We start from the raw sequence: 115,343 nt of genomic DNA, 5'->3' as shown, positions 1-115,343 counted from the left end.
AGAGCCATTTTCGTCTTGCAAAAGCACATTCGCTTCTTCAACTGCCAAAAGATCGTTTTTCGTCAGATAGTAAAAATAAGCACCGTTTTGTTTAACTCTAGCAACTCTCGTATCGTTCTTACGAATAAAATCACCCAATAAAGCAGATACCGTTGCGTGAGGTGTTTGTCCTTCAAACGCATATAACTTATTGTCTAAAATGTATTTTGTGATTTCTTGATAAGAAACAGGCTTACTGAAATTTTCAAGTGCTTTTAATATGCTATCTTTAATGGTCATCCAATGTTCCTCTCAATTAACGCTAGATTGCATCTTAGGCATCGCAAATTTTTGTGTGATCAGCTCGCCTTCGTCGTTAAAATAGAGGTAATAAAGCCAATCTTTTTTCACGCTCAGTCCCGCTAAATAGCGTAACGCCAGATTCGCCTGCAACGAAGCGATGTGCATCACGATAGGTGCGGCAATGCCTGCGGGCGTTTTAGTGCTGATGACAAAGGCTTTAAAACTACTCTGCTCGAAAAAACAGACCTGCCCGTTAAAGGCTTCTACCGAACCGTAAAGCCACGGCGTGTTCACGCTTTTGGCGTAAGCGTCGATGGCGGCGCGTGAGGGCAAATTGTCGGTAGCATCGATGATGAGATCAACCGTAATATTCTTACATGTAAAGTCTTCCAAGCGGCCGATATGCGCCGTAACTTTCACAAAAGGACAACGCTCTTCGATGCTTTTTTTCACTACGTCGGCTTTAAATTTCCCCTCATCGCCCAGTTTAAAAGCGATTTGCCGATGGATATTATGCACGCTGACCTCATCAAAATCGACCAAATGGATTTCGCCTATCCCCGAACTTCCCAGTGCATACGCTAAAGAGCTCCCCAAACCGCCGCATCCGATGATGACGATTTTTTTACGTTGAAGTTTCTCTTGCGTCGCTTCGCCCCAAAGCTGAATCTGTCGGTGAAAATAGTGCGTCATACGTTTTCTCGCTTACTCACCTGTTTTTTCCAACCCCAGAGCTTTCGCGCTTCGGCTAAGACGTCTTTATCGATGGTCGCGACGATCATCTCTTCTTTGTCCCCGAGGCTCACTTCGACTTCGCCGTAAGGAGAGATCAAAGCACTTTGACCGTAAAACTGCCACGTCTCTTCTTCTTTGTAACTGCCGACGCGATTGGCGCGCAAAATATAAACATTGTTTAGCATCGCACGCATTTTTAAAAGCTCTTCCCAACGTTTTGCCGAATCAAACGTCGAAGAAGTAGCACTCAAGACCACATCGACGTTTTTACGCATGACTTCTTGCCATACCAGATCAAAGTGAAGCTCATACCCGCTGACGATCCCAAAGCGCAAACCGCCGTGCAAAAAGAGCGGCAACGTGTATTTGGCGATCGCGTTGGCAAAAAACTTCTCTTCGTTCCAATGCTTATAGTTAATCAAAAATTGCTGATCGAAAAAATGCACCGATTTGGGCGAAAAATGCGCGTTGCTCTTGTAACAAAAATCCCCTTTGACGTTGACGATCGGCGCGATGACGTGAAGGTTATACTCGGCGCAAAGCTTTTTGAGCGTTTCGATTTTGTGGTTGGATTGCTCTTTGATCATCGAGATCGGCATCGTCTCCAACTCTTTAAAAAAGCTATTAAGCGCATATTCGCTCAGCAAGACGACTTCTACCTCTTTTTGTTGGCAAATGCGAAAATAGTAATCCAATTTCGCTTCGCTCATCGGAAGCGTACTTAACTGTAAAGCGGCTATTTTCATGCCTTTTCTTCCTTCTCTTGCAATTTGGCATACGTCAATTTGGCTTCTTCAATCATCGCGCTCGCCTCTTTCAGAACCAAAATGCCCTCTTGATACCGCTTCATCCCCTCTTCCAAGGAGAGTTCGGGGTTGGAGAGTTGCTCCAAAATCACTTTGGCGCGTTCTAACTTTACTTCAAAACTCTCGTTTTTTGTTTCCATGTTTAGACCTTTGCTTCTAAGGCTTTTCGAATATAAAAATCAAACGTATCGTATTCGACTAAAAAGGCATCGTGCCCGTAACGACTGTCGATACAATAATAATCCACCCGTTCGCTTCGTCCCATATTGTCCATCGTCGCTTTGATGAACTCCATCTCTTCGGGCATAAACAAAAAATCGCCTTTAAACGAAATCAACGTCAGTTTGGCTTTGATGTGTTTGAGCGAATCTTCCAGCGAATCGTAATTACGCGTTGCATCAAAAATATTCATCGCTTTGATAATGTACAAATAGCTTAAAGGATCGAAACGTTTGGCGAAGCTATAGCCGTTGTATTCCATATAGCGTTCAACTTGAAAACGCCCGAAAAGCTCGTACAAACCGTCCGTCTCGACATAATTACGACCGAATTTTTTGTTCATCGAATAGGGACTTAAAAAACTGATGTGCCCCGCCATACGCCCGATGGCAAAACTCTGCAAGCCCTCTTCCGTAAAATCGTCCTTATCGTAGTTACCGCCTTTAAAGCGTTCGTCCTTGACGATGCCTTCCATTGCGATTTTGTTCCACGCAATTGCCCAAGGACCCGTTGCATACGTCGTCGCAAGCAAAATCACCCGTTTCGCGAAATGCGGATACTCGATCGACATGCAAAGCCCTTGCATTCCGCCGAGCGACCCGCCGATAATCGCATACGCCTCTTGAATGCCTAAACGTGCGAAGAGATTCATTTGCGCTCTGACCATATCGCTAATCGTTAATACCGGAAATTTAAGACGTAAAGGCTCTTGATTTTTTCCCTGAGGACTCATAGGACCGCTCGAACCGAAACAACTGCCCAAAATATTGACGCAAATAACGTAATATCGGGTCGTATCGATGATTTTTCGATCGCCGATCATCGGATCCCACCATCCGGCTTTGGTCTCATTTTCATAACGACCTGCGGCATGGTGACTTCCGGTAAGCGCGTGAAAAACGACGATGACGTTACTTTTATCGTCGTTCATCTCTCCGTACGTTTCGTAGGCAAGTTGATACGACTCTAAAATACGACCGCTTTCTAGGTAAAGCGGCTCGTCGAAACGTTCGATAGAGGTTTGTATTTTCACCGTAATCCTTACATGTAAGCGCGTTACTAAAAACGCGCGTTTAATTCACACGGTAATTGGGTGCTTCGTGCGTAATGATAACGTCGTGTACGTGACTCTCTTTAAGCCCCGCACTCGTAATCTCCACGAATTCCGCTTTTTCTTGATAATCGACGATATTGCGAGCACCGACATAGCCCATAGAGGAGCGAAGTCCGCCGACGAGCTGAAAAATAACGTCGCGAATCGATCCCGCATGCGGTACGCGCCCCTCAATGCCTTCAGGTACGAGTTTATCCGCCGCCGTTCCTTCTTGGAAATAACGATCGCTGCTGCCTTTGGTCATCGCACCGATGCTTCCCATACCGCGATAGGTTTTGTATTGACGTCCTTGATACGTAATAAGTTCGCCCGGGCTTTCATCCGTTCCGGCCAATAAACTTCCGACCATCACGCTTTGAGCACCTGCGGCTAAGGCTTTGGCAAAATCGCCCGAATATTTAATGCCGCCGTCGGCAATCACCGGAACACCGTGTTTTTTACCCACCGCCGAGCACTCTTCGATAGCTGAAATTTGCGGTACGCCCACACCCGAGACGATACGCGTGGTACAAATACTTCCAGGTCCGATACCCACTTTAATGCCGTCAACGCCGGCTTCGACTAAAGCTTCCGCCGCTTCGGACGTTGCGATATTTCCGGCGATAATATCGACGTCTAACGTTTTTTTAATCAACTTCACCGTATCGATAATACCTTTAGAGTGTCCGTGCGCCGAATCGAGAACCAAGACGTCCGCACCCGCGGCAACGAGTGCCGTCGCACGATCCAATTGTCCTACGCCGATCGCCGCGCCGACACGAAGCCTGCCAAACGCGTCTTTGTTAGCGTTAGGATACTCTTGACGTTTTTTCAAGTCTTTGATCGTAATAAGACCGGCGAGTTTATTATGCTCGTCGACAACGGGAAGTTTTTCGACTTTATTCGTTCTAAAAATCGCTTCGGCGTCGTCCAAAGTCGTGCCTTTTTTGACGGTAATCAAAGGCATTTTCGTCATTAACTGTTCAACTTTTTTACTAAAATCGTTTTCGAAGCGAAGATCGCGGTTGGTCAAAATACCGATCAAGGTATTGGTGTCATCCACGACGGGAACGCCTGAAATTCGGTATTCAGACATAATTCCCAAAGCTTCTTTTAACGTCGCGCTGGCTTTAATGGAAACCGGATCGATGATAATGCCGCTTTCGCTTTTTTTAACGCGTCTGATCTCGCGTACTTGCGATTCGACGTCCATATTTTTATGCACGATGCCTAAGCCTCCGAGCCGTGCCATCATAATCGCCGCACGGTGTTCGGTCACCGTATCCATCGCCGCGGAAATTAACGGAATGTTCAACGTGATATTCTTCGTTAATTTTGTTTTAATATCCACTTCTTTGGGTAAAATTTCCGAATATTTCGGTACCAATAAAACATCTTCAAACGTCAACGCTCTTTTTCGAATTTTCATGTGTGCTTCTCCTATAACCCTAATGCTCGCTCTAAGCTCAGCGCACCGTCGAGTAACGCTTGCTCACCGTAGGCTTGTCCTATCAATTGTCCGCCGATGGGTAGCCCTTCTTGATTTTTACCCAAAGGAACCGAAATACCGGGTAATCCGGCAAGATTCAGTGAAATCGTATAAATATCGCTTAAGTACATTTCCAAAGGATCCGCTTTAGAGCCGAACTCAAACGCCGCGGTAGGCGTCACCGGCATAAAAATCAGATCCGCTTCTTGAAAAATCGCTTCGTATTGCGCTTTGATAAAGTGACGTGCACGTTGCGCTTTAATATAATACGCGTCGTAGTAACCGCTACTCAAGACAAACGTTCCGAGTAAAATTCTTCGTTTGACCTCTTCGCCGAAACCCAAACTTCGGCTTTGAATGAACATCTCTTTTAACGAATCGCTGTTGTGTCGATTGCCGTAACGTACACCGTCATAACGGCTTAAGTTCGCGCTCGCTTCCGCGGTTGCAATCACGTAATAGGTTGCGATGTCGTATTTGGAGTTGATAAAATTGCGATACACGATCGTATGTCCGGCACTTTGCAGTGCTTTAATCCCCTCTAACATCTTCTCGCGTACTTCGGAACTTGCTTCATTGAGGTAATTTTCGATGACGGCAATCGTCATTTTACGATCGGGATTGAGTTTATCGGCAACGCTCTCATGCGCCATAGCGGCACTCGTAGAATCTTTAGGTTCGTGTCCCGCGATAATATCGTACAAAATTGCGGCGTCTTCGACGTTTTGCGTAATCGGTCCGATTTGATCTAAAGAGCTCGAATAGGCGCCCAAACCGTAACGGCTCACTTTTCCGTAAGTGGGTTTGAGTCCGACGCAACCGCAAAAAGCCGCGGGCTGACGGATACTTCCGCCCGTATCGCTACCAAGAGCCGCAATAGCAATGCCCGCCGCAACGGCCGCCGCGCTTCCGCCGCTACTGCCGCCCGGAACGCACATGGGATTATGCGGATTCAAGGTTTTGCCGTAAAAAGACGATTCGGTGGAGCTTCCCATCGCAAATTCGTCCATATTCGTGCGTCCGAAAGGAGCAAGTCCGCGGCGTAACATGTTATCGACGACGGTTGCGTTGTAAGGAGCGACGTAGCCTTGCAAAATGTTCGAACCGCTGGTGACTTCCCAGCCTTTGACTTGAATATTGTCTTTCAACGCGATAGGAATTCCCTCGCCGTACTCGCCGATCGGTTGATTTGTGAGTTGTTCAACGTATGCACCCAGCTCTTTTTTGGCTGCAATCTCTTTTTTTAAGTCGTCTCGAATCTCTTTCAAAGCTTCGGCAGGAAGGGTTAATGCTTCTTTTAGCGTAATCAATGATGTTCCTTTAACTGTTTCGTTCGTCGATTGACGAGGTAAACGCACACGCCGATGACGATAAAAATAGCGCCGACGGTTTCGAAAATAAAGCTAAGCTGTACGGGAGCGCTCAAATCAACCATTGAGAGCCTCGGCGCATCGGTGGCATAGCTCTTCTTCGCTTTTTGATCGGTATTTCCAACAACGCGGGCATTTGCATTTAGGAGCTTTTAAAATTTTAAAACGATCTTTTTCGACTTCAAAAACGCCGATTTCGCCGCTTTCTTCATGCTCGATCACGCGGCTGACCGTAAACCAATCTTCCGCATCGACCTTATCGAGTGCGATGATTTTCGCGGACGCCGTTTGTATGACCAATTCCAACGTCGATTTGATCACTTTTTCTTTCTTCAAACTATCGACGATTTCAAAAAATTTCTCTCGTGCTTCGATCATGTAAGCTTCGTCAAACGAAGAGGTATGCTCCGGTAGCGGTTGATAGACCAGATCAAAAACACCGGTACCGCCTTGTTTCACGATGTTCGGTGCATGCTCCATCATTTCGTCGATCGTATACGTAAGCGTCGGCGCAAATAACGCCATCATGCGCTCGGTAATCAGTGCCATAGCGCTTTGTGCGGAGAGGCGGATCGTGTCGTTTTTGGCGTTACAATAGAGTCTGTCTTTAGAAATATCGAGGTAAATACCGCTGAGTTCCACCGCAATAAAATGGTTCAAAAGCGCAAAGCCTTTGGAAAATTCATACTCCCTAAAATAGCCTTCCGCCTCATCGAAAACGGCTTTGGCATGGGATAGTATCCAACGATCCAACGCCCCCATCTGCTCGTAGGGCAAAAGCGTTTCCAAATCGTTGATATTGGCAAGTAAAAAACGAAACGTATTACGGATTTTTCGATACTGTTCGCTGACTTGTTTTAAGATATTATCGCTAATTTTCAAATCGGTCGTGTATTCGCTTGTTCCGACCCACAAACGTAAAATCTCGACGCCGTGGCTTTTGGCGACATCGATCGGAGAGACGACGTTACCTTTGGACTTGCTCATCTTCTCGCCTTTTTCGTCCATGGTAAAGCCGTGCGTTAAAATTTTACCGTACGGAGCGATGCCGTTATTGGCGGTACTGACTAAAAGCGAGCTTTGGAACCAACCGCGGTGTTGGTCGCTTCCTTCCAAATACATCGACGCCGGATAATCGCCCGCATCGTACTCTTCGGACTGTAAAACGGCTTTCCACGTACTGCCGCTGTCAAACCAAACATCCAAAATATCCATGACTTTTTCAAGGTTTTCCGCTTTATAGCCGCTATTTTCGACTAAAAGGTCTGCAATCTCCAAATCCCACCACGCATCGGCACCTTTTTCTTCAAAAATAGCGGCAATGTGCTCGACGACTTTGGCATCAAAAATCGGCTTACCCGTAGTTTTATCCCTAAAAAACGCAATAGGAACACCCCAATCACGCTGACGAGAAATACACCAATCGGGTCTATTTTCGATCATCGAACCCAAACGGTTGATACCTGATTTGGGGTAAAAACGAACCTTTTGAAGCTCATCCATCGCCATTTTACGAAGGCTCTCACGTCCGCCGACCGCTTCGTCCATTGCAACAAACCACTGTTTAGTCGCACGGTAGATGATCGGCTGATGCGTACGCCAGCAAAACGGATAAGAGTGGGTAAACTTGGAACATTTGAGCAAATGTTTGCCTAAAAGCTCTAAAATACGCTCATTGCATTTAAAAATATGCTCGCCGACGAAACTCTGCGCATCGGGCAATAAGCCTAATCGAACTACCGTCTCGTCGTAACAGCCGCGTTCGTCTACCGGCATAATAACCTCTAGGGCGTATTTCAGTCCGACTTTATAGTCATCGTCGCCGTGCCCCGGAGCGGTATGAACACAGCCGCTACCGCCGTCCATCGTGACATGTTCGCCTAAAACGATTCGAGAAGGGCGTCCGTTAAGCGGATTGATCGCCAAGGTGTTTTCCAAAAGTGAAGCTCGAAACGTTTGAACGATTTTTCCGCTCAAAACGCCTTGTTCCAAAAGCTTGACATGTAAGGCTTCGGCAACGATATAGCCGTCGCTCGTCACGACGTAATTTTCTTCAGGATTCAACGCAATACCGACGTTGGCGGGCAAGGTCCACGGCGTCGTCGTCCAAATAATGACCGAGACGTCGCCGCTCACGTTCAATGCGGCTTTCGCCTCGTCGCTAAGCCCAAACGCTACGAAAATGGAGTAATCCTCTTTATCTTCGTATTCGACTTCGGCTTCGGCTAACGCACTGCGCGCCGCCCACGACCAGTAAACGGGTTTGCTGCGTTCTACGAGTAATCCTTGATGCGCAACGCCGCACAAAGCACGGTAAATATCCGCTTCAAATTTAAATTTCATCGTCATATACGGGTTATCCCAATCGCCGATAACACCCAAGGATTTAAATTCGTCACGTTGAATATCGATAAATTTGCGTGCGTGTTCGCGGCACAATTCCCTGATTTCACTTTTAGCAAGCGTATCTTTTTTCTCTTTACCGAGATTTTTTTCGACTTGCTGCTCTATCGGCAAACCGTGACAATCCCAGCCCGGAACGTAACGAACTTTCTCACCGAAAAAATAGTGCGTCTTAACAATAACGTCTTTGAGAATTTTATTGAGTGCATGTCCGATATGAATATGCCCGTTCGCATACGGAGGTCCGTCGTGCAAAATAAACGTCTTGGAACTGTTTTCGCGATTCTTGATCATGCGTGCGTAAGCGCTTTCCTCTTTTGAAAACCACTTAGCGTAACGAGCGGGTTCGTTTTGGGGTAGATTGCCTCTCATCGGGAACGCCGTTTGAGGAAGAAGCAAGGTCTCTTTATAGTCCATTTAGTCTCTCTCCTTGGAAGCTAAGACTCTTACATGTAAGCATCTTAAAATGAGGCAAGTTTACCTAAAAACGATTTAAGAAGCACTTACGCATCGCAAGATGCTATAATACAAACTAAAAAAGGTTGTGCATGAAAAGCTCTTTGATCGTCGTAGGAAAAGCCTTGCGATACAATCTGCCGTTTTTAAATTATATCCATTCCACGATCACGAAACATTTGAATCTTCCCGATCAAACCGTCTATATCGATAAAAATGACAAAGACCTCTTTTTTGTGTTAGAAGAATCGATTTCGCATGCCGACGAAATCGTTATCGTCACCTCCAACGACAGTTTTAATCTGGTCAACAAAGTTATCGCGACGCTCGGTGAAGAGACGTTGGAACTCAAAGGCGGTATGTTGATCCCCTCTAAAGCCGTTCGTTATGAAACCGACAGCTACCTTTTAGCGCGCGAGGGCAAATATATCAACGTCATAAAAACGACGGAAAATAAAAAACTTCCGCCTATTTTTATCGATAACACCAACGAATCGTCCCTTTTTTCCATCATCAATATCGATGAAGATTCCTTGAAAATTCTCGTCGAACCCTTAGCGCAAAATTACGAAATCCGCATCACGCCGACGACGATCATCGACGGATGGATAAGCGTCGAAGCCGTTTCAAACAAATACGGCAATTTAGAGAGTTTTTTCAAAGCCGTTAAATCGCTCTTACCTCAAAAAGTCATTCAGCATCCCGATGTTATCGAGCATATTTGTACCTGTTTAGAAACGCACGGTAAGACCTTAAGCGTTGCGGAAAGTTGCACCGGAGGATTGATCGCTTCGATGTTAACCGAACATTCGGGAGTCTCCGCCGTTTTTAAAGGCGGCATCGTTTCCTACGCCAATGAAATCAAAGCATCATGGCTCGGCGTCAATGAAGAGACCCTCGAACGTCACGGTGCGGTGAGCGAATTGTGCGTTAGGGAGATGTTGGAAGGCGTTTTAAACGCCAGCTTGGCCGACTATGCGATTGCCACAAGCGGTATCGCGGGACCGACCGGCGGAAGCATCGAAAAACCCGTCGGGACGGTTTTTGTGGGTGCCCGCGATAAAGAAGGAAACGTCCTGATCGAAAGGCTCCTTTTAGAAGGCGATCGACACTATATCCAACGTCAAAGCGCGTATCACGCCTTTAAACTTCTTTTGCATGTCGGAGAAACACTTTTTTTAAAATAGTGCAAATTTCTCTTGACAAATGAAATTTTTTTCTCTATAATTTCAGCCTCATTACGAGAAGAACGGTGAATGACTCGTTAGCTCAGCCGGTAGAGCATCTCCCTTTTAAGGAGGTGGTCGATGGTTCGAATCCATCACGGGTCACCATTGTCCTAAGCAAAATCACATGTGCGACCCCATCGTCTAGTGGTTAGGACACCGCCCTCTCAAGGCGGGAACGGGGGTTCAAGTCCCCCTGGGGTCGCCATATTCTTTCCTATATTAAATTCTTTTCCCTCGTTGATTGATTCCCTCATTTTCATAAATATCGATTTCTTGCTTGTATTCGGGATTGGCTTTTTTGAGCTCTTCATCCATAAAAGCGATCAACTTCGCGTCCGCATTACGATGACTCGCAACCAACAATACGAAATTGAGATACACTTTGGCAATTTTTGGAGCCATCCCTTTTTGTTTTTCGGGAAACGGGCAGGCTTTGGCAACTTGTAAAATAGCATTGGTCAGATCGTTACGCGTCGAATTGCGTTTAGCCGCAATTTCCACCATCGCTTCGATAGCGATTTTACGAGCTTTTTCTTGTTCGACTTGGCTCGGAGCCACTTCGATCACAACGGTTTTTTGAAGATTCGCGACAACAATAAATAAAGAGATAATGACAATTGCGATAACCGCAACAATGGCAAGAATCAGATAATTCTCTTGCATGCCTATAGCCTTCCTGATTTTTGGGGCTATTATAGCACAACTTGAAAAAGGCCATAGGCCTCTTTCAAGCGGAAGGTTTTGTATCTTGACGTAAGGTTCGTTTGGGATATGCGAGTGCAATCGTCAATGCAACGATCGCGACAGTATAGTAAACAAAGCTCGGTACGGGTATCGGATCGCCTGCCGCATACGAGTGCATACCGGAGAGATAAAAGTTAACTCCGAAATAGGTCATAATAATCGAAGCAAACGAAACGGTAGACGCTACGGCAAATGCAAACGGCGTATTGAGCTTCGGTACGAAGCGAAAATGCACGACGGCCGCGTATACTAAGATGGATACCAAAGCCCACGTCTCTTTTGGATCCCAACCCCAGTACCTCCCCCACGACTCGTTTGCCCATACGCCTCCCAAAAAGTTACCGACCGTTAAAAGGCTGAGCCCTAAAATCATCGCCATTTCATTGATGCGCGTCGCTTCGATAATATTGCGATCCAACTCTTGATTTCGGTTATGTTTGGCTTGACTACTGCTACGTAAGATAAATAAAACGAGCGTAAAAAAGCCCAAAAGCGCGCACAAACCGAAAAAGCCGTAACTTGCCGTAATAACGGAGACATGGATATTGAGCCAATACGATTTTAAAACCGGAACCAGATTGGTAATTTGCGGATCCATCCAACTTAAATGTGCGACAAAAAGCGTAATACCGGCTAAGATCGACGTCAACGATAAAGAAACAACCGACTGGCGTGCAAAGAAAATACCCGCTAACGCAATAGCCCATGCGATATAGATCATGGATTCGTATCCGTCACTCCACGGTGCATGCTGTGCGATGTACCAGCGAAGACCGAGTCCGGCACTGTGAACTAAAAAGCCGATAACCGTCAGCGTTAACACTGCTTGGGCTATCCATTGGATAGAGAGTTTTGGTTTAACCATTTTGGCGAAAATAAAGCATAAGAGTATCAACCCGCTTAAGAGATAAAGCGGCGTCAAACGATCGAAAATTTTTGCATGGTTAAAAAAGATTTCCGCTTTAATGCGGCTTGATGCGGGAATAATGTCGGCTCCGTATTGTTCTTGGTAAGACTGAAGTTTATCCAGTGCCTTGTCGGCATTGTCCCAGTTGCTTTTTTCCAAGCCTTCTCCGATCGCCTCAAAATAACCGCCTAACAATGCGCGCACTTCATCGCCTTCTTGTTTTGAAAAATTCATTACGGCTTCTTGGGGTGCAAACCATCGCTTCGAGAGGTCGTTTTGTTTCGGGATCATTTTAAAAATTTCTCCGGTATAGACCATATAACAGATATTAACGCGTTCGTCTACTTTTAAGACGTCTTTATCAAACTGATTGCGTAATGCAGGTTTTTTTCGGTTGGCTTCTTCGGAAAACTTGGCCAGTTTAAAGCCGTGATCGCCCTCTTTTTCAAAAAAGTCGTTAAACGACGCGTATTTTTGATTTTCGGGAATTCCGATCATTTTTTTGAGTTCGGGATGAAATACTTTGATAATCGGAAGCGACTGCCACTCCGCAGGGGAACTCATCATGCTCAAAACGACTTGATTGGCATTCATACCTTGATACGTCGAACTACCGTATACTTTGTTAAGCACTTCGAAAGCAACGGTATCGATCGGCTTGATACGCCCGTCCACGCTTTGCACCAACACTTTACCGAAACGGTCGGCATGTTTGGCGTCGTATTGTTTCAAAAAGCTTAAATACTCTTCCGTGGTATACGCATGTAAAGGCTGCATCCATGTTAACAATATCGCACTTACGAGTACGAGCACCGATTTCATCTTAACCGTGTCGCGCTGAATCATAAACGCTAATTTGCGAAAACGGCTTTGGGGATTGAGCAGGTTTAAAAAGAGTCCTAAACTTAACAAAAAGTATCCTAAATAAGTCGGAATTTTTCCCGGATCGTTATTGACCGATAAAATCGTACCCTTTTCGTCTTTATCGTACGATGATTGGAAGAAACGGAATCCTCGGTAATCCAAGACATGATTCATATAGATACGAAACGGCAAACGTACGTTTTGCTCTTTATCGACGACTTCGACTTCGCTGGCATACGACATCGGCGACATGGAACCGGGGTATCGATCTAATTGAAATTCGTTCAACTGAATGGAAAAAGGCAACGTAAACGTCTTCGAACCCCATTCAAACACAAACGGAACGCCTGCGATCGTTATCTTCGTCGGCTCGCCTTTAGCGCCTTTGCCTTGTCCGAACATCGCCACGTCGTGTCGTTCGCCTTTAAATTCGACCGTTACGACCAACGCGGACTCGACGCCTGCTTGAATCATCGGATTTTTATCTTCAACGACTTTTTCTTTTCCTTTTAAGCCGATATAACGCGGTGCAAAATTCATATTACCGACGGTATAAAGTTGTCCCGTCGTAAACGCTTCCTTGCGGTTTGCCTCAAACGTTCCGCGCGTATTTTCCGCCATCTTAAACCACGATACGTTTTCGTCTGAGAGCATGTAAAAGCTTTCGTTTTCCCTGAAAAAGCGTACCGTCGGTTTACTCGGTTTATCAAGCTTAGCATTGAAACTAAAAATATAATCGGGGGTTTCGTAAAATTCGCCTTCTTTAAGAGAAATACTTAAACTCTCCCCATAAGCACTGAGTATCATGGAAATCATCGCAACGCCGTTAGGATCGTCAACAACTTTTTTAGTCGCCCGCGGAAAATACTCTTTAAAACTTACATGTGCTTTTTCGCCGCCGATGTCCAAGCCAAAATTAAAATGATTCCCGCCCATTTGGGAAAGCAACAGAGGATGCGCATAACTATAGCTTTTCCCCTCTTTGAGTGCGGAAGCTTGTACAAACGCTTCCGAAGAGAGTACGCGGTTTTCTTCCATGCCGTTTCGAATGTGCAAAGAGCCTTCAAAACCGAAATAACGCGTCATCCCCGAACCGATAAGAATAAAAAGAAAGCTAAGATGAAACATCAAAGAAGGAAGTTTATCGCGCGTGTAGATTTTATAATGAACCATATTGTAAAGGAGTACGATACCAAGAGCTATTTGCAGAAGTTCAAACCACCATGACGTATAAATCAGCGCCCAACTCGTTTCGGCACCGAAATCATTTTCCACAAAAGTCGCCACGGCACTAAAAAAGCCAAAAAGCAAGAGCAAAACAATCGCAACTTTCATCGATAAAAGTTGCTTCAATACACCGTTCATTCCCAATTTCCTTCGTAACTAAATAGGGGTATGTTACCTTTTTAGAGTAAATAATTTATAAATCATTAAAGAAGCGGTAGCCTCATCGTTTCAGAGGCTACATGTAAGCAGGTTTTATCTTATCCGCCGAGGTATTTTTTGCGGATCGTGTCGTCTCCGATCATCTCGGAAGCTTTACCGTTCATCACGATTTTGCCGTTTTCTAAAACGTAGGCTTTATCGGAAATTTTCAATGCGGCAAAAGCGTTTTGTTCTACGAGGAGGATTGTAATGCCCTCGTCTCTCAGTCGAAGTATCGTCTCAAAAACCTCTCCGACGATTTTAGGTGCAAGACCGAGGCTCGGTTCATCCAACATCAAGAGTTTCGGTTCGCCCATCAAGGCTCGCGAAATCGCCAACATTTGTTGCTCACCCCCGCTCATCGTTCCCGCGAGTTGATAGCGTTTGTCTTTGATCCGAGGGAAAAGCCCGTACATCGCATCGCGCAGATGTTCGTAATTTTCGTCGTTATTAAACGCACCCATACGTAAATTTTCTTCAACCGTCAGGTTGATAAAGATTTTACGACCTTCCGGAACCAACGAAAGTCCGTGTTGAACGAGTGTATGCGTTTTATGGTGTTTGGTATCGAAACCTAAAAAATTAATATCTCCCGTTTTTTTGACGCTGTTGAGCAGTGCTTTCAGGGTCGAACTTTTACCCGCACCGTTGCTACCGATCAACGAGACGATTTCCCCCTCTTTCACGTCAAAATCAATCCCTTTGACCGCTTCGATCAGTCCGTAATAGACATGTAGGTTTTTAACGTTAATCATGATGAAAATCTCCTAAATACGCCGAAATCACTTCAGAATCTTGAATCGCGTCGCTGGGCTTTCCTTCGAAAATGGTTTTACCGTAATCAAGCACCAACACTTTGTCGCACAATTGATTGACGAATTTCATATCGTGTTCGATCAAAAGTACCGTTAAGTCGAAATCTTCACGCGCTTTTTTGATGATGTTTCCCAACTCTTCCGTCTCGGAAGGATTCATACCCGCTGCGGGTTCGTCGAGTAATAACAATTCCGGATTGGTCGCCAATGCACGTGCAATCTCAACTTTACGTTGCTGGCCGTAACTCAAATCGACCGCTTTGGCATGGGCAAACGCACTCATTCCAAAATAATCCAAAATCTCGAATGCGCGTTTTTTGATGCGTTTTTCTTCGCCGATAAAACGCGGAAAACGCGAAATAGCTTCAAAGAAACTGTAGCGTGCTTGGAAATCAAATCCGATCAAAACGTTATCCAAAACGCTCATGCTCGAAAAAAGACGAATGTTTTGAAACGTTCGGGCGATACCGCGGCGAACGATTAAATGCGGTTTCAATCCGTGAATCATCTCGTTTCGGAAAATGACTTCTCCTGAACTTGGTTCGTAATTTCCCGTGATGATGTTAAACATCGTCGTTTTACCCGCGCCGTTAGGCCCGATCAGTCCGAAAATCTCTTTTCGATCGACGCTAAAACTCGTCTCTTTAATCGCCGTTACGCCGCCGAAATTTTTAGTGACGTTATTGACATGTAAGATCATTTCGCACCCCTTTTACGGCCTTTGAAAAGATCTTTGAGCTCTTTCTTACCCATAATGCCTTCTCGGGCAAAGAGCATAATAAAAATTAAAATTAACGAAAAGACGACCATACGCAATCCGGGCATTGCCGGCGTCGTATAACCGAAAAATTTCATCGGTTCGTCCAAAAAGCGCATCCATTCGCTTCCGCCCATCACTAAAATCGTTCCGACAATCGCACCCGTCGTACTGCCGAGTCCTCCGAGCACGATAATAATCAACAATTGAAACGTAAAGAAAAAGTCAAAAAGATCAGGTGAAATGCTTGTCAGCAATGCCGCCAAAAGCCCGCCGCCGACGCCTTCGAAAAAGGCACTCGTGCAAAAGGCAAACGTTTTTGCTTTAAAAGTATTGACACCCATCGCAATCGCCGCATCTTCATCGTCGCGTACCGCTTTCATAGCACGTCCGAATTTAGAATTGACGATGTTCAAAACCGTTATAACCGCGATAATCGCAATACCGCCCGTCCAATACAAATTGGAAAATTCGGGAATATCGTTTAACCCCAAAGAGCCGTTGGTTACTTCGGGATAATTGATCGCAAATATTTTGATGATAAATCCAAAACCAAGCGTTACGATCGCCAAATAGTCTCCTCTAACCCTAAAAACAGGAAAAGAGAGTACCAACGCCAAACATGTCGCAAAAAATCCCGACAACACTAACGCAACCACGAAATTGGCATGCAAGCTTAACACGAAAGGATACGGATCGACGATCGCGTATTGGTACTGTTTGGCTTCGGGAGAAACCAATAAAAGCGCGGTGACGTAAGCACCGATAGCGACAAAACCGTTCGGCTCGAGCGAAAACTGCCCCGTGACGCCGTTAATCAGATTGTAACTGACCGCCAAAATCGTAAAAATAGCAATATTGTTTAAAATACGAATCGTATATTCGTCAAAAAAGCTATTGGCGATACCGATAAATCCGATAACGCCGAACACGAATGCAAGGTTAATCCATTGATCTTTTTTTACCGTCATCTTAAAACCTACTCTTTTCAAAATCAATTCCTAAAATACCGGTCGGTTTGAACAATAAAATTAAGATGAGAAAGATAAACGCAAATGCGTCTTTGTATCCGCCCAGCTCCGGTAAAAAAGCAATTACAACCACTTCGGTAAATCCGATAATCAACCCTCCTAAAACGGCACCGCCGACGCTTCCGATGCCACCGACAACCGCTGCCGCAAACGCTTTAAGCCCGACTAAAACACCCATCATCGGATCGACGGAAGGATAATTCACGACCCAAAAGATACCGCCGACCGCCGCGAGTGCCGAGCCCATCCCAAAAACAATGGTAATGATACGATTGGCGTCAATCCCCATAAGATTGACCGTATCGACGTCGAACGCAAGGGCGCGAATCGCCATGCCGTACTTGGTTTTAAACAAAACCCACAAGATAATCGCTAATAACATAACCGTCAAAATCGGTACGATCAAGGCCGATACGGGAATCGTAAGTCCGCCGAATTCTAAAATATCTTCCAAAACGCTCGGAACGGGGAAAGCTCTCGGTACGCCGCCGAAAAAAACGTTAAATGCGTTTTCTAAAAAAAAGCTGACGCCGATCGCCGTAATCAACAAAGAAATTTTGGGGGCGCTTCGAAGCGGTCGATAGGCGATTCTATCGCTTGCCATACCTAAGAGTGCTGAACCGACGATCGCCAATAAAACGGCGGCAAGGAACGGGAGTTCCAAAACGGCTACACCGAAAAATCCTAAAAATCCGCCGACCATCATAATATCGCCGTGCGCGAAATTGATCAAGCGAAGTACGCCGTACACCATCGTATACCCGATCGCGATCAGCGCATACATACTACCAAGGCTAAAGCCGTTGATCATCTGTTGCATAAACATTGTAAAATCCAAATAGATGCTCCTAAAAAATTTTAAAAAACTTACCACACTCTGACATGTATGGCAACTTGTCTAAAATTCTCTCCCCGAAATGAGGAGAGAAAAACGTCGTTCTTTTAAGGATTGACGGTTGCTTTGTAAACGGCTTTTGCGTTTTGAACGACTTTGATAACCGCTGAACGCGTAGAGTTACCGAGTTCGTCCATAGAGATCACGCCCGAAACGCCCTCAAAACCTTTGGTTTTTTTGATTTCGTTATTGACGCAAATATTGTCTTCGGGATTAGCACAACGGTTCATTGCGTCTACCATTAAGTTGTAGGCATCTGCACCAAGGGCTACAAACGAGTTGACTTCTTGTTTACCGGTTTTGGCAGCATACGCTTTGATGAATTCTTTTGAACGTTCTGTCGGAGGAGCACCGTAATCAAAGAAATCCGTAAACATGTAGCCTTCAACCGCATCGCCGCCTAAGTCGATAAAGGTTTGATTGGCAACGCCGTCTCCCGAGAACATCGGTTTATTAAGCCCGATTTGTTTTGCTTGACGTGCAATCATAGAAACTTCGGGGTGATACATCGGCAAGAACATAAAATCAGGATTTGCCGCTTTGATTTGAGAAACGACGGCTTTAAAGTCTTTATCGCCGGAACTCACTTTGATCTCTTTAACGATTTTACCGCCGGCGGCGCTAAATGCGTCTTTAAACGCTTTGGCAAGGCCCAAAGAGTACACTTGCGCTTGATCGACTACGACGACCGCCGTTTTAAGTTTCAAGTCTTTTGCCGCATAGTTGGCAACAACTGCACCTTGGAACGAATCGGTAAAACAAACGCGGTTAGCAAATTTTTTACCTTCGGTCAACTTGTCGTTCGTTGCAACGGGAGCAATGACGGGAATCTCTTTTTTATCGGCAATAGCCATGACTTGCGCGGTATTCGTGCTCGTCAATTCGCCGATGATACCGACGACTTTATCGGAACTAATCAAACGCGTCGTTGCGTTGGCAGACTCGACTTTATCGCCTTTCGTGTCGATCAATACCAATTTAACGGTATCTCCGTTTTTAAGTTTCGGCTGTAACGAATGTGCAAATTCGATACCCTCGTTGCACGTTTGTCCGTATGCGGCAAGCGGGCCGCTCATCGACATAACGACACCGACGTTAATCTCTTTCGCAAAAGAAGAGCTTGCTAAAAGAAGAGCGGAAGCGGCTAGAACAGATAGTTTTCTCATGTATACTCCTTGTAGTAGTAATCAAACAATATTACAGAAAAGTTACTTAAGCAAGAATCTAAAAGAAGTGAAGTTGTGTATAAAAAATAGACAGTTAAGAAAAGGAGAAAAAAATCAACTCCGCCTCATAACGAGGCGAAGTTATCAAGGCATGATTAGAATTTGTAACCCGCTTTAAACCATAATGCGTTAGCATCACTAGCGTCTTTACTTCCATCTTCATAAATAATAGAGGTTGTAAAGCCTTTAAGGGCACCTTCGAAAGTATAATCACCTTCAAAAGCTAGATAACCGTTCTCTTCTTTTGGATCTGTAATAGTTTTACTAATCTCGGTATGTGTATAGTTAACGCCAAGATTTGCGTTTTTAAGTACAGCATACGTAACACCGATTTTATACGCTTCAGTATCATTTTCATAGCTTGTAGACATAATTGGAGACATTGTATACGCAAGATCTGCACCGTTACCAAGACCTGAAACAACACCTAAACCATTTTGCTCATCTGAAACTTTTGTATATGCTACATATGCACCAAATGCATCATATCCTACACTAGCTTTCACACCCCAAAGGTTATTATCATCGGCATGGACACTGCTATCAAGATTATTGTAATAATATTGAGCGGATAGTCCATATGTAAATTTACCTGCAGCTCCAGCATAAGCAGCTTCAGCATAGGCAACTTGGATGATATCAACTACATTTGCATAAGCTGCCGTTAATGTTAAACCTGTAATTGATTTATTGATTGCGGCTAATGTATAAGCACCATCATCAACCGTTACGCCATAGGCAATGTTTGAACCTACGCCGAAGTTTTTCTTAAATCTACCGATATCGCCTACTTTTCCGTTAATATCATCTGTTCTATCTTGGTATCTTTGAACATAACCCGCGATCAACGTCGTATTTGGAAGATCCGTATTAATTAACGCAGCACCTTCGAAAGAGTCTTTAACCACACGTGAACCGCTTGATGCAACAAGCGGAGTATCTAAGAACATACGACCGACCATTGCCGTTGTTTTACCGACGCTGTATGCTAAATATGCTTCAGAAATTTGAGCACCTGAACCATACATATCTCTAGCATAAGCTGCTTTATCATCGCTACTAGCAAAAGGTGAAGCACTACCTTGTGCCGTTAAACCTAAACTTAAACCGTAGAATGAAGCTGTTTTATAACCTAAAAGAACACCGGTTGTTAAGATATCATAATCGTTTGTTCCATTATCTTTTGTAAAATAGTAAGCTTTTAACTCACCGTTTACAGAACCTTGTTTAAATGCGTCAGCCAATGTATCTGCCGCGAAAGAGCTGGATGCAAGACCAGCAACTACCATAGCCGCCAAGCTAAGTTTAGCTAATTTCATATTTTCTCCTTGAAAATTTAGATTACTAAATGATTACAAAGCGAAGTATACAAAAAAAAAATAGAAAGTCAACTAAAAAAAGTGATGAAAAAGTAAGCTTTTTAAGAAAAATGCAGATTTAAGAAGAGAAACAGCGGTAAAAATACCGCTGTTCGACGATTAGGCAACGTATAAATTAGAATTTATAGTTTGCTTTGAACCAGAAATCGTGTCCGTCAACATCTTTTGACCAGTCTTGGTAAGAAACGTCTGTTGAAAAACCTTTAAGTGCGCCTGAAAATGCATATTGCATATAAACATCGGTATAACCTCTGTCTTTAAGATTTGCTGCAGCTGAATCAACTTTAACGCCCGTATATCTAGCACCTGCTAACAAGCCGATAGCTTTGAAGTTGTAGTTTGCGTCAACAGAGTATGCTTTTGAGTCTCTATCATATGTCCCCGTTTTGCTTGAGTATGCTTTTGCAAACGCCGTTTGTGCGCCGCCGCCGAAACCGGCACCGCCGTCAAAACCACCGATAGCTGCGTCATCGGTAACTTTCGTATAAGCTACGTATGTTTTCAAATCGCCGTAACCGAAGTCAACTTTTGCACCGTACATTGTACCGTCTTCATCAGTTTTAAGAAGAGTAAGATTATCTGGGCTTCTTAACTCATAGTTTGCTGCCAAACCGTAAGAGATTTCGCCTGCTTTACCGGCATATGCCGCTTCTAAGTAGTAGAAATCTGCATAATTATCAAGACCTGCCCATTGTGCCGTTAAGGTTGTACCGGGAATTGATTTATTGATAGCAAGTAATGTGTACGCATACGCATCAACGAGAGACTCGAGGCTTGTAAAGCCAGCAACATCACCGTCGTTAGAAGTTGCTACACCCTGTGCACCTGTTAGAGAAGAGCTTGTTCTTCCTTGGTATTTTGTTACAACACCCGCTGCCAAGGTTGTTTGAGGAAGATCGGTATTAAGTAATACGGCACCTTCAAACGCTTGTTTGATCATACGTGAACCTGAACCGTTAACCAATGGCGTAGAGATAAATTGGCGACCGACTTTTGCCGTCGTGTTGCCGATAGAGTATTGGATATACGCTTCAGAAAGAACGGCACCTGAACCGTATTCGTCTGTGTTAAAATCTGCTTTAGCATCGCTGTCGGCAAACGGCGCATAGTTAGATTGAACCGTTGCACCCAATTTAAAGCCGTAGAAAGAGTCCGTTACGTAACCAAGGATCACGCCTACGTTAAAGATGTCAGCGTTAATGTCTTTGCCACCTTTATTAGCTGCTGTTTTATCAGGATCGGCTGTTGCTGAACCTTCTCTGTCAAAATACCATGCTCTTAATTCGCCTGATACTTTACCGTTTTTAAATGCGTCAGCCAATGTGTCTGCCGCAAAAGAGCTGGATGCAAGACCAGCAACTACCATAGCCGCCAAGCTAAGTTTAGCTAATTTCATATTTTCTCCTTTGAATTTTTTGAAGGCGAGATAAGTCTATCACAAAAACGAGAAAATTACAATAAATTAGGGGGAAAATGTCACGCAAAGTCCGATTTTCGGCTCACGCGATCAAAAGAATCCGAAGAAAGAGGTGTTTAGGCTCTAAAAGAGCGTCGGGAAGGCATTGTAGCATTCCCGAGCAGTCTTACATGTAAAGATTTTACATTCCGTACATTAGTTGCGGTAACCACAACGAAATTGCGGGAATATAGGTAATAAGAAGTAATCCGACGAACAAGACGCCGACCCACGGAAGCGAGGCGACGACAACCTCTTTGAGACTCAGTCCCGTCATACCCGCGGCGACAAAAAGGTTGAGACCCACGGGCGGGGTTATCATACCGATTTCCATATTGACGACTAAGACGACACCGAAATGAATCGGATCGATGCCGAGTGCCACAATGAGCGGTAAAAGCAAAGGAACGGTAATCATAACGATGGAACTCGGCTCCATAAACTGCCCCATCAAGAGTAACAAAACGTTGACGATAACCAAGAACATAATCGGTCCGACGTTCGCATCCATAATCAGCTTCGTGATTTGTTGCGGAATCGTCTCGTCGGTTAGAAAGTGCGCAAAAATCATCGCGTTTGCAATAACGAAAAATATCATCGAACTTGTCAACGCCGACTCTAAGACGATCTTATAGACGTCCTTCATTTTAAGGTCTTTGTAGACAAAAACAGAGACGATGAAGGCGTAAACGGCACTTGCCGCACCCGCTTCGGTCGGCGTAAACAAACCGCCGTAAATACCGCCGATAACGATCACGATGAGCATCAACGCCCAAAACGCCTCTTTAAATTTGACCAGTCGTTCTTTAAAGCTTGCCGGCGTGCCTTTTTTAAAGCCTAAACGCACCGCGCCGACATAGGTCAAGCTCATCAACATAAAGCCGATCAAAAGTCCCGGAACGACGCCCGCCATAAAAAGCTTTCCGATCGAAAGATCCGCCGTAACGCCGTATACGATAAATACGATGGACGGAGGAATCAAAATGCCCAAGCTACCCGAAGTTGCGATCGTTCCGATGGCGTAGCCTTTGGGATAGCCCGCTTCTTGAATTGCTCCAAACATGACCGAACCGATAGCCGCAACGGTTGCCGGAGAGCTTCCGCTAACCGCCGCAAAAATCATCGCCGCAAAAATCGCCGAGATCGGAAGACCTCCGGGCAAATGCCCGACGATAGACTTCGCAAACTCGATGATACGATGTGCCGCGCCGCCTTTGGAGAGAAACGATCCCGCTAAAATAAACATCGGAATCGCCATCAGCGAATATTTATTGAGCCCGTCGAAGACGTGCGACGTGATGCCCATCAAATCCATATCGGTAAAAAAGTACGCCGTTATCAAGGTACTCGATCCTAAGGCTACCGAAACGGGAACGCCCAAAAACATTAAAAGGAAGAGTAAACCGAAAAGACTAAGCATCAACATGTGAGTTTACTCCTCTCATTTCCAAAGAATCGTGAAGCGTTTCAAGTTCGCTGTTGACGATGACTTTATCGGCATCGGTCGCGGCGACTTCAAACACTTTTTCTCCGGCACGAAACGCCGCGCCGATAAAGGCAAACGGTAAAACCAAATGCGGTATCCACATCGGTACGCGCAAATCGATGCTCATTTCACCGAAATCAATCAGCATCAGCACCAATTCATACCCTAAGTACGCCATCAACGCGAGATACAAACAACTAAACAGGTGCGCCGCCATCAAGATGATTTTTGCCAACATCACGGGCAGTTTTTCCAAAAGCATCGTGACGGAGATATGCACCCCTTTTTTAAAACCGTATGCCGCCCCGAAGAGTGCCGACCACATAAAAAGATAGTTGGTCAGCTCTCCCGCCCACGTAATGCTCATATCGAAAAAATAACGTAGCACGACGTTGGCGAAGGCAAGAAGAACACCGAGCGATATGCCGAACACGGCGATATTTTTATTAATCGCCATGACGCCGAGGTCTAAAATCGTAAAATACTTTTTCATTGCCTTGCTTTCTATTTAGCGGCTTGCGCTTTTTTGATCAACTCTTCGCCGATTACACCGTAAAATTTAGGATAAATCGCTTCCATCGCTTTTTGCCATGCCGCTTTTTGCTCCGCGTTTAACGTATGAATTTTGAGATTGCCGGACGTTTTAGCATACTCTTTGAGTTTTGCCAAGATCGCCTCATCGTCTTCGGACGCAAGTTTGCGCTCATATTCCGTTGCCTCTTTCATTGCTTGAAGCACCATCGGTTTAAGATCGTTCGGGAATTTTTTCCAGAAACTCTCGCTCATAATGACCAAATACCCTAAATAACCGTGATCTGAGAGGGTTAAATCGCTTTGAACTTCGTTGAATTTTTTAGTATAAAAATTGGAAAGCGGATTTTCCGCACCGTCGACGACGCCTTGTTGCAATGCGGAATAGACTTCCGAAAACGGTAATACTTGCGGATTGGCATTGACTGCTTTAAACTGTGCTTCGAGTACATGTGAACTCATAATACGAAATTTGAGTCCGGAAGCGTCTTCGGGTTTCAAAAGCGGCTTATTGGCGGAAAGGTGTTTAAATCCGGCATCCCAATAATCCAGTGCGACAAAGCCTTTTGCCGTCACTTTGTCTTTCAAGATTTTGCCCACTTCACCGTCGAGAACTTTGTAAAGATGGTCTTTGTCTCTAAACAAAAACGGTAAGTCGAAAAGCTGCATCTCCGGAACGATACTCGTAAATTTTGAAAAGCTCGGCATCGCAATGTGTGCGTTTCCTAGCTTCAACGCTTTCATCTCTTCGCCGTCTCCGTAAAGTTGTGAGTTAGGGAAAACGACGACTTCAACTTTACCGCCTGTCAATTCGCCGACGCGTTTTGCAAAGAAGTCGGCACCCATACCTTTGGGTGTATTCGGGCTTACGACGTGCGTGAGCTTAATCGTATACTCTGCGGCAATCGCAGATGAAACTAAGAGCGTAGCGGCCGCTACCACTTTGAGTAATTTTGTCATGTCAACTCCTTTATCGATGTATTTCTGTGTCGATTATAGGTGAAAGTTATGTCAAAATTATGTAATAAAAGCGTTAGGATTCGTTCGAAGTCGGATTTTAGGCGTAAAAGTTTCTTTTAGTAACTTTTGCGCCATGTAAAGGCTTTTTATGGTTTTACTAAGTTACAATTTGTAACCTATACCTTGAATATTTTTTAAAGTTCCCTCAGGAAGTTTCTTTCTTAAGTTTTTAATCATCAAACGAAGCGCGTTCAAGCTCATATACTCGTTTTCCCACAAATAGGTCTCAATCTCTTCGTACGTGATGATGGAATCTTTTTCCAATAAAAGTTCGATGAGCTTGGCTTCTTTTTTCGTTAACTCATACGCTTCCGTGCCGTCCGTGATACTCTTTTGCGAAGCGTCGTAATACCAACCCGAGGCGATTTCTTGCAGATGGCTTTTTTCTTTAGACTGTAAAAATTTTTCCAATGCGTCAAACAATTTCGGCTCGGTAATGGGTTTGACGATGTAGCGTAGTAAAGAGAGTTCGATAGCTTCTAACATGTAATCGACTTCGGTATACGCCGTGATAATAATCACATGGGCTTTTTCGTCGTGCTCGCGAATCTTCTTCACCAAGTCGATGCCGCCGAGATGGGGCATTTTAATATCGGTAATCACCAAATCGGGTGCATATTTCACGAAAAGCGCATACGCCTCTTCGCCGTCGCTTGCCAAATAGACTTCTTGAAAAAGCAAGCATAAAAGCTCGTAAACGTTTTTGCGCACGCCCACATCGTCTTCGGCATACAAAACGCGGTAATTTGAAAGCTTTTTCATCATTTTTTCATCCATAACCGAACCTTTACGTTTCTTAAAAGAAGAGATACGCTACTCTCTTTCTAAAATTTCTTACTTTTATATTATAGCAGTTGCAACGGGAGTTTTTTGTGAAAATTATTAAAGAGAGCAATATCTCGAAAATCATTACGTTAAGTACCGTTTTTATCATTACCTCTTTAATGCTTTTTAACGGTTATTTTTTTATTACCAAGCAATACGAACTGCTAGACGCCCAAATCGAAGATACGCGAAAAACGTTTGAGACGAATAAACGCGCTTTACTTCAGCACGAAGTCGATTCGATTATCAGCTTTATCGAATTTAAACTGCATCGCGCCGCTTCCGATACGCCAAACGACCTTGCCGCGCTCAAGCAGGAGGCTTTTGAGTGGATTCGGCATATTCGCTACGGCGGACAAGAACATAATTATATTTTCGTTTACGAGATCAACCATATCGGCGGCGGCGATCGCTTTGCCAAAATGTTAATTAACCCCAACCGTCCCGACTTGGAAGGCGAGTATATCTCCGATGCGTACACCGACGAAAACGGCAAGGCATTTCGCAAAATCTTTTTGCACGACATCTTGGATCACGGTTATTCGTTTGTAGAATACCTCTACAAAAAGCCCGGAACAAAGCTCGCTCGCCCCAAGGTTTCGTACTTTAAATTGTACCAACCGTGGAATATTATCATCGCCGCGGGTGTTTATCTAGACGACATCGACCAAGAGATCGAAGCGGCAAAAACACAATTTCAAGAAAAAGTGAAGATGGAAGCAACCTCCGCGATCATTATCTTTTTGCTCTTCGCCCTCGTCGCCAATGCGTTTGCGCTGATGCTCGGAAAACGCATCGAGCGTTTTTTAAAAAGCTACCACGCGCAAGTGCAACAAAAAGCCCAAGAACTCGAAACGCTCAACCATACGCTCGAAAGCCGCGTGCAAGAAGAGATTCAAAAAAACAGGGAGCAAGAACAACTTCTCATCCAAAAATCCAAATTTATCGCTTTAGGAGAGATGATCAGCAATATCGCGCATCAGTGGCGACAACCGCTCTCCCAACTCTCCGCGCTTTTAATGACCCTCAAACTCAAATACAATCGGGATATGCTCGATAAAAGCTCGATGGAGATTAAATGCGTCGAAGCGGAAAACATCGTCGAGTACATGTCGCATACGATTGACGATTTTCGTAATTTTTTTATGCCCAATAAGGACAAAAAACGTTTTTCGATTCAAAATTCCGTCGACGAGGTGTTGCGCATCATTCAAGAGGCGATTATTCATCACAACATCGTCGTGGACGTACGCATCGAATCCGATGAAAGTATCGTCGGCTACAAAAGCGAATACGAACAAGTCGTTTTAAACCTTCTCTCCAACGCCAAAGACGCCATTCTCGCATCGGGAAGAGCCGAGGGGTATATTCGCATTACGTTGGAAAGCGACGAAAAAAGCATTTACCTAAGGGTAGAAGATAACGGCGGAGGCATTAAAATAGAGCCGATCGAGCGCATTTTCGAGCCTTACGTCAGTACGAAAGAGCAAAACGAAGGAACGGGCATCGGGCTTTACATGTCAAAGTTGATTATCGAAAAAAGTATGCGCGGAAAGCTGAGTGCTCGGAACGAAAAAGAAGGGGCTATTTTTACGATTGAGATAGAAAGAGAGTTCAAAGAGGCGCTTGGCGGAACACCTCTTTGAGAAGATACTTTCGGAAGAAAATATGAAATTCGCTACTGAAAGTATAGAAATTCAAAGTAAACGATCGGTTAACAATAGTAAACCTTTTGATACTAAAAACGAATCGTCTCTTCTTGCGGAACGCTAATGACCTGATGTGCTTTATTGCGTACGCCCGGTTCGTCCGGTTCAGACGTCTTAGCGTTCGTATTTTTCTTTCTGCCGGCACTTGTTATCGGCTTTGACGCAGGAGCCGTTTGCGAAATCTTACCGTTTTTAAAATAACCGGCTTTGATGACGAAAAGCTCTTCCAAACGCATCCCGTTAAACGACGCATAGACCAAATCGCCTTCGTTGGCAAGGACCGTTTTATGGTTAAAGTTCACGTACGGCAATTTACCGTTGGTCGTTTCAATGCCGTCGATTTCGTAGTTCCATAAAAGCGTGTTAGGATCATACGTCAAATGCAATACAACGCCTTTAATATAGTTTTTGCCGACCAAACGCGAAAGTTTAGGATTGGTATCTTGCGCCGATTGTGCGGAGACGTTTTGCGTATTGGCTTGCGGTTTTTGCGGTTGTTGGTTAAATGCACATCCTTGTATCCAAAAGACGAAAAATGCTACGCAAAGATACGAAATAATTCTTTTCAAAATAGTTTCCTTCAATACTTTTTGCGAATTATAGCAAAATATGCTAAACTTACGCTCCTACTATCTATGGGGCTGACATGGCTTCGACAGGAGTAGTTTTAGTTTATGGCTGCATGTCGCGAGTGAGGGTCTTGCGTTAGACAACCCTCAAACAATAACTGCTAACAACAGTAACTATCGTCCTGCTTACGCTCTAGCTGCGTAAGTTTAATAAATAACGGACTGCTCTCCCCTTCGATGCTATCTTAGGAGGTCTCGGAGAGTATCATAGCTTTGATAGCTATACTACATGAACGCCTTTACATGTAGCGAAGTTAAAGGCTCGTTTTGCGTAGTTTTCTGATTGTTGTACGAAGCAAAATTAAACACTATCAACAATATCTAAGCATGTAGACGTCATAGGCGGCTATTTTTGGACTGGGGTTCAATCCCCCACAGCTCCACCATAATTTGTAGGTGTTTTCAGTATAATACCCCATCCTCTTCGCAAAGGAGTTTTGATGGTATGGTATCTTTGGGCGATCTTAGGCGTTTTTGCTATCGTTTTCGAGATCGCGAGTCCCTCGTTTTTTGCTCTTTTTATCGGTCTTGGGTTTTTCGGTTCTTCTTTCTTGGCGTATTTCACGGAAAACTCTCTTATTCTTCAAATCCTCGTAGCCCTTTTAGGTATGTTCGTCGGCGCGGTCGTTTTTAAACGTCAAAGAGTCGCCAATGCACCCGCTTCAAAAATCGGACAATCCGACGAATTTATCGGCACGAAAGGTAAAGTCCTCAACGAAATCCTGCCCGATGCGCAAGGGCGCGTAAAGTTGCAAGCTCCCGTTTTGGGTAGCAGCGAATGGAACGCGCAAAGTGCAACCGACGCAACGATCGCGATCGGCACAAATATTGAAATCGTCTCTATCCACGGTCATTTTTTAATCGTCAAACCTATTTCAAACTAAAGGAGTTTGCGTGCATACCTCTATCGACCTTAGCCTTTCGTTTTTTATTATTTTGCTCTTAGCGGGCGGTTACCTTCTCTACCAAATGGTGCGCATCGTACCGCAAGGCGAAGAGTGGGTCGTCGAGCGACTCGGGAAGTTTCACTCCATCTTAAAACCGGGACTCAATTTTCTCATTCCCGTACTCGATCAAGTTCAAGTGAAACTCAACACCAAAGAGTTGATTCAACAAATGAAAGCCCAAGAAGTCATCACAAAAGACAATGCCGTCGTGATTATCAGTGCAGTGGTCTTTTATAAAATCAGCGATCCGGCAAAAGCGGTTTATTCGATCGACGATTTTGAGCTTGCCGTCGCCAATATGGCGGCAACGACGCTTCGCTCCGTCATCGGTAATATGGAACTCGACGCTTCGCTTTCAGGCCGAGAAGCCATCAAAGCCTCCGTTTCGGAAAAGATCAGCGACCATTTGGAACAATGGGGATTATCGTTGACCGCGGTCGAAGTCCAAGATATTCGCCCAAGCGACAGTTTACAAGAAGCGATGGAAAAACAAGCCGCCGCCGAACGTGAGAAAAAAGCACTCATTATGAAAGCCGAAGGCGAGAAACAAGCTGCCATCGCAAAAGCAGAGGGTTTTAAACAGTCTATGATTTTAGAAGCAGAAGGAAAACTCGAAGCTGCTCGTAGAGAAGCTGAAGCCAAAGTCGCACTTGCAAATGGCGACCAAGCGGCTATGGAAGCGATAGCATCACAAATTAAAAACGGCGATGCGCCGAGTTACCTTTTAGCGCAACGCTACATCGACAGCGTTCAAGCGTTGGCAAACTCCGCCAACAGTAAAGTCGTCTTTGTTCCATCCGATCTCAAACACTCGTTAGAAGGCGTCGCAGGCAATCTTAGCACACTTTTTTCCGCGGTCAAATAAGTGCAATTTCACGCCAAAAAGAGACTTTAAACGGTCTTTTTGGCGTGCTACCTCGATGCCAAAGTTTTTGCCAAAGCCCGTTGAATTCGCTCGTACTGCTTATCCATCGGATGACCTTTCGCCTCAAATGCCGTTAAAACCTCTTGGTTTTCGGCATATTTTTTTTCCCAAATATCGATATCTTTTTGTTTATTGGCGATTCTTAGTTCAATCTCGTCAATGGCTTTTTGGCACTTCGTCCTCTCGCTTAGCAACTTGTCTTCTTTCTTAAATAAGCGCGTAATCAAGACTTTTCGAGGAAAAACTTTCTCTTCGCCGTCTTCGTTAAAACGTACCTCTTCGTCTTCGGACTCTTGGACTTTTCGCAATGTTTTATGAATTCCGTTTATCACGGCTTCCGTATGAGACCATTGCTCGTTAATCTTGGCCTTTTGCAAGGCATACTCTTGTTGGTCTAGTTTAAAGCCTTCTAATTTCGTTTTGATGCTAATGAGCGCATTTCTTTTATCGTAAACGGCTTGTTTGGCTTTTTTGTGCTGAAGCAAGGTCGAGCGAATCGTCGTAATATTCCACGCATGATTGCTTTCATCCAAAATCGGATTGGCCTTGTAGCGATTGCCGCGCGCGTCGATACTCTCGTTAACGCTAAAAAAGCTTAAAAATTCGATGGCCTTGCGATCGGCGTTGGAAAAGTGAAATAAAATATCCGATGCGATGAAAAGCATCAAACGATCGAACACTTCACGCAACAGATACAAGCTCAAGCCGCGCACGACTTTAGGATCGCTGATGTCCGTGTACGCCAAAACGATAATATCCATCAGGTTGATAAACGACGTGATAAACAGTTTTTTAAATTTGATCGGCGTGATTTTGCGAAAATTTAAAACCTCTTCAACCAGATAGGGCAAAAGCTCTAACGTTTTTTCGACATGTAACTCGTTGGGAAAAAATTTTTGCTTATAGGCTTCCAGTCCGGCAGGATCGAGTCCGCATGCGCGTCTTTCGGCACCTTCGCCCAAAGCTTCGACGGCAAAAAAGCGTTTGGCGTAAACGATGCCGTCGGTACACAAAATCAAGTCTTGCGTGCTAAAACCGAGCTTTTCGATCAGCTTTTCCCGCAAAACGTCTTTGTAGGAGAGAAAATGTTTGGGCAACTTGCAATTACGCAAGGACGCGACGATTTCACCGAAAACGTTCTCTTCGAAATAATATAAACTAGAATGCACTTTGTAAGGTTCGGGATCAAACGTCTTTAAAAATTCGGCTAATCGCACTTCTACATCGCTAAATCTAAGGCTACCGTCATTGGGGTTCTCGAGAAAATTATTCATTTTATCCGTCAATAAAAAAGGTTCGTTGTGCCTATTTTACCAAAATATTCTACGATCGCACTTAGGGCTGACGATAAAAAGTTACCAAATGTTTTCAAAGCCCGCTTTTGCGCTTCACTCTTTTATTATGTTACAATGCCCAATTCTCCAAAGGACATCCTCATTCATGAATCCCCTCTCTAAAAATGCACCCTTAAGCACTTCCATCGCAAAAATGCAGACGATTTTAGACGATCTGGGGTGTGCCGTTACGTTTGCGACCGAAAAACATCCGCTCAGCCATTGTTACTCGATCAATCTCGCCTCGACCGAAGCACCCGAACATATCTACTCCAACGGCAAAGGCTCGCTCTCGCTCTCATCCAAAGCAAGCGCACTGGGCGAGTACATCGAACGGCTTCAGACCAACAATTGTTTTATCGATTTTTACCTTCCCGATCGCGACTATTTTCCCGATCAAAAACTCTTTGATTTCACGGAAGAGTACCTAAACCCCTCTTTACATGTCATTTACAATCCTTCCGATGAACTGAGCCACGAAGACTTTGTGGATTTTAACAGCGACTACGAGGATAAAATCGTAGCGCTTCCGTTTCAAAGCTTTTTCGGCGGCGAGCAAGCGTATATTCCTCTCAATATCCTCAGCAATCTTTACGTCAGCAACGGACTTGCCAGCGGTAATACGCCCGATGAAGCAAAAGTGCAAGCACTCAGCGAGATTTTTGAACGTCATGCCAAAATGGAAATCATCAAAAATGCGTATGCGCTTCCCACGTACCCCGAAGAGATTATTGCCTCGTTTCCAAAACTTCATGCGGACGTACTTGAACTTAGAAAAGAAGGGTTTATCATCGAAATTTTAGACGCCTCCTTGGGCGGAAAGTTTCCCGTCACCGCCATTTCTCTTATTAACCCGCGTAACGGCACGCTGTTTGTCTCATTCGGGGCTCATCCGATTTTAGAGGTTTCTTTGGAGCGCACCATGAGCGAGCTGATGCAAGGAAGAGGACTTGAAAACCTTGACGCGTTTGAGACACCCACGTTTGATATGAGCATCGTTGGCGATAGCTTCAACCTAGAAGCACACTTTATCGACTCCAACGGCAAAATAGGCTTTGGTTTTTTAAGTGCCTCTAAAAGTTTTGAGTATGCGCCATGGACGTACCAAGGTGAAGGAAGCGCCGAAGAATACGCCTTTTTATGCGACATCGTCAAGGCGATGGGCAAAGAGATTTACCTACGTGAATATACCTATTTAAATTTTTATTCGTGTCAGATGATCGTACCTAGCGTCTCCGAGGTTTACCCCATCGATGACATGGTCTACCAAAACCGAAACAGCGGTAAATTCATACGCCATAGCGTACTCAACTTCAAAGAAGAAGACCATAAAACTTTGCTTAATCTCATCGAACCGTTGGAAGACTCGCTCAATATGGAAAAATACATCGGCGTGATTTTCGAACAAAACTTTCAAATGCATGAACTTAAAGCACAAGTGCATTTGCTCTTGAAAAATTACGAAGAGGCGCAGATGTTGCTCTCCTTGAGTGAAAAACCTATCAGTAAACTTTTATGCGAAATCCTCTCTTTGAGAGAGCAAAAACTTGTGTGGAGTGAGTATGAGAGTGCTCTTTGGGACATTTTTGGAAAAGAAAACGTCGAACATGCCCTGAACATCTTAGATGGTAAAGCCTACCTCATCGACGTAAGCTTACACCGACACTATGTCAACATTCTCGATATGTACGATAGACTTGAGCTCAAAAAAGCGGCGATGGTTGCTTAAAAACCTTTACATGTAAACACTTAGGCTTGAGATGCCTGCTCTCGTAACTTGTCTTTTTTGCTCTTGCGTTTTCCTTTGATAGGAGCACTCCCCTTCTCTTTTTGGGGAGCAGTACCTTCAAGTTCAAACCCTTGGATCTGCTCTTTGTGAAGTCTGATGCGACACCGTTTTTCGATCAATGCAAAATGCGCTTTGTCTTCATGGTCGATAAACGAGATCGCCAAGCCCTCTTTGCCCGCGCGCCCCGTTCGCCCGATGCGGTGAATGTAATCTTCGGTGGAGCGAGGAAGGTCAAAGTTGATTACACAACTTACATCTTCGATGTCCAGTCCCCGCGCGGCAATGTCCGTGGCAAATAACACGCGAATTTTGCGCTCTTTAAACGACTTCAATGTCCATGCTCTGTCTTCTTGAATGAGATCGCCATGAAACGATTCGGCTAAAAAACCGTGCTTGCGAAATTTGACGGCGATGTTATCACTTGCGCGTTTGTTTGCCATAAAGACCAACACCAATTCCCAGTTGTTCTCGCGCAATAACTGGCGTAAAAGCGGTGCACGGTTCTCTTTGTTGACTTCGATGGCACGTTGTGTGATGCGCTCCACCGTCGGCGCTTCCGCTTCGATGCTGACCTCTAGCGCATTTTGGGTGATTTTTGAAGCAACCCTTTGTACTTTTTCGGGATAGGTCGCTGAGAAAAGAAGATTTTGACGTTTTTGGGGCAGTGCTTCTAAAATAGAATTTAACTCTTGCTCAAACCCAAGGTCGAGCATCTTGTCTGCCTCATCGAGTACAAAGAACTCCACGCGAGAAAGATCGATCTGTTTTTTACGCATGATGTCTAGCAATCGCCCTGACGTTGCCACCACGATGTCGCACCCTTGTTGAATGTCATAGAGTTGTTCGCCGATCTTCTCACCACCGATGATGCTCACCACTTTTGGCTTTACATGTAAACATTTTCCAAAGCTCGTAAACGCCTCAGCAACCTGCACGGTAAGCTCTCTCGTAGGTGTTAAAACCAATGCCTTGATCTTCGCTTTTCCCTCACCTTTATTTGCACTCCAAAGCTCCAACATAGGCAGAACAAACGAAGCACTCTTACCACTTCCCGTTTGCGCTCGTGCCATGATGTCTTTACGCTCCAACACAAGGGGAATCACCTTTTCTTGAATCGGCGTCGCTGTGCTAAAGCGTGCTTCCACAAGCGCTTGTTGAAGAGGCAACGAGAGTTTTGAAAATGGCATGCATGCGTCCTTTAAGTCTTTGCGCCATTGTAGAATAGTTTCACTTTAGAGGAGGTTTGAATGCTTTACATGTAAAGCCGCTAAACTTCGATCAAACCATTGGTGAGTTCATTTGTGTCGTGCGTTTCGATGGGAAAATGCTGTGTCAAAAGAGCGCCGATTTCGCGAATCGCTTGAAGGTAGCCCTCTTCAAATCTGCCATTTTTGACGTTGACCACAAACGCATCGATCGTACTTTGCCAAAGCGCATTGTCAATTTTAGCGCTGATCGCACTGTCTGCGATAATCTCAATGGCATGTTCATACAGGCTCACAAAAACCATCACCGCTTGGTAGTTGCTTGTTTTTTGAAGCCCTAAAAGGCTAAATGTCTCATACGCTTTGAGTTTTGCCGCCTTCGTCAAAATGCTTTTTGGCAGTAGAAAATGGAGCACATGAGGTATCTGTAAGAGCAAAAGTAACAGCATAAAGCTAAGCAGTTGGATCTCAAAAATGCTTTTAGCTTCCATATCGGGAGCGAAAAACAACACGCCAAAAGGGACCAAAAGCGACATAAGGCTGGTGATCAACAAGGCAATGTAGAGATAATCACCGCTTTTTTGCGTCACAACCGCGACCAACTCACCGGAGGTTTTCTGCTCCATCTCAAAAATCGCTTTTTCAATTTTCTGTTTTGTTTCATGACTGATCTGATTCATTACCAACTCCCACTTGCACCGCCGCCGCCAAAGCTTCCGCCGCCGCCGCTAAATCCGCCAAAGCCTCCGCTTGAGGAACTTCCACTACTACTTCCCCAAGAGCTTGTTGTACCACCGCTACCCAAAGAGCCTCCAAAATAAGTCAACACAAAAACGACAAAGGCAATGAATACACTAAAGCTTAAGAGCGCAAAGATAAACCAACTTAACACGCCTGCAACCAGCCCAAGAAATAAAGAAGGAACCACTTTTTTTTGCTCTGTTTGACGGGAATGAAAAAATGCATTAAAGATGAAAAATAGAAAAAATAAAATCGGAACAACAAAGGATTGCTGTGCGCTTTTGTGTGCTGATTTATCGGCTTTATACTCACCTTTAATCGCACTGATAATCGCATTTACCCCTTTACTAGCGCCTTCAAAATAGTTTTTTGCTTTAAAAGCAGGAAGGATGGTATTTTGGATGATGCTATGAGCAATGGCATCGGGAAGTGCGCCTTCAAGCCCATACCCAACCTCGATGCGCACTTTACGCTCATTGGGCGCGATGATGAGTAAGACGCCGTTATTGCGCTCTTTGGTTCCAATGCCCCACGCCCGTCCAAGCTGATACCCAAAATCGGCAATATCATACCCTTGAAGCGAAGCGAGCGTCACTACCACGATTTGGTTTGTTGTTGCACTCTCATGCGCGGATAGCGTGTTCTCCAACGTTGCTTTTTGTGCTTGGCTAAACAGTCCAGCCTCATCCACAATTCTTGCGTGATTAAGGGAAGGAAACGTGATGGCGCCCAAAAGTGCCGATACACAAAGCATCCCTAAAATGATGCTTTTAAAAAGTTTCATGACTATCCCTTAAAAAGAGACTTTAGGTGCTACTGTTTCCGTTGCTGTCGCAGTAAAATTCTGTTTGACCTGTGCATCAGGATAGAAGATAGAGGCTATCCATCTGCCCGGAATCGTTCTAAGTTCAAGATTGTAATTTTTTACCGCTTCGATGTAGTCACGTCTGGCAACGGCGATGCGATTTTCAGTGCCTTCGAGTTGCGCTTGAAGACTCAAAAAGTTTTGGTTGGCTTTGAGGTCGGGATAGCGCTCTGAAACCGCCATGAGGCGAGAAAGGGCGCTACTAAGCCCATCTTGCGCCGCTTGATACGCTTTAAATGCTTGTGGGTTGTTTAAGACTTCTGGTGTTAAGGTGATCTGCCCTACTTTAGCCCTCGCTTCCGTCACTTGGGTCAATACCTCTTTTTCATGATCGGCATAGCCCTTGACCGTAGCCACAAGATTGGGGATCAGGTCGCTTCTTCGCTTGTACTGGTTATCCACCGCGGATGCCGCTGCGATAACGGTTTCATCAAGTTTAGGGACATTATTGATTTTTGGAGCTATGACCACAACCGCAAGGATGACTAATACAGCAAGTGCAATTAAAACGTTTCTCATTTATCCACCTTTATTTGATTTTGGCTCTATTATAATACTTTGTCGTTAATCTTATCTTGATAGATTTTGAGATTCTTTACATGTAAAGAAATTAAGAGACAAAACATTTGGGAAGCCTCTCTCTCGAAATTTCCTCATCTTTACATGTAAACTCTGTGCAGGTTATTTAAGCAGTAATTTTTTCCGCGTCAGATGTCGCTTCATCGGTCAAATGTAAGATAAGAGAAAAAGAGGGCAAGCGACTTTTTTATCTTCTTTATTTCATATCTCCAAAATAGCACTCACATTATCGTCTAAAAATTCGACGATGCTCTCATAATTCTCTCGCAATATCGTAGCGATAGCATCCACTTTACAATTGCCAAGTTTGATCCAGATAATTTTTGGAGGAATCCCTCGGTAAATTGCCAAATCGTTAAAATCAGAATCTTTGGTGACGATGGCAAAACCGTGGATTTTTGCATATCGCCACACTTCCAAGTCGGTGGACTCGTCAAGGTTTTTAAGCATTACATGTAAAGAGTTGGGAAAGATGTCCGCTATTTTTGACAATACACGATGGGAGATGTTATTGTCAAAAAGAAGTTTATGCACTGAGTTTTGCTGTAAGTGTTTTATGTTCTCTATCGGCAGCATACGCAAGGGCGGCTAAAATATCTTCTTTTGTGAGCTTTGGAAAGTCTTCTAAAATTTCATCGTAACTCATACCGTTTGCGAGCATGTTAAGTACATCATAAACTGTAATTCGTAAATTTCTAATACAAGGCTTACCGCTTCGTTTCGATGATTTAATGGTAACTGTTGTGCTCATCCTATGCTCCTTATTGATCTTTAATAAGTCCATTTTAGCATATTTTTTCAAAGCTTTTTCTTCTTTACATGTAAAGAAAGATGAAGGAGCTAGAAGTTTGGAAAAGCTTCTCTCGAAGCTTCCCCATCTTTACATGTAAAGATTTACGCAGGTTTTTTAATCAATAATTTCTCAGTGTCAGATGGCGCGTCATCGGTCAAATGCAAGTTAAAGTTCTCTTGCAAGAAGGCGAAGATGTCGTCATTGACAAATTGTGGTGGTTTTGGTCCGAGGTAGATGTTTTTGATGCCAAGGCTAAAGAGTCCTAGAAGGATCAGAACTGCTTTTTGCTCCATCCAGCTAAGTACGATAGAGACTGGTAAGTCATGTACAGTCACACCAAGTGCGCCAGCAAGAGCAAGTGCGATGTGAACAGCACCGTTGCTGTCGTTGCATTGACCAAGGTCTAGGTAACGAGGAATGCCAGTGTCTGCAACCGTTCCAAAGTCGATGTCGTTAAATCTAAATTTACCGCAACTTGAGGTCAAAATCACACAGTCATTGGGGAGGCTCTCTGCCATTTTTCGGTAGTATTCGCCGCCACTTCCTGGAGCGTCACAACCTGCGATAACGAAGAACTGGCTGATTTTGCCTGCTTGAACTGCTTCAAGAATTTGAGGCGCAAGACCAAGGATGGTTTTATAGTGGTGACCTGTTACGAGTGTCTCTTCACTGTCAAATCCTGTTACATCAGGCAAAGAAAGCGTTTGAGCGATGACTTCGCTAAAGTCGTTATTGTGAATTTTTTTGCCCTCTTTGATGCCGACGATGTCGTATGTGTAGAGTCTATCAATATAGGTTGAGTTTGATTTTGGAGGAACGATACAGTTGGTGTTCACGATGATGGTTCCACCCCATTGCTCAAAGAGTTTGGTTTGGTCAAACCATGATTTACCGATGTTACCCTTAAGATGCGTGTATTTGCGAAGTTCAGGGTAACCGTGCGCTGGGATCATCTCAGAGTGGGTGTAGATGTTGATGCCTTTTCCCTCTGTTTGTTTGAGAAGCTCTAAAAGCATGTCAAGGTTGTGACCGCTTACTAAGATGCCTTTGCCCTCAGCCTTGTTTTGAGAAATGCTCACAGGCGTTGGAACGCCAAGGTGAGAGGTGTGTGCATCACTTAGGATGTCCATCATTTTAACACCAGCAGAGCCGATTTTCATAAGTTGAGCGATGTGGTCGTCAAAGTTGAAGTTGACATTAGTGAGGGTGAAGTAAAGGGTTTGAGCGATGACGTCATCGACCTCTTTGGTGTCAGCACCAAATTCATTGGCGTGTGTTCTATAGGCACTCAGACCTTTAAGACCGTAAATCATGATGTCTTGAAGTTTCGCCAAGTTGGCATCTTTGCCACACGTTCCCATATCTTGACCTTTAGAACCACAGCCACCGATAGCACTCATAGAGCATTGATCACATAACATGTTTAAAGACATATTTTATCCTCTTTCAAAAATTTTCAGCATCTTAGCAAGAGGTTATGTTTATGTCATTGATTGATCTCAATCAAGACTTTTGAGGAATTATTGTTCGATGACGCCGCCGAAACGCCTTTCGGTATGTTGGTATTCCGAAACGACGGTTTCGAGCTCTCCGACCGAAAAGTCCGGCCACAGCGTTTTACTGAAAAAAAGCTCTGCGTACGCCGCTTGCCACAATAAAAAATTTGAAAGCCTGCAATCGCCGCCCGTGCGAATGAGCAGATCCACAGGTGGCATACCCGCCGTATCCAAGCATGCTTCAAGGCTCTCTTTGCTCACGTCGCTTCTTACATGTAAGAGTTTGGAAACGGCACGAACGATCTCGTCTTGCGCACCGTAATTAATCGCCAAAACTTGTGTCAAGCCCGTACAATGCGCGGTTTTCTCTTTAGCGTAGGCAATCTCTTTTTGTAACGTCGCAGAAAATCGGCTCATATCGCCGATGACGTCGAAACGGATATTGTGTTCTAAAAGCGTGGGAATTTCACTGTGCAAATACTTGGAGAGTAGCTTCATCAAAATACCGACTTCCGCTTTGGGGCGATTCCAGTTTTCGGTGCTAAACGCGTAGAGGGTAAGGTATTTGATGCCCATTTTTGCGGCATATTTGGTAATTTCGCGAACCTTTTTAGCCCCTTCTTTATGGCCAAACGAACGCTCTTTTCCCTGACGCTTTGCCCATCTTCCGTTACCGTCCATGATAATCGCTAAATGCACTAAATCATTCATTTTTTTACTTCTTTTTACCCAAAATGATAAGCGCCATTCTATCTTTTTTCTCTTTAGCCCACCTTGACAAATCTTGCCACTTTGACTAAAATTACGCCATCGCTACTTTTTAGATTTCTCACAAAGTAGTCTCATAAAAATCGACTCAAGCAACTCTATTTTTGGGCATCTACCCTACCAGAGACTCTAGCTTCATGAACGATCAAACTAACAACAAAGAAGGCACAATGAGCGGAACGACTCCCTCCCAAGCGACGACGCAACCCCAACCTTGCGCAAATCAGGCGCCAACCAACGGACAAGCAAAACCGACGTACTATAACAAATCACGCACCCACGTTCCCGTTGACGGCTATAAAATCGAAAGCTTACGAACCACGCCTTTAGAAAAACTTCTTGAAATTGCTACCGAACTGGGCATCGAAAATCCCAATGAACTCAAACGCCAAGATTTGATGTTTGAGATTTTAAAATCTCAAGTCAACCAAGGCGGATTTATTCTTTTTACGGGTATCTTAGAGATCGCAGGCGAGGGATACGGCTTTTTGCGTGCGATGGACGCCAACTTTTCCGATAGCGCAAACGACGCTTACGTCAGCAGTACGCAAGTTAAAAAATTTGCCCTCCGAACGGGCGACATCGTTACCGGACAAGTCAGACCGCCCAAAGATCAAGAGCGTTACTACGCGCTTTTAAAAATCGAAGCGATCAACTATCTCCCGATGACGGAGAGCAAAAAACGTCCTCTTTTTGAAAACCTCACACCGCTTTACCCCACCGAAAAAATCAAACTCGAATACGATCCGATGAAAATTACCGGACGCGTACTCGATCTTTTTACCCCGATCGGTAAAGGTCAGCGCGGCCTGATCGTCGCACCTCCTAGAAGCGGTAAAACCGAATTGATGAAAGAGCTCGCACACGGTATCGCACGCAATCATCCCGAGTCCGAACTCATCGTTTTACTCGTCGACGAGCGTCCCGAAGAGGTCACCGATATGCAACGTTGCGTTCAAGGCGAAGTCTATAGCTCAACCTTTGATATGCCCGCTTCCAATCACGTACGCGTCGCCAACCTCGTTATCGAAAAAGCCAAACGTCGCGTCGAGATGGGCAAAGACGTTATCATCTTGCTGGACTCGATCACCAGACTTGCTCGTGCGTACAACACCGTCACGCCTTCCAGCGGTAAAGTTTTGAGCGGCGGCGTTGACGCCAATGCCCTTCACAAACCCAAACGCTTTTTCGGCGCGGCAAGAAACATCGAAGACGGCGGTAGTTTGACCATTATCTCCACCGCGCTGATCGAAACGGGAAGCCGCATGGATGAAGTTATCTTTGAAGAATTCAAAGGTACGGGTAACAGCGAGATCGTTTTAGATCGCAATATTTCCGATCGTCGTATCTATCCGGCGATTAACATTATGAAATCGGGAACGCGTAAAGAAGAGCTTCTTTTAAGCCCCGACACGCTTCAAAAAGTATGGGCGCTTCGCAGTGCGATCAACCAAATGGACGACGTGGAAGCCCTCAAATTCCTTTACGCCAAGATGCTCAAAACCAAAGACAACGAAGAGCTTTTATCGATCATGAATGAATAATTTTTTACAAAGGTAGCGTCGTGTCACAAGTACTTGCCCTCAAATATCGCCCCTCTTCGTTTGACAAGTTGATCGGCCAAGAAGCGATCGCACAGACGCTCTCTTTAGCCCTCAATCAAGATAGGCTTTCACACGCCTACCTTTTCTCGGGACTTCGCGGAAGCGGTAAAACCTCGACCGCGCGCATTTTTGCCAAAGCCTTGGTGTGCGAAAACGGCCCGACTTCGACGCCGTGTGAAACCTGCGAACACTGCCTCAGCGCGAACGAAAACCGTCACATCGATATTATTGAAATGGACGCGGCTTCTAACCGCGGCATCGACGACATACGCGAGCTCATCGAAAGCACCAAGTACAAACCCTCAAGCGCACGTTTCAAGATTTTCATCATCGATGAAGTTCACATGTTAACCACGCAAGCGTTCAATGCGCTCTTAAAAACCTTGGAAGAGCCCCCAAGTTACGTCAAATTTATTTTGGCGACGACCGATCCTTTAAAACTCCCCGCAACGATCTTATCGCGTGTGCAACACTTTCGTTTTAAGCAAATCAAACAAAGCGACGTCGTCAACCACCTCTGCCATATTCTCAACCTTGAAAACATTGAGTACGAAAAAGAGGCTCTCGAGATGATTTCACGTGCCGGAAACGGTTCGCTGCGCGACACGTTGACCCTACTCGATCAAGCGATTATCTTTTCAAAAGGCTACATTACGCCCGAAAACGTGGCTTCGATGCTCGGACTTTTAGATCCCAAGCAACTCGACATCTTGTTTACGGCGATTTTAAACCGTAACAAACTCGAACTCTTGGCAATGATTAAAGAGTTGGAGAGCTATGAGTGCGAAGTGGTTCTCGACGAATTGATCGCCTATTTGAAAAACGCTTTTTTCGAACAAGATCGACGCTTTTCGACCCTTTTGTACGAACGTTTTTTCAAAATTCTTAGCGAAGCCAAAAGCCTTCTTTACATCAATGCCGACAACGGCTTCGTGCTTTCGTTGGTGTTGTTTAAAATGGTCGAGGCTACCAACATTAAAACCATCGAAGAGATGATCGACTCGTTGGAAAAAGAGAAGTTTCGTTTGCCCGCCGCTACAACGGAGTCATCGGAGCAGCATGAAGACGTACCTCTTAAAGAGACTCCAAAAGAGACAGAGCCTACCGGCGTTCAAGATCACGGCGTTACCGATGCGCAACTGTATGCGCGTTTATGCGAAAAACTACTCGATCGCAACGTCGAACTCGGCGAATGTTTTCAAAAATATATTCGTTTCGAGCGTTTTCAAGATCACGTCTTAACGCTCAATTCCAGCGCTAAAGACGAATCCGCAAAAATTTTAAAACACAACTCGGCAATTATCCGACATTTCGTCCAAGACGTTTTCGGCTTTGAAAGCCAAATCAAAATCGTTAAAACCGATGCTCCCGCAACGCAAATTGCCGCACCCGCACCTTTGACACATGAACCCTCGGCGATGCTCGAGGATCTGCCTTTAGAAGACGACAGCAACTATTCGATGATCGAAAATACGACGTTTGAAGGTGCGCCGCAAAGCGAAAGTTGTGCAACGGGAGCGATGATGAGCATGCAAAAAGAGTTGGATGCTACGGAAATTTTAAATACGCCGTTCGTACAAAAAGCGACCGATCTTTTTGTGGCGCAAAAAATTCAAATTCGTCAAAAAGTTTAACCATGGAAAAAATACTTATCATCAACACGGGCGGAACGTTTAACAAACGCTACAATCCGCTCAAAGGCGAGCTCGAAGTTCCCAAAGACGGTGTCGCACCCGAAGCGATTTTACGCTACTGCTACAATACCGCTTACGAACTCGTCAACATCATTCATAAAGACAGCCTCGAGATGAACGATGAGGATCGAGCTTTACTGCTTCAAACCGTTCAAGCCTCTTCCCATCGTAAAGTCATTATCCTTCACGGTACCGACACGATGGACGTCAGCGCGGCTTTTCTTGCCTTACATGTCAAAGATAAAATCGTAACGTTGACCGGAGCGATGGTTCCTTTTCACATCGATACCGTCGAAGCAACCGCTAATTTTGCGATGGTTTTAGGCGATATTATGTGTAATAATCAGGCGGGAATTTACATCGGTATGCACGGTCGCGTCGCACCCTATAACCTACTTTATAAAAATCGACAAAAAGGTATTTTCGAGCCCGTTCGTTAAAGGGCTCTGATCTCTTGGGTTTTTTGAAATAGAAAATGGCTCATCACGATCACGTAGTAAGGATAGATTAACACGCCAAATACCGGAATCAACGTTAAAGCGAAGCACACCAAAGAGATTCCGCGCATCGAAGCGGCATAACGACCTTTCAAGCGTAAATACTCCTCTTTTGAATTCAGTAACGACGATACGTCAAGAACCAAAAGTTTATGAAACATGTAAAAAACGGGAACGAGCAGGATAAAATTAAAAACGGGGATCAACGCCAGAGGCAACAAAAGGATTAACAAGACTCCCGTAATCAAAAGCGTTTTGGCGACAAATCCCAAATACGAAAATAATGCCATGGCTCTCATGTGAACGTTCGGGTAGTAGGTCTTCCCGATCTCTTGGATAAAGTATCCCGCGAACAATCCGACGATGATAGAATAAACCATCAAAAACAGATAGTACACCACCAACATCGATGTGATAAAAAAAAGAATGCCGACGACGGTTTTCGTGATAACAAAAAGCGAAATAAGGCTAAAAAGCCACGTTTGTTCGAAATTGCCCTCAAAGCCTTGAAGCCACTCGCCGAGCCAAACGCTTAACGCGCCGATACCGCCGAAACTCAGCCAAATCATCGCGATGAAAAAAAGAAGGGTTAAGACAAACGAGAGAAGCGACACAAGAAGAACCCTTGGAGAAAGCGTATCTCCAAGAGCCAAAGTAAAACTGTTTAAGAGCGAACGTTGCGGTTGCATCGTTTTATTGGATCGCCTGATCGTTAACGCTTAAAACGCCTTTTTTAAAGGCAATGTCGTACACGAAAAAATCACCCTCGGCTTTACCTAGCGCAAAATCCGAAGGCGCGGTTAGGTTCAGAGCTTCCAACGTCGTGCGATCGTCTTTATGCAACTTAAACTTAGCACTCACGTCCAAAAGCGTCACGGCGGAAAGAGGGTTGTTATTGGCGTCAAAGTCGTTTTGAGGAATTTGCAACGTCGAAGTGAGCGTCACGTCTTTAAGGGCAAGAACACCGCGCATATTTTTAAGTCCGACGTTAAAGTCCAATTTTAGTCCGTGACGGATCAATTCGCTTACGTCGCCGACTAAAGCCTGCTCACCGCCGCCTTGAGGTGCTAGCATCAGCCGATTGTAATCGTTTTGAAGCTTTTTAATCGTTGCGGCATCGACGCCTTTTAAGGCAAGCGTCGCATTGAGCGTTTCCAGCGAAACCGACTCTGCGTTGGAAGCAGCGTTAAGCCCGTTTAAAGCGTATTCGGCTTTGGCGTTCCATTGCTTGTTGCTTTCTTCCGCACTGCTCATAATTTTCATCCCGCCAAGCGACATGTTAAGAGTGCTGTAAGGCTCTTTGATCGAAAGCAGGTAACTGCCCAACGAGAAGTCGCCTTTGTTGTTAAGATCGTCTTTATAATCAAACGTATAGCGAAGATTTTCTAAACGACTTTGCAGCGTCAAATCGGATGCATTCACGCCGAATAGTTGTTTTTGAATACCCAAAACCCCTTGCATGACGCCGGCGCGCTCATGAAGCGTCAGCGCATTGCCGGAGGTGTCGATTTGCACCGTTCCCTCTTTCATCGCCAACTCTTCTTTGATGTCTTTCATCGCAAACGATTTGAGACGTTCGTCGCTTCCAAAAATCATCGTAAACGCCAACGCGCCTTTATCGACGATCGGATTGAGCACTTTGGCAACGTCCGGATTTTGAGACAAAGACTCTTGAGCCGAGCGAGGCAATTTCGCTAAGGCTAAAGAGACGGTTACGTCGCTTGGCAAAAGATGCGAACAAACGACTTCGCCTTTAAAACTCAAACCGTCCAGTACCTCGCGAATATCCGCATCGTCTTCTTGCGTCAAACCTTGCGCCAAAATAGCGTATTGCGGATTTTTCGCAACCAACGTGTCGAGTATAAAATCACGCACTTTAGCGGCATCGTCGATTTCAAGAGTGAACGTACGCGTACCGTTTACGTAACCGTTTTTTGAGAGCATCTCCTGTTTAAAACCGTGTCCTTCGAGAAAGCGTTTTGTCTCATCGAGCTTTGCGTCCACGCGCGAAGAGATGTAAAGAGGCGTTAGCGCGAGTGCCGCGATGACAACGCCTCCACCGATAAGGTATTTTGTACTCGACATAAAGTGCCTTTATTTAGGATTTATAACCTATCACGTAATAGGTATTTTTGTTAGGAACTTTTTCCACCGTAATTTTGTACTTGGCCGACCATTTCAAGATCATATCGTTGACTTCTTCGATCATTTCGCTACTGGGTGCTTCGTTTTTAATTTTAAAATAATCTTTGTTGCTGGAAAGCGCTACAAAACCGTGGTATGCCTTGAGTGCGTCATGCAGAGCAATGAGGTGTTTTTCAACGTTTTCGAATCCTACGGTATGAGCGATCACGCGATCCAATTGCGCTTCGGTACTTGGGGTTAACCCGTATCCAAGTTGCGTTAAAATAGCCTGTTTATGCATCGTTTCTCCTTATAAATTGGGTTGTTTTTATCTTTATCACGCCTTTGAAGCAAAGCTCCAAAGACTACGTTAACACTGGGTTTTGCCAGACGCAATGCCCAGCGCACCTTCGGTGCTTTTTTATCTTTATCACGCCTTTAGAGCTAAGCTCTAAAAGCTACGTTAACACTGGGTTCTCTTTGGCAGAGTGCCCACGCACCTTCGGTGCTTTTACTTCTTGCAAAATTGATTGCGCAACACGTCATTGGCGTTTTTGTGCGATTAGCACGTCTTCGATTACTTTGGAAATATCGCCGTCGAGAATGTTGTTGACTTGCGAATAGGCGATATTGCTTCGATTGTCTTTAACTTGTTGGTAAGGCGCTAAAACGTAACTGCGAATCTGATGTCCCCAACCGATTTCGCTCTTTTCGATACCGTCTTTTTCGGCTTGTTGTTTTTCAAGTTCCAACTCGTATAAACGCGATTTAAGCATTTTCATCGCCGATGCGCGGTTTTTATGCTGTGAACGATCATTTTGACACTGTACGACGATACCGGTGGGAAGGTGGGTAATACGAATCGCACTGTCGGTTTTATTGACATGTTGACCTCCCGCACCGCCGGAGCGATAGGTATCGACTTTCAAATCTTTTTCGTCGATGACGATGTCGATATCGTCGTCCACTTCGGGAGAAACCATCACCGAGCTAAACGACGTGTGACGTTTGGCGTTCGCGTCAAAAGGGCTAATACGCACCAAACGATGAATGCCGTTTTCGACTTTGAGGTAGCCGTAAGCGTTTTCTCCGCGGATAATAAAACTCACGTCCTTAATGCCCGCTTCTTCGCCCTCTTGGTAGTCTAAGACTTCGACTTTAAAGCCGCATCGCTCCGCCCAGCGCAAGTACATACGGTACAAAATACTCGCCCAGTCTTGGCTTTCCGTTCCACCCGCACCAGGATGAATCGAGATAATGGCGTCGTTACCGTCGTTCTCGCCGCTTAACATCATGGCGATTTCAAGATCGGTAATGTGCGTTTCCAAATGCTCCGCATCTTTAAAAAGCTCTTCGATCGTCGCCTCGTCATTTTCCGCGTTCGCCATTTCGTACAAATCGCCCGCATCGTCTACGACGGTTTTGGCTTTTATATAACGATCCAGCAAGGAGTTTAACGCGCGTTTTTCTTTTTGAATTTCGCCCGCTTTTTTGGCATCGTTCCAAAATTCGGGATCGTGTTCAATCGCTTCTATTTCGTCGAGGCGTGTTTGAATTTCGTTTGGTTTAATGATCTGCGCGATATTATCGACTTTTGTGGTCAATTTTTTGAGCAGTTCCGTATACTCGTAATTATCCAAATACTTTCCTTTTGCTATAATACGCTCTTTCAAAGAGACTTCTCAAACCTCTAACGCCCCATCGACGTCTTGGATCGTTAAAGAAGTCTATTATTTTACTCAAAAGTGCCTAAAATGAAAATAGTACATACCTTAAGCGAGCTCATTGCCGCGCGTGCCGAACTTCAAGGTTCGGTAGGACTGGTTCCGACGATGGGAGCGCTGCACAACGGACATCTCTCTCTCCTTCAACAATCCACGGCGCAAAACGATCATACGATCGTTTCGATTTTCGTCAATCCGACGCAATTTTTACCCGGAGAAGATCTCGACAAATACCCTAGAAAACCCGAAGCCGATATTAAAATTTGCGAATTGGCGGGTGTCGACGTGCTTTTTATGCCACGACCCGAGGAGATGTACGCGACGATCGAACCGACGATTCACGCCCCTAGCTCCAAAGCCTACATTTTGGAAGGATTGGCGCGTCCGGGACACTTTGACGGCGTTTTGCGCGTCGTTTTAAAATTGTTCAACCTGACCAAGCCGACGCGGGCGTATTTCGGGAAAAAAGATGCTCAACAACTCTATCTCATTCAAAACATGATCAAAAGCCTCTTTTTGGACATCACGATCGTTCCGTGCGAAATTATCCGCGAAGACGACGGATTGGCACTTTCGAGCCGTAACGCCTATTTAAATCCCGAAGAACGCCGTGAAGCTTTAAAACTGTGCGAGTCGCTCAAATGCGCAACCTATTTGGTTATGAAGGGAGAACGCGATATTTCCGTGATTCAAGCGGCGATGCTTCAAGCCTTAAAGCCTTTACATGTCGAATATGCGGTTATTTTAAACCGCGATTTTGATACAATACCTACATTACATATCGGTCATTCGATTATTTTAGTCTGCGCCAAAGTCGGCACGACGCGTTTGATCGACAATTTATGGATTTAAGGACACCCGTGAAAAAACTCCATCTCGTCTCACTCGGATGCAACAAAAACCTCGTCGACAGCGAAGTCATGCTCGGCAAACTCAAACAGTACGAGCTTTGCGACGATCCCGCGAAAGCCGACGTACTCATTGTCAACACGTGCGGATTTATCGGTCCTGCGAAACAAGAGAGCCTCAATACGATTTTTTCACTTCACGAAGCGCGTAAAAAAAATTCTTTACTCGTAATGGCAGGATGTTTGAGCGAGCGTTACAAAGAAGAGCTGACCCATGAGCTCAAAGAAGTCGATCTCTTTACGGGTGTCGGCGATTACGACAAAATCGACGAGATTATCGCGCTTCGTCAAAATCGCTTTTCTTCCTCAACCTATCTTTTAAACGAAGAAGAACGCGTCATTACGGGTTCCAATGCCCATGCTTACGTCAAACTTTCCGAGGGGTGCAATCAAACCTGTAGTTTTTGCGCGATTCCGAATTTTAAAGGAAAACTCTTTTCACGCACGCTCGAATCGATCGAAAAAGAGGTGCGTTTCCTCGTTGCCAAAGGCTTTTTCGATTTTAGTTTTATTTCCCAAGACAGCAGCTCCTTTTTAAGAGACCGCGGCGAAAAAGAGGGTTTGATACGCCTCATTGAAACGATTGAAGCCATCGAGGGCGTCAAGAGCGCGCGCATTTTATACCTCTATCCGACAACGACGTCCAACGCACTGATTGAACGCATTATCGCTTCGCCTTTGTTTCACAACTATTTTGATATGCCGATTCAACACATCAGCGATGCGATGCTCAAACGCATGAAACGAGGTGCCGGAAAAGAGCGCATTATCGAACAATTAACTTTAATGCGCCAAGCACCGAACAGTTTTATTCGTACCAGCTTTATCGTCGGACATCCGCAAGAGAGCGATGCGGAATTTGAAGAACTGCTTGCCTTTATGAAAACGTTCCGCTTCGATCGCGTCAATATCTTTGCGTATTCGGACGAAGAAGATACTTCCGCGCATGCGATGGAAGGTAAAATCGATACCAAAACGATCAACGCACGCATTAAAAAGCTCGATAAACTCGTTGCCGAGCAAACCATGCAAAGCCTCAAAAACGAAATCGGTAAAAGCGTAACGATCCTGATCGAAGGAGAGAGCAGCGAACACGCGCTTTTTATGGGAGCGCGCGAACTGCTTTGGGCGCCGAGCATCGACGGCGAAATTCTCGTCAACGACTCGGACGTTGAAAACGTTCGCATCGGAGCGTGCTACCAAGCGCGCATCAACGAACTTGCCGGAGATAAGCTCATTGCCGCCATCACCGCTCTTGCATGAAGAAACCCTGACTTTTCTTCGTAACCGCAAAAATCTTTTAGCCTTTTCGGGAGGCGGCGATTCGACCGCCCTCTTCTTTTTACTCGAACAAGCGAACATCCCTTTCGATATCGTCTTAGTCAATTATCAAACCCGAGCGCAAAGCGACGACGAAGAGCGCTATGCCAAAACGCTTGCGTCACGTTTCCGTAAACGCTACTTTATCTTTACATGTAAGCTTTCTTCGTCTAATTTTGAGCATCGGGCTCGTTATGAGCGTTACGGCTGTTGTGAAACCTTGATGCGCTACTACGGGTACGACACGTTGGTGACGGCACACCATTTGGGCGATCGTTTGGAGTGGTTTTTGATGCAACTCTCCAAAGGTGCGGGTTTGGTCGAGATGCTCGGTATGCATACCTACGAGAAGCGAAAGACTTACATGTTGGTTCGTCCGCTTCTGCATCTTACCAAAGCGGCATTGGAACACTTTTTAGACGAACGAGGCGTGGAGTATTTTCACGACGCAAGTAACGACGATACCTCCGTGTTACGCAACCGTATCCGCCATACGTTTGCAACGCCTTTTCTTGGCTTAAACGAAGCAGGGATCGCTCAAAGCTTTGCTTACCTCGAAGCAGATGCTAAACGCCTTTTACCCGAAGGTTCCAAGCGGATCGGCGATCTTTTTATCTGTGCTAGAAACGCCGATGATTTGATCAATATTCGCCGTGTCGACAAAGCATTAAAATGTTTAGGGAAAGTCCTCTCTAAAGCCGAGCGCGATGAAGTGTTACGTACCAAAGACTGCGTTGTCGGCGGAAGATTTGCGGTGGTGTTTGACGAGTCTACAATTTACGTCGCGCCTTTTCTTAAAACCGTCATGCCCAAATCCTTTAAAGAAATCTGCCGCAAGGCACGCATTCCCCTCAAGATTCGTGCGTACCTCTTTACTTCCGAGCTGAATCCTTCGTCGTTGCATTGAGGTCGTAAACTTTAATTTTAAACGTTGAAGAGATCGTTTGCGCGTTAGATTCTAAATGAATCGGAAAATCGGCTTGCACGATATTGTTGTAGCGGTTAAGCCCTTCGAGGAAATTGTAAAAATTCGTCGGGGTTTTGAGCGTCGAAGTCACGTTGAGCTCATACTCGACAAACTCTTTTTTATAATCGGATTTTGAAACTTCGACCAATGAGACGTTGGTAAAAAACTTTCCGGCATAACGTATAAATTCGGCGGGTGCAAAGGTATGTTTAAACGCCTGAATCGCATGAACGTTCTCGGCTTTAAGCTTTGAAAGTTCGGCTTCACGCTCCAAAAAAAGGTTTTCGACGCGCGTTTTATGCACTAAAACCCGCTTGTATTCGGCTTGCAATACGCGGTACTCTTTGACGTTGGGAATAATCAAAATAAAAATAAACCCGAACGTTATCACGAGAAACACCATCAAGAAAAGCAAGAGTTTCATCAAATCTATTTTTTCAAGACTGCGATCAAAACTAGTCACCGATGCTCTCCTCTGCGATGATTTTATTAACGCTGACGAAGTTATACCATCCCTCTTTCGTCAAATAAAAATTCGTATTGCTGGTATGAAAAATCGATTTCAAAGGCGCCGCCAAAAGAAAATTGAACGTGTCTTGCGTCGGCGTTACCCCATATAAGATCAACGAGTTGCGCTCCATTTCGACTTTTTTCAGCGTAATTTGATCGGGAACCAAATCAAACAAATTTTTCATGCTCTCTTTTAAAAGCGTGTTGTTGGAAAAAATCTCTTCCGCAAGCGCTTTTTGACGCAAGATCAACCCGATAATCTCATCGTCTTCGTCGATGCGTTTTTCAAGTGTTTCGCGCTCGTTCGTTAAATCGACCATACCGGTTTTAAACGAGCGGATCTCATACGCAAGATAGCCGTCGAAAAGCAGCATAAAACCCGACATCGAAAGAATGAAAATCACCCACATTTTGCTAAAAAGCGATAAAAAGGGTTTTGGTCTTGGCGTTATAAAGCTGTATTTCATTGAAACACCTCGCGAATCGCCAAATCACAAACTTTTTCGCCGATATCGACTTTGTGAAGCTCTACGTCCATCATAAGTTCGTCTTCGATTTGATGGATCAAGTCCGAACTGACTTCGTAACCGTCGAAAATAATGATCTCTTCGATAAATTCGCTCGGATAGAGAGGATTGTGGTAATACTCTTCCAGCGACGATTTTAAGTATTTGTAAATCGTTAAATCCCGACCGTAAAGTTCTAAACTTACGTCTTCTTCTTTGATTTCGTTAATACCCTTGAAAAAACCGAGCGTTTTATCGTCTACGTCGGAGAAGGTATCGCCCGAACGTAAATCGTCGATCGTATCCAAATCGCTTAGCTCTCCGAGTTCATCCAGCTCTTCTTGTTCGGTCTCGCCATGCGCCAACTCCGGAAGTTCTCCCGCACCGACGATTTCTTCTTCTTTTTGCTCGTTCTCCCAATCGTTGAGGTCGTTGCTACGTGTAAAAGAGGATTCGTTTTGCGTTTTAAAGAAAGCGCCGAAATGAAGACGCGTTTCGTTAAACACCGCCATAATAAAAAAATTATGCCCGTTTAAAAGATAACATGTAGGTTTATTTTTCGGTTTTTGACTGCTGACAAAATCGCTTAAAACGATAAAAGGAGAGACGATAAAATCAACACCCGCTTCCGAAAAAAGATTTTTGACGCTCTTAATTTCCATCGAAGCGGCATACGCCGTCCATTGATTACGAACCGACAGGCAATAGGTAGTCTCCGTATCGATATTGTGTCTTTGCAGGCTTTTTTTATCGACGCCTTCGATTGCACCTTGCCCCAAAGCATCCAATAAATAAGCGATATAAACGAAGCGGTATTCGTCTTGTAAATGCATCAAATAAGTTTCAAGTGCTTGATCCAACGCCTCAAGCGGAAGCGTGAGGGAAAACGTCTTCGTAAACGTTTTGAGAACCGCTCCTTTTTTGAGAACCTTGCAACGCAAAACGCATTCGGCATCGTTCACCACGATAGAGACAAAAAGATTTTCAAATTTTTTTTGTAGAACCGTTTTAATGCTCATACGTCGTCTCTTTTATTCACATGCTTGCTCACAGAGGTTAATTTTAGCTTATATATTAGACTAATCTTGCTTAAGCTTTCTAAAAGTGCAAGCAAAAGACGTACCGATTGAGTGCCGTTAATCATTTGCCGCATGCACAAGGAGCTCGCGTTGAATCAAAGCTTTTGCCTCTTCAAGCGACAGTCCGTCCACGTAAAAAGGATTACTGTAATAAAAATGAAGCGTACTAAAAGGTTTGGGAATACAAAACGCGTCCCAACTGTTCATCGTCCAAAAAGAGCTCGGACGGCAATTAACCGCGATAATCGGAGCACGGCGCATCTGTGCTAAAATAACCACGCCGTCCGCTACGGAATAACGAGGCCCTCTTGGCCCATCGGGCGTGATAGCCACGTCGCGTCCGTTTTTCAAGCTCCGCAAAGCCGCTCGTAAAACGGTGCTCCCGCCTTTAGACGAACTGCCGCGAATCGTTTGCGCACCGGCCAGCTCCACCACCCTTGCGATCATTTCTCCATCACTATGACGGCTAATAATCGCATCCACTTTAACCTGTTTGGCATAATAAAGGTAACCGAAAATCATCGCTAAAATATCGCCGTGCCATGCCGCATAAATACTCGGCGTATCGGCACCGTTAATCTCTTCGTGTAGCACTTTTTTACATGTCGCAAAAAGAATTTTCGTTAACAGATAAACGACGGGCGGCGCGACCCGCACAAGCAATGCGCGCCGATTTTTTTTAGAGAACCAATTCGCCATAGAGCGAAAGCCGTTTAGGATTGGTGATTTTAATATTGACGGTACGACCGAGCAAACTTTCATCACCTTTGATCTGAACCAGTGCGTTGTTGTCGCTTCGTCCGGCGAGATAACCGCTATTGCGAAGTTCGTCGATATACACGGGATAGATCTTATCAAGGTGCGATAAAGCGATCTCGTCTAAAATGTCGTCTTGTAAAAGTTGCAGTCGCTCCAACCGCGCCGAGCCAATTTCCGAATCGATTTGATCGGTAAACTCTGCCGCTTTGGTTAAAGGACGTGCGGAATACTTAAACGCAAATACCTGCTCAAATTTGACCTGTCGCATCACGTCGAGCGTCTCTTCAAAATCTTCGTTGCTCTCACCCGGAAATGCCACGATAATATCGGTGCTAATCGAAACATCGGGAATCATTTCGCGCAATTTCAATGCCCGATTTAAAAACCACTCTTTACTATAACCGCGTTTCATCCGCTCCAAAATGCGTGTTGAACCGCTTTGTAGGGGCATATGCATCGACTTGCAGACTTTGGGATTTGAAGCAAACGTCTCTAAAAATTTATCGTCCATATGCAAAGGATGCGGAGACGTAAAGCGAATGCGCTCAACTTCGGGAATTTCGGCAATGCGATTTAAAAGATCCGAAAAGTCCATATCTAAACGTACGTTGCCGCTAAAACGCTTTCCGTAATTGTTGACGTTTTGCCCCAATAAGAAAATCTCTTTTGCTCCGTTTTTAGCCGCTTTGCGTGCTTCGTTCAAAATGAGGTCGGCGGGAATAGATATCTCTTCGCCTCTGGTATGCGGGACGATGCAGTAGGTGCATTTTTTATCGCAGCCGATAGAGATATTGACATACGCCTTATAAAGACTGTTACGATACTCTCCAAACGCGTAAGCACTTTCATCGTAATCGGTATCGACGCTTAAAAATTTTTCGTTATTAACCGCAGTTGAAATCTTAGAGACGTTACGCGCACCGATCACAAAACTGACGTAAGGGGCACGTTTAAAGATTTCTTTACCTAAGTGGCTTGCGGTGCATCCGCATACGCCGATTTTAGCACCCGCTTTTTTTTGAAGATTGTATTTTCCGATTTCTGAAAAAAGTTTACTGACGGGTTTTTCGCGCACGCTACAGGTGTTAATCACGATTAAATCCGCTTCTTGTATATTTTGCGTTAGAACATAATTTTCAAGACTTCCGAGTTCTGCGATGATATGTTCGGAATCCCGAACGTTCATCGCACACCCTAGAGTCTCAATAAAAAGCTTTTTCTCTTCTTTTATACCCAAAACACGACCTTATAAAATATGAACTTCGTACATGTAATCGCCTTCGCCTAAACCGTAACGAATATCGCGTAAATAAACGCTCAACCCTTTTGCCTCAAAATGCTCGACAAGCGCGACAAGATCTTTATGAGAGTTTTCCTTGTCGAAATAAAAAATTTTTTGTCCCTCTTTTTCAATAATTTCGGCTACTTTTTCTAAGGTAATCGTTTTGGGTTTTCCGTTGATTTCGTTTCTTGCCAATTTAATTTCCATTTGCCAACCTCTTTTCTATCGCAAAAATTATCGTATGTGTTCACTATGCACAAAGATATATCGCGAAGTATACTTTATTTACGATAAATTCCTCATTAAAAGCATACTACTTTACTCTTATAAAGAAAAATAAAAGAAGAGTTTGGCTATAATCATTTTTCCTCAGCTCGCTATCGTTTAAATTTCCATGATTTAATTTTGAGTTTTCATCATTGCGATACCTATCGAAAGCGTAAAATACGTTAATTTTTTAAGGATACTTATGGAAAGAATTGTTGATATTATAGAATCCATTGCTCACGAAAAAGGGTTAGATATTAATGAAGTGAAGAACACCGTTACGGTGGCACTCGTTAAAACCGCCAAGAAAATTTACGGCTCGCAATACGAGTACGACGCCGAAATCGATCCTGCGACCAAAACCCTTAAATTGTATCAAAAAGTGCTCGTCGTCACACCCGAAGACGAACGTTTGCAAGAAGGCAATGAAAATTTTATCGCAATTAAAGACGCCAAAGAGGTCGATCCCGAAATCGAAATCGGCGATGAGCTGACCTATGAATTACCTTTAGACAATTTAGGTCGAACAGCCGCGGCAACCCTTCAAAAAGAGCTCGAATACCATATTCAGCGCCTTTTGGAAAACAATATTTTCGAAAAATACCAAAAACTGGTCGGGAAAACCGTTTTCGGTACCGTCGTACGCGTCGATAACGATGAAAACACCTACATCGAAATCGACGAAATTCGTGCGGTACTTCCTCGAAAAAACCGTATCAAAGGCGAAAAATTTAAAGTCGGCAACGTCGTCAAAAGCGTTATTCGCAAAGTGCTTATCGACAAATCGCAAGGCATGTACGTCGAACTTTCCCGTACCAGTCCTAAATTTTTAGAATCACTTTTAGAGCTCGAAGTCCCCGAAATTAAAGACGGTATGATCAAAATCGTGGGTAGTGCGAGAATCCCCGGAGAGCGCGCAAAGATTGCTTTACTTTCGTTGCATCCGAACATCGATGCCGTCGGTGCGACGGTTGGAACAAAAGGGGTGCGTATCAATGCGGTGAGTAAAGAGTTGCATAATGAAAATATCGACTGTATCGAATTTTCAAACGTTCCGGAAATTTTCATCGCCCGTACGTTGGCACCGGCGATTATTTCCAACGTTAAACTGCAAAACGGCAAAGCGATCGTCACGCTTCCCAGCGATCAAAAATCAAAAGCAATCGGTAAAAACGGCATCAATATCCGTCTAACGTCTATGCTGTGCGGCGTCGAAGTCGAACTGCACGAATCTTCAAGCACGGGAGCATCTGCGCTTCCATCAGGCGAAAGTGCACCTGAACAAGCCGAACGTAATCCGGACGCTTTGAAAAAACTCTTCGGCGGACTTTAATTTTCGTTACATGTAAAGCTTTTTCGCTTTACATGTAAGACGTTATTCCGTTTTCTCTTTGACGTAGGTCGCTCCGTCGTTTACCTTTTCTTTCGTCCATTCATAGCCGTCTTTCGCATCTTTTTTAATGCCGCCCCAAGTAGCGCAACCGCTCAAAAGCGCAATACAAAAAAGGGGGAATAAATATTTCATATGTTTCTCCTTTTAAAATGTGGATTGAGTTTCACTAAGATCAAATCGGCAATCATATTGCCCAAAAGCGTCAAGAACGAAGCGATAATGAGTATACCCATAATTACGGGATAATCACGACTTAAAGCACTTTGGTAAAAAAGCAAGCCCATACCGTTGATGGCAAAAATCGATTCTAAGATCACACTCCCTCCGATCAGTCCCGGTAGCGACAAACCTAAAATCGTCACGATCGGAGGAGCAAGATTGGGCAGAATAAAATGCCTTAAAAGCACTTTGCCTTCAATGCCTCTGCTTTTGGCAAAAAAGACGTAGTCGCTTTTTAAAACCGCCAAACTCAAACTGCGAACGTACAAAATCAAACTTCCCACGCCTCCAAAAACCATCACGAAAATAGGCAAAACGACATGCCAAGCAACATCGGCATACGCGATCCAGCCTTCTTGAGGAAGACCTTGCGAATGCAGTCCCGAAATCGGAAAAAGTTTATAACGTACCGCAAACACGATGATCGTTAAAAGTGCTAAATAAAACGAGGGCATGGCATAACTGATCAAGGCAAACTGTTTCACGCTTTTGTCGTAAAAACCTTGTTTCATCGCCGCTTTGATGCCCAAATAAAGCGAAATGACCAACACCAGAACTAAACTGACACCGTTGAGAACTAACGTAATCGCAAGCCGATCTAAAATCTCGTCGCGTACCGGCTTTCCGCTTGCAAACGAGATACCAAAGTCTAAATGCACGATGGCTTTCAGCCACGAAAAAAATTGCATGAAAAGGGATTGATCGAGTCCGTAAACCCGTTTGAGTTGCTCTAAAGATTCTTGCGTAATGTTAGGATTGAGCTCGCCGCTCGCAAAAAAGGAGTTGGGAGCTAAATGAATAGCTCCAAAAGAGATTAAAGAGATAAGACCTAGCATTAGTACCACGTAAGAAATTTTTTGCAGTACCGTTTTCATCCGAGGCAATCCTTACTTTTGCAAATCCCACGCAAGCACGGTATGTCCTTCTTCATCGGTTTCATCCCGACCCATACCCATGATATTGTAGCCCGCATCCACGTAATGAATCTCGCCCGTAACGCCGCTGGAAAGATCGCTGAGAAGATACATACCGCTGTTGCCGACTTCATCGGTCGTCACGTTTTTACGAAGAGGCGCATTGGTTTCGTTCCAACGAAGAATCATTCTAAAATCGCCGATTCCGCTTGCCGCCAACGTTTTAATCGGTCCGGCGCTAATAGCGTTAACGCGAATACCACGACTTCCTAAATCCACCGCAAGATAGCGTACGCTCGCTTCAAGTGCCGCTTTGGCAACACCCATCACGTTGTAATGCGGTACGTAGCGCGGTCCGCCTAAATACGAGAGCGTTAAGATAGAGCCGTTGTCGTTCAATACGGGTAAACATGCCCGAGAAAGCGAAACCAATGAATATGCGGATGTTCCAAGTGCAACGTCAAACGCTTCTTTTGTCGTATCGATAAAATGACCGCTCAGCGCTTCTTTAGGGGCATACGCAACGGAGTGAACAACAAAATCGATCTTTCCGAAATCTTTTTCCAACGAAACGCTCAGGGCTTCCAAATGTGCCGGATTGTTAATGTCGAGCTCGTACACTTTATCGCTTCCAAACTCTTCAGCGATAGGACGTACGCGTTTTTCCAACGATTCGTTTAAGTACGTAAATGCTAATTCCGCACCTTGTTCATGACATGCTTTCGCAATCCCGTACGCGATGGACTTGTTATTGGCGATTCCTACGATAAGACCTTTTTTACCCTTCATAACCATATGCTTGACTCCTCTTATTTGTTCACGTGATCTGCAATGCGAATCATTTCGCAAAAAGCATTTTCATTCCAACTTGCCGTTCCGACCAAAACACCTTCGCATGCTTTGACATGTAAGATAGATTCGATATTGTCCGCTTTAACGCTTCCTCCGTATAAAAGAGGTTTTGAAAGCTTTTCGCGCAAACGACTCAAAACGTCGTCGATATCATCTAAGCTAGCACTTAGACCCGTACCGATCGCCCAAACCGGCTCATAAGCGATGACCAAACGATCGTAATGCACGTCGATACCTTCAAATTGCTCCCAAAGGTAACTCATCACCGCATCGATACCTTGAACGCGAATTTCGGCGGGCTCACCGATACAATAGATAATTTCGACTTCTCTTGCTTTGGCAAAATCGTATTTTTGCGCGATAAAAGCTTGAGATTCCTTTAAAAGATGTCGGCGTTCGCTGTGTCCGATCAACACGCTTTCGATTCGGAACTCTTCAAGCTGTTGAAAGCCGATTTCTCCGGTATACGAGCCGCTTTGCACCGGATAAAAGTTTTGCGCCCCTACTTTAAGATTGTCATGTTCGCCAAAACGATCCAATGCCGTAAAAGGCGCAAAAATACGTACTTGCTGTCGGCTTTTTGTTTGTGCGATATAGGCTTGAATCGCTTGAACAAACGCCTTAGTGCCGGCTCTTGTATAATTGGTTTTAAAGTTGGACGCAATAATCATCGTTATTCGCTTTCGCTTTTGCTTAAAACCTTAACGCCGGGAAGCTCTTTTCCCTCGATCAACTCTAAGCTTGCACCGCCGCCCGTGGAGATGAACGTCATCTCGTCGGCATCTCCCGCACGCGCCACCACGTCGGCCGTATCGCCGCCGCCTACGACGGTCGTTGCATGTGCTTGAGCAATGTCGTGCGACATTTTGAAACTTCCTTTAGAAAATTTTTCAAGCTCGAAAACGCCCATCGGGCCGTTCCATAAAATCGTCTGAGCATCCGCAAGTGCTTCTCTAAAAAGGCGTGACGTTGCAGGTCCTATGTCAAGCCCCATCCAACCTTTGGGAATCTCTTGAACCGTCACAAATTTAATCGTTGCGTCTTGTGAGCATGTTTGTGCGGCAACAACGTCGACCGGAAGGTAAATTTTGACGCCCAAACGCTTGGCTTCTTCCATCACGCGATTGGCTTCATCGATCAATTCGTCTTCTACGATCGAATTTCCGATATCAAGCCCTTGCGCTTTTAAAAATGTAAACGCCATACCGCCGCCGATCACGAGTTTATCGACGCGAGGCAATAAGTTGATTAAGGCTTGAAGTTTACCGCTGACTTTACTACCGCCCACGACGGCGACAAACGGACGGGTCGGACGGCGTAATAGATTGCGTGAAAATTCGATCTCTTTTTGAAGCAAAAATCCCGCCGCCGAAGATTTTTCATTAAAATAATGCGTAATTGCCTCAACCGAAGCGTGCGCACGGTGGCATACGCCGAAAGCATCGTTAATATAAACTTCCGCCATGTCTGCAAGCGCTTTGGCAAACTCTTCGTCGTTTGCCGTCTCGCCTTTGCAAAAACGGAGGTTTTCCAAGAGTAAAATTTCTCCCGCTTGCAACGCCGCCGCTTTTTCCGTCGCATCTTTGCCGATCACGTCCGAACTTAAAACCACTTCTTTGGACAACAGACGTTTAAGCCTCATCTGAACGGGGGCAAGCGAATATTTTTCGTCCACGGCGCCTTTAGGTCTGCCTAAATGACTCGCGAGAATAATCGAACATCCATGATCCAAACAATAACGAATCGTGGGAATTGCCGAACGAACCCTGCGATCGTCGGTAATATTGGCAAACTCGTCTAAAGGCACATTGAAATCACACCGAATAAAAACTTTTTTACCTGCAATATCGAGATCTCTAATGGAACGAATCATATGTTTTCCTTACTTTATTTGCTAACGTAAACGGCCATATCGACTAAACGCGTCGAATAACCCCACTCGTTGTCGTACCATGCCATAACTTTGACCATATCGCCGCAAATGACTTGCGTTAGATCAAGTGCCACGACAGAACTCCATGAACTGGTCACAAAATCTTGAGAGACTCTTTGCTCCGTATCGACTTCTAAAATGCCTTTGAGTTTTCCTTTGGCGTGTTCACTAAAAAGCGCATTGACCTCTTCTTTGCTCGTCTCTTTTTTCAACAAAACGTTCAAATCGACCATCGAAACATTAGGCGTCGGTACACGCACGCTTTGTCCATGTAAGCGTCCTTTAAGGTGAGGAAGAACCAAACCGATCGCTTTTGCCGCACCCGTACTGCTCGGGATGAGATTGACCGCCGCCGCACGCGCTCGACGTAAATCGTTTTTACGGTGTTTCACGTCTAAAATATTTTGATCGTTGGTGTAAGAGTGAACGGTCGTCATAAGCCCTTTGTCGATGCCGAAAGCATCGTCTAATATTTTAGCGACGGGGCCCAAACAATTGGTCGTACAACTGGCATTGGAAATAATCGTTTGACCGGCATATGCTTCTTCGTTGACACCCAACACGAAGGTCGGCGTATCATCTTTTGCCGGAGCCGAGAGCACGACTTTTTTAATGCCGTTATCGATAAAAACCTGCATATCTTTTTGAGTTAAGAGTGCACCCGTGCACTCAAGAACGACGTCTACGCCGTAATCGGCAAAGTTCAGCTCTTTCGCATCGCGGGTAGAAAACATTTTGACTTTGGATTTTCCCATTTGCATATAATCATCTTCAAGCAATTCGACATGTCCTAAAAAGCCGCCGTGCACGCTATCGTATTTGAGTAGTTGTTTTGTGGTAGCACGATCTGCGGTGTCGTTCACGCAGACAAGTTCAACATCATCGCGAGAATCGATAATTCTGGCGACACATCTTCCGATGCGACCGAATCCGTTTATAGCAATTTTGAGTGCCATAGGTTTTCCTTTTGATATAATAGTCATTTTAATCTACAATTTGCTTTGATAAAAGCGAATTATTTTATCCAAAATGTAGTATAAAAAAGTTTAAAGTAAGGAAGACACACCGTTGCATATCGCTCTTTTTGGCGGCTCGTTCGATCCGCCGCACACGGCTCACGAAAAAATCGTACTTGAAGCACTGCGCCGTCTCAATCTTTCCAAACTCTTCATCGTTCCAACCTACCTAAGCCCTTTTAAGGAGAGCTTTTGCGCACCGGCACCGATGCGACTCGAATGGCTAAAACGTATGTTTTGCCACCTTCCCGACGTCGAGGTTCTTTCGTACGAAGTAGATCAACAAAGGCAAGTACCGACGATCGAAACGATCTTACATGTCAAAAGCCGTTATCCGAATGCACATTGCTACCTCATCGTCGGAAGCGATTCGTATGCGAATCTTCCGCGATGGAATCGATACGAAGAAATCGTACGAAACGTTGAAATCGTTGTCGCCCAACGCGGAAGCTTTATTCCGCCCGAAGACTTGAAAATTTTACCGATTAATGTTAATATCAGTTCTTCAAAGCTGCGCTCGTTTTTGGACCCGAGATTTATCCCCAAAGCCATCGAAAATGAAGTGATAGCGTTTTATACAAGGAATCCAATGGACAATAGAATCGAAAGAATTATCACCGCGTTAAGTGATAAAAAAGCGGAAGATATACAAGTGTTTGATATGAGCGGGAAAGACTATTTCGTCAACACCGTTATTATTGCAAGTACGATGGGAGAACGACATGGGCTCTCTTTGCTCGATCATCTTAAAACCGAGCTCAAAAGCGCGGGAGAAAACTTTTTAAACGTTGATGCCGACGATAATTGGACGGTCATCGATATGGGCGATCTTTTAATTCATCTGATGACGCCCGAGTACCGTAAAAAATACAATATCGAAGTTTTTCTCAAAGAGAGAGAAGAAGAAATGAAAAAAATCAGAGGCGTAGAGTAATCTACACCTCCTTACATGTCAGCTTTCGAGTTTAGAGTTTTGCATCGGGTTTCGGTGTTTTTTCACTGCTTTCAGGAAGTTCGGGATACGTAATAACAGGCTTTCTTCCTTTCAACGCCTTTAAAAACGTCTCGATTTTAGCACTTTCCGCATCGCTGATCGTAATTCCCAGTTGCGTACTTCCCATCTCTTTGATCGCATCTTTCAAGGTCCAAATCGCGCCGTTGTGAAAATACGGAGCCGTTTCGGTAATATTTCTTAAGGTCGGCGTTTTGACCATGCCGTTTGCATCGCCTTTAAAATCTCCGACTTGCGCGAACTTATATTTTCCCGCTACCTGAAACGCTTGCATCGTACCGCCTAAAGCGATACCGTTATGGCACGCCGCACACCCTTTGTCCATAAAGACTTCCAATCCTTCTTTCTCGGCTTTGGAAAGCGCGTTATCGTTTCCGTTCATAAAATCATCGAACCGTGAAGGCGTAACCAACGTTTTCTCAAAAATAGCAATCGTCGACGTAATCTTCTCAAACGAAATTTTAACGTTATCGCCGTAAGCAAATTTGAACTCATCGACGTAAGCCGGAATTGAATTAATGCGCTCTTCGACTAATTTAGGTGGTGCAGCCATTTCAGGACCTGCTTGAACGGGACCTTGCGCTTGATCGGCTAGGTGCGGGCTTCTACCGTCCCAAAATTGTGCTTTAAAAAAGACGGAATTGTAAACCGTCGGAGAGTTGAGGTGATGCGGATTGGCCGTCCATCCGTGACCGATCGCCGCACTAATCCCGTCCGTACCTCCGGTAGCTAGGTTGTGACAGGTATTGCAACTAATTAAAGAACTGCGCGACATTCTCGGATCAAAATAGAGTTTCTTCCCAAGCTCCACTTTTGCCGATGTGATTGGATCTTTAGGATCATCAATTAATTTTAAAACCTCAAGCTGACTTACGGGAATCGCCTCAATTCCGTTTTGCTTAACTTTTTCTACCAAGCTGTTTGCACCGAAAACTACGGTAGCACTCAACGCACAAAGGCTTAGAACCTTAGACATTTGCATTTCATCTCCTTTTTAAGAATATACAAGCATTATAAAGATATCTATCTTAAATAGTAATTAATCTTATTTAGAATTTATTCCTATAATTAATTTTTCTTAAATAGGATAGTTAATATCTTATTAAGCTCGACTGCTATAAAATTACGGCATTTACGGTATTTTTAACATTATTACAAAGGTAAGTGCGTTTTATGGAAAGATTTAAAGATGTACTAAAGGCAAGCAACCTCAAATCGACGCATCAACGTTTGGCGATACTCGATTCTATCGATCAGTTTGGACATATCGACATCGATACGCTTTTTGACGTTATTATCCGTAAATATCCGACGATGTCGAAAGCTACTCTCTATCGTAACATTAACGATCTTATTAATTTTCATATTTTAGAAGAAGTGAAACTCCCACATCAAAAACAACAATACGAAATTAAAAAAGTACCGCATATTCATCTTTTATGTTCAAAATGCGGTAGCGTCGAAGATATTTTTATCGATACGAAACCTCTTTTAGAAGCAATTTCCCACCAAAGCGGCTTTACAATCAATAGCAGTTTTATGGTGATGCACGGTATTTGCCAACACTGCCGCTCTTAACTTACGTGTTTTATTACCTTTGATTACCGATACGTTAGCGTTTTATCAGAATTATAAAATATTAAGTTCTCTTTTTTTATACTGTAAGTAATCGTATGATCCTCTTCAATTATCGTACAAGACAAAAGGTACTGTTATTTTGATCAAAATTTTTCTGTGTTTAGTACTATTCAACTCTTTCTTATTCAGTGAAACGATAGCTTCTTTATTAAACGAATACGAGCGTGTTTCCGATAATTCCTTACAAACCGTCGATGAAAAAATAGGGCATGTCATTAACTACTCCCAACAAGAGATTCGTTTGATGCAGTACCGCACCCTCAACGACATTCTTCGAGAATTGCCCGTTTTTAACGTAAACTCCAACCGTTTTGGACTTTCCACTCCTTCTTTGGTCGGCACGAAAACGGCGACGAGCGGCTTCTTTCGCTTTTTTATTAACGATCATGAACTGAGCTCCGGATACGACCAATCAACCTTACTTTCATGGGGCGATCTTCCTCTGGATTTTATCGATCACGTCGAAATTTATTACGGAGAAAGTTCTTTTTCCTTCGGTAACGAAACGGGAATGTATTATATTCGTATCTATACTAAAAAGCCCGAAAAAGAAAATGCTTCGGCAATTAATCTAGGCATTAATTCCCAAAAAGCGTATTCACAAAGTTTTACGCAGTCGCAAACCTTTGAAAACGGTTGGAAATACCTTATGTTTGTCAATCAATCCCGAATGTTTAAAGAGTCGGATTATAAAAATCAAACCCTTAATGCTAACGGAACACGAAGGTATCTTTTTGCCGATGCCAGTAACGAAAACTCTCGCATCAGCATAGCGTATACCGACCTTGCAAGCAACAATTACGCGGGCCTTTCCATCGATGCTATCCCCGATAGCGGACGTATACGATCCAAGGATTTTTTCGTTGACGTAACGCAATTTTTTTTAGACGACCGTTCCATCAAAGCTAACCTCTCTTTTGACGCGAATAACCGAGAGTATTACGAAGAAAATGCTCAAGGATTATGGCTCGTTCCCGTACTCGATTTTACGCAATTGGGATTAACGATTCCTATCGTATTCGATGAAGAATTAGAGGTTTTCAAAACCAACGCATTTCTTTCAAAAACCTTCACGAGTGATGAAAATACGTTCCTTACGGCGCTTAACGTTCAACATAAAAGCTACGACGTCAACACTAGAAAAACAACCAATATGTTGCATCAAACAACCGATGTTGGGGCATACAACGACTTCGATACCGAGACGATCGGCTCTTTGATCGTGCAAGACAGTTACCGACTAAGTGACGAGATCATTCTCGTCGCCAACGCAAAAGCAGATCGACATCGACGTAACGGATTTATGGAAGACTCGACCGATTCGCTTTATCGCATCGGAGCGATTTATACGCCGACGGATTATCTCGGACTCAAGAGCTTTTATACAAAAACCGCTATTGCACCCACATTTTATACGATCGATTATGCTGCCTTTTTCGACAAAGAACTCCAATCGCAAGCTTACCGTTTTTATACCTTGGAAGCGGCATTAACGTTTGGTGACTCTAAAGTAAACGTTACGTACGATCATGTCGCTATCAACGATTTTATCTACTACGAACCTACGGTCGGATTTTTAAACGTCGATCATACGATTCATACCGAAGGACTTATCTTTGATTACGAATACGCCTTATCGCGTAACGACAAACTGCACCTCAACTATTACACGTCTACACTTAGCGAAACGATCAATAATTCAACTAAGGGCGGCTATATCAAATATATGGGCAGTTACCAAAAGTGGGACTACTTTACCTCTTTGATTTATAAAAATGCCTAGCGTTACGAGACTATCCATGTCCCGGCAAGCTACAACGTAAGCCTCGGTGCAACCTACCATTTAACGAAAGATCTGAGCTATAGCGTCAAAATCAATAATATTCTCGACAAATCGACGCGTTCTCTCTACCAAGAAAACGTCAACGGCTCTTTCACGCTCGAAGACGATAACGATCGAAGCATCTTTTTTTCGCTGCAATGGATTTTTTGATGAAGCATGTCATAATCATTAGCTTACTTGCGATTTTCACGTATGCGGATAATTATACGTTTTTGGTTAAGCCTTATCAAAAAGAGATAGAGTTGGAAGCAAAAATTATTGCCGAAATTGCCGCTTCCTCTTTGAACGAACCCCTTAGACTCTTTATTCCGGAAATGTCAAAACTTGAAAAAAGTGTCTACGCGCAGTATGCAACGCTTAGTGCAACATGTGAAGATGCAAACTTTATTTTTATCAATAAAAACATCGATGCAAATAGTATCTGCCACGCTAAAAACACGCTTTACTTTACCAACAATTATCGGAAGCTTCTTTCCGACGAACGTTATTTCGGTGCTTTTTTTTGGAATAAAAGCCGACCGAATATCGTTTTTATCCAACGACGGCTCCAAGCACGCCACATCCATTTACCGAGTTCTTTTGAACAGTTTATCGAGTCGATCGAATGACACTGCGCTCGTTATGGCATAAAAGTCCGTTTTATTTTTTTATACCGACGCTTTTAATAGCCTTTGTTTTGCTCTTGCTTCTTAGCTATACGATTAAACTTGAAGAGCAAATCGGTCGCAAGCTCTTTACGATTTCCACTTCCGATCTTTTCAAGATTACCCAAAATTGCGCTTTGCAAGTTGAAAATTTGCTTCATGAGGAACAAGATTACGTCGAAGCGTTGAAAAACGACGTTACCTTACAACGCCGCGTCGAATCGTATCTCAAAACGCTCTTAACGCCCAATATCAAATACGCGTATTTGGTCTACAAAGACGATCGCGGTATCTTTCGCTTTTTAAGCGATGCGTCCAACAAAGAAGACAAAGCAATGATCAATCAAAAGCTAGACGTCGAAAGTCCCGAATGGTTTCGTATCTACGAAGAAAAGCGTCCCGTTATTATTCATCATACGCTCTTGCATCAGCTATCGCTTACCTACCTACTGCCCATTCAATACGACCATCAAGTGCAACTCGTCTTAGCTATCGATTTTTCAATTCAAAAAATCGAAGAAGTAAATTATGTCTTGGCGATTTTAAAACGCGGAATTGTCGGTATAATGGTGATTATCGGCGTTATTTTGTTCTTTCTAATCTTACAGGCGATTCGCTTGAAAGATATACGCAAAAATAGCTTTATCGATAAATTGACCGGCGTTTATAACCGTAACTACCTACAACATTACCAAGATTTGATTCAGCTCGACGATTATATTATCGCCGCGTTAGATATCGACTACTTTAAAAAAATTAACGATACCTACGGACACGATAGTGGCGATCAGGTGCTAACGCAAATCGCTCAAACGCTTTTAACTTCAACGCGAGAAAAAGAAGATATCGTCATTCGATACGGAGGAGAAGAGTTTTTAATCTTAGCGCGTATGCAAAAAAATGATCCGAGCACACCGCTTAATATCATTGAAAAACTCTTCAGCACGATTCAAAATACCCGTTTTGTATTGCCCTCCAATGAATCGATTCAGCTTAGCGTTTCGATCGGCGTTAATCTCGTTCCTCAAAAATCACGTACATTTCAAGAAGCTTTTAAACTTGCCGACGTCGCACTTTACAATGCCAAATCGAAAGGGCGCAATACCATTGAAATTTACGACGAATCCGGACACAAAGATCAACGCGGTCATTTATCCTTAGCCGAAATTAAAGCGGCAATCGAAGAAGATCGCCTGACATGTTACTATCAAAAAATTATCGATGTCGAAACCGCTCAGATTTCACATTACGAAGCTCTTTTGCGCCTTTTCGACCATGAAAACCGCATCGTAACGCCCGATAAAATCCTTCCGAGCATTCAAGGTACGTTTTTATTGCGGAACATTACGCAAAAAGTTCTCGGTGTCTGCTATCAACAACTTCGTCTTCATCCCAAGCTTTGCATCAACGTGAATCTCAATCCTCAAGATATTATCGACGAGACGATCTTATCGCTTCTAAAAACTTACGCACAAGACCCTTTGATCGCAAAACGCTTAGGTTTAGAGCTGGTTGAGACGGAAGATTTGGTACGTAAAGAAAAAGCAAAAGAGAATTTGACGATGCTGAAGCGCTTAGGGTATCAAATCTTTATCGACGATTTTGGGAGCGGATATTCCAACTTTATTTACCTTGCCGAGTTAAAACCCGACTTTATTAAAATTGACGGGAGTATTATTCAAAAAATTCTAACCGATACGATTTCATTTTTATTGGTCAAAAATATCGTGACGTTTGCCAAAGAAGCCGGTATCCAAGTCATCGCCGAATACGTAAGCGATGAAGGCATCTGCGAGCAAATTCGCGATTTAGGCATTCGCTACGCCCAAGGCTTCTTTTTCTCTCGCCCCGAATCGGCTTCCTCACTTTGCGATTAAAACCACTTCTCTCCTTGCGAGGCTTCTATTTTTTCTTCCAGAGCATCGTCTAGCTCGCATAGAAAATCAAACCCGCTGCGACGTTCGATTTCATCGATACTGACCGCATAACGTTCGAAAGAATCGTTTGGCTTGGCGTTTTGAGGAATAATCACGCCGAACGTATGAAGCTGATCGGTTGCGTCGATACCGACGTAAAATTTATAAAATGCCGAGGGAACTTGAATCCATGCCGAACTTTTTAACGTTTGAGAACGTCCTTCAAACAAGGGGCCGGTATACACCCACAATACTTTGTATTTTGGAGCGAACGTCTCAATTTCCGCTTCTTCTAGACGTTGCCAAATTTTTTGATTTAAAGAGGGTTTTTGCGGCGTAATATTGGTCATCAAAAAGGTCTCGTATTGAGCGGTTTTACCGTAGAGACGGGCTATCGCAAAATTGGGTGCCATATGCCCTCGATCATACCCGCTATTGGTATAATCCTCTTGTGCGATTAAGCCGAGATTTCGCCAATCGCGACTAAAACTTTCAGGGCGTTTGAGTGAACCTGTCTCGCTAGAAGAAGGTGTAAGTTTATAAACCACCCAAAGTGGATTGGCTTTTATATCCGAATATCCTACCATATACGCACGATTGCGAAAAACACGCGTCCAATGTTCGCTACGTGCATCGAGTGCTTGAGGAACACCTTTAAAACACATCGTATCGCGCGCGATAAAAACTTCGTACATGTAAGAAAGCCCTCCTAAAAGAAGGGCTATGATTAAGAGTTTTGGATAGCGTATCGCTAAACGCAGAAGCGTCGTTAAAAGGCGTTCACGTCGCATGAAGAAAGACTACATTCTCTCTTTAGCATGAATGCCGATCATGCGAAGTCCTACGCGTAAAGAGAGCGCAACGACGGCGAACAGCTTAAGTAGCTTTGCCTCGTCGTCACTTCCGACGACACGGTTTTCGTTGTAAAATTTATGCAGTGCCGCCGCAAGGGATTTTAAATATTCGGTCACTTTTTGTACTTGTCGGGAATGAAACGCATCATCTAAAACTTCAGGAAGCAACAGAGCACTAAAAAGAAGGTTTTGAGCCTCTTCGCTCAAGTTTTCTAATTTAACATGTACGATATCTTGAAGCGATTTTTCGGCTTTTGCAAAAATCTGATTGACCCTTGCATGCGCGTAATTCACGTAAAAAACGGGATTGTTATTATCTTCTTGCTTAAAGACGTCGATGTCAAACTCAAGGTGCGTATCGGATTTTTTGCTGAGAAAAACGAAACGTAATGCGTCCCTACCTATCTCGGCAACGACGTCGCTCATCAAAATGAAATTTCCGGCACGTTTACTCATTTTATACGGCTCTTTGCCTTTGAGTAAAGAGACCATTTGCGCCAATAACACTTCCAGTTTGGATTCGTCGTACCCTAAGAAATTAATCGCCGCTTTCACGCGTGCGATATAACCGTGGTGGTCTGCGCCCCAAATGTTAATATAGTGATCGTAGCCGCGTTGAAACTTATTGTCGTGGTAGATAATATCCCCCGCCAAATAAGTCGGTCTGCCGTCTTCTCTGACAACGACACGATCTTTTTCGTCGCCCAAGTCGGTCGAACGAATCCACACTTTGCCGCCTTCTTCATACGTTTTAGCATTGTTGCGTAATCGCGTAAAGCTGGCGTCCCATTGATCATAAAGGGATTTTTCGCTGACAAATTGCTCAAAATGGATTCCCACGTCCGCAAGATTGGATCGAATAAGCTCTAACATCTTGTCTTTGCCCCAAACGGACAAGCGTTTGATGTTTTCTTCGTTATGGAAAATTGCTTCGCCGAGCTCATCTTTGGCGACGAACGCCAAATCGACGATGTACTCGCCTCGATAAAATTCTTCAGGCCATTGTACAGCAACGCTCAGTATATGCTCACGTCCGGCAAGGTAAATCGAAAGCCCCAGCAAATCGACTTGATTTCCCGCATCGTTGACGTAATATTCGGTCGTAATTTTATACCCAAGATGCGTTCCGATACGATAGAGAGCATCGCCCATAACCGCGCCTCTGGCATGCCCGATATGCAAAGGTCCCGTAGGGTTTGCACTGACGTATTCCAATAAAATGGTTTCGTCATGCGTATCGCTGCCAAATTCGGCTTCATGTTCCAATGCCCATGTCGCATAGTGATCAAGAAACGACTCGCTCAACTTAAAATTGATGTAACCTTTGATCGGTGTAACGGCTTGAAAAATACCGTCGGTATCGAACTTGGAACAAAGCTCTTCGGCAATCGCAATAGGAGATTTTTTCAACTCTTTTGCTAACGAAAATGCGATCGGCGTTGCATAATGCCCAAAAAAAAGATTGGTCGGTTTTTCTAAAACAAACTCTCTTTGCAGTGTCTTTTGAATGACTTCGGTAACTCTTTTTTTCAACACCGAACCTTATACGGATTTTTTTTCGTCGACGTGAGGCACTGTCGTCGACGCCGTAACGTCTACTTTAGACTCTACTTTTTCGCTTGGTGCTACGGCTGTAGCTTCCTCGTCTTCTTTAATTGCTTTTTTAAAATCTTTAATTCCCTGTCCAAAGCCCTTGGCCAATTCAGGAATTTTTTTTGCACCGAAAAGCAAAACAACCACGGCTAAAATAACTAACCAATGTCCCATACTAAACGTACCCATTTTTTCTCCTTACGTAATTGATCTCAACGCTTAATTTGATTTTTTTTCTTCATGCGGCGGCGTTGTCGTCGCAGTCGTATCGTTTTTTGTTTCCATATTTTCTATCGTCGGCGTCTCTTCTTCTTTTATCGCTTTTTTAAAGTTTTTGATTCCTTGACCGACCCCTTTAGCAAGATCGGGGATTTTTTTCGCACCGAAAAGCAAAACGATAATCAGCAAAATGACGAGCCAGTGTGAAATACTAAACGTTCCCATTGTGTTCCTTATACTCTAAAAGTAACTTATTATAGCATTTTTTCCTAAACGAAAAATGAGGCGGACTTGCTACTCGATATTCGCCCAAGAGCTGATGAATTCGCCCAAATCCGTTAAAGCCGTTTTCGTACGTGAAGCTAAAGCGATCGCAATAAGCGTATGTGCGGTTTCTTCCAAATCGTCGTTAATCAGTAAATAATCGTATTCTTTGATACATGTCATCTCTGAAACGGCATTCGCCAATCGCTTGTCGATGACGTCATTCGAATCCGTACCTCGAAAACACAGTCGTTCCCGTAAGCTTTTTTGGTCCGGAGTCGTAATAAAAACCGAAGTAATCACGTCGCCGAATTTTTCGCGAGCGATTTTATGCCCTTGAACATCGATGTCGCATACGACCAAATGCCCCTCGTGCAACGCTTTTAAAATAGGCTTTAAAGAAGTTCCGTAATAGTTGTCGTGCACCTTTGCCCATTCTAAAAAGTATCCCGCTTCCATGTCCTGCTCAAAAGCCTCTTTGGAAATAAAATGATAACTGACACCCTCTTTTTCGCCTTCACGTATCGCGCGTGTCGTACTCGAGATAGAAAAATAAGCATCGGGAATTGCCTGAAGTACATGCTTCATCAAAGAACTTTTCCCCGATCCGCTAGGACCTGAAAGCACTAAAAGATTGCCTTTCATCCTTTATTTCTCGTCAAAGGTAATGGAAATATTAATACGCATTCCTTTTAAAGCTTCACGTAAAATATCGCTTTGAGCAAGTCCCGAAATACTTCTGGAAATGCTATTTTCGATTTCACCGCGTATAACGTCTATTTTTTCTTCTTCTTGCACGTCTTCTGAGTCATCTGGCGTTAAAGACTCAGGAGCATCTTCCTCTATGGTTTCTCCGAACGCCGATTTGAGAAGATTTTCGTTCAAATCGTCCAACGATGCGATGCTAATATCTTGGGTGCGAGAGGCAACAACGTCGATAGTGGCAACGGGGTCTAATAAAGCGTCTTCGTGTTCAAGCTCTTCCACGGCATCGTCGACATGTGGAATCATAAGCGCGTCATCTTCTGGAAAATCCGCTTCGTCTTCATCTTCGGATACTTCCTCCGTCGCTTCGACCAACGTTTCTTCAAAAGAGTCGATGATCTCTTCTTGCGGAAGGATTTCTTCTTCAGCTTCCTCTTCGTCGACTTGGGCTATCGTCGGCATTTCATGCACATCGGACGCTTCCTCCAACGCCAAATCTTCGTCTTCAAGCGACTCTAAAGAGAGTACGTCCGTCTGATCTTGCATTTTTGTGTCTTCTTCAAATGCAAAATCGTCTTCTTCCTCTTTTTTCTCGTCTTCGTCTTCATCGTCGAGGAAAGCTAAAGTATCGTCGATTTCATGCAAAGCTTCGTTTTCTTCTTCTTGGTCGCTGTCGTCTAAAAGCTGTTTAACTTCATTAATATCATCTTTGTCTAAAATACACGGCGTTGCTTCATCTTTTCCCTCTTCAAGGAGTTCTTCGTCGTCTTCTTGCGCCGGCACCGCACCTAAGCTTTTGTCTTCTTGAAGCAATAACGACGCGTCATCCAATTCATCTAAAGCCAACTCTTCTTCATTTTTGGATGGCATATCTTGAGTATGCGCGTCAAGTAACGTTTCATCTTCAAACGACATTTCACCGAGCTTCACTTCCCCTAATTCTAACGATGTATCTTCATCATCGGAAGGGATCGGAAGCGTTAACGGCTCGTCTTCGTCTAAGGTATCGATATTGTCGATATCGAAGGCTTTTTCTTCGTCGTTTTGCTCCGGCAATACGATCGGATCTTCAACTCTAACGCTCAAAAGCGTATTTTTCGCTTTTTCCAGTAACGTTAGAAAATCGGTCGGTAAAAAGGGTTTTTCCAAAAGAACGTTTACGCCTTGGGGTTTTTGCGTACCTCGTTGCCCGATATAAACAACATAGTTACATTCACTCGTCTCTTTCACGCCTTCAAGGGCTTCTTCTTCATACACCTCGTTATCTACCAATATGACGTCGTATTGAACCAAGGGAACCAACCCGTAATCGTCAAATTCGTCCAACTCATACCCGACCTTATCGGTACTAAGTTTGATAAGCCTTGAAACGGCGGGGTTCGTGTTGAGTAGTAACAGGCGCATGCTCACTCCTGAATGAGAATTAGTATTTCCCATTGTAGTATAAAAAAATTTATGATTGCTTTAACGTAGAAAAAGAAGTGACAAATGGTTCATCGCTTCGATAAATTCCCGCTTGAAAATCAGCATCATCGATGCCAAAACGGCAATCAAAACGACAAACGAAACAGCAATACGAATCGGAAATCCGACGACTAACAGGTTGAATTGAGGCATGGTTTTCATGAGCATACCGAAAACAACGTCGAGTAGGAGCGAAAATGCCACAACGGGAAAAGAAAGAACAAAGCCGTAAACAAAAATCCCCGTCGTTGCTTTGATTAAGTAGGTCAAAACGTTCATGTGAGGGTAAAACGTCCCCAGCGGTAAAAGCGTCAAAGAATCGGCAATAAATAAAAGCATTTGATGATGTCCGTTAAACGCCAAAATGACCATTAAACCTATTAACGCCAAAATTTGAGAAATAACCGGTACCGACGAACTGGTTTGAGGATCCATAACGCTTGCCATCGTAAAGCCCATGACAAAAGCGATTTGCATTCCCGCCATTTGTAAAATCGAAAGAACGATCGTTAACATTAATCCGCCGATTAAACCGATCAAAAGTTCGGAGAGAATTGCAAGCAATAAGTTAAGCAAAGTCGGCACAAACGGTAAAGGAGGCAATAAAGGATAAAGAAAAATAACCATAAAAAACGTTATCGGCGTTTTAATGCTTAAAGGAATCGTCGCATGCGAAAAAAAAGGGAAAAAGGCAAATAAGCCGCTTAGTCGGGCAAAGAGAAGAAAAAAAAGAATCACATGTTCTTCGCCGAAGAGTCGAATAAGCGATTCCATCGTTTATACTTCCTCTTTCAATCCGTCGACGTGAAGATGTTTGACGTACGTGCATTGTCGTGCAAGTTGCCGATTGTGCGTCACAAGTAAAAGAGCGGCATTTTCGCGTTCGATGTATTCGAAAAGCACGTTCATGACCTCTTGAGCCGTTTTATCGTCCAAATTTCCCGTCGGTTCATCGGCAAAAATAATTTTAGGTTTTTTTGCAAGAACGCGTGCGATGGAAACACGCTGTTGCTGGCCGCCGGAAAGATCTCCGACTCGATAATGCATAAACTCCGCGATACCCAAACGCTCCAAAAGCATCGGATCAACCGTTTGATCGCTAATAAATGAGGCTAATTCAACGTTTTCATCGGCAAAAAAACCTTTAAAAAGGTAATGGGATTGAAAAATAATCCCGACGTCGTAACGTCGTAATTTTAAACGAACATCATCGCTATCTTTGTAGATCTGGTGATCACATAGAACAACTTCACCTTTATTCGGAGCTAAAAGCGTCGAACAAATATGCAATAAAGTTGATTTACCGCTACCGCTCACGCCTAAAATCGCCATAGACTCTTTTGCAGCCAAGTCAAACGTAACATTGTCGAACAGCAGGTAGTCAAAAGAGTGTGAGAGTGCGTTTGCGTGTAGTAAAGACATCAATGTCCTTCCAAAAAAGAGGTGAAGAGTTGCCCCTTCACCGATCGTTTAAAATCGTTATTTCAGTTGTTCTGCAACTTCGGAAGCGAAGTCGCATGCTTTTTTTTCTAAGCCTTCGCCGAGTTCAAAACGAACATAACCTACCAGTTCGATTTTACCGCCGAATTCTTTGCTTTTTTCTTCAACCACTTGAGCGATAGTTTTTTTATCGTCCATAACGTAGAATTGACTTAAAAGCGTATATTGTTGGTCAAGTTGCGTATTGTCGGCGATAAAGCGTTCAATTTGTCCCGGAATAATTTTATCCCAAATTTTTTCGGGTTTTCCCTGTGCTTTTAACTCCGCTTCCATCTCTTTTTGCGCTTGCGCTAAAACTTCGTCCGTCAATTGTACGCGAGAGACGAAAAGCGGTACACGTTTAAGAGGTTTTTTAAGGCGTGCCAATTCTTCGTTTTCTTTTTCGATATCGGCTTTAATACCGATCGTTTCTTGCTCTACGAATGCAGGATCGAGTTCGGTATAGCTTAAATACGTAGGCTTCATTGCCGCGGCATGCATACAAAGGTTACGAATAAATTCACCCGCTTTTTGCGCCGTCGCTTCACTGTCGCAACTTGCCGCAATTAAAACACCCACACGTCCGTTGGAGTGAACATAACCGTTGACGACGCCGTTGGCACCCGCTTTAAGCGTTGCAAAGCGTCTTACGACCAAGTTTTCACCGATTGTTGCGACTTTCGTAGCAAAATACTCTTCAAACGGCGTACCGTTGATGGTCGTTTTCATGAGCTCTTCCGTCGTCTCGACGTTCGTTGCTTGAATATGTGCCGTCGTGTCTTTCGTCAAAGCGATAAAACCTTCGTTTTTCGCAACAAAATCCGTTTCGGCATTGATCTCGCTCACGGTTGCCGTTTTGAGCGTCGGATCGACGTAAACGTTTACCAAACCTTCACTTGCCAATCTGTCCGCTTTTTTAGCCGCTTTTCCCAAACCTTTTTCTCTTAAAAGGTTCGTAGCCGCTTCAAAATCGCCGTCCGTATCGACGAGTGCTTTTTTACAATCCATCATACCTGCACCGGTAGACTCGCGTAACTCTTTTACTAAAGCAGCGGTAATTTCAGCCATTATTCGCCTTCCTCTACTACTGCTTCTTCTTCGCTCATCGCTTCATCGATCAAGTCGTTTTTCTCTTCTTCGCTTGCTTCGACCGCTTCTTCAGCCGCAGGAGCGTCTTTAGCACGGATCTCCGCTCCTTCGCTCATCGCTTCGCACATCTCTTTACAGAAAAGTTGAATCGAACGAATCGCATCGTCGTTTCCGGGGATCGGTAAATCAACCATATCGGGATCGCAGTTCGTATCAAGCGGAGCAACGACCGTAATACCTAAGCGTCTAGCCTCTTGAACGGCGATTTTTTCTTTCACGGTATCAATAACAAAGATCATATCGGGTAAGTTTTTCATATTGCGGATACCGCCGAGGTAATCCAAAAGTTTCTCTTTTTTTCTTCGAAGCATCAACGCTTCTTTTTTAGTCAGAAGATCGATTTGACCGTCTTCTTCCATTTTTTCGATGATGTCAAGTTTACGGATGGATTGTCTGATGGTTTGATAGTTCGTTAACATACCGCCTAACCATCTGTGGTTGACATATGGCATACCGCATTTTTCCGCGTATTCGCGAATAGCTTGGCTTGCTTGTTTTTTAGTTCCGACGAACAACATTGATTTACCCTCAGCTGCTGCATCTTTAACAACATTGTAGGTATATCTGAAATAACGTAGCGTTTTTTGAAGGTCTACGATATAAATATTTTTTCTCTCTCCGAAGATGAATTTTTTCATCTTTGGATTCCAACGTCTTGTTTGGTGTCCGAAGTGTACACCGCACTCCAATAGGTCTTTCATGGTTACCATGAAGCTCTCCTTTGTTTAATTTTTGGTTTTGCCTCCACACCCGTCAACAGTTCAACACTGCAACCGTAAAGGATTGGTGTGTGTGAGATTAGGACGGAAATTATAGTCAAAACAAGATTAAAATTTGCTTGTTCTATGCTAAAGAAAGGCACCGTTCATAAACTTTAATCTAAAATAAATTAGAAAAGTTCTATAATTGCGACAATTTTACTATTTCGGAGTTGCCGGTGCGTCTATTATTTTTAACATGTTTTTTCAGTTTATCGCTATTATGGGCGGCAAACCCTACGCCGCAACAAGCAAGCGAAGACGTTGAAACCGAATTTGCCGATAAAACAAGCGAAGCTCTTTTTGATCCGTTGGAAGGATACAACCGTTTTATGACGGACGTCAACGATCATTTTTACGAATACCTTCTTAGACCGACGGCGCAAGGATACGCTTATCTCGTGCCCGAGAGCGCACGTAAAGGTCTTTCCAATGCGTTTGAAAACCTTTTTTTCCCGATTCGTTTCGTCAATAATCTTTTGCAATTTAAATGGCTCAATGCTTTTGAAGAATCCGAGCGTTTCGTCTTGAATTCAACAATGGGTATCTTGGGTTTTCGCGACGTTGCCGCAGAAGAGTTGCACATTTACGCACACGATGAGGATTTCGGACAGACCTTGGGTGCTTACGGCGTCGGTAGCGGCTTTCACATCGTACTGCCGATTATAGGACCGTCCAATGCCCGCGATCTTGTCGGGCTTGCGGGTGATTATTGGTTGAATCCGCTTACGTATATCGAAGCGCGCGACGCAAATATGGTCGACAATACCGCCGAATCTCTCGGCGTAACGGCATTTTATATGATCAATCGAACGTCTTTACATGTCAACGAATACGACAGTCTCAAAAAAGATGCAATCGAACTTTATCCGTTTTTACGCGATATTTACGAATCACGTCGAAACAAACTGATAAGCGAATAAAACCATGTTGCAAAAATTACTTTCCGGCATTTGGGTTATGCTCGTATGTGCGCATTCGCTTCTAGCACTCCCCGAAAGCGACATTACGCCTTTTATGCGCTCTAATATCGATCTTGCTACGTCTATTTTACGCAATACGCATCTTTCAAAACCGGAGCGTTCGGGTAAAATTTTTGCCATTTTCGATTCCGTGTTCGATTACACGTTAATGGCAAAACTATCGATAGGCGCAAAGCAATGGGAAAGTTTATCTTCAGAGAAACAGCACGAATTTACGAAGTTGTTCGAGATGCGCCTGAAAAACTCCTACATGGAAAAACTCGATCTTTATACCGACGAAAAGATCGTGATTAAGAACTTAGAGAAAATCAAAGACACGCGGATTCATTTAACGACCCATCTCATGAAAAACGGCGAAGTGTACGAAATTATTTACAAATTTTATAAAACCGCCAATGCCGGAGAATGGATGATCTATGATGTCGATATTTTAGGCGTGAGTATTATTCAAACGTACCGTACGCAGTTTGCGGAAATTCTAGCGAAAGAACCGTTCGATCAATTGTTAGCAAGGCTCAAAGAACCCGAGCCTGCCGATACAAAAAAAGCACCTCAATAATGCTTAAGCATTAATTTTTTCTTTGATGATGCGTGCTTTTTCCGCAATTTTTTCGATTTTTTGAGTACCGCTTAGGCTCTCATCCAATAAGACTTCGACAAATGCACTTCCTACGATAACGCCTTCAACGCCTTTTGCCCGTTCCTTAGCCGTCTTTTCATTCACGCCGAATCCTACGAAAACCGGCGTTTGACTCTGTTCTTTAATCGCATGAATCGTTTTGCTCAAATCTTCGCCGGCATGTGCTCCCGTAATACCGGCATACGCGACGAGGTAAATAAACCCTTGTGCATGCTTGACGATATGTGCGATACGCTCTTTAGTATCGGTCGGTGCGACGAAGCTAACCATTGAAAGGCGGCGTTGCTGCATCAAAGGCATGTAACACAATGCTTCTTCATGCGGCAAATCGGGGATAATAAAACCTTTAACGCCCAAATCGAGTGCTTTTTGCGTGATAGCATCTAAACCTTTATGGTAAAAAGGATTAAAATATCCCATCCAATACGTCTCAAGTTCCGTCGCAACGACGGAAGATATTTCAAAAAGCGTTTCAAGTTTAAAACCGTTTTGTAAGGCTTTAAGGTTTGCCGATTCGATGATCGGACCATCCGCCACGGGATCGGAAAAAGGAATACCTAACTCTAATTTATCGACGCCCGATTGTTTTAAGGACGATACCAAATCCAATGTAAATGCTTTATCGGGGAAACCCGCCGTTACGTACGCGACTAATTGCTTCACTCTTTCTCCAACTGATGGGGTACTTTTATAATCAAGGGATTTAACACGGTAAAAAAGGCCGCGTCGTCTTCAACGTCCTTGCGGTATTTTTCAAACTGATCGCTGACCAAAAGCAACCAATCGATAAACGCTTCACTTGCGGGTCCTTTTAACACGCGCGCTTCTTCGGCAATGTCTTCGGCTAAAACCGCTAATTTGATAATCGGGTCTAATTTTAAAAAACCGGCGGCGGATTTCATATTGTGGAAAATACGAAAAAGATCTCCGATGTTATCGCTGTAGCGATCCGCTTTACTCATTCCGATAATTAAAGGTTCCATGTTTTCACACATGATCGCAAAATGGGAAACAAAATCTTCAACAATTTCCATATCAAAATCGACTTCCAATTGTGCCAGAATACCCATGGTGCATACCTCCGAAGTGACTCATTGTACCATTTTTAATCTAAAATTTTCTTATCCCAAATTAGGGTATAATCCTCTTTATGAAAACAATTACATCCATTCAAAAACACAAAGGAACGACTCCTTTAACCGTCATTACCGCGTATGATGCGCTTTTTGCTTCCCTCTTCGATCAAAAAGTCGATATCATTCTTGTGGGCGATAGCCTCAATATGAGCTTTAACGCCAAACCCGATACGCTCTCGGCATCCATGGACGTTATGCTGTACCACACGAAAGCGGTTTGTGCGGGGGCAAAAGAGACCTTTATCGTTTGCGATATGCCTTTTGGTACTTATACCGACGAAAAAACGGCGATTTATAACGCCTCGCGCGTTTATGCCGAAACCGATGCACATGCCGTAAAGATTGAAGGCGGCATAGCCCGTGCGCCGATTATCAAAGCCTTGACGCAAAATTCAATTGCGGTGATGGGGCATATCGGCTTAATGCCGCAATTCGTGCGGAGTGAAGGCGGGTACAAAGTACGCGGGCGCACCGAAGAAGATATTGCGACCCTCATCGAAGATGCCAGAGCCGTCGAAAAAGCCGGTGCGTTTAGCGTCGTGATCGAAGGTGTGGTCGAAGAAGCCGCCAAACGTATTTCCGAAGCGATTTCTATTCCTACGATCGGCATCGGCGCAGGCAAATATACCGACGGACAAGTCTTGGTTTGGAGTGACATGTTAGGCTTTTTCCAAGCTTTCCAACCTAAATTCGTCAAGCGTTACCTAGAGGGTGCCGCCTTGGTTCAAACCGCACTTGACGCTTATATCAAAGAGGTTCAAGAGCGTTCTTTTCCGCAAACCGAATACACCTATCAAAAGTGAGAGAATGGAACGCATCGTCGAAATCGAAAAAGTCTCTTTTGAGAGCGAATACGAAAAAAGTTTGAGACCGACCTCTTTTGAAGAGTACATCGGGCAAGAAAAGATCAAAAAGAACCTCAATGTCTTCATTCAAGCCGCCATTAAACGCTCCGAATGCTTAGACCATATTCTTTTTTTCGGTCCTCCCGGTCTTGGTAAAACCACTTTGGCGCATATTATTTCCAACGAAATGCGCGCTAATATTAAAATTACCGCTGCACCGATGATCGAAAAGAGCGGTGATTTGGCGGCAATTTTGACCAACCTTCAAGAGGGCGACATTTTGTTTATCGACGAAATCCACAGACTCTCGCCCGCCATTGAAGAGATTTTGTATCCGGCAATGGAAGATTACCGACTGGATATTATCATCGGCTCTGGACCTGCGGCACAAACGATCAAAATCGATCTACCTCGCTTTACCCTTATCGGGGCGACCACGCGCGCGGGTATGATCAGTTCGCCTTTACGCGATCGTTTCGGAATGCATTTTCGTTTGCAGTTTTACACCAAAGAGGAGTTGGCGCAGATTATTACCAAAGCCTCCGGCAAACTTGAAAAACTCTGTTTGCAAGACGCCGCCTTGGAGATGGCGCGCCGTTCGAGGGGAACGCCTCGTATCGCATTGCGTCTTTTAAAACGTATTCGCGATTATGCCGACGTGAGCGATGAAACCTCTATCACGAAAGAGCGTGCACGTTACGGCTTGAATGAACTGGGCGTGAACGACTTGGGCTTTGACGAACTCGATTTAAAGTATTTGGAGTTACTGATTCAAGCCAAAGGTCGTCCTTTGGGACTGAGCACGATTGCCGCGGCGCTCAGTGAAGACGAAGGCACGATCGAGGACGTAATCGAGCCCTATTTGCTTGCTAACGGCTACATCGAACGCACCGCGCGCGGACGGGTTGCGACGCCTAAGACGTACGAGCTTTTCAGGCTTACGCCGCCTTTGATGCAAAACGGATTATTTGAGGACCATGTATGAACGAACATCGCTTTTTTTTAACGGCTATTTTTCTGGCGGTCATTTACTCGATCATCAAACTTTACGAGCCTTTTTTGATGATTATTACGATTGCTTCTTTGCTGGCGATGGCGACGTACAATATCAATTTTAAGCTCTACACGATCTTTCGCAACAAACACGTTTCGGCATTGTTGTCGACGCTTTTGCTCTTGGTATTGCTGTTCGGGCCTATCGTCTATACGATCACTTCCGTCGGCGGTATCGTTAACAACTTCGATCTTTCGATGATCGAAAAAGTACAAACCTATTTGCGAAACCTCGACTATAGACTACCCGACGCACTAGCCTTTTTACAACCTAATTTGGACGATTTTATCAATAACCTCAATATCGCTCAAATTTCGACGACGGCACTCTCGTATTTAGGAGCTATCGGTAAAAACAGTGCCGGCTTTTTAAAAGACATGCTTCTGATCGTCGTTTTCTTCTTTTTCGCGCTTTTAAACGGCAAAGATTTGATCGACTATTTTAAAAGCGTGATGCCGATGGACGCAAAAGAGGTCAATTTCGTTTTTGTCGAAGTGACCAACGTCATGAGCGTCGTTTTTTACTCTATTTTACTGAGTGCCATTTTTCAGGGTGCGCTTTTTTCGATCATCGGTATGGTTTTTGGATACGACGGCTTATTGCTTGGGATTTTCTACGGTTTTGCTTCGCTGATTCCTATTATCGGGGGAGCTTTGATGTGGGTGCCTTTATGTGCGCTGGAGTTGGCACACGGTAACGTTACTGCCGCCGTCGTGATCGCGCTTTATTCGATTATCGTGATTTCTATTATCGCAGATACGTTCGTCAAGCCGCTTTTTATCAAATACATCAATAACAAATTGGTCAAAACGCCGACCGCCGTTAACGAGCTTTTAATCTTTTTCGCCATCTTCGCGGGTTTGACGACGTTCGGTTTTTGGGGAATGATTTTAGGACCTGCGATTACGACACTTTTTATTTCACTTTTAAAACTCTACAAACTGCTCAAAGAAAAACGTTACATGTAAGATTTTTACCTGTCGTTTCGACGCCGGTTTTTCGTGACATATTACGAAAAATCGACGTTACGCTATCTCGTTTACCAAAAGAGTAATCTGCTCTATAAACTTCGAATGCCGTGCTTTTTTCTCTTCGATAAAGGCTACTTTCGCGTCCTTAATCTCTTGAAAATGCACAATCAAACGATCGTAATCTTTGCTTAAAAACGTATGGCGCGTATTCATCATATTTTCAAGTTCGTAGAGGTGAAAAGCGGTGCGAAGCCGTTCTTTGATCTCCTCGATTTTAGGCTGATATAACGAAAACTTCGTCGGATTCTCTTCATAAAGTTTGAGCGATTTTTCGATCTTGTTTTCCAAAAACGCCACGCACACTTCGGTAGCGTTTTGATAGTTAAAGCTCACAGCACTGCTAAGGTGGTTAAATTCCGAACTGATCTTGGCGTAAGAGTCCGCAATTTCATCGTTAAAAGGCTTTAAAATCGTTTCATAGACTTTGGAAGCGAAACGGCGAAGGTTAGCAAATTCGATATCCGAATGCAATGCTTCGCTTTTTCGGATAATCTCATAAGGTGCTTGCCATTTTAAAATGCCGTGTTCCAAAGAGCGATAAACCAAGCGGTTTTTATCGTTGACTTCGTTTTGAATCGCACCCAAGCTTCGTACGTACTGTTTGAACATTTTTCCGATGACGTTATCGTCGTAGAAAAGGTTTTTATAGATCAAATCGGAATTGATTTTAGGAGCTAAATACTCAAACGGCGCATAAGCGATTCGTTTGGAAAAAAAACCTTCTTTTCGGGCTTCGTAGCGCACTTTTTTTTCGCGCGTCACTTGATTGTAAATCGCATCGGCAATGGTGTCGATAATCTGTTCGATACGCATAAAAGCACTTTTTAGATCGTGCGAAAACTTACCCTTCAAATCCGTAAATAAGGCCGTCGCCTCAGACTCAAAACGTAAAATTTCATTCAAAAGTTGATCGTAAATCGCGATAAAAAGTTCGTGTTGCGCGATGAGTTTACCCGTAATCTCTTCAATCTCTTTTTTGATGGCAAACTCTTTGGATTGGGTCGCTTTGGGTTGTATTTCGTTGCGAATGAAGTCTAAGACTTTATCGATATTGGACGCTTTTAAAAGTTCGAGATTGGCTCCCAAATCGCTTTGTAAAATAACGTCCAACGAGGCTTCATACGCTTTAAAATCTTGCTCAATTTGTGCAAAGTCAAGCTTATCGCCGCTTTTTTCAAGCTTGACATGTAAGCTTTGCATAAAAGCGTCAAGCCGTTCTTGCATCATCACTTTTTTATCGTGGCTTCGTGACTCCAACGCCTGACGTGCCGAAATGGGAATGACGTCGCTAAAAAACTCTTTGAAGGCGGTTTTAACGTATTCCTCGGTTTGAGAGACTTGCGCTTCGGTAAACTTGTCTTTTTGATTGAGAACGCATAAAGATTTATTTTGGTATTTTCCGAGGTACGCTTCTAGCACATGCAGTTCGCTCATTTTCCCCGCATTGTCGATCAAGGTCAACCAGATAATGCCGTCTACCTCGCGTAAGACTTTTTCCGTCGTTTGCGTGTCGCTTGCCGCTTGAGAATTGAGCCCCGGCGTATCGACGAAGACAATGTCTTTGAGAATATTGAGCGGTGCGTACAAAACCAAATACGCAATATCTTCGACGTTTTCCCGTTGATCGGTAAAGCGCGCGATCGTAGCAATATTGTGGTATTCGTCGCGACCGTCCTTATAATGGACACGAATCTTAAAAGCGTCGCCGTAGCGAATGTAATTGACCTTCGACGTGACCGGCGTAATGCCCGTCGGCAAGATATTTTTTGCCAAAAGCGCATTTAAGAACGTAGACTTACCGCTGGAAAACTGCCCCGTAATGGCCACTTTCATCGGTTCTTCGGAACGTATTTGCAACTGTTCGAGTGCATACGTCAGTTGTGCGGAAGGTAAATGCGATTCGTCCAGCAGAACATACTGAAGTTTTTTGAGAAATCCTAAAAGCGTCGCGTCAAACGTCGGCGTTTGCTTTAAAAAACGTTCGTGATAACACGCGATAAAAGTCTCTAAAATACGGCTCATTGTGCCTCCATTATCGTTCGCAACTCGTCTCGTACGCATAGCAATACGCGCTCTTTTTCGCCAATTTCGTCCAAACGAACTTCACGTCTAAACCCTTGATCTTGAATGCGATGCATCGCTTTTTCCAAGAGTTCGCCCTCTTGAACAAAACGCATCTCAAGGGTGTGTGCAGGAGCTTCACATTGTGCGATGAAGGCTTGTAGAAGTGCTGCGTTCATCGGGACGAGCTTGGCTTCGATCATCTCTTTGATTTGCGCAAACTCTTCATCCAAAACAAGATCGCACTCTTGCGAGAACCGGCTTAAATCGCTTTTTGCGTGACGATGCATCGCGCTTTCAATGCCTTGCATCAGTGCCGCATTATTTTTAAAAACCGATAATGTGCTTAAATGTTCTTCACAAAAACTGCGCGCATCAAGCGTTACGGCACTGCTTTCGTGCTGAAACTCTCCGTATTTGGCGTTCATGTATTCAAACATACCGTGCGTTTTTTTCTCGAATTCGTAACGATAATCCCGAATCAAATCGACCATTCCGTCTTTCATTGCCGTTTCGATCATCGAAGCAATACGCTCTTCTTTGGGTAAACGTTTGTTTTTCGTCGTTTCGTAACTCACGTCATCGTAAATGCGGCGTTTCAAAACACCTTGCAAAGTTTCAAGTCTTTGCAGCGCAAACTTCTGGAGCGTCGTAAAGTAGAGTTGCATGTCGTTTCGGCTCTCGTTTAGCGTTTGTTTTATCTGCTCTAAAAATGAAGCGATGCGCCCTTTTTGTGCTTGATGTTCTTCGTATGCCGCCGCCACCTCTTCTTTGGAAACGTCTAGCAAACGCTTCTCGTGCGCAAAGGCACTCAAGGCACTTTCAACGATGCTTTCGAGTTCTTTGCGGTTAGAGGAGACGATGAGTCGCGCTTTATGGCTTTTTTCTCCGAACAAGACCTCTTCCAAATACGCTTCCAAAGCTAAAATACCCGTTTTTTGCTGGTTGTATCCGAGGGCTAACGCCTCTTCCCCTCGTCCGAGCTTGTGCAGCAACGCCAATTTTCCTGCCATCGGAAGAAAAACGATCCGTGCGATCACGTCGTCTAAGCGTGAAGCTTTGTTTTGTTCTCTCAAACGCGCTTCAATGCTTTGTTTGGTATACGTGATGACCTCTTCGAGTTCGTCTTCCCGCACGGCGTCGATGCGCGTAATGACGACCAATAGCTGAGCAACGTTGCGGTAGAGTAAAGCATCGATGATAAAATCGACGTCTTTTTGCGTCGCCGCTTGTGCCGCATTCATCAAGTGAATCATTAAATCGCATTCGCTAAGGTACGATACGGTTATCTCTTCGCGTTGGACGACGGGATCGTCTAAGCCCGGAGTATCGACGATGACGACGCCTTCTTTAAGAAAGTTTAAATCGGTGTAAAGCTCAACGCTTTTGACGAGATTGCATTTTTTATCGGAATGTTTTGCGGAAGTAAACTGCGCTAATTGATCGGTACGAATAGTTTGGCTGAGTCCTTGAGGCGTAATAAAGCTTTCAAATTGCGTACCGAAATGCGTCTTTGACTCGTGTACGAATGCCTCGAGACTTTTAAGCCTCGTTGCGCCCTCTTCGATACGTTGCCACTCTTTTCGATTCCAAAAATGAACAATCGCATAAGGCTGTTGCGCATAACGAATCAGCGTTAAATTGGCCGTTTCGGGAACCACGGACGTTCCGAGTACCTCTTCACCGAGTAAGGCGTTGAGCATGGTCGATTTACCGGCATTCATGACTCCCGTTACGCCGATAGAAAAGTCTCCTTTCGTCAAACGCTCGTGCGTTTGATTTAGTCGCTCGCGAAACGTATCGTTTTCAACGACGTTATGCAGGTTGGAAATCGCCGTTTGCAAAAGATTCAATGCTTTTTGATAGTAATTTTTCCCGCCGAGCGCACTTTTGATTTCCAAAGGAAGCGTTTCGACTTTTTTCTCTTCGATTAAGGCAAGAACGCTGCTTAAACTACGCAAAGCGTCGTAAGAGATAATGCCTTCTTTTCGTAAACGCTCTAAACGCTCTTCGATTGAAACGACCAACGAAAGATTGCCTAAACGAACCAAACACTCTAAGGCATGTTTTTGGGCATACATGCATGTTTTTTGCATCGGAAGATTTGAAAAAAGTGTCGTAAAGACGGTTTGAGTCGGTTCAAGCGATGCGACGCTTGAGAGGTTTTGCGGCGTTAGCATCAAAACAATCGTCAGATGATCGCAAAAAGCGTCTTGATCGCGTGCGGCAAACCGCATCAGCGCATCCATAAGCGTTTCGTCGAAAACAGCGGGTTGTTGTAACCGTTCGTTCCAAATTAGCAGAAAAAAATCGTGAATCACATGCATACGAATCTATCTTTAAATGTTTTTTTGATTATATCAGCTTTTATTATAATAAAAACCAAAATACGGAGTTAACGGAAAAGATTAAACAAAGGACGAAGCAAGTGCTTCGTCCTTTTTGAAAGTCGACTATTTATCGCGAAGTGCGACGAGTTTTCGTCTCATATACGCAATTTTAGATTGAAGCGGTAAGTGTTTAGGGCAGTTGTCTTCACATGCGACTAAACTCATACATCCGAAAATTCCGTCATCGTCGCCGATAAGCTCGTAATAATCTTCATCCGTTCGCTCATCGTGCGGATCCATCGCAAAACGGGCGACTCGGTTAATGCCGACCGCACCGATAAAGTTAGGACGCATCAATTTCGTACCGCACGCCGCAACGCAGATACCGCATTCGATACAACGATCCAATTCGAACGTTTCGTCGGCAAGTTTCGGATCCATCGGTGCTTCGAGTTTTGCGATGTCGGGTTTATGGTTGGTGTGAATCCAACTCTCGACGCGTTTACTCATACCGTTCATCCAGTTACCCGTATCGACGGAAAGGTCTTTAATCAATTTAAACGCCGGCATCGGCATTAATTGAATTACACCTTCAGGAAAGTTTTTCGTCAACGTACGGCATGCAAGCGCCGGTTTACCGTTAACCATCATACCGCAGCTACCGCAAATACCGGCACGGCATACGAAGTCAAACGATAAGTCGGCATCCAACGTTTCGCGAATCTTTGTTAAGGCGATAAACAAAGTCATACCATCGGTTTCTTCCAGCTTGTACTCTGCAAAATGCGCCTTTGAAAGTTTTGATTGCGGGTTATATTTCATAGCCCTGATGGTAATAGTTCTACTCATTTTGCATCTCCAAATCTCTCATTTTTAGCTTTATAGTAAGGTTGAAGTTCAAATGGCATCAACGCGTCTTGAATTTCGTGTCGATCTTTGCCTGCGGCTTCCATCTCTTCTCGGATTTTATCCACTTCTTCTTGGCGTTTAAGGCTGAGTTCGTTTTCGATAATCATACCTTTTGCGCCGTATCCGCGGAACGCCGGCGGGATTTCCATTTTCATAATGTCTAAATCTTCATAGCTTACGGTTGGAAGAGTCGCGCCCTCTTTCCATGACGTAAGGGTACGTTTCAACCAGTTGGCGTCATCACGTTTCAAGAAGTCTTCTCGGTAATGCGCACCACGGCTTTCCGTTCTCTCGCGCGCACCCATGGCGACGCAAAGAGCCAGTTTGAGCATCATCGGTACGCGATACGCTTCTTCAAGCTCCGGATTGGCAGAGGTTGTTTTGGATTTAACGGTAACGTCGTGTGATTTTTTGAGTAGCTCTTCAAGCTCGTTTACGGCTTCGGCAAGACCTTTACCGTCACGGAAAATCGCTACTTTTTCCCACATAATGTCGCGCATTCTGTTTTTGATTTCAAAAATGTTGTATTTACCTTTGTTGGTTAACAAGTGGTTGATGAAATCGGATTGTTTTTTTAATGCTTTTTCAATAGTTGCCGTATTGACGTCTACTTCGTTTGCCAAACAAAAATCCGCAAAATAATCACCCACGATCATACCCGCAACAACGGTTTCGCTGACGGAGTTACCGCCCAAACGGTTAAATCCGTGCATATCCCAGCATGCCGCTTCACCAGCCGAGAATAGACCTTTAAGGGTCGGAGACTCGCCGGTCGGTTTGGTTCTGATACCGCCCATAGAGTAGTGTTGCATCGGAAGAACCGGTGCCCAACCTTTTGGACCCTCATCCGCAGGATCGATGCCGTTAAAAATTTGGCAAATTTCTTGTACGTCTCTTAGGTTACGCTCGATGTGAGCACGACCGAGAATAGAGATATCAAGCCACAAGTGCTCGCCATAGGGAGATTTAACGCCTTTGCCTTTACGAATGTGTTCCATCATACGACGGCTTACGACGTCACGACTGGCGAGTTCTTTTTTCTCAGGTTCGTAGTCCGGCATAAAACGATGACCGTCAACGTCGCGTAAAATACCGCCGTCTCCTCGACAACCTTCCGTTAAAAGAATACCGGATGGAACGATCGGAGTCGGGTGAAATTGTACCGCTTCCATATTACCGAGCTGTGCAACGCCCGTCTCAAGCGCAATCGCCGCACCGATACCGTCACAGATAACCGCATTGGTCGTTTGTTTGTAAAGTCTTCCGTAACCGCCCGTTGCGATGAGTGTTCCTTTAGCAACGTAAGCCCAAAGCTCGCCTGTTACAAGGTCTCTTACGATCGCACCGTAACAACGGTTGTTTTCATGAATCAACGCAATCGCTTCTTTTCGATCTTCGATGTTGACGTTATGTTTTAAAGCTTCATTCGCAACGCCGAAAAGCATGGTATGACCTGTTGCATCCGCCGTATAACAGGTTCTCCATTTTTTCGTACCGCCGAAGTCGCGAGAATGAATGTAACCGTGTACTTCGTCGTCTTCAACGATCGTCGTTCTCTCCGCGTTGATGATCGCTTCTCTTGGGCCTTTGGCAATTCGCGTCCAAGGCACGCCCCAGCCGGCAAGCTCACGGATCGCTTTAGGCGCAACCGTTACGAACATACGAGCAACTTCTTGATCGCATCCCCAGTCGCTACCTTTAACGGTATCGGCAAAGTGAACGTCTTCGTTGTCGCCGCGACTCATTTTTGAGTTACCAAGACTTGCTTGCATACCGCCTTGTGCCGCCGCAGAGTGCGAACGTTTTACCGGACATAAACTTAAAACCGTTGTACTCAAACCTTTGGATTGCGTCGCAATCGCCGCTCTTAAACCTGCTAAACCGCCACCGATGACCAGTGCATCACAATATTTTACGTTCATTTTTACGCCCTAACCTTCTCATCAAATCTTACTTCAACTTGTGCCGTAGGTTTATATTTATCGACCAAACCGTGGCTATATTCGTACCCGTATTTGACGTATGCGGCCAATGTTAAGAGTCCTAACGCCAAGAAGAACGCCGTAACGGCCCATTTTGCTTTTTTGAGGTTCTTTCGAGACTCTTTTGCGTTAGCACCTTCGAACCAACCCCATTTAACACAGAGGCGATACAAACCGATGCCGCCGTGGAACTCTACGGCTAAAAGAAGAAGAAGGTAAAACGGCCACATAAAATCGCCGTACATACGCTCTGACGATCCGAACGGTCCGATTTTATCGGATTGTGCCGCCATCATCAAAAGGTGCGCCGATCCCATAAAAAACATCGCAAAACCGGTAAATGCTTGCGTAAACCACATCGTCGTATCGTCGTGTTTCATCATGCCCATATGGGTTTTATAGGCTTGGTATTGTCGAAACGTAATAGGTAATTTTCGCATTCCGAGCATCGCGTGAACGATAAATACGGCGAAAACGAACAATACGATTCCTGAAACGATCCAAGGTTGCGGTTCGCTTAAGAACATACTGCCTTCAAACATTTTGGTTATGGTGTACATAAAGTCTTTGCTAATTAAAATCGTTGAAACAAAGAACATATGTCCCCACATAAACAAACCTAAGAAGAGGCCGGTCGCACTTTGAATATAATCAAGTTTTGCCGGAACTCTACTCTTTTTCCCTTCTACGCTGGTACCTAGAAAACCTTCAAGTAGGTCACTCACATCTCATCCTTTTTGTGAAGTTTAATAAACACATCCGAAGGCGCATTGTTTGCACATTCGGATGTACTTAATCACGTCGTTTCGAACGCTTTCAACGAAATAGCCTCGATTACTTTGTACTTTTTTTCGTCAATTAAGAACTCGGTTTACGAAATTATAATATAGCCAAGGGGATTTAAAAGGGATTTTTTACCCCCTCTTCATCCGCCTTTTAATCACCCCGTATAAAACGAGCGATGCAACCGCCATTACGAGTGAAAGGGCTTGACCTTTACTCATCCACCCTCCGTACACAAAGCCGATTTGAAAATCAGGCTCGCGCCAAAACTCCGCCGTAAAGCGCGCTAAAGAGTAAAAAAGACCGTACAGCGCAATCAATTCACCGTCGAATTTTTTAGACGAACGGTACATGTAAAGCAAGAGAAAAACCGCCAATCCTTCCAATAACGCTTCGTACAATTGAGAAGGATGACGCAAAACGCCATCTACGTAAATGCCCCACGGCACGTCGGTTACGCGGCCGAAAAGCTCTTGATTTAAAAAGTTTCCGATACGCCCGAAAATGTACCCCACGGGTACGCTTAAAGCGACAAGGTCCAAAAGCCGCCAGATATTCACTTTGTATTTGAGGTAGAAAAACCACGTTCCCAGTAAAAATCCTACAATCGCGCCGTGATAGCTCATGCCGCGAATACCGACGAACGTTCCGTCCATAAAAGGGTTAAACATCTGCCACGGATGCGCCAAATAATAGTCCAAATGCGGATCGTAAAACAAAATATACCCGATGCGTGCGCCTAAAACGATCCCGATTTCGATCCAAATAAAATAACTTTCCAAAATTTGATTCGAAAAACCGAGCGCGTCTTTTTTGACAAAAAACTTTGCGGCATAAAGCGCACCTAAAAGGGCTAACATGTACATCAATCCGTACCAATGTACGGCAACGGGGCCTAATTTAAAAGCGACCGGATCAAAATGAGCGTAAATATGATTCCAAAACGGCATTATTTTCCTTATAATCAATCTTGACATGTAGACTTTTTACCGTAACCTACGGCATGCTAAAGTTTGCCGACGCCGTCGGTCAAATGAAAAGAAAAGTTTACCTTTTCTTGGTTAAGAAAGTGTTTAGAACGAGATATCTTGCGTATAAACTTCACATTCTACGCGATTGCGCCCGTGCGCTTTTGCACGGTACAACGCTTCGTCCGCTCGCGCGACCATACTTTTTTCATCATCGCCGATATGAAACGTCGCCACGCCGAAACTGACCGTTTTGCTTCCGATGCGGCTGAAGGCATGGCTCTCGACCAAAGCGCGTAATTTCTCCGCCAAAGCGTACGCCGCCGCAAGATCGCATTGGGGTAGCAAAATCAAAAACTCTTCTCCGCCCCATCGTCCGAGCGCGTCTTCTTTACGAATACGGCTTTTTAATACCGAAGAGAGCTCTTGCAATACGATGTCGCCGACTTGATGACCGTAAGTATCGTTGATTGATTTAAATTTATCGATGTCTAAAAGCGCAATCGAAAACGCCGAGCGGTGTCGTTTTGCCAAGCTCAGATACAATGCGAACAGTTCATCGAGTTTCAAACGATTGTACAATCCCGTCAATTGATCGGTTACCGAAAGTTCCTCGATACGCTTTTTATCGGTAATGTCGTTACGAATTGCCATATAGCCGATCAAACGGTCCGCATCGTCGTAGCGCGGCGTAATGATCGTATCGACCCAATACGTCGAGCCGTCTTTACGCCGATTTTTAATCTCTCCGTGCCATGAAGTACCCGTTTGTAGCGTTTTCCACATCGCTTCGTAAAACGAAAGCGGAACGTCCGGATGCCTTAAGAGACGGTGCGTTTGAGCTATCAATTCCTCTTTGGTATAACCCGAAATTTTACAAAACGCGTCGCTTGCCTCGGTAATCGCTCCTTGCGTATCGGTGCTAGAGATCATGACGCAGGTATCGATAATATGTAAATAGCGCTCGATTTCCCTTCTTGATTTTCGGTATTCGCTCATATCGCTACAGGTTACGACCACCTTTTCGATCGTTTCAAAATCGGCTTTGAAAATCGGTTGCGCGTTAATCAAAAACCATAACACTTCGCCCTCTTCCCGTCGATGCCCCATCATGACGTTGTAACATGCTTGCTTGGTCGCCAAAACTCTGTAAACGGGACGTTCTTCTTTTAAAAACGCTCTTCCGTCTTCATGACACGCATTGAGATTTGTGGGCGGAGACTTGAGCATATCGCTCAAAGAGAGGTTAAACATCTCTTGCGAAGCAAGATTGCACTCAATCAAATTACCTTGTGCGTCAAATACCATCACGCCTTCGCTCATTGCTTGAAAAATCGAGCGGATTTCCGCTTCGGACTCCAACAGTCGATGTGTTTTTTCCTCGGCGATACGATACGCTTTTTCGCGCGTGTGCTGTAACGTATAAATCCATGCGCTTAAAAGAGCAAACAAAAGCACGCCCAAACTCATCTGAACCGCCGGAAGGTAGCGTCCTAAACCGATATCGAGCACTTGATCGGATTTAAAATAAAGCGTCCATTTTTTACCGTAAAGTTCCAATACAATGTAACGTTCGAATTTTGGCATCGTTAAAGCGGGTTTTGAGTCGTAAAGCCTCTTTTGAAGCACCGGCGTATCGCCGTCGTAGATTTCAAAATCCACCATAATATAGTTAGCTTCCAAGAGCGTTTGAAAGAGCGTTTGTGCTTTAACCGCTACAAAAACGATCCCCTTGGTTTGCGCCAACCGTTGCGCATCGGATAAAGGAAGGGGCGTATGGCTGTAGACCGGATGCAAAATGATAAAACCGGGTTTTTGATCGTCGTTCTTTTCTTGAACCAAATCAATTTTCGACGAAAGCGTCGTTTCCGCACGTGAAATCGCATGAAAAATCGCCTCTTTACGAACCTTTTCGCTCATGAGGTCGTATCCTAGTCCTTTTTGGTTGTGTTCGGTAAAAGGCTCCAAATAGGTAATCGGAAAAGCGATTTCGCCGGCTTCTTCTTGCGGAAAAATCGTATAATAAGGAAACCCTTCATTCCACAATTCACGCTCGTGCTCGGGACGATCGTGTGCTCTGACAAGCGGCGCGTAGCCTAAGGCATGGAGTCCCGGAAAATTTTGTTCGACATGGTGTTGATCGGCAAAATGTTTCCATTCCAGACGCGTCACGTTCGAAGATGCGTTCATAAACGCAACCGCGCTTTGAAGCAATTGCACGTTCGAATCGAGTGCTTTTTCGATCAGTAAAATGACTTGGTTGGACGCATTGGTAAAACGGGTTTTTTCCGTTTGTTCGATCCACTCTTCGCTCTTCCATGCGACGAAGGCAGAGACGAAAACGCCGATCATAAAGATAAGTAAGGGCCATAAAATTTTGTGCAAAAGACGTTTCACCGCTTCCAATCCTCATGGTAGAATCCACACAAAGATTGTAGCGAAAAAGAGAGAAAAGTAAGGAATCAAGGGGAAGAAGGCAAGGAAAAACCTTGCCTAGAAGAAGATTAAAAAGCTTATTTGACTTCGATTTTTTTGACTTCGGCTTTCTCGACTTTGAGTTTGGGAAGTACCACTTCTAGTACGCCGTTTTCGCTACTTGCCTCGATATTTTCGACATCGACGTTATCGGGAAGCGCGAAACTTCTTTGGAATTTACCGTAGGAACTTTCGACTTTGTAGTAGTCTTTTTCTTTGCGCTCCTCTTTGAAGCTTCTCTCTCCTGAAATAATCAACTGATTTTCTTTCAGATCGATGTGAATATCTTCTTTTTTAACGCCGGGAAGATCGACTTCGACGTGATACGCAAATTCGCCCTCACGCGTGCTCACACTCGGCTTAAACGCGGAGATACCGTTCTCGTCCGCCTCAACGGGATAGTAACCGAACAACTTGTTCTCAAGCTCTTTAAGTTCTCTAAACGGATTGAATCGTGTGACTAACATGGCTAACTCCTTGTAGTTTTTTTGATGAGAGAAGTTTAGCCCAAACCTATCAAGGATGTCTGCCACTTAAGTAGCACAAAAACCCTTTTTTCATCACGGCTTTTAGGCAAAGCCCAAAAGCCTACGCTAAGCCGCTGTAGCACTAAATGGCTTGCCTCTTGCAAGGGTAGCACGTGGTTTGTATGACGTTTATTCCTCGGGAAGGTGTTCGAGCAGGTTTTGGGAGTCTTTGATGAAAATTTCTTTGCGCTTCACGTCAATTAATCCTTGCTTTTTGAGCGATTGAAGGTTTCGGTTGAGCACTTTGCGCACCGTGCCTACAAGACTAGCGAGCTCTTCGTGTGAAAGGTTGTTGATGAGTTTGAGCGTCTGTTTTCCTTCATGCTCCTCGATGTTCCGCGCGATCAGCTTAATCAAACGCGTCGTCGTATCGTAGAGAGAGAGTTCGCTTGCCAAATTTTCGACGTCACGCAACTGCTTGGCGACGTAAGGAAAAAACAGTTTGTTAAACGAAGGTTTCGTCTCGATCCATTCGCGAAACAGTTCAATCGGAAAAACCAATAATTTGACGTCGTCCAATGCCATGGCAACGTTTTCGTGAAGCTTCCCGTCAAGCAAACTAATCACGTCGTACATGTCGCCCTTACTCAACAAATACAAAATCTGTTCTTTACCGTTTTCAAAGTTAATTTGAGAGACTTTCACGCGCCCTTCCAATACGACGAAAAAGTGTTCCAAGCACTCTTCCGGTCGCATCAGGACTTCGCCTTTTTTCACAAAACTGATGCGTCCGAAGCGTGAAATATCTTCGTGAAGTTCTTGTTGAATCACGTCTAATGCATACATTTTAAGGGGCTCTCTCTTTAAAACAATTTATGGTTTATCATTATTCTTGACGTAAATTATAGTATGATTTTGCAAATTTCTTGGGAGTCTCACAGTGAATCGTACCATTTTACGTTCTTTCATCTTACGCGCATCTTTCGCAACCCTCATCCTACTCATTTTTGGCGTATGGGGCGAGGTGTACTTTATGCAACGCGATTTTGAAAAAACGCTCAGTCGCCATCTTGAAGAGCAATTAGGTAGTTTAAAAGAAGAGTATTCCTACTCCCTCAAACAACATTATCAAGAAAAAAGCGAGTTAATGCGGCATAATGCACAAACACTTATGAATAAAATGGAGTTTATTCATCTTGAAATTTATGACGAAAACCATGAAGAGCTTTTTAACCTTTCACCTCAAACGCAAAAGGCAAAAATACTAGATGACGTGATTCAACAAAATCATGATCGTGTTTTACTGCATACATTTCCCAAAGACGCCCGTCCCGTTTATAATTTTTTTAGCCTTCAAGAACATCTCTTTATACAAGTTTTTTTTCCTTTAGTCGTCAATACGCATAAGATCGGTTACATCGAGGGCGTTTTGCTGATCAATCCTTTGAGCGTCAAACAGTTTAAAAACAGTCTCGTGATGACGGTAGCCGCCATTTGCATTAGTACCTTGTTATTATCTCTCATCATTTTTCCGCTGATTGTTTTAGCATATCGGCAGTTGAGTCAAAAGCACTCGGCGCTCATCAACAGCAATATTCAAACCATTCGCTCTTTAGGTAACGCCATCGCACAAAGAGACAGCGACACGGACGAACACAATTATCGCGTCACGCTTTACAGCATCGCTTTAGCCGAACGTATCCACTTGCCGCGCGAAACGATCCAAAAACTGATCAAAGGCGCTTTTTTACACGATGTCGGAAAAATCGGTATCGCCGATGCGATTTTGCTCAAACCCGGCAAACTGACCGATGAAGAGTTTAACCGTATGCAAGAGCATGTGACAAAAGGCATTGAAATCGTTCACGGTATTGAATGGCTGGATGAAGCTAAAGAGGTTATTTTATACCATCATGAAAAATTTGACGGAAGCGGTTATGCCCACGGTCTCAAAGGCGAAGAGATCCCTTTGGCGGCTCGTATCTTTGCCGTTGTCGACGTTTTTGACGCCTTGACTTCCAAGCGCCCTTACAAAGAGCCTTACCCTTTGGAAAAAGCCGTTGCGATTTTACGCGAAGGCAGCGGAAAACATTTTGACCCGATGATCGTCGAAGAGTTTTTGATGCTCATCTCACTCTCGTATGAGACGATGCTTCTTATGGACTCTACGCATTTCAAAGCCAAGCTCTATGAAAAAATCGCTTTTTACTTCGATGAGACCTAATCCACTTCACCGTCAACATACATCCACGTTTTGCCGTAGCGTTTGAAGCGCGAATGTTCGACATGTAAACCCTCTTTACCCTCATGAACGTACGTTGCGCGAAACGAAACTTTGCCGACTTTGTCGTTGACGCCGCCTTGCCATACGCTTAGAACCTCTACGTTCATCCATGCGATACGCTTACATGTAGCGATAATCTCTTCTTTGAGGTGTTTGTCGCGCGAATGCGGATGCGTCGTTTGCACCAAATAATCCGCCAAACCGAAGACAAATGCACTGAAACGCGAACGCATTAATGCTTCACATGTCGGCGCGTTAATTGCTTTATGGTAACGTTCGCAACACGCTTCATAGGGTTTTTGGCTACCGCAAGGACACAAATCGGCTTTTTTCATGAGACGTCTTTTTGAGTGAAATTCAACGCTTATTATAGCAAACCTTCTTTCAACTTCTTTTGTACGTGTTTTGGTTACACTTCGCGTTATGAAAGTTGCATTGCTACCTTTTTATACCTCGCTTCGCCCGTGGTTTCCCGTTTTTTGTTTAACGATTTGCGCGTTTATTTTCAACACCACCGAATTTGCGCCCATCAGTCTTTTATCCGACATCGCCCGCGATTTTCGTATGAGCGAAGCGCAAGCGGGGCTGATGATGAGCGTTTACGCGTGGATCGTCGCGACCGTGTCGTTGCCCTTAATGCTCTTAACCCAGTCGGTCGAACGCAAAAAACTTTTGCTGTTGCTTTTGGTCTTTTTTATCGGCGCACATCTGCTCTCAAGCGTTGCGTGGAGCTATACGACCTTGATGGTCTCACGCGTTGGCATCGCGTTTGCCCATGCGATTTTTTGGTCGATTACCGCTTCGTTGACCTATCGCTTAGCACCCAAAGGTCAAACCACGCGCGCACTCAGCATCTTAGCAACGGGAAGTGCTTTGGCGGTGGTGTTGGGATTGCCGATCGGGCGTATTATCGGGCAAGCGTTGGGGTGGCGTTTTACGTTCGGGTGTATCGCCGCATTATCGACCCTCATGCTTTTCTTTCTCGTCAAACTTCTGCCTTTGCTTCCAAGCGTTAACGCCGGATCGCTTAAAAGCCTGCCGTTGTTATGGAAGCGTCCGGCGTTGCTGGGCATTTACCTGCTCACGATTGTCACGATTACCGCACATTTTACCGCCTATACCTACATCGAGCCTTTCGTACAACAAGTCTCGCTCTTGGGAGAGACGTTTGCCACGACCGCACTTTTTATCTTCGGTACGTCCGGACTTTTAGGAAGCGTGATCTTTGCCAAGTTCAAACAACGCCATCCGTTTCGCCTGATCGTCTTTGCTTTAAGCATGCTGATCGGCGTACTTTTGCTGCTCTTACCGCTTGGATTCTACCCTCTTAGTTTGAGCGTCTTGTGTGTCCTATGGGGCATTGCGGTTTGTTTGGTCAATCTTATTTTACAAATCAGCGTCTTGGAACTTTCCCCCGACGCGACCGACGTAGCGATGTCGATGTACTCGGGCATTTACAACATCGGTATCGGTGGAGGTGCGTTTGTAGGCAGTCTGGTCATTTCGCACAGTTCTATGGCATACGTCGGCTTCGTCGGCGCACTGTTTGGAAGCTTTGCGCTGGCGTTGGCGGTTTGGCTTTGGAAGCGGTATCTTGTAGAGAGACGTTAAATCTTACATGTCAAATGCAACGACGCGGTTTCGCCCTTGCGCTTTGGCTTCATAGAGGGCTTTGTCGGCTTTGTCGAAAACTTTAACGATACTATCGTATTTTTCAAATTGCGCTACCCCGAAACTCGCCGTAATCGAAACTACTTCGGGAAACCTGTACGCGGCAATGCTTTCGCGCAATTTTTCCGCCAAAGTTTTAGCCCCGTTTTTGTCCGTGTTGCGGCAAATGAGCAAGAACTCTTCGCCGCCCCAACGTCCGAACACATCGCTTTCGCGTTTCGCACGCATCACAATTGCGGCGATGCTTTTGAGTACCTCATCGCCTCGTTTATGCCCGTAATTGTCGTTCACGTTTTTAAAATAATCCAAGTCGAATAAAACAATCGAAAGCGGTGATTGATACCGATCGAACAACTTTTTTTCCTGCTCTAAAATATCATCCAGCTTCAAACGATTATGAATACCCGTAAGCTTGTCGGTGTTGGAGAGGATTTCCAGTTTTACGTTGTATTGATGGAGTTGATACTGCCTGATCAAGACGATAAAAACAATAAAACCGATGAACGCCGAAATGATATAAACATACGTATAGTCCATATGCCCCTCGACGTTGACCGAAATCCATTTGTTTAAAACGGTTTGTTTTTGGGTCGCATCGATCGAATCGATCGCTTTTTCAAATAACGAGAGCAAAAGCGGTTCATCGTTTCGCGTCGCGATGCTCAGGTCTATTTTTTCATCCAGTTTGCTAATGATTTTTAACGAACCGAAATAGTCTTTTTGAATCTGATACGCCATCGTCGGTAACGTCCCGATAAACCCGAAAAGCTTCTTTTGCGCCACTTGCTTGAGTCCCTCTTCGTCGCTTGGGGTATCGACAAATTGAAGATTCGGATAATGAACCCTCAAAATATCGCCGTACGCATACCCTTTGGTTATACCGATGGATTTGCCCGCAAGCGCGTTCATGTCTGCGTAAAACACTTTGTCTTCCCCCGAAACCAACACAAGCGGTATTTGCATGTACGGATGGGTAAAATTGAGATATGCCTTACGTTCGGGCGTCGCGATGGAAAGCGATAAAATGTCGCACTGACGCTCTTTGGCTTTAAGAAGCGATTCCGCCCACGTGCGCGTCGGTATCAAATCGATCGGAACGCCTAAAAACGTCTCCATAAGGGCGATATAATCGGCAATGATGCCCACGTGCTTCCCGTTTTGGTTCATCTCCAAAGGCATTTGATCGGGATTGATACACATACGAATACGGTTTTTTTGCGCAAGGTATATCTGCTCGTCTAAGGAAAAAGCCAATCTCAACTCTTTGGACATAATGCTTTTCGACCACTTGGATTTCAGCGCGTCTAGTTCATCGGGCGTGACGCTGTGCAAGGCTTTGTTGATAATCCCTTGTAGGATTTCGTCTTCGGGTTGCATCACGATGTAAAGGTTGCTATCTTCCAAATTTTTGAGCGCGACTTTAAAAGCGACATGTAAGTTGGTGAGCATCTCTTTTTCGATGATATAATGCGCCGTAAACGCATCGTCGACTCCGGCGTCGATCAATCCGTATGCGATCGCTTCGAGCATCTCTTTGGCGGTTTCATACTCCACAACGTTGAGCTCGGGATACTCCTCTTTGAGGTATTGCGTCGTCGGCCACCCTTTGCCCGCACCGACCGTTTTACCTTTGAGCGTTTCCATCGTGCTGATGTCGTGACGCTTGGTTTGGGTGATGAGGGCTAAGTCCATCGTGATAAATTTATCGCTGAAACGAAAATGGTGACGTCGCTCCGCGGAGGGAATGAGCGGTTGCGCCATCTGAATCTCTTTGTTTTGAAACTTTTCAAACACGACAGGCCATGTACCGCTGATAAAATTGAAATGTATGCCTACTTTTTTGCCTAAAAGTTTCAAATAATCCACCGAAAAACCTTTTGCCTCGCCCTCTTCGTTAAAATCGTACGGATACCAGCCAAGCTCGTTGGTCACGCTAATGATGGGATGCGTTGCGATATACATTTTTTCATGTTCATTTAGCTCGATACTTTGCGTGGCGGCAAGCGAATTTTTTTCCTGAACCAGCGGAAGGTATTTGCGCTTGATCTTTACATGTAAATCTTGCGGCATGACCTCCAACATCTTATTAAAAAGCGAGATAAACTCAGGCCAATCCTTCGCCACAGCAACAGACTGCTCTTCGGTAGCGTAGCGCGTGAGATTGGAAATCTTGACGTTATCCAGACGATAATTTTTAACAAACATGCTCATAATCGCAATATCGCCGATAAAACCGTCGACTTTATGCTCGTTGACCGCCCTCATCGCTTCAAGAGAATTGGCATAAGTGACGTAGGTAAAATGCGGAAAATCGTGTTTAAGCTTCTCGTTAATCACGTAATGAGGAACCACGGCAATTTTACGCATACTCCCGTTAAAGAAGATTTCGGAAGGAAAGGTTTTGGACGTTAAAAGCGAGAAAGGAAAAGCACAGTAGGCTTTGCTAAAGAGCATCGTTTGGTGAAGTTGAGAATTAGGCGTCAACCGTAAAATGACGTCGATACCCTCGTGCGTTTTCACACGCTCCAACGCTTCCGCCCAACTGCCGCGGGCGTCGTATTCGATTTTGAGATTGAACATGGAAGCAAAAAATTTGATGTACTCAACGCTGATGCCGACGTACTCGCCCTCTTGCATAAATTGGTACGGCGGAAGGTCTTTGGTGATGCGAACGTGAAGGGTTTTGGTTTTATCCAACCATGCTTGCTCTTGTGGGCTTATCTCAACCGTTGCGGCATGCAACCATCCAAGAAAGTACGCCGTTATAAAAAAAAGGGAGACGATCACTTTCATGGCATGCCCTCTCAAGACAAGAGTGTTTCGGGACTTCGGGACTTAGTATACTAAAAATTTTCTACAAATGCGTTATGCCGAAACGTTTAGCCTTACATGTAACGTTTTTAATGCTCATCAAGCAACAGTTTCAGCCCTAAAAAGAGGAAGAGAGCTCCGACGGTTTTATGAAACCATCGAATTGCGAAATGATCCGACGTTAGTTTTTGCAGTGCAAGCGTTGCACTCCATGCGATCAAAATATTCCATAACGTTCCGTTCACGTTAAAGACGACACCTAAAAAGAGCATGCTTAAGGAGTGGTATTGCGCTTGTTGATCCACAAACTGAGGTAAAAATGCTAAGAAAAAAAGTGCGACTTTGGGGTTGAGCGCGTTGGTTAAACACCCTTGCCAAAAAATCGTTTGAAACGAGACAAATCGCGCACGTTGCGACGAAACGAGAGAGGCACTTTGAAAGATCATCTTAAAGCCTAAATACAAAAGGTACAACGCACCGATGACCTTCACGACCGTAAACGCCGTTGCGGAAGCAACGAGAAGGGCCGATAAGCCGACGCTTGCCGCCACGATATGCACCATACATCCTGTCGAAATTCCCAAAGCCGCCGCCAAACCGCCTTTAAAGCCTCGTGACGAAGCGTGTGAAAGAATATAAAACGTATCGGCTCCGGGCGTCATATTGAGCAGTAAACCGGAGACGACAAAAAGCCAAAGATCGTGTGTTCCGAACATCGTTCTCCTTGCGTTGCTTCAGGGTGCTCTGTTTTGAAGAGTTTATCGCGTACTATTATAGTGTGAACTTCCCCAAAATCCAAGCAATCCAACCGGTAAAAGCAATACCCACTGCGGTAATTTAAACCACCAACCGCTTGATGTTTGCATTGCTATCACGGCTAAAAAGATACCGCCGAAAGAGCACCACAAAAAAGCAATGCACCTCACGGTTACAAGCAGCTCTTTCGTACAGGCATAAGAACTTCGTATGAAAATCAATGCCGAAAACCCTAGCGTTACCGAAACCATATGCCATAGGGCATACAAAACGAGCTTCGCTTCTTCATCCATCGGCGTCGCGAGCAATACCGAAGCGACATCCGCCCCGCCTGCGATGACGTGAATCAGCGTCGTTACCAGTGCCAAAAGCCCTGCTAGCAAAAGTTTTATATTCATCGTATCGACCTTAATTTTTTACCGTATTGTAGGGTGCAACGACGCTTTTGTCTTGTAAAAAACCGACATAATCTCATGCGTGGGAAAAAACTGTGAGAATTTTTTGAACTCTTTATTGAAGTGAGATTGGTCACAATAGCCAAATTCATACGCAATCGCGGAAAAATTGGAAATATCGTTTTTGATTACCTCTTTAAAGACCGTAAAAAAGCGCAGAATAGTACAAAATTTTTTCGGCGTATACCCGATGTAATGCTTGAAAAGCCGCTCAATTTGGCGACTTCCAAGCTGTGTGAAATGTTCCAAATCGCGCATCGTTCGAACGCCTTGATACAATGTGATGTGATCAACGAGGTTGAGTATCGGTTGATGAAATACCGTCGTTTTGCATAAAGATTCAAAAAGCGCGTCAAGGAGAATGACTTTTTGAGCCTCATTCGCCCCGTAACGATCAAGCTGATTGCGTAACGATGGAGACACCTCCGCTAAAGGGACGACCCGATTGATAAAAGTATGGGCTTCGATGTTTAACAGTTGAGGCAAAACGGAAGGACGAAAACGAATTCCAAACGAATAATCACCCACTTCTATCGTAATGCTTTTGCTCTCGCTCATCGCTCCGACAAGCATCCATTGCCGCTTTTGATAGACAAGATCCATGCATCCATCCGGCACGATGGGTATTAAAATGCTTTTGGACGAACTGTTTTGAAGGCTCCAATACGTATCGATGAAAGTTTGAAGAGCAAAAGAAGGGTGGTATTTTTGAGTTTCTAAACCTTGCATGTCAATGGCCTTTTGCGTTTACATGTAAAGCACTTGGTGTATCAAGGCTAACTCGGATTTTCAAGTCTCTCTTTGAGTTTCTTTTTGAACTGCTCTTTGATCGTCTCACCCAAATTCTTCCACTCTTTAAGCGCTTGTGGGTGAAACTCTAACTCATAGCTCATCAAGCGTTACTTTGATGGGCGTGTAATCTTCGCTTTGCCTGCTTGTCACCTCTTTGGAGAGCATATAATCATCCAACATCGCCATCAGTTTTTCATACGTTTTTGAAGGCACAAGATAAGCACTCGCTACATTATGATTGAGTATGGCGACAACCTCATCACCCGCATTTTCCAAAATTTGCGTGGGTGATTTTTTAAGCTCGGTGATGCTTGCTGTGTAGTTGGATAAAATAGGTTGCATTTTAAATACCTTTTTTAGTATTTTATTTAGTGTTTATTAAACTTATATAAAGAAGTCCTGTCAAATCAAAATTTAGGATATTATCGTTTCAATACTCTTTTAAGATTTCTTAGGCAATAATTTGAGTCAGATTATTGATAAAGGCTATGTGCTATGAAAGTTTTTTTATTAATATTGACTATTGTATTACTCAGTGGATGCGCATCATCAACTCCTAGCGATTTTAAAATTTTTGAATCTAAAAAAAATGAATTCATTAAAAATGAAGAATCTAAAAGTTATATTTTAGGCAAAAGGCAAAGTTGCTATGTAGGTGATAAAATTATCAATAAATTTTCATATAAAAAACATATTAAAGAAACTATCAATTCCGATAATCAGCAAGTGGAATCTTTAATTGATTTTAAAGCATTGAACAAAGGTCAATTATACTCACTTAGTGGACAATCCAAATCTTTGGCAAATGAATATTATATTTTTATTTATAATGACAGTGGATGGTATCGTTATATAAAAGCTGATTTGGAAGGTTATATAAGAAGTGCTCATTTATTCGATTCATCAGGGAAAATCGTAGAAGAAAATTATATACAAACCTATCTTGGGCAAAAAGTTTTTCAAAAACATGACTTGAAAAGCTCATCAAATGTTGAAGAAACTTTTTTAAAAGGCTCTTTTGAACTGATGCTTCTCTACAATGGAAAAAGTAACAACGATATAAAAATTCAATATAGAGAATTTAAAGATGATATGGCAAGAGCAGCTTTTTATCAAGACCTAACATATAACTTAGATGAAAGTAAAATTATTCGTTTTAAAAATTTCAAAATTGAAATATTAAAAGCGAGCAATGAGAGACTTGACTTTATTGTTCTAGAAGAATAGAATCAAAAATTACATGTAAAGCTTTTCAGCCTTACATGTAACAGTTTATTACCCTTCTCTTAATGCCTTAGCAATCAATTCTATCGGGTTTTTAAACACAACATCGACTTTTTGCCCGTGCATCGCGTCACTCAGTTGCATACGACACGCACTGCATTCGGCACTGACGAACTGCGCTCCCGTTTCTTGAATCATCGCCGCTTTTGGTACGCCTGCGGCTTTAGCGAAACGGTAATTGCCCGTTTGCATCGTGACACCGCCGAAACCGCAACAACGGTTCGGGTCACTCATCTCTTTCATCACGTAATTTTGTGAGAGTAAGTTTCGCGGCTCTTTCCACACACCTTGCATTTTGCGCGCGTGGCACGGGTCATGGTAGGTAACGGCATCGCTTTGTTTGGCTTTGGTTGCCAAGATTTGCGCTAAGTTGGTTTTCTTTTCCAAGTATTCGGTTGCCATAAAAATATGCGGAGCAATAGCTTTGGCTCTGGCTTGCCACTCTGGTTGGTCGTGGAAGAAATGCACGTAGTCGGCTTTGATCATTGCGCTACAGGTCGCTTCTGGAATGATGATGGCGTCTAATTCATCTTTAAAGCCCTCGATGTACTCGATGTTAAACTTTGCAAGCGCATCAACGCTGTCAAAATCGCCCGTAAAATACTGAGGCGCGCCACAGCATTTTTGTTGTTTGATGAGATACGCATCGATCTCCAAGACTTTGAGAATCTCTAATAGTGCCTTACCGATATCGGTGTACATGTAGTTTGCCAAACACCCGATGAAAATGCCCACTTTGCCTTTGCCGCCGTTATAAATCACGTCAGGGTGGGAATTCAAAAACGTTTTCTTTTTCAAGCTCGGGAACAATCTGTCCATTTTAATGATCGGGAAGTTTCGCATGTACATGGAGCTTTGTTTCTCCACCAGTTTAAAACCGCACGTTTGAAACATGTAACCCAAACGGGCTAAGACGTCCATAATATTACGGTTGCGTAGCAAAAAGAACGCAAGTTTTTTATACCATGCAAGCCCGAATTTTTTACGAATATCGTTACGCGCTTGCTCGATGAGCCCGTCGACCGGTAAAGAGTTAGGGCAGACGCTCACGCAATTGGTACACAAAAAACAGCTTTCAAAAATCTTTTTAGCGTTTTTATCCAGCTCCAACTCGCCTTTTTGGTACGCACCTAAAAGGTCTAAAAAACCTCTCGGACTCGTTACTTCGTCACGGTTCACTTCGTGAATCGTACAGACCGGAATACACTTGCCGCATTTGACGCAGGCATCTGAAGTTAGGGTATAGGGGAACATGTTTACACCGTTTTACTGAAGCGTCGTTGTGCTTCAGGAATTTTTTTAAGGTATGCGTCAAAAGGCATCACGATATTGCGAATGAGCAACGTACCCGTGGTATTGACGAGAATTTTTTTCTCCACTTTATCGATCATCACCAAATCTTCTGCGACAAACGGCGCAAGAGCGGCGATCGCATCGGAAAAATAGTCAAAAAAGTCGATGCCAAACTGCGCTTCAATGCCTGCGATGTTGAGCTTAAAGTTGCTCATCATCTCCATAATGACGGCTTTTCGAAGCACATCGTCATCATTTAAAACCAGTCCGCGATGCACGGGAAGTTTTCCCTCGTCGATGGCTTTTTCGTATTCGTCCATCTCTTTGAAGTTTTGCACGTAATGTTTCAACCCCTCTCCGATGCTGGTCAGTCCGATACCGATCAAATCCGCGCCGCCTTTGGTCGTATAGCCTTGGAAGTTACGGTGCAATTCGCCTTTTTCAATCGCCAAGAACAGCTCATCATCAGGTTTTGCAAAGTGATCCATACCGATCATTTTATAGCCATTGGACTCTAAATAATCAATCGTGTAGCGCATAATAGCAAGCTTAACACTGGGGTGCGGAAGCGTGGTTTCATCGATCTTGCGCATTGATTTTTTCATCCACGGCACGTGCGCGTAATTAAAAACCGCCAAGCGGGTCGGATCTAAAGAGACCGCCAAACGAAGCGTCTCTTGAAAGCTCTCAAAAGTTTGGTACGGAAGTCCGTAGATCAAGTCCATATTAATCGACTTAATGCCCGCTTCTTTAGCCATTTTTACGGCATTTTGCGTCACGTCGTACGGCTGAATGCGGTGAATCGCTTTTTGCACCTCGTCGTTAAAGTCTTGAACCCCGTAACTAATGCGGTTAAACCCGTTACATGTCAAAACGTCCAACTGCTCTTTGGTTAAAAAGCGCGGGTCGATCTCACAGCTGATTTCGGCATCTTTGGCGAAGTTTTTGAAATGGCGTTTAATCGCGCCGATAATGCGCTCTAACTGTTCTGTGTTAAAAAACGTCGGCGTTCCGCCGCCAAAGTGCATCTGAATCACTTCACGCGAGGTATCGAGGTGTTTGGAAAGCAGCTCTAATTCGCGCTCCAAATAGTCGATGTAACGCTCTTTTTTATCTTCTTTACTCGTGTAAACGACGTTACAGCCGCAAAAATAACACGCACTTCGGCAAAACGGAAGGTGAAAATACAAAGAGAGTTTACGGCTCTTATCTTGATGTGCCAAAACATCTTCGTAGCTTCTACATGTAAAGCTCTCATGAAACTCCGGAGCGGTCGGATAGCTCGTGTATCTAGGTCCCGCTTTGGAATACTTGGCAAATTTTTCAAAATCAATCATATGCGTCCTTAGCGCGTTGTCGCGCTGATAATACTCGAACCTTCCGGCAAGTAGAGGTCTTTCAAATCCAAAAAGAGGTTGGGATGCTCTTTTTTGATCTTCGCGATTAAGCTATCAAAATCGATGTTTTTCTTTTTGCTTCGATTGAGCTCTTCCATTGCCACGCTTAAGACGTCGTGAAAATCTAAAGGCAAATGCTTTAAAATACTCTTCTCAAGTTTCAAAAAAAGAGCCTCTTGTTCGGCTTCTTTAAAATGCTCGATCATCTTACTGAGCGTCTCGATCGACAAAAGCGCATGAAGTTTATCGTTTTCGTCGTAAACTAACCACGGCTCTTTCGTGTTATCCCACGAACCGCTTTTCAGGCGCAATACTTTTGCCTCACTCTCTTCGCTTGGAAGAATTTCCAAAACCGTCTGTTCTTTTTGTTTGGTTGGGCTTAAATTTTTAGAAATTTTTTCTATCATCTTAAACTCTTTTCGTTTTTTAAATTCCATTAGTTATTTCTGTGCTTATCCAGCCATACCATCACGGCTTTTTGGGCATGAAGTCTGTTTTCTGCCTCATCAAAAATCTCATCGGCATGCGCTTCAAAGACACTCTCGCTCACTTCATAATCGCGGTACGCTGGCAAGCAGTGTAAGAACATCGCATCGTCTTGCGCCAAGCTCATCATCGCATCATCGACCATAAACCCTTGAAAATCGGCGATGCGCTTCGCTTTTTCTGCCTCTTGTCCCATTGAAACCCAAGTGTCCGTGGTAACAACGGTAGCACCTGTGATCGCCTCTTTGGGGTCATTTCCAATCGTAATCACCGCACCACTCTCTTTGGCAAATGAGAGCGCATCTTCTAAGATTTGGGCATCCACTTCATATCCTTTAGGTGTGGCGATGCGAAGTTCAAAGCCTAGTTTAGAAGCGAGCATCAGCCAGGAATGTGTCATATTGTTTCCATCGCCCACATACGCTACGATGGGGTTTTGATCTTTTTGATACTCGACCATTGTAAGATAATCCGCCATCAATTGAACAGGATGGTACGAATCGCTCAGACCGCTGATGACAGGTACGCGTGAATACGCCGCAAACTCTTCTAAGGTGCTTTGCGCGAATGTGCGGATCATCACCATATCGACCATTCGGCTAATGACACGTGCCGTATCTTTCATCGGTTCACCGCGCCCTAGTTGTAAGTCATTGGAAGAGAGGAACAAGCCTACGCCTCCTAGCTGATGAATCCCCACTTCAAAACTGACACGTGTTCGTGTACTGCTTTTTTCAAAAATCATGCCTAAGGTTTGATTTTCAAGGTAGGGTTTAAATTTGCCTTTTTTCGCCTGTTTTTTGATCTTGATCGCCAAATCGATGATCTCTAAAATCTCTTTTTTTGAAAAATCTTTCAGTGTGAGAAAGTGTCTCATTTTGTTCTCCTTAAAATCTCAGCTACTTCTTTCGCGTGGTAACTGATGATGATGTCAGCCCCCGCGCGTTTAAACGCGATCATCGTCTCCATCATCACACGCTCATAATCGATCACACCCGCTTTTGCGGCCGCTTTTAAGAGCGCATATTCGCCACTCACGTTGTAAACACAAAGCGGTGTCGACGTTGCTTCGCGGACATCACGCACGATGTCAAGGTAGGCAAGAGCGGGCTTTACCATCAAGATGTCCGCACCTTGCGCTTCATCTTCCACGGATTCTGCGATCGCTTCGCGACGATTGGCAGGATCCATCTGGTAGGTTTTACGATCGCCAAAGCTAGGCGCAGACTCTGCTACATCACGGAATGGTCCATAGTACGCACTGGCAAATTTAGTCGAATAACTCATGATCGGAAGGTTAATGAAGCCTTCACTGTCCAACGCTTCGCGTAACGCTTCGATCATCCCGTCCATCATGCCTGATGGTGCTATCATATCAGCACCGGCGTGTGCGTGAACAAGGGCTTGTTTGGCTAAAATCTCTAAAGTCGCGTCGTTATCAACGCTTTCGTGCTCCATATCTAAAATGCCGCAATGTCCGTGGTCGGTGAATTCACAAAAGCAAAGATCGGTCACGACAAACATCTTCGGATGCGCTTTTTTCACCGCTTTGATCGTGCTTGCGATAATGCCATGCTCACAGAGCGCGTCGCTTCCCACACTGTCTTTGACCTCAGGGATACCGAATAAAATAATCGAATTGATCCCCAACTCCTGCAACGTGCCGCACTCTTTCACGATCTCGTCGATGCTCATCTGATACACACCTGGCATCGAGCCAATCTCTTTTTTAATCCCCTCGCCATTTCTAGCAAATAACGGATAGATAAAATCGTCCATACTAAGAGTGGTTTCGCGCACAAGGGAGCGAAGCGTTGCGTTCATTCTGAGTCTTCTAAATCTTTTAAACATTCTTTTGCCTTATCTTCGTTAGAATTATCGTCGCTTATAAAAAATAATGATTTTAGCATAACTGGATATAAAAGAAAATGAAAATAGAAATTTCCGAAGTTGCAAACCTTCCCTCTCGGTTTGGAAGCTTCAAAATTCAATCGTTTAAAGAGGGTATTAAAGAGCATTTAGTGATCTTCAAAGAGCCCTTAGGTACGATTCCTTTAGTCCGAATTCATAGCGAATGTCTTACGGGCGACACTATCGGAAGCCTGAAATGCGACTGTCGCGACCAACTCGAGTATGCCTTGAAGCTCATCGAAAAAGAAGGCGGTATGGTCATTTATTTACGCCAAGAAGGGCGTAATATCGGGCTTCTCAACAAAGTCAACGCCTATGCTTTGCAGGATAAAGGTTTTGATACCATCGAAGCCAACCATCAGCTCGGTTTTAAAGCCGACGAACGTACCTACGAGATCGTCGAGTTTATCTTAAACCGTTTTAACGTCTCGAAAATCCGACTCTTAACCAACAATCCCAAAAAGCTCGAAAGCCTCAAAGGGATTGAAATTACAGAACGCGTGCCCGTGATTATCGAGCCGAACGTTTTCAACGAGAAGTATTTAAAAACGAAAAAAGAGCAAATGGGACACCTTTTTTAGGAGAAACCGTGATACGCGAAGCCAACGTTCAAGATGCCGACGTTTTAGCGATTCTTCTCGAACAATTGGGCTATGAGAACACGTCCTCGTTTCTTCCCGCGCGCATTCAAACGCTTTTAGAACATCCCGACGCGTCTTTGGCGGTATACGAAACCGAGGGTCGCGTCGTCGCTTTGCTTTGTTTACATGTCATTCCTCAAATCGCCCTACTCGGTCCGTTTTTACGGATTAGCTACTTTGTCGTCGATGAAACGATGCGTTCGGCTCACATCGGTGCAACCTTAGAAGCTTATGCTTTAGACGTCGCTCGAAAGAAAGGCTGCGATCGCATCGAAGTGCATTGCCATGAAAGACGCAAAGACGCACACCGTTTTTACGCACGACACGGTTACGTCGAATCGCCGAAATATTTTGTCAAAAACCTACATGTAAGGAGTGAAGATGCTTAAAGAATTTCGCGATTTTCTCGTCAAAGGAAACGTCGTCGATATGGCGGTCGGTTTTATTTTCGGAGCGGCGTTTGCGACGATCGTCAAATCGCTGGTTAGCAACGTCATCATGCCGCCGATCGGCTTGTTGCTCGGGAACGTCGATTTTTCGTCGCTTTTTATTGCACTGGACGGCAAAAGCTACGCCTCTTTAAGTGAGCTTGAAAAAGCGGGTGCTCCGGCGATCAAACTCGGTGTTTTTTTCAACGACCTGACCTCCTTTGTTATTTTGGGATTTGTCATGTTTATGATGATCAAAGGCTACACGAAGATTGCACCCAAAAAAGCACCCGAAGCTACGACGAAAGCGTGCCCCGAGTGCGCGATGAACATTCCCCTCGCCGCTAAAAAATGTCCGCATTGTTTAAGCGATCAAGCATAACATCGACGCACAAAAATCCTTACATGTAAGATGACATGTAAGGATTTTATCGTGCGTTATAACGCCAAATTGGCTTCGGCAAACTCCCAATTCACGAGATGTTTTAAGAAAATATCGAGATAATCTACGCGCCTGTTTTGATAATCCAAATAGTAGGCATGTTCCCACACGTCGACGGTTAACAAAGCTTTTTGAGCATGCACCATCGGCGTATCGGCATTGGACGTTTTCGTCACTTTAAGCACGCCGTTTTCCAGCACCAGCCACGCCCAACCGCTTCCAAATTGCGTCGCACCCGCACTTTTAAATGCTTCAACAAACGCTTCGTAGCTTCCGAAAGCTTCGTCGATTTTTGCCGCGATCGCACCGCTTGGTGCACCGCCGCCGCCTTTTTTCATCGAATGCCAATAAAACGTGTGGTTCCACACCTGTGCCGCATTGTTGAAAATAGCCGTTTTTTCGGGCTTGTTCGCCGAGAGTTTGATGATCTCTTCCAGCGGCACGTCCGCAAGGTCGCTTCCTTGAATGAGATTGTTTAGGTTTGTAACATATGTTTGATGATGTTTTCCGTGATGAAATCCAAGAGTGTCGGCACTGATATAAGGCGCAAGCGCATGAGCTTCGTAAGGAAGCGGAGGTAAAGTAATCGCCATCGTAAACTCCTTGTCGTAAAATAATCGTCTCGTTCATTCTATCGCTTCTTGCTAAAGGAATGTTAAATCTATGAATTTAGTCTCTTAGTTACATTTTTTTATCAATTGACTTTTGAAACTTTTTAGCTATAATTTTTTCGTATTTTCATCTTAAAGGAGTTGCGTATGGAACGAAGAGATGCTTTAAAAATAGGTGCTCTTGCCGCATTGGCGACGACGGTTGCAAGTGCTTACGACGAAAAATTAATCGTCAATAAACAAGCTATGAGCATTAAAGATCCGGCAAATCCTACCGAGGCGGAACTTAAACACTCTCCCGAAATCACGATCGGTGCGGCGGATAAAAACGGCTTTGCGCTGGTGGAAGTCAATATCGGACAAAAAGGCGTTCTTCATCCAAGCGTCGAGAACCATTGGATTTACGAAATCACGCTTTTTGCGGACGGACACAAAGCGGCAACGGTTTCGCTTGAGCCTAAAACGTCTCGAGGCTATTTGGCGGCACGCATCGATACGAAAAGCGTCAAAACGCTTTCCGCCGTTGCACGCTGTAATCTCCACGGCGACTATACCTCTTCTATCGCCGTTGTTTAAGCTTTTTTGATATAGCGTATTTGGGACGCACATCACGTGCGCCCCACGTATCGATTTTGAGCCTTTAATATTCGTTTGACGTACGTCAATGCATTTGGATTTCCGACACCAGTATAATCAACGCTATGAAATAAAACGACTTTTATACGAGGAGATAGAGTATGCGCCGCACCGTTAAGCTTCAACTAGCCTTTGTCTCGATCGTCGTCGGTCTCGTCGCCTTACTTATGGGTGTTAGAATGGCTATGACGACGCATGAAAAACTCTCCAATATTCAAAACCTTCAACGTATCGTCTCTCTTTCGACGAGCATTAGCTTACTCGTTCACGAAAGCCAAAAAGAAAGAGGTACGAGTGCGGGATATTTGGGCTCGTCGGGGAAGAAATTCGCCGACAAGCTTCCCTCGCAACGTCAATTGACGGATCAGGAAAGAGCGCGCTACCGCCAAGCACTTCAAACGATCGATTTGAGCCGATTTCCCGCTTCTTTGGGTGAACAGATCCAGACGATCGATACCATGCTTTCCAATCTGGAGAGCATTCGAAAACGCGTCGATACCTTTGCGATTAGTGCGGCGGAGCAAGTTGATTTTTACACGCTTTTAAACAAACACCTTTTAGACATCGTTACCTCCTCGTCCATGCTCTCGAATAATCCCGAAACCATCAAACAGCTCAATGCCTACGCCAATTTTCTCAAAGCCAAAGAACGCACGGGCATCGAACGGGCCGTCTTGTCCAATACCTTTGCCGCCGATGCCTTCGCGCCGAACATGTTCGTTAAACTGATTACCCTCGTCTCCGAACAAGCTTCGTATTTGGATGCTTTTTTAGGCACGGCTTCGCCTGCTTCGATAGCGTTTTACCAAAAAACGATGCAATCGCCCGTCGTGGGAGAAGTCGAGAAGATGCGCTCAAGTGCGATCACCAAAGCCAACGAAGGACATTTTGGCGTGGATGCAACCGTATGGTTTAACACGATTACCGATAAAATCAACCTGCTCAAAAGCGTCGACGATCATCTCTCCGCAGAAATCGAACAAACCCTTAACGCCTTGGAAGCCTCAACGTACCGCCATGTTTGGATTGAAGGCAGTGTGCTTGTCTTAACCGCCTTGATTATCATCGTTTTACTGTATGCTACGTTTAAAGACGTTTTACAGGCCATTACCGTTTCGGGAAAAAAATTGGAAAGTATCGCTTCCAACCTCGATCTTACCGAATCGCTCACGTTGAAAAACGATAACGAAATCTCCGATACGATGAAACAGGTACAAACCTTGATTTTAAATTTTAAAGCCTCCATCTCCAAAGCGTTAGAGACTTCCGACCAAAGCGTCGAAGCAAGCCATTCGTTAAACAGCGTTTCCGCCGACCTCTCCTGCAATATCGAAAAACAAAACCGCTTTATGCATACCGTCCAATCCGATATGCAACGCTTAAAAGCGAAAGAGTTGGAGATGAAACACACATCGTTTCAAACCTGTCAAGACCTCCAACAAACGCAAGAGATCCTCAATACGTTTGTCACCAATATGCGCAGCGTCGTCGATCGCACGCGTCAAAGCGCACAAGAACAACACGCTCTAAGTTCTCAAGTTGAATCGCTTTCGCAACAAGCGACGCAGATCAAAGAAGTCCTTAGCATTATCGACGACATCGCCGATCAAACCAATCTTTTAGCCCTAAACGCCGCTATCGAAGCCGCACGCGCAGGCGAACACGGGCGCGGATTTGCCGTCGTCGCCGATGAAGTGCGCAAATTGGCCGAACGTACGCAAGCCTCACTGCTTGATATTAGCGCGACGACCAACGTTATCGTACAAACGATCGACCTTGTGACCGATAAAACGGAAAAAATTTCACAATCGTTTTTCAGCCTTTCGCAAGACACGAATCAACTCATCGGCGATTCCGAACGCACCTCCGCAACATTGAGCCGTACCATCGAAATCTCCGAGCAACAAAGCAGTGAACATACGCTCGTCGCGCAAACGGCGGAAACATTTATGCAACAAATCGACGATATGACGTCGCTCTCCGAACATAACAACGCTTTGGGCGAACGCGTCAAAGAGATTTCCGGTCAGTTGTTGACAAAAGCACAAAACGCCAATATCGAACTACGCCGCTTTCGTATCCGTTAAACGCTTTCTTTGGTTACATGTAGATCGTACGAAAAATGCTTACCGTACGACCCACATGTAAACCTTCCTTAATCGCCCTTTAGATACGATATACTTTTAATATCTTTTTTTCAAAGGGCACGCAATGCTTCCGGAATATTTTGACTCACATGCCCAAACGTACACATCGCTTTTATTGCACTATAATCGTACGCACAATATTTCCGGAGCCAAAACGCACGAAGCGGTCATGAAAAATATCGAAGATAGCGTCTATCCTTTACAGTTTTTGGAAAGCTCTTCGTTTCGAACGGCAATCGATATCGGCACGGGAGCGGGTTTTCCGGGAATGGTCTTGGCGTTTGCGCTACCGAACGTGCATTTTACGCTTTTCGAACCGATTGCAAAAAAAAGTGCTTTTTTACATCTGGTCAAAACAACGCTCGATCTTAAAAACGTTGACATTGCAACCGATCGCGTCGAAAAAGTAGCGCCTTTCGAGGTCGATTTGATTAGTTCGCGCGCCGTGACCCAAACAAAAACACTGGTACGATTGTGCCGTAATTTTATTCGCCCTACGACAACCTTACTGTTTTACAAAGGCGAATTCGTCGAAGAAGAGATCAAAGGGTTGTCGAACTGTCGCGTGTACCAAAGAGAAAAACGTTATTATCTTGTGATGAAGGATGTCGATGTTGCTTAAAATCGCGCTATTTTGCGCCGTTATCGTATTGATTTATCTCTTTTTTTTCAAAAATGCTCGAAAAGAAACGATTCAAAAAAACCGCGACGCGAAGAAATTAGAAGGCGAAACGATGGTGGAATGCCATGCGTGTTCAACGTTTATTAGCCATAAAGACGCCATCATTAAAGACGGTGTTTTTTATTGCTCCAAAGAGTGTGCAAGGTTGACGTCATGATCATTTTAGGACATTCGCTCATTCCCTATACGCCTTTTTATCGTATCGCCGCTCAAGAAGCATTGTCTCACACGCCCTCAAACGCGATCGTGCTTTTTGAGTTTGACGCGCCTTTGGCAAGCTATTGCTTCGCGCAAAATGTTCCGTTTGCCATGAACGTCAAAAACATTCAAGAGCTGATGTTGGGTCATGCGCTTCATGCTTCGTATTTCGTCGTCGGTAAAGCCTTGGTATTACAAGCGCAAAAAATTGCCGACGACTATCTCTTCGACGCCAAAATACTGTTGGCTTCAAGCGACGATAACGATATTGAGTTTGCCGCCTTGCACGGTATCGACGGTATTTTGTTTGCTGACGGAATCCGCGAGTAAGCCCATGCGCCGCGACCTTAACCTCTACGTTGTAGCTCTTATCGGTGCTCTTGCTTATTGGATATTGGACGCTTTTTCCAACGTCGTGCTTTACG

The 115,343-nt window shown here is 44.3% G+C and carries 117 protein-coding genes, 2 tRNA genes and 1 other RNA gene (2 of these 120 only partly in view); 37 read left to right on the top strand and 83 right to left on the bottom strand.

All coding sequences use genetic code 11. The features are described 5' to 3' along the window. The 9 genes in view from OA34_RS02635 to ileS are tightly spaced (at most 40 nt apart) and all read right to left on the bottom strand, a layout consistent with a single transcriptional unit that may run on beyond the window. Positions 1–279: the 5' portion of an HTH domain-containing protein gene (locus tag OA34_RS02635; RefSeq protein ID WP_039672260.1), read on the bottom strand. It extends 675 nt beyond the left edge of the window; the window shows 279 of its 954 coding nt (coding positions 1–279); its start codon is at positions 277–279; its stop codon lies off the left edge, out of view. A 12-nt stretch (positions 280–291) separates the two neighbouring features. After that, positions 292–975 (bottom strand): HesA/MoeB/ThiF family protein, encoded by a 684-nt coding sequence (locus OA34_RS02630; protein ID WP_039672259.1) that lies wholly within the window; start codon positions 973–975, stop codon positions 292–294. Next, a complete protein-coding gene (locus tag OA34_RS02625) occupies positions 972–1,763 on the bottom strand; it encodes a carbon-nitrogen hydrolase family protein (protein ID WP_039672258.1) in 792 nt (263 codons plus the stop codon). The genes OA34_RS02630 and OA34_RS02625 overlap by 4 nt, the downstream gene beginning before the upstream one ends. After that, positions 1,760–1,963 (bottom strand): exodeoxyribonuclease VII small subunit, encoded by a 204-nt coding sequence (xseB, locus tag OA34_RS02620; RefSeq protein ID WP_039672257.1) that lies wholly within the window; start codon positions 1,961–1,963, stop codon positions 1,760–1,762. Before xseB ends, OA34_RS02625 begins: the two co-directional genes overlap by 4 nt. A gap of 2 nt (positions 1,964–1,965) precedes the next feature. Then, positions 1,966–3,075: a homoserine O-acetyltransferase MetX gene (gene metX, locus OA34_RS02615; protein ID WP_039672256.1), complete on the bottom strand. Its 1,110-nt coding sequence runs from the start codon at positions 3,073–3,075 to the stop codon at positions 1,966–1,968. Between the two features lie 40 nt (positions 3,076–3,115). Continuing rightward, positions 3,116–4,564, bottom strand: a complete 1,449-nt coding sequence (gene guaB / locus OA34_RS02610) for an IMP dehydrogenase (protein ID WP_039672255.1) — start codon at positions 4,562–4,564, stop codon at positions 3,116–3,118. Positions 4,565–4,575: 11 nt separating this feature from the next. Further along, positions 4,576–5,934, bottom strand: coding sequence for an Asp-tRNA(Asn)/Glu-tRNA(Gln) amidotransferase subunit GatA (gatA, locus tag OA34_RS02605; RefSeq protein ID WP_039672254.1), 1,359 nt, complete (start codon positions 5,932–5,934; stop codon positions 4,576–4,578). Continuing rightward, positions 5,931–6,059 (bottom strand): hypothetical protein, encoded by a 129-nt coding sequence (locus tag OA34_RS13465; protein WP_256497245.1) that lies wholly within the window; start codon positions 6,057–6,059, stop codon positions 5,931–5,933. The genes gatA and OA34_RS13465 overlap by 4 nt, the downstream gene beginning before the upstream one ends. Beyond that, positions 6,052–8,814 (bottom strand): isoleucine--tRNA ligase, encoded by a 2,763-nt coding sequence (gene ileS, locus OA34_RS02600; RefSeq protein ID WP_039672253.1) that lies wholly within the window; start codon positions 8,812–8,814, stop codon positions 6,052–6,054. The genes OA34_RS13465 and ileS overlap by 8 nt, the downstream gene beginning before the upstream one ends. A gap of 131 nt (positions 8,815–8,945) precedes the next feature. Between ileS and OA34_RS02595 the strand changes: the two genes are divergently transcribed. The 3 genes from OA34_RS02595 to OA34_RS02585 all read left to right on the top strand — a co-directional run bounded on the left by OA34_RS02595 (position 8,946) and on the right by OA34_RS02585 (position 10,287). Continuing rightward, a complete protein-coding gene (locus tag OA34_RS02595) occupies positions 8,946–10,040 on the top strand; it encodes a CinA family protein (RefSeq protein WP_039672252.1) in 1,095 nt (364 codons plus the stop codon). 71 nt (positions 10,041–10,111) lie between these two features. Beyond that, positions 10,112–10,187 (top strand) — tRNA-Lys (locus OA34_RS02590). A gap of 25 nt (positions 10,188–10,212) precedes the next feature. Next, positions 10,213–10,287 (top strand) — tRNA-Glu (locus OA34_RS02585). A gap of 14 nt (positions 10,288–10,301) precedes the next feature. Here the strand turns inward: OA34_RS02585 and OA34_RS02580 are convergent. The 13 genes from OA34_RS02580 to OA34_RS02520 all read right to left on the bottom strand — a co-directional run bounded on the left by OA34_RS02580 (position 10,302) and on the right by OA34_RS02520 (position 25,395). Next, positions 10,302–10,745 carry a hypothetical protein gene (locus OA34_RS02580; RefSeq protein WP_039672251.1) on the bottom strand — a complete coding sequence of 148 codons (444 nt, stop codon included), beginning with the start codon at positions 10,743–10,745 and terminating at the stop codon, positions 10,302–10,304. A gap of 64 nt (positions 10,746–10,809) precedes the next feature. Next, on the bottom strand, positions 10,810–13,962 hold the full coding sequence (locus OA34_RS02575; RefSeq protein ID WP_039672250.1) for a cytochrome c biogenesis protein CcsA: 3,153 nt from the start codon (positions 13,960–13,962) through the stop codon (positions 10,810–10,812). 119 nt (positions 13,963–14,081) lie between these two features. After that, positions 14,082–14,777 carry an ABC transporter ATP-binding protein gene (locus OA34_RS02570; protein WP_039672249.1) on the bottom strand — a complete coding sequence of 232 codons (696 nt, stop codon included), beginning with the start codon at positions 14,775–14,777 and terminating at the stop codon, positions 14,082–14,084. Next, positions 14,770–15,537: an ABC transporter ATP-binding protein gene (locus OA34_RS02565; RefSeq protein ID WP_039672248.1), complete on the bottom strand. Its 768-nt coding sequence runs from the start codon at positions 15,535–15,537 to the stop codon at positions 14,770–14,772. The genes OA34_RS02570 and OA34_RS02565 overlap by 8 nt, the downstream gene beginning before the upstream one ends. Further along, complete coding sequence (locus OA34_RS02560; protein WP_039672247.1) at positions 15,534–16,565, bottom strand: branched-chain amino acid ABC transporter permease; 1,032 nt, start codon at positions 16,563–16,565, stop codon at positions 15,534–15,536. The genes OA34_RS02565 and OA34_RS02560 overlap by 4 nt, the downstream gene beginning before the upstream one ends. 1 nt (position 16,566) lies before the next feature. Beyond that, positions 16,567–17,463 (bottom strand): branched-chain amino acid ABC transporter permease, encoded by an 897-nt coding sequence (locus tag OA34_RS02555; RefSeq protein WP_286682811.1) that lies wholly within the window; start codon positions 17,461–17,463, stop codon positions 16,567–16,569. 104 nt (positions 17,464–17,567) lie between these two features. After that, a complete protein-coding gene (locus tag OA34_RS02550) occupies positions 17,568–18,686 on the bottom strand; it encodes an ABC transporter substrate-binding protein (RefSeq protein WP_039672246.1) in 1,119 nt (372 codons plus the stop codon). Between the two features lie 155 nt (positions 18,687–18,841). After that, positions 18,842–20,065: an OprD family outer membrane porin gene (locus OA34_RS02545; protein ID WP_039672245.1), complete on the bottom strand. Its 1,224-nt coding sequence runs from the start codon at positions 20,063–20,065 to the stop codon at positions 18,842–18,844. Positions 20,066–20,240: 175 nt separating this feature from the next. Then, a complete protein-coding gene (locus OA34_RS02540; RefSeq protein WP_039672244.1) occupies positions 20,241–21,521 on the bottom strand; it encodes an OprD family outer membrane porin in 1,281 nt (426 codons plus the stop codon). Between the two features lie 202 nt (positions 21,522–21,723). Then, on the bottom strand, positions 21,724–23,007 hold the full coding sequence (locus tag OA34_RS02535) for a TRAP transporter large permease (RefSeq protein ID WP_039672243.1): 1,284 nt from the start codon (positions 23,005–23,007) through the stop codon (positions 21,724–21,726). Beyond that, positions 22,994–23,560 (bottom strand): TRAP transporter small permease, encoded by a 567-nt coding sequence (locus tag OA34_RS02530; RefSeq protein ID WP_039672242.1) that lies wholly within the window; start codon positions 23,558–23,560, stop codon positions 22,994–22,996. The genes OA34_RS02535 and OA34_RS02530 overlap by 14 nt, the downstream gene beginning before the upstream one ends. Positions 23,561–23,571: 11 nt before the next feature. Then, positions 23,572–24,558, bottom strand: a complete 987-nt coding sequence (locus OA34_RS02525) for a TRAP transporter substrate-binding protein (RefSeq protein WP_039672241.1) — start codon at positions 24,556–24,558, stop codon at positions 23,572–23,574. Positions 24,559–24,720: 162 nt separating this feature from the next. Then, the gene (locus OA34_RS02520) at positions 24,721–25,395 is read right to left on the bottom strand and encodes a response regulator transcription factor (RefSeq protein WP_254376659.1); all 675 of its coding nucleotides are present in this window, start codon (positions 25,393–25,395) and stop codon (positions 24,721–24,723) included. A 95-nt stretch (positions 25,396–25,490) separates the two neighbouring features. Here OA34_RS02520 and OA34_RS02515 point away from each other — a divergent pair, with 95 nt between their 5' ends. Then, positions 25,491–27,089 carry a cache domain-containing protein gene (locus tag OA34_RS02515; RefSeq protein WP_039672240.1) on the top strand — a complete coding sequence of 533 codons (1,599 nt, stop codon included), beginning with the start codon at positions 25,491–25,493 and terminating at the stop codon, positions 27,087–27,089. 92 nt (positions 27,090–27,181) lie between these two features. Here the strand turns inward: OA34_RS02515 and OA34_RS02510 are convergent, their stop codons facing one another. Next, entirely contained in the window at positions 27,182–27,721 is a 540-nt protein-coding gene (locus OA34_RS02510) for a hypothetical protein (protein ID WP_039672239.1), read from the bottom strand. 68 nt (positions 27,722–27,789) lie between these two features. Between OA34_RS02510 and ssrA the strand changes: the two genes are divergently transcribed. From ssrA to OA34_RS02500, 3 genes are all read left to right on the top strand, one after another. Then, positions 27,790–28,167, top strand: a transfer-messenger RNA (tmRNA) gene (gene ssrA / locus OA34_RS13460). A 54-nt stretch (positions 28,168–28,221) separates the two neighbouring features. Beyond that, positions 28,222–28,665 carry an NfeD family protein gene (locus OA34_RS02505; RefSeq protein WP_039672238.1) on the top strand — a complete coding sequence of 148 codons (444 nt, stop codon included), beginning with the start codon at positions 28,222–28,224 and terminating at the stop codon, positions 28,663–28,665. Between the two features lie 10 nt (positions 28,666–28,675). Further along, positions 28,676–29,593, top strand: coding sequence for an SPFH domain-containing protein (locus OA34_RS02500; RefSeq protein ID WP_039672237.1), 918 nt, complete (start codon positions 28,676–28,678; stop codon positions 29,591–29,593). A gap of 47 nt (positions 29,594–29,640) precedes the next feature. Here OA34_RS02500 and OA34_RS02495 read toward each other — a convergent pair whose 3' ends face one another. Further along, entirely contained in the window at positions 29,641–30,927 is a 1,287-nt protein-coding gene (locus tag OA34_RS02495) for a hypothetical protein (protein ID WP_039672236.1), read from the bottom strand. Positions 30,928–31,093: 166 nt separating this feature from the next. On the opposite strand from OA34_RS02495, the gene OA34_RS02490 reads away from it, so the two are divergent. Beyond that, positions 31,094–32,716, top strand: coding sequence for a YcaO-like family protein (locus OA34_RS02490; protein WP_039672235.1), 1,623 nt, complete (start codon positions 31,094–31,096; stop codon positions 32,714–32,716). A 20-nt stretch (positions 32,717–32,736) separates the two neighbouring features. On the opposite strand, the gene OA34_RS02485 is transcribed toward OA34_RS02490, so the two are convergent. From OA34_RS02485 to OA34_RS02450, 8 genes are all read right to left on the bottom strand, one after another. Beyond that, positions 32,737–33,963 carry a DEAD/DEAH box helicase gene (locus OA34_RS02485; RefSeq protein WP_039672234.1) on the bottom strand — a complete coding sequence of 409 codons (1,227 nt, stop codon included), beginning with the start codon at positions 33,961–33,963 and terminating at the stop codon, positions 32,737–32,739. A gap of 80 nt (positions 33,964–34,043) precedes the next feature. Beyond that, positions 34,044–34,661 carry a TPM domain-containing protein gene (locus OA34_RS02480; RefSeq protein WP_039672233.1) on the bottom strand — a complete coding sequence of 206 codons (618 nt, stop codon included), beginning with the start codon at positions 34,659–34,661 and terminating at the stop codon, positions 34,044–34,046. Then, on the bottom strand, positions 34,661–35,506 hold the full coding sequence (locus OA34_RS02475; protein WP_039672232.1) for a TPM domain-containing protein: 846 nt from the start codon (positions 35,504–35,506) through the stop codon (positions 34,661–34,663). Before OA34_RS02475 ends, OA34_RS02480 begins: the two co-directional genes overlap by 1 nt. Positions 35,507–35,515: 9 nt before the next feature. Further along, entirely contained in the window at positions 35,516–36,106 is a 591-nt protein-coding gene (locus OA34_RS02470; RefSeq protein ID WP_039672231.1) for a LemA family protein, read from the bottom strand. A gap of 261 nt (positions 36,107–36,367) precedes the next feature. Continuing rightward, a complete protein-coding gene (locus OA34_RS02465) occupies positions 36,368–36,700 on the bottom strand; it encodes a DUF5615 family PIN-like protein (RefSeq protein WP_039672230.1) in 333 nt (110 codons plus the stop codon). Beyond that, positions 36,693–36,917 (bottom strand): DUF433 domain-containing protein, encoded by a 225-nt coding sequence (locus OA34_RS02460; protein WP_025343787.1) that lies wholly within the window; start codon positions 36,915–36,917, stop codon positions 36,693–36,695. The genes OA34_RS02465 and OA34_RS02460 overlap by 8 nt, the downstream gene beginning before the upstream one ends. Positions 36,918–37,060: 143 nt before the next feature. After that, on the bottom strand, positions 37,061–38,392 hold the full coding sequence (gene hcp, locus OA34_RS02455; RefSeq protein ID WP_039672229.1) for a hydroxylamine reductase: 1,332 nt from the start codon (positions 38,390–38,392) through the stop codon (positions 37,061–37,063). Positions 38,393–38,479: 87 nt separating this feature from the next. Then, positions 38,480–39,166 carry a di-trans,poly-cis-decaprenylcistransferase gene (locus tag OA34_RS02450; protein ID WP_039672228.1) on the bottom strand — a complete coding sequence of 229 codons (687 nt, stop codon included), beginning with the start codon at positions 39,164–39,166 and terminating at the stop codon, positions 38,480–38,482. Between the two features lie 227 nt (positions 39,167–39,393). On the opposite strand from OA34_RS02450, the gene rho reads away from it, so the two are divergent. The 3 genes from rho to OA34_RS02435 are packed head-to-tail and all read left to right on the top strand — an operon-like array spanning position 39,394 to position 42,961. Next, positions 39,394–40,767, top strand: a complete 1,374-nt coding sequence (gene rho, locus OA34_RS02445) for a transcription termination factor Rho (protein WP_039672227.1) — start codon at positions 39,394–39,396, stop codon at positions 40,765–40,767. 20 nt (positions 40,768–40,787) lie between these two features. Next, on the top strand, positions 40,788–42,461 hold the full coding sequence (locus OA34_RS02440) for a DNA polymerase III subunit gamma/tau (RefSeq protein WP_286682810.1): 1,674 nt from the start codon (positions 40,788–40,790) through the stop codon (positions 42,459–42,461). A gap of 2 nt (positions 42,462–42,463) precedes the next feature. Continuing rightward, positions 42,464–42,961: an asparaginase domain-containing protein gene (locus tag OA34_RS02435; RefSeq protein WP_039672225.1), complete on the top strand. Its 498-nt coding sequence runs from the start codon at positions 42,464–42,466 to the stop codon at positions 42,959–42,961. On the opposite strand, the gene OA34_RS02430 is transcribed toward OA34_RS02435, so the two are convergent. The 4 genes from OA34_RS02430 to prfB all read right to left on the bottom strand — a co-directional run bounded on the left by OA34_RS02430 (position 42,958) and on the right by prfB (position 46,782). Continuing rightward, entirely contained in the window at positions 42,958–43,707 is a 750-nt protein-coding gene (locus tag OA34_RS02430) for an EI24 domain-containing protein (protein WP_039672224.1), read from the bottom strand. The two genes, OA34_RS02435 and OA34_RS02430, sit on opposite strands and share 4 nt — an antisense overlap. Before the next feature lie 4 nt (positions 43,708–43,711). Beyond that, positions 43,712–45,103: a DUF945 family protein gene (locus OA34_RS02425; protein ID WP_039672223.1), complete on the bottom strand. Its 1,392-nt coding sequence runs from the start codon at positions 45,101–45,103 to the stop codon at positions 43,712–43,714. A gap of 13 nt (positions 45,104–45,116) precedes the next feature. Further along, complete coding sequence (locus OA34_RS02420) at positions 45,117–45,443, bottom strand: hypothetical protein (RefSeq protein ID WP_039672222.1); 327 nt, start codon at positions 45,441–45,443, stop codon at positions 45,117–45,119. 241 nt (positions 45,444–45,684) lie between these two features. Beyond that, positions 45,685–46,782 carry a peptide chain release factor 2 gene (gene prfB / locus OA34_RS02415; RefSeq protein ID WP_039672221.1) on the bottom strand — a complete coding sequence of 366 codons (1,098 nt, stop codon included), beginning with the start codon at positions 46,780–46,782 and terminating at the stop codon, positions 45,685–45,687. A 114-nt stretch (positions 46,783–46,896) separates the two neighbouring features. On the opposite strand from prfB, the gene panC reads away from it, so the two are divergent. The 3 genes from panC to tilS are packed head-to-tail and all read left to right on the top strand — an operon-like array spanning position 46,897 to position 50,001. After that, positions 46,897–47,718, top strand: a complete 822-nt coding sequence (panC, locus tag OA34_RS02410; protein ID WP_039672220.1) for a pantoate--beta-alanine ligase — start codon at positions 46,897–46,899, stop codon at positions 47,716–47,718. Between the two features lie 8 nt (positions 47,719–47,726). Beyond that, positions 47,727–49,037 carry a 30S ribosomal protein S12 methylthiotransferase RimO gene (gene rimO, locus OA34_RS02405; protein WP_039672219.1) on the top strand — a complete coding sequence of 437 codons (1,311 nt, stop codon included), beginning with the start codon at positions 47,727–47,729 and terminating at the stop codon, positions 49,035–49,037. Continuing rightward, entirely contained in the window at positions 49,012–50,001 is a 990-nt protein-coding gene (gene tilS, locus OA34_RS02400) for a tRNA lysidine(34) synthetase TilS (protein WP_286682809.1), read from the top strand. The genes rimO and tilS overlap by 26 nt, the downstream gene beginning before the upstream one ends. Here tilS and OA34_RS02395 read toward each other — a convergent pair. The 6 genes from OA34_RS02395 to OA34_RS02370 all read right to left on the bottom strand — a co-directional run bounded on the left by OA34_RS02395 (position 49,967) and on the right by OA34_RS02370 (position 54,404). Further along, positions 49,967–50,524: a hypothetical protein gene (locus OA34_RS02395; RefSeq protein ID WP_039672217.1), complete on the bottom strand. Its 558-nt coding sequence runs from the start codon at positions 50,522–50,524 to the stop codon at positions 49,967–49,969. The genes tilS and OA34_RS02395 overlap by 35 nt on opposite strands. Next, the gene (locus tag OA34_RS02390; protein WP_039672216.1) at positions 50,517–51,038 is read right to left on the bottom strand and encodes a PilN family protein; all 522 of its coding nucleotides are present in this window, start codon (positions 51,036–51,038) and stop codon (positions 50,517–50,519) included. Before OA34_RS02390 ends, OA34_RS02395 begins: the two co-directional genes overlap by 8 nt. Next, positions 51,035–52,096, bottom strand: coding sequence for a DUF8341 domain-containing protein (locus OA34_RS02385; RefSeq protein WP_039672215.1), 1,062 nt, complete (start codon positions 52,094–52,096; stop codon positions 51,035–51,037). Before OA34_RS02385 ends, OA34_RS02390 begins: the two co-directional genes overlap by 4 nt. 117 nt (positions 52,097–52,213) lie before the next feature. Beyond that, positions 52,214–52,855: a lysophospholipid acyltransferase family protein gene (locus OA34_RS02380; protein WP_039672214.1), complete on the bottom strand. Its 642-nt coding sequence runs from the start codon at positions 52,853–52,855 to the stop codon at positions 52,214–52,216. Next, positions 52,836–54,152: a tRNA (N6-isopentenyl adenosine(37)-C2)-methylthiotransferase MiaB gene (gene miaB, locus OA34_RS02375; protein ID WP_256497248.1), complete on the bottom strand. Its 1,317-nt coding sequence runs from the start codon at positions 54,150–54,152 to the stop codon at positions 52,836–52,838. The genes OA34_RS02380 and miaB overlap by 20 nt, the downstream gene beginning before the upstream one ends. Positions 54,153–54,161: 9 nt before the next feature. Further along, positions 54,162–54,404 (bottom strand): HP0268 family nuclease, encoded by a 243-nt coding sequence (locus OA34_RS02370; RefSeq protein WP_039672213.1) that lies wholly within the window; start codon positions 54,402–54,404, stop codon positions 54,162–54,164. A gap of 262 nt (positions 54,405–54,666) precedes the next feature. Here OA34_RS02370 and nusA point away from each other — a divergent pair, with 262 nt between their 5' ends. Beyond that, positions 54,667–55,797, top strand: coding sequence for a transcription termination factor NusA (gene nusA / locus OA34_RS02365; protein ID WP_039672212.1), 1,131 nt, complete (start codon positions 54,667–54,669; stop codon positions 55,795–55,797). Between the two features lie 42 nt (positions 55,798–55,839). On the opposite strand, the gene OA34_RS13455 is transcribed toward nusA, so the two are convergent. From OA34_RS13455 to gap, 6 genes are read right to left on the bottom strand one after another with little or no spacing between them, the layout of a single operon-like run. Next, on the bottom strand, positions 55,840–55,989 hold the full coding sequence (locus tag OA34_RS13455) for a hypothetical protein (protein WP_173636964.1): 150 nt from the start codon (positions 55,987–55,989) through the stop codon (positions 55,840–55,842). Continuing rightward, positions 55,986–56,951, bottom strand: coding sequence for an ABC transporter permease (locus OA34_RS02360; RefSeq protein WP_039672211.1), 966 nt, complete (start codon positions 56,949–56,951; stop codon positions 55,986–55,988). The genes OA34_RS13455 and OA34_RS02360 overlap by 4 nt, the downstream gene beginning before the upstream one ends. Before the next feature lie 12 nt (positions 56,952–56,963). Further along, positions 56,964–57,785, bottom strand: a complete 822-nt coding sequence (gene fabI / locus OA34_RS02355) for an enoyl-ACP reductase FabI (protein ID WP_039672210.1) — start codon at positions 57,783–57,785, stop codon at positions 56,964–56,966. Between the two features lie 14 nt (positions 57,786–57,799). After that, positions 57,800–58,513, bottom strand: coding sequence for a triose-phosphate isomerase (locus OA34_RS02350; RefSeq protein WP_039672209.1), 714 nt, complete (start codon positions 58,511–58,513; stop codon positions 57,800–57,802). Between the two features lie 2 nt (positions 58,514–58,515). Then, positions 58,516–59,715, bottom strand: coding sequence for a phosphoglycerate kinase (locus tag OA34_RS02345; RefSeq protein WP_039672208.1), 1,200 nt, complete (start codon positions 59,713–59,715; stop codon positions 58,516–58,518). Positions 59,716–59,729: 14 nt separating this feature from the next. Beyond that, positions 59,730–60,731 carry a type I glyceraldehyde-3-phosphate dehydrogenase gene (gene gap / locus OA34_RS02340; protein WP_039672207.1) on the bottom strand — a complete coding sequence of 334 codons (1,002 nt, stop codon included), beginning with the start codon at positions 60,729–60,731 and terminating at the stop codon, positions 59,730–59,732. 112 nt (positions 60,732–60,843) lie between these two features. Between gap and nadD the strand changes: the two genes are divergently transcribed. Beyond that, complete coding sequence (nadD, locus tag OA34_RS02335; protein WP_039672206.1) at positions 60,844–61,725, top strand: nicotinate (nicotinamide) nucleotide adenylyltransferase; 882 nt, start codon at positions 60,844–60,846, stop codon at positions 61,723–61,725. 31 nt (positions 61,726–61,756) lie between these two features. On the opposite strand, the gene OA34_RS02330 is transcribed toward nadD, so the two are convergent. Next, the gene (locus OA34_RS02330) at positions 61,757–62,785 is read right to left on the bottom strand and encodes a cytochrome-c peroxidase (RefSeq protein ID WP_039672205.1); all 1,029 of its coding nucleotides are present in this window, start codon (positions 62,783–62,785) and stop codon (positions 61,757–61,759) included. 191 nt (positions 62,786–62,976) lie between these two features. Between OA34_RS02330 and OA34_RS02325 the strand changes: the two genes are divergently transcribed. The 4 genes from OA34_RS02325 to OA34_RS13450 all read left to right on the top strand — a co-directional run bounded on the left by OA34_RS02325 (position 62,977) and on the right by OA34_RS13450 (position 67,805). Next, positions 62,977–63,381: a Fur family transcriptional regulator gene (locus OA34_RS02325; RefSeq protein WP_039672204.1), complete on the top strand. Its 405-nt coding sequence runs from the start codon at positions 62,977–62,979 to the stop codon at positions 63,379–63,381. 139 nt (positions 63,382–63,520) lie between these two features. After that, positions 63,521–65,224, top strand: coding sequence for a TonB-dependent receptor plug domain-containing protein (locus tag OA34_RS02320; protein WP_286682808.1), 1,704 nt, complete (start codon positions 63,521–63,523; stop codon positions 65,222–65,224). A 209-nt stretch (positions 65,225–65,433) separates the two neighbouring features. After that, positions 65,434–65,892 carry a hypothetical protein gene (locus OA34_RS02315; RefSeq protein ID WP_039672203.1) on the top strand — a complete coding sequence of 153 codons (459 nt, stop codon included), beginning with the start codon at positions 65,434–65,436 and terminating at the stop codon, positions 65,890–65,892. Continuing rightward, the gene (locus OA34_RS13450; RefSeq protein ID WP_286682807.1) at positions 65,889–67,805 is read left to right on the top strand and encodes a putative bifunctional diguanylate cyclase/phosphodiesterase; all 1,917 of its coding nucleotides are present in this window, start codon (positions 65,889–65,891) and stop codon (positions 67,803–67,805) included. Before OA34_RS02315 ends, OA34_RS13450 begins: the two co-directional genes overlap by 4 nt. Here OA34_RS13450 and OA34_RS02305 read toward each other — a convergent pair. The 10 genes from OA34_RS02305 to rpsB all read right to left on the bottom strand — a co-directional run bounded on the left by OA34_RS02305 (position 67,802) and on the right by rpsB (position 76,281). Next, positions 67,802–68,635: a DNA/RNA non-specific endonuclease gene (locus OA34_RS02305; RefSeq protein WP_039672202.1), complete on the bottom strand. Its 834-nt coding sequence runs from the start codon at positions 68,633–68,635 to the stop codon at positions 67,802–67,804. The two genes, OA34_RS13450 and OA34_RS02305, sit on opposite strands and share 4 nt — an antisense overlap. A gap of 9 nt (positions 68,636–68,644) precedes the next feature. Further along, entirely contained in the window at positions 68,645–70,231 is a 1,587-nt protein-coding gene (argS, locus tag OA34_RS02300; protein ID WP_039672201.1) for an arginine--tRNA ligase, read from the bottom strand. A gap of 9 nt (positions 70,232–70,240) precedes the next feature. Then, positions 70,241–70,480: a twin-arginine translocase TatA/TatE family subunit gene (gene tatA / locus OA34_RS02295; protein ID WP_039672200.1), complete on the bottom strand. Its 240-nt coding sequence runs from the start codon at positions 70,478–70,480 to the stop codon at positions 70,241–70,243. 30 nt (positions 70,481–70,510) lie between these two features. Next, entirely contained in the window at positions 70,511–70,735 is a 225-nt protein-coding gene (gene tatA / locus OA34_RS13905) for a twin-arginine translocase TatA/TatE family subunit (protein WP_039672199.1), read from the bottom strand. A 69-nt stretch (positions 70,736–70,804) separates the two neighbouring features. Beyond that, a complete protein-coding gene (gene gmk, locus OA34_RS02285) occupies positions 70,805–71,419 on the bottom strand; it encodes a guanylate kinase (protein WP_039672198.1) in 615 nt (204 codons plus the stop codon). A 3-nt stretch (positions 71,420–71,422) separates the two neighbouring features. Continuing rightward, on the bottom strand, positions 71,423–72,883 hold the full coding sequence (locus OA34_RS02280) for a hypothetical protein (RefSeq protein WP_039672197.1): 1,461 nt from the start codon (positions 72,881–72,883) through the stop codon (positions 71,423–71,425). A gap of 60 nt (positions 72,884–72,943) precedes the next feature. Further along, complete coding sequence (gene fliR / locus OA34_RS02275) at positions 72,944–73,717, bottom strand: flagellar biosynthetic protein FliR (RefSeq protein WP_039672196.1); 774 nt, start codon at positions 73,715–73,717, stop codon at positions 72,944–72,946. Between the two features lie 3 nt (positions 73,718–73,720). After that, positions 73,721–74,365 (bottom strand): ABC transporter ATP-binding protein, encoded by a 645-nt coding sequence (locus OA34_RS02270; protein WP_039672195.1) that lies wholly within the window; start codon positions 74,363–74,365, stop codon positions 73,721–73,723. A gap of 57 nt (positions 74,366–74,422) precedes the next feature. Further along, entirely contained in the window at positions 74,423–75,490 is a 1,068-nt protein-coding gene (gene tsf / locus OA34_RS02265; RefSeq protein WP_039672194.1) for a translation elongation factor Ts, read from the bottom strand. Further along, on the bottom strand, positions 75,490–76,281 hold the full coding sequence (gene rpsB / locus OA34_RS02260; RefSeq protein ID WP_039672193.1) for a 30S ribosomal protein S2: 792 nt from the start codon (positions 76,279–76,281) through the stop codon (positions 75,490–75,492). The genes tsf and rpsB overlap by 1 nt, the downstream gene beginning before the upstream one ends. Positions 76,282–76,508: 227 nt before the next feature. On the opposite strand from rpsB, the gene OA34_RS02255 reads away from it, so the two are divergent. Continuing rightward, positions 76,509–77,252 carry an MlaA family lipoprotein gene (locus tag OA34_RS02255; protein WP_039672192.1) on the top strand — a complete coding sequence of 248 codons (744 nt, stop codon included), beginning with the start codon at positions 76,509–76,511 and terminating at the stop codon, positions 77,250–77,252. Positions 77,253–77,256: 4 nt separating this feature from the next. Continuing rightward, positions 77,257–77,871 (top strand): Tgt2/MlaC family protein, encoded by a 615-nt coding sequence (locus OA34_RS02250; protein WP_039672191.1) that lies wholly within the window; start codon positions 77,257–77,259, stop codon positions 77,869–77,871. A gap of 3 nt (positions 77,872–77,874) precedes the next feature. Here the strand turns inward: OA34_RS02250 and trpA are convergent, their stop codons facing one another. Both trpA and OA34_RS02240 read right to left on the bottom strand, forming a co-directional pair. Beyond that, on the bottom strand, positions 77,875–78,615 hold the full coding sequence (gene trpA, locus OA34_RS02245; RefSeq protein ID WP_039672190.1) for a tryptophan synthase subunit alpha: 741 nt from the start codon (positions 78,613–78,615) through the stop codon (positions 77,875–77,877). Further along, positions 78,612–79,022: an Hpt domain-containing protein gene (locus OA34_RS02240; RefSeq protein ID WP_039672189.1), complete on the bottom strand. Its 411-nt coding sequence runs from the start codon at positions 79,020–79,022 to the stop codon at positions 78,612–78,614. Before OA34_RS02240 ends, trpA begins: the two co-directional genes overlap by 4 nt. Positions 79,023–79,102: 80 nt before the next feature. On the opposite strand from OA34_RS02240, the gene panB reads away from it, so the two are divergent. From panB to OA34_RS02225, 3 genes are read left to right on the top strand one after another with little or no spacing between them, the layout of a single operon-like run. Beyond that, positions 79,103–79,891, top strand: a complete 789-nt coding sequence (gene panB / locus OA34_RS02235; RefSeq protein WP_039672188.1) for a 3-methyl-2-oxobutanoate hydroxymethyltransferase — start codon at positions 79,103–79,105, stop codon at positions 79,889–79,891. Positions 79,892–79,895: 4 nt separating this feature from the next. After that, positions 79,896–80,918, top strand: coding sequence for a Holliday junction branch migration DNA helicase RuvB (gene ruvB, locus OA34_RS02230; protein ID WP_039672187.1), 1,023 nt, complete (start codon positions 79,896–79,898; stop codon positions 80,916–80,918). Then, positions 80,915–81,955 (top strand): AI-2E family transporter, encoded by a 1,041-nt coding sequence (locus OA34_RS02225; protein ID WP_039672186.1) that lies wholly within the window; start codon positions 80,915–80,917, stop codon positions 81,953–81,955. The genes ruvB and OA34_RS02225 overlap by 4 nt, the downstream gene beginning before the upstream one ends. A gap of 57 nt (positions 81,956–82,012) precedes the next feature. On the opposite strand, the gene OA34_RS02220 is transcribed toward OA34_RS02225, so the two are convergent. The 9 genes from OA34_RS02220 to OA34_RS02180 form a co-directional block, all read right to left on the bottom strand. Next, positions 82,013–84,040: a dynamin family protein gene (locus OA34_RS02220; protein ID WP_039672185.1), complete on the bottom strand. Its 2,028-nt coding sequence runs from the start codon at positions 84,038–84,040 to the stop codon at positions 82,013–82,015. Then, positions 84,037–86,406: a dynamin family protein gene (locus OA34_RS02215; RefSeq protein WP_039672184.1), complete on the bottom strand. Its 2,370-nt coding sequence runs from the start codon at positions 86,404–86,406 to the stop codon at positions 84,037–84,039. Before OA34_RS02215 ends, OA34_RS02220 begins: the two co-directional genes overlap by 4 nt. Before the next feature lie 126 nt (positions 86,407–86,532). After that, positions 86,533–87,258: a fumarate reductase iron-sulfur subunit gene (locus OA34_RS02210; protein WP_039672183.1), complete on the bottom strand. Its 726-nt coding sequence runs from the start codon at positions 87,256–87,258 to the stop codon at positions 86,533–86,535. Continuing rightward, on the bottom strand, positions 87,255–89,240 hold the full coding sequence (locus OA34_RS02205; protein WP_039672182.1) for a fumarate reductase flavoprotein subunit: 1,986 nt from the start codon (positions 89,238–89,240) through the stop codon (positions 87,255–87,257). The genes OA34_RS02210 and OA34_RS02205 overlap by 4 nt, the downstream gene beginning before the upstream one ends. A 2-nt stretch (positions 89,241–89,242) precedes the next feature. Further along, entirely contained in the window at positions 89,243–90,025 is a 783-nt protein-coding gene (locus tag OA34_RS02200; protein ID WP_039672181.1) for a fumarate reductase cytochrome b subunit, read from the bottom strand. Between the two features lie 189 nt (positions 90,026–90,214). Beyond that, a complete protein-coding gene (gene lgt, locus OA34_RS02195) occupies positions 90,215–91,033 on the bottom strand; it encodes a prolipoprotein diacylglyceryl transferase (RefSeq protein WP_039672180.1) in 819 nt (272 codons plus the stop codon). Positions 91,034–91,156: 123 nt separating this feature from the next. After that, positions 91,157–93,448, bottom strand: a complete 2,292-nt coding sequence (locus OA34_RS02190) for a sensor domain-containing diguanylate cyclase (RefSeq protein WP_286682806.1) — start codon at positions 93,446–93,448, stop codon at positions 91,157–91,159. Between the two features lie 116 nt (positions 93,449–93,564). Beyond that, positions 93,565–93,993 (bottom strand): Hsp20/alpha crystallin family protein, encoded by a 429-nt coding sequence (locus OA34_RS02185; RefSeq protein WP_039672179.1) that lies wholly within the window; start codon positions 93,991–93,993, stop codon positions 93,565–93,567. 189 nt (positions 93,994–94,182) lie between these two features. Further along, positions 94,183–94,839: a Crp/Fnr family transcriptional regulator gene (locus tag OA34_RS02180; RefSeq protein WP_039672178.1), complete on the bottom strand. Its 657-nt coding sequence runs from the start codon at positions 94,837–94,839 to the stop codon at positions 94,183–94,185. 187 nt (positions 94,840–95,026) lie between these two features. Here OA34_RS02180 and OA34_RS02175 point away from each other — a divergent pair, with 187 nt between their 5' ends. Then, on the top strand, positions 95,027–96,217 hold the full coding sequence (locus OA34_RS02175) for an HD-GYP domain-containing protein (protein ID WP_286682805.1): 1,191 nt from the start codon (positions 95,027–95,029) through the stop codon (positions 96,215–96,217). Here the strand turns inward: OA34_RS02175 and OA34_RS02170 are convergent. Next, positions 96,214–96,612 (bottom strand): YchJ family protein, encoded by a 399-nt coding sequence (locus OA34_RS02170; RefSeq protein ID WP_039672177.1) that lies wholly within the window; start codon positions 96,610–96,612, stop codon positions 96,214–96,216. The genes OA34_RS02175 and OA34_RS02170 overlap by 4 nt on opposite strands. A gap of 88 nt (positions 96,613–96,700) precedes the next feature. Here OA34_RS02170 and OA34_RS02165 point away from each other — a divergent pair, with 88 nt between their 5' ends. Beyond that, positions 96,701–97,888, top strand: coding sequence for a sugar transporter (locus OA34_RS02165; protein WP_039672176.1), 1,188 nt, complete (start codon positions 96,701–96,703; stop codon positions 97,886–97,888). Between the two features lie 3 nt (positions 97,889–97,891). Here the strand turns inward: OA34_RS02165 and OA34_RS02160 are convergent, their stop codons facing one another. The 6 genes from OA34_RS02160 to OA34_RS02135 all read right to left on the bottom strand — a co-directional run bounded on the left by OA34_RS02160 (position 97,892) and on the right by OA34_RS02135 (position 103,104). Next, positions 97,892–100,741, bottom strand: coding sequence for a transporter substrate-binding domain-containing diguanylate cyclase (locus OA34_RS02160; protein ID WP_039672175.1), 2,850 nt, complete (start codon positions 100,739–100,741; stop codon positions 97,892–97,894). A gap of 107 nt (positions 100,742–100,848) precedes the next feature. Then, positions 100,849–101,475, bottom strand: a complete 627-nt coding sequence (locus OA34_RS02155) for a LysE family translocator (RefSeq protein ID WP_039672174.1) — start codon at positions 101,473–101,475, stop codon at positions 100,849–100,851. A gap of 42 nt (positions 101,476–101,517) precedes the next feature. Next, positions 101,518–101,913, bottom strand: a complete 396-nt coding sequence (locus tag OA34_RS02150; protein ID WP_039672173.1) for a hypothetical protein — start codon at positions 101,911–101,913, stop codon at positions 101,518–101,520. Between the two features lie 18 nt (positions 101,914–101,931). Next, entirely contained in the window at positions 101,932–102,699 is a 768-nt protein-coding gene (locus tag OA34_RS02145; RefSeq protein ID WP_039672172.1) for a helix-turn-helix domain-containing protein, read from the bottom strand. A 47-nt stretch (positions 102,700–102,746) separates the two neighbouring features. Further along, positions 102,747–102,863 (bottom strand): type II toxin-antitoxin system RelE family toxin, encoded by a 117-nt coding sequence (locus tag OA34_RS02140; protein ID WP_231563878.1) that lies wholly within the window; start codon positions 102,861–102,863, stop codon positions 102,747–102,749. Continuing rightward, positions 102,853–103,104, bottom strand: a complete 252-nt coding sequence (locus OA34_RS02135) for a type II toxin-antitoxin system Phd/YefM family antitoxin (RefSeq protein ID WP_025343726.1) — start codon at positions 103,102–103,104, stop codon at positions 102,853–102,855. Before OA34_RS02135 ends, OA34_RS02140 begins: the two co-directional genes overlap by 11 nt. A gap of 153 nt (positions 103,105–103,257) precedes the next feature. On the opposite strand from OA34_RS02135, the gene OA34_RS13445 reads away from it, so the two are divergent. Continuing rightward, positions 103,258–103,989 carry a hypothetical protein gene (locus OA34_RS13445; protein ID WP_052435342.1) on the top strand — a complete coding sequence of 244 codons (732 nt, stop codon included), beginning with the start codon at positions 103,258–103,260 and terminating at the stop codon, positions 103,987–103,989. 48 nt (positions 103,990–104,037) lie between these two features. Here OA34_RS13445 and OA34_RS02125 read toward each other — a convergent pair whose 3' ends face one another. From OA34_RS02125 to hemB, 5 genes are read right to left on the bottom strand one after another with little or no spacing between them, the layout of a single operon-like run. Continuing rightward, positions 104,038–105,300, bottom strand: coding sequence for a (Fe-S)-binding protein (locus OA34_RS02125; protein ID WP_039672171.1), 1,263 nt, complete (start codon positions 105,298–105,300; stop codon positions 104,038–104,040). A 2-nt stretch (positions 105,301–105,302) separates the two neighbouring features. Further along, positions 105,303–106,676, bottom strand: a complete 1,374-nt coding sequence (hemN, locus tag OA34_RS02120) for an oxygen-independent coproporphyrinogen III oxidase (RefSeq protein ID WP_039672170.1) — start codon at positions 106,674–106,676, stop codon at positions 105,303–105,305. 8 nt (positions 106,677–106,684) lie between these two features. Next, on the bottom strand, positions 106,685–107,143 hold the full coding sequence (locus OA34_RS02115; RefSeq protein ID WP_254376712.1) for a DUF2603 domain-containing protein: 459 nt from the start codon (positions 107,141–107,143) through the stop codon (positions 106,685–106,687). Positions 107,144–107,172: 29 nt separating this feature from the next. Continuing rightward, complete coding sequence (gene argF, locus OA34_RS02110) at positions 107,173–108,099, bottom strand: ornithine carbamoyltransferase (protein WP_039672168.1); 927 nt, start codon at positions 108,097–108,099, stop codon at positions 107,173–107,175. Then, positions 108,096–109,073 (bottom strand): porphobilinogen synthase, encoded by a 978-nt coding sequence (gene hemB / locus OA34_RS02105; RefSeq protein ID WP_039672167.1) that lies wholly within the window; start codon positions 109,071–109,073, stop codon positions 108,096–108,098. The genes argF and hemB overlap by 4 nt, the downstream gene beginning before the upstream one ends. A 77-nt stretch (positions 109,074–109,150) precedes the next feature. Here hemB and ribA point away from each other — a divergent pair, with 77 nt between their 5' ends. Genes ribA through mscL form a run of 3 tightly spaced genes read left to right on the top strand, consistent with a single transcriptional unit; the run spans position 109,151 to position 110,584 of the window. Beyond that, the gene (gene ribA, locus OA34_RS02100) at positions 109,151–109,714 is read left to right on the top strand and encodes a GTP cyclohydrolase II (protein ID WP_039672166.1); all 564 of its coding nucleotides are present in this window, start codon (positions 109,151–109,153) and stop codon (positions 109,712–109,714) included. Between the two features lie 8 nt (positions 109,715–109,722). Next, a complete protein-coding gene (locus OA34_RS02095) occupies positions 109,723–110,163 on the top strand; it encodes a GNAT family N-acetyltransferase (RefSeq protein WP_039672165.1) in 441 nt (146 codons plus the stop codon). Then, positions 110,156–110,584 carry a large conductance mechanosensitive channel protein MscL gene (mscL, locus tag OA34_RS02090; protein ID WP_039672164.1) on the top strand — a complete coding sequence of 143 codons (429 nt, stop codon included), beginning with the start codon at positions 110,156–110,158 and terminating at the stop codon, positions 110,582–110,584. Before OA34_RS02095 ends, mscL begins: the two co-directional genes overlap by 8 nt. A 56-nt stretch (positions 110,585–110,640) precedes the next feature. Here the strand turns inward: mscL and OA34_RS02085 are convergent, their stop codons facing one another. Beyond that, on the bottom strand, positions 110,641–111,237 hold the full coding sequence (locus tag OA34_RS02085; RefSeq protein ID WP_039672163.1) for a superoxide dismutase: 597 nt from the start codon (positions 111,235–111,237) through the stop codon (positions 110,641–110,643). Positions 111,238–111,402: 165 nt separating this feature from the next. On the opposite strand from OA34_RS02085, the gene OA34_RS02080 reads away from it, so the two are divergent. The 6 genes from OA34_RS02080 to OA34_RS02055 form a co-directional block, all read left to right on the top strand. Then, the gene (locus tag OA34_RS02080; RefSeq protein WP_039672162.1) at positions 111,403–111,831 is read left to right on the top strand and encodes a desulfoferrodoxin family protein; all 429 of its coding nucleotides are present in this window, start codon (positions 111,403–111,405) and stop codon (positions 111,829–111,831) included. Positions 111,832–111,992: 161 nt separating this feature from the next. Further along, positions 111,993–113,978, top strand: a complete 1,986-nt coding sequence (locus OA34_RS02075; protein ID WP_039672161.1) for a methyl-accepting chemotaxis protein — start codon at positions 111,993–111,995, stop codon at positions 113,976–113,978. Positions 113,979–114,102: 124 nt separating this feature from the next. Then, on the top strand, positions 114,103–114,660 hold the full coding sequence (gene rsmG, locus OA34_RS02070) for a 16S rRNA (guanine(527)-N(7))-methyltransferase RsmG (RefSeq protein ID WP_039672160.1): 558 nt from the start codon (positions 114,103–114,105) through the stop codon (positions 114,658–114,660). Beyond that, entirely contained in the window at positions 114,650–114,877 is a 228-nt protein-coding gene (locus OA34_RS02065; protein WP_060826619.1) for a PP0621 family protein, read from the top strand. The genes rsmG and OA34_RS02065 overlap by 11 nt, the downstream gene beginning before the upstream one ends. Continuing rightward, positions 114,874–115,248, top strand: a complete 375-nt coding sequence (locus tag OA34_RS02060; RefSeq protein WP_039672159.1) for a hypothetical protein — start codon at positions 114,874–114,876, stop codon at positions 115,246–115,248. Before OA34_RS02065 ends, OA34_RS02060 begins: the two co-directional genes overlap by 4 nt. A gap of 4 nt (positions 115,249–115,252) precedes the next feature. Then, on the top strand, positions 115,253–115,343 hold the 5' end (the start) of the coding sequence (locus OA34_RS02055; RefSeq protein WP_039672158.1) for a GGDEF domain-containing protein. The gene runs 1,157 nt beyond the window's last position; only the first 91 of its 1,248 coding nucleotides appear in the window; its start codon is at positions 115,253–115,255; the stop codon falls past the right edge of the window.

Source organism: Sulfurospirillum sp. MES (assembly GCF_000789415.1).
Classification (GTDB): Bacteria; Campylobacterota; Campylobacteria; order Campylobacterales; family Sulfurospirillaceae; genus Sulfurospirillum; species Sulfurospirillum cavolei.
Note: the sequence above shows the minus strand (reverse complement) of the source record. Positions and strands in the feature narration are given on the sequence as shown.

Bases quoted from the DNA above. Each gene is read 5' to 3' on its own strand.
- OA34_RS02630 (WP_039672259.1), bottom strand. From the start codon at position 975: ATGACGCACTATTTTCACCGACAGATTCAGCTTTGGGGCGAAGCGACG.
- OA34_RS02625 (WP_039672258.1), bottom strand. From the start codon at position 1,763: ATGAAAATAGCCGCTTTACAGTTAAGTACGCTTCCGATGAGCGAAGCG.
- xseB (WP_039672257.1), bottom strand. From the start codon at position 1,963: ATGGAAACAAAAAACGAGAGTTTTGAAGTAAAGTTAGAACGCGCCAAA.
- guaB (WP_039672255.1), bottom strand. From the start codon at position 4,564: ATGAAAATTCGAAAAAGAGCGTTGACGTTTGAAGATGTTTTATTGGTA.
- OA34_RS13465 (WP_256497245.1), bottom strand. From the start codon at position 6,059: ATGGTTGATTTGAGCGCTCCCGTACAGCTTAGCTTTATTTTCGAAACC.
- ileS (WP_039672253.1), bottom strand. From the start codon at position 8,814: ATGGACTATAAAGAGACCTTGCTTCTTCCTCAAACGGCGTTCCCGATG.
- OA34_RS02595 (WP_039672252.1), top strand. From the start codon at position 8,946: ATGAAAAGCTCTTTGATCGTCGTAGGAAAAGCCTTGCGATACAATCTG.
- OA34_RS02580 (WP_039672251.1), bottom strand. From the start codon at position 10,745: ATGCAAGAGAATTATCTGATTCTTGCCATTGTTGCGGTTATCGCAATT.
- OA34_RS02575 (WP_039672250.1), bottom strand. From the start codon at position 13,962: ATGAACGGTGTATTGAAGCAACTTTTATCGATGAAAGTTGCGATTGTT.
- OA34_RS02570 (WP_039672249.1), bottom strand. From the start codon at position 14,777: ATGATTAACGTTAAAAACCTACATGTCTATTACGGACTGATCGAAGCG.
- OA34_RS02565 (WP_039672248.1), bottom strand. From the start codon at position 15,537: ATGATCTTACATGTCAATAACGTCACTAAAAATTTCGGCGGCGTAACG.
- OA34_RS02560 (WP_039672247.1), bottom strand. From the start codon at position 16,565: ATGACGGTAAAAAAAGATCAATGGATTAACCTTGCATTCGTGTTCGGC.
- OA34_RS02550 (WP_039672246.1), bottom strand. From the start codon at position 18,686: ATGAGAAAACTATCTGTTCTAGCCGCTTCCGCTCTTCTTTTAGCAAGC.
- OA34_RS02545 (WP_039672245.1), bottom strand. From the start codon at position 20,065: ATGAAATTAGCTAAACTTAGCTTGGCGGCTATGGTAGTTGCTGGTCTT.
- OA34_RS02540 (WP_039672244.1), bottom strand. From the start codon at position 21,521: ATGAAATTAGCTAAACTTAGCTTGGCGGCTATGGTAGTTGCTGGTCTT.
- OA34_RS02535 (WP_039672243.1), bottom strand. From the start codon at position 23,007: ATGTTGATGCTTAGTCTTTTCGGTTTACTCTTCCTTTTAATGTTTTTG.
- OA34_RS02530 (WP_039672242.1), bottom strand. From the start codon at position 23,560: ATGAAAAAGTATTTTACGATTTTAGACCTCGGCGTCATGGCGATTAAT.
- OA34_RS02525 (WP_039672241.1), bottom strand. From the start codon at position 24,558: ATGACAAAATTACTCAAAGTGGTAGCGGCCGCTACGCTCTTAGTTTCA.
- OA34_RS02520 (WP_254376659.1), bottom strand. From the start codon at position 25,395: ATGGATGAAAAAATGATGAAAAAGCTTTCAAATTACCGCGTTTTGTAT.
- OA34_RS02505 (WP_039672238.1), top strand. From the start codon at position 28,222: ATGGTATGGTATCTTTGGGCGATCTTAGGCGTTTTTGCTATCGTTTTC.
- OA34_RS02495 (WP_039672236.1), bottom strand. From the start codon at position 30,927: ATGAATAATTTTCTCGAGAACCCCAATGACGGTAGCCTTAGATTTAGC.
- OA34_RS02490 (WP_039672235.1), top strand. From the start codon at position 31,094: ATGAATCCCCTCTCTAAAAATGCACCCTTAAGCACTTCCATCGCAAAA.
- OA34_RS02485 (WP_039672234.1), bottom strand. From the start codon at position 33,963: ATGCCATTTTCAAAACTCTCGTTGCCTCTTCAACAAGCGCTTGTGGAA.
- OA34_RS02480 (WP_039672233.1), bottom strand. From the start codon at position 34,661: ATGAATCAGATCAGTCATGAAACAAAACAGAAAATTGAAAAAGCGATT.
- OA34_RS02475 (WP_039672232.1), bottom strand. From the start codon at position 35,506: ATGAAACTTTTTAAAAGCATCATTTTAGGGATGCTTTGTGTATCGGCA.
- OA34_RS02470 (WP_039672231.1), bottom strand. From the start codon at position 36,106: ATGAGAAACGTTTTAATTGCACTTGCTGTATTAGTCATCCTTGCGGTT.
- OA34_RS02460 (WP_025343787.1), bottom strand. From the start codon at position 36,917: ATGAGCACAACAGTTACCATTAAATCATCGAAACGAAGCGGTAAGCCT.
- hcp (WP_039672229.1), bottom strand. From the start codon at position 38,392: ATGTCTTTAAACATGTTATGTGATCAATGCTCTATGAGTGCTATCGGT.
- OA34_RS02450 (WP_039672228.1), bottom strand. From the start codon at position 39,166: ATGAATGATTTAGTGCATTTAGCGATTATCATGGACGGTAACGGAAGA.
- rho (WP_039672227.1), top strand. From the start codon at position 39,394: ATGAGCGGAACGACTCCCTCCCAAGCGACGACGCAACCCCAACCTTGC.
- OA34_RS02435 (WP_039672225.1), top strand. From the start codon at position 42,464: ATGGAAAAAATACTTATCATCAACACGGGCGGAACGTTTAACAAACGC.
- OA34_RS02430 (WP_039672224.1), bottom strand. From the start codon at position 43,707: ATGCAACCGCAACGTTCGCTCTTAAACAGTTTTACTTTGGCTCTTGGA.
- OA34_RS02425 (WP_039672223.1), bottom strand. From the start codon at position 45,103: ATGTCGAGTACAAAATACCTTATCGGTGGAGGCGTTGTCATCGCGGCA.
- OA34_RS02420 (WP_039672222.1), bottom strand. From the start codon at position 45,443: ATGCATAAACAGGCTATTTTAACGCAACTTGGATACGGGTTAACCCCA.
- panC (WP_039672220.1), top strand. From the start codon at position 46,897: ATGAAAATAGTACATACCTTAAGCGAGCTCATTGCCGCGCGTGCCGAA.
- OA34_RS02390 (WP_039672216.1), bottom strand. From the start codon at position 51,038: ATGAAATACAGCTTTATAACGCCAAGACCAAAACCCTTTTTATCGCTT.
- OA34_RS02385 (WP_039672215.1), bottom strand. From the start codon at position 52,096: ATGAGCATTAAAACGGTTCTACAAAAAAAATTTGAAAATCTTTTTGTC.
- OA34_RS02380 (WP_039672214.1), bottom strand. From the start codon at position 52,855: ATGGCGAATTGGTTCTCTAAAAAAAATCGGCGCGCATTGCTTGTGCGG.
- OA34_RS02370 (WP_039672213.1), bottom strand. From the start codon at position 54,404: ATGGAAATTAAATTGGCAAGAAACGAAATCAACGGAAAACCCAAAACG.
- nusA (WP_039672212.1), top strand. From the start codon at position 54,667: ATGGAAAGAATTGTTGATATTATAGAATCCATTGCTCACGAAAAAGGG.
- OA34_RS13455 (WP_173636964.1), bottom strand. From the start codon at position 55,989: ATGAAATATTTATTCCCCCTTTTTTGTATTGCGCTTTTGAGCGGTTGC.
- OA34_RS02360 (WP_039672211.1), bottom strand. From the start codon at position 56,951: ATGAAAACGGTACTGCAAAAAATTTCTTACGTGGTACTAATGCTAGGT.
- fabI (WP_039672210.1), bottom strand. From the start codon at position 57,785: ATGGTTATGAAGGGTAAAAAAGGTCTTATCGTAGGAATCGCCAATAAC.
- OA34_RS02350 (WP_039672209.1), bottom strand. From the start codon at position 58,513: ATGATTATTGCGTCCAACTTTAAAACCAATTATACAAGAGCCGGCACT.
- OA34_RS02345 (WP_039672208.1), bottom strand. From the start codon at position 59,715: ATGATTCGTTCCATTAGAGATCTCGATATTGCAGGTAAAAAAGTTTTT.
- gap (WP_039672207.1), bottom strand. From the start codon at position 60,731: ATGGCACTCAAAATTGCTATAAACGGATTCGGTCGCATCGGAAGATGT.
- OA34_RS02330 (WP_039672205.1), bottom strand. From the start codon at position 62,785: ATGCAAATGTCTAAGGTTCTAAGCCTTTGTGCGTTGAGTGCTACCGTA.
- OA34_RS02325 (WP_039672204.1), top strand. From the start codon at position 62,977: ATGGAAAGATTTAAAGATGTACTAAAGGCAAGCAACCTCAAATCGACG.
- OA34_RS02315 (WP_039672203.1), top strand. From the start codon at position 65,434: ATGAAGCATGTCATAATCATTAGCTTACTTGCGATTTTCACGTATGCG.
- OA34_RS13450 (WP_286682807.1), top strand. From the start codon at position 65,889: ATGACACTGCGCTCGTTATGGCATAAAAGTCCGTTTTATTTTTTTATA.
- OA34_RS02305 (WP_039672202.1), bottom strand. From the start codon at position 68,635: ATGCGACGTGAACGCCTTTTAACGACGCTTCTGCGTTTAGCGATACGC.
- tatA (WP_039672200.1), bottom strand. From the start codon at position 70,480: ATGGGTACGTTTAGTATGGGACATTGGTTAGTTATTTTAGCCGTGGTT.
- tatA (WP_039672199.1), bottom strand. From the start codon at position 70,735: ATGGGAACGTTTAGTATTTCACACTGGCTCGTCATTTTGCTGATTATC.
- gmk (WP_039672198.1), bottom strand. From the start codon at position 71,419: ATGAAAGGCAATCTTTTAGTGCTTTCAGGTCCTAGCGGATCGGGGAAA.
- OA34_RS02280 (WP_039672197.1), bottom strand. From the start codon at position 72,883: ATGCGCCTGTTACTACTCAACACGAACCCCGCCGTTTCAAGGCTTATC.
- fliR (WP_039672196.1), bottom strand. From the start codon at position 73,717: ATGGAATCGCTTATTCGACTCTTCGGCGAAGAACATGTGATTCTTTTT.
- OA34_RS02270 (WP_039672195.1), bottom strand. From the start codon at position 74,365: ATGTCTTTACTACACGCAAACGCACTCTCACACTCTTTTGACTACCTG.
- tsf (WP_039672194.1), bottom strand. From the start codon at position 75,490: ATGGCTGAAATTACCGCTGCTTTAGTAAAAGAGTTACGCGAGTCTACC.
- rpsB (WP_039672193.1), bottom strand. From the start codon at position 76,281: ATGGTAACCATGAAAGACCTATTGGAGTGCGGTGTACACTTCGGACAC.
- OA34_RS02250 (WP_039672191.1), top strand. From the start codon at position 77,257: ATGTTGCAAAAATTACTTTCCGGCATTTGGGTTATGCTCGTATGTGCG.
- OA34_RS02240 (WP_039672189.1), bottom strand. From the start codon at position 79,022: ATGGGTATTCTGGCACAATTGGAAGTCGATTTTGATATGGAAATTGTT.
- panB (WP_039672188.1), top strand. From the start codon at position 79,103: ATGAAAACAATTACATCCATTCAAAAACACAAAGGAACGACTCCTTTA.
- ruvB (WP_039672187.1), top strand. From the start codon at position 79,896: ATGGAACGCATCGTCGAAATCGAAAAAGTCTCTTTTGAGAGCGAATAC.
- OA34_RS02225 (WP_039672186.1), top strand. From the start codon at position 80,915: ATGAACGAACATCGCTTTTTTTTAACGGCTATTTTTCTGGCGGTCATT.
- OA34_RS02220 (WP_039672185.1), bottom strand. From the start codon at position 84,040: ATGAGCCGTATTTTAGAGACTTTTATCGCGTGTTATCACGAACGTTTT.
- OA34_RS02215 (WP_039672184.1), bottom strand. From the start codon at position 86,406: ATGCATGTGATTCACGATTTTTTTCTGCTAATTTGGAACGAACGGTTA.
- OA34_RS02210 (WP_039672183.1), bottom strand. From the start codon at position 87,258: ATGAGTAGAACTATTACCATCAGGGCTATGAAATATAACCCGCAATCA.
- OA34_RS02205 (WP_039672182.1), bottom strand. From the start codon at position 89,240: ATGAACGTAAAATATTGTGATGCACTGGTCATCGGTGGCGGTTTAGCA.
- lgt (WP_039672180.1), bottom strand. From the start codon at position 91,033: ATGCCGTTTTGGAATCATATTTACGCTCATTTTGATCCGGTCGCTTTT.
- OA34_RS02185 (WP_039672179.1), bottom strand. From the start codon at position 93,993: ATGTTAGTCACACGATTCAATCCGTTTAGAGAACTTAAAGAGCTTGAG.
- OA34_RS02180 (WP_039672178.1), bottom strand. From the start codon at position 94,839: ATGTATGCATTAGACGTGATTCAACAAGAACTTCACGAAGATATTTCA.
- OA34_RS02175 (WP_286682805.1), top strand. From the start codon at position 95,027: ATGCAACGCGATTTTGAAAAAACGCTCAGTCGCCATCTTGAAGAGCAA.
- OA34_RS02170 (WP_039672177.1), bottom strand. From the start codon at position 96,612: ATGAAAAAAGCCGATTTGTGTCCTTGCGGTAGCCAAAAACCCTATGAA.
- OA34_RS02165 (WP_039672176.1), top strand. From the start codon at position 96,701: ATGAAAGTTGCATTGCTACCTTTTTATACCTCGCTTCGCCCGTGGTTT.
- OA34_RS02160 (WP_039672175.1), bottom strand. From the start codon at position 100,741: ATGAAAGTGATCGTCTCCCTTTTTTTTATAACGGCGTACTTTCTTGGA.
- OA34_RS02155 (WP_039672174.1), bottom strand. From the start codon at position 101,475: ATGTTCGGAACACACGATCTTTGGCTTTTTGTCGTCTCCGGTTTACTG.
- OA34_RS02150 (WP_039672173.1), bottom strand. From the start codon at position 101,913: ATGAATATAAAACTTTTGCTAGCAGGGCTTTTGGCACTGGTAACGACG.
- OA34_RS02145 (WP_039672172.1), bottom strand. From the start codon at position 102,699: ATGCAAGGTTTAGAAACTCAAAAATACCACCCTTCTTTTGCTCTTCAA.
- OA34_RS02140 (WP_231563878.1), bottom strand. From the start codon at position 102,863: ATGAGCTATGAGTTAGAGTTTCACCCACAAGCGCTTAAAGAGTGGAAG.
- OA34_RS02135 (WP_025343726.1), bottom strand. From the start codon at position 103,104: ATGCAACCTATTTTATCCAACTACACAGCAAGCATCACCGAGCTTAAA.
- OA34_RS13445 (WP_052435342.1), top strand. From the start codon at position 103,258: ATGAAAGTTTTTTTATTAATATTGACTATTGTATTACTCAGTGGATGC.
- OA34_RS02125 (WP_039672171.1), bottom strand. From the start codon at position 105,300: ATGTTCCCCTATACCCTAACTTCAGATGCCTGCGTCAAATGCGGCAAG.
- hemN (WP_039672170.1), bottom strand. From the start codon at position 106,676: ATGATTGATTTTGAAAAATTTGCCAAGTATTCCAAAGCGGGACCTAGA.
- OA34_RS02115 (WP_254376712.1), bottom strand. From the start codon at position 107,143: ATGATAGAAAAAATTTCTAAAAATTTAAGCCCAACCAAACAAAAAGAA.
- argF (WP_039672168.1), bottom strand. From the start codon at position 108,099: ATGAGACACTTTCTCACACTGAAAGATTTTTCAAAAAAAGAGATTTTA.
- hemB (WP_039672167.1), bottom strand. From the start codon at position 109,073: ATGTTTAAAAGATTTAGAAGACTCAGAATGAACGCAACGCTTCGCTCC.
- ribA (WP_039672166.1), top strand. From the start codon at position 109,151: ATGAAAATAGAAATTTCCGAAGTTGCAAACCTTCCCTCTCGGTTTGGA.
- mscL (WP_039672164.1), top strand. From the start codon at position 110,156: ATGCTTAAAGAATTTCGCGATTTTCTCGTCAAAGGAAACGTCGTCGAT.
- OA34_RS02085 (WP_039672163.1), bottom strand. From the start codon at position 111,237: ATGGCGATTACTTTACCTCCGCTTCCTTACGAAGCTCATGCGCTTGCG.
- OA34_RS02080 (WP_039672162.1), top strand. From the start codon at position 111,403: ATGGAACGAAGAGATGCTTTAAAAATAGGTGCTCTTGCCGCATTGGCG.
- OA34_RS02075 (WP_039672161.1), top strand. From the start codon at position 111,993: ATGCGCCGCACCGTTAAGCTTCAACTAGCCTTTGTCTCGATCGTCGTC.
- rsmG (WP_039672160.1), top strand. From the start codon at position 114,103: ATGCTTCCGGAATATTTTGACTCACATGCCCAAACGTACACATCGCTT.
- OA34_RS02065 (WP_060826619.1), top strand. From the start codon at position 114,650: ATGTTGCTTAAAATCGCGCTATTTTGCGCCGTTATCGTATTGATTTAT.
- OA34_RS02060 (WP_039672159.1), top strand. From the start codon at position 114,874: ATGATCATTTTAGGACATTCGCTCATTCCCTATACGCCTTTTTATCGT.